Source organism: Streptomyces sp. SID12501 (assembly GCF_010550245.1).
Classification (GTDB): Bacteria; Actinomycetota; Actinomycetes; order Streptomycetales; family Streptomycetaceae; genus Streptomyces.
Genome location: NZ_JAAGLU010000018.1, coordinates 1 through 115,343 on the forward strand (window position 1 = coordinate 1; position 115,343 = coordinate 115,343).

A 115,343-nucleotide genomic window follows, 5' to 3' on the forward strand; every position below is an offset into this window, starting at 1 on the left:
CGCGGGGCTCCGGGCGGCCATGTTCCTTAAGCCATTTCATCGGCTCAACCATGACAGCCATACCCGGAGCCCCTGAGCCCCACCGATCTTACGAATGACCAGTTCGAACCCACCAAGAAGGTAGGACCGCCATGTCGCTCGATACGCCCCGGACCGAAACCCGTCGTGAGCGGCTGACGGCCCACGAAGCCCTCCAGCGCCTCGAACACGAACGCGCCTCCCGCCTCACCCAGTTGCGGGCGATCGGCGAGGCCGGGCCTGCCGCGGAGGAACAGATGATGTCCACGCAGAAAGACACCATCCGGCGAGTCCTCACCGAGGTGGAGGCCGCCATCACCCGGGTCCAGGACGGCAGTTACGGCGTCTGCCGCAACTGCTCGGGCCCGATCCCGGTCGAGCGCCTGGAGATCCTGCCCTACACACCGTTCTGTGTCCCCTGCCAGCGCGACGCCGCCTGACGAACGCCCGTCCGCCTTCCCTTCTCCGCCCTGCCCAGGGGGTGACTTGGTGAACCACCAGACCGTCGACGACCGCGACGCCATTCTGTCGATCGAGGACTTCGCCGCACTGCGCGACAACCTGCACGAACAACGTCTGTTCCGCCGGGAACAGCTGCAGCAGCTCTCTGCCGCCGCCACGACGCGCGCCGACGCGCTTCTCGACCGGCAGGCCGCTTCCCAGATCGAGGTCCGCGTGAAGCTCGCCGCCTCCGCCCGCATGGTCCTCGACGACGTCGAAGCCGCTCTCACCCGCATGGACCACAACAGCTACGGCACCTGTCACCTGTGCCGCGGGCCCATCGCCCGCGAACGGCTGATGATCGTGCCGCAGGCCCGCTACTGCGCCCGCTGCCAGCAGGTCAGGGAGGCGGGTCGGTGACCACCGCACCCGGTCCCCGTGCCCCGGCCGCCCGGCACCGCTCGTGGCCCCGGTGCCGGCAGTGCACCGGCATCGCCCTGGATCTGGGCAGCGCCCGCACCCGCGCCTGGACGTCCGGGCGGCGGGGGATCCTCGATGTGCCCACAGTGACCTTCCCTGGCGTCGGCGGCACACACCCCGTCCAGCGCGGCACCATTGTCGACGCTCCCGGAACCGCCCGGATGCTCCATCGGCTGCTCGGCCGGCGGCTGCCCCGTTTCGGCCGGCCTCTGCTCATCCTGACCACACCGGCGCTGGGCGGAGTCGCCTACCGGGCCACGGCCCGCACCGCGGTCGAGGTCCTGCGCCCGCACGCGGTACTGACCGTCCCCACCGCGCGCGCCGTGGCCATGGCCGTGGACGCCGACCTGACCCACCCCCTGCTCGTCGTCGACATCGGTGCGCACCTCACCGAGGTCACGCTTCTCACCGACGGCGCGGTGACCGACGCCCGCCACACCGCCCTGGGCACCACCGACCTGGACAGTCGCACGCCGCCCGCGCGGATCGCCGAAGCGGTCGTCGCGATGGTGACCGCCATGCTGGACCAGGACACCACGGCCCAGACGCTCGACGCCCTCCAGCGGGGCGCACTCCTCGCCGGCGGGGGCGCGCTACGACCCGACCTCACCTACCGCCTCACCGGGCAACTGCACGCTCCCGTCCAGACTGTCCCCGCCCCGCACACCGCAGCGGTCCGCGGCGCCGCGAAACTCCTCCAGGCCGCCCACACCCACCCAGGGCTGAGGACTGAGGGTGGCAGGGCGGACTGACCGCGCAGCTGCCGCGCCCCTGCCACGGAGGCGAAGCAGACGTCGGTGACCTACTCGTACCGGACCGTTGAGGCGCGGAACCTGACGCGGCGCCGGTGGGGCCCGGTATCCGCACGATGTGGAAGGCCTTCTCCATCCACTCCAGGTCTTACCCGGGGCTGTTCTCGTCCTCGGGCAGTGCCTCCATCTTCCGCAGGAGTCCAAGAAGTGCCTCGCGTTCCGTCTCCGCCAGAGTTTCGAAGCACTCCGCCAGCACCGAGTTCGCCACCTCGTGGCCCGCCTTCAGCACCCGCTCCCCATCAGGGGTGAGGTGATGCTCGAACCGTCGGCCGTGCCCGGGGCGCCGGTCCACCAGCCCCTGTGCCACCAGTCGGCCGGCGAGCGTGCCGAACGCCTGCTCGCTCTGGAATGTCGACACCGCCAGCTCCCGGGCGCTGGCGCCGGGCGTGCGGGCGATCGCGCGTAGCGCGTCCCACTGTGCGAGCGTGCTGCCGATCGACGCGAGGCGGCTGTCGAGCGCTCGGTGCTGGCGGTACTGGGCGGCCTTCACGGCCTTGCCGAGGATCTGCAGTTCAACGGGCATGCCCAGCAGACTAACACGATGACTAAGCTTGCTTATATAAATATCTTTAGTTACAGTCCTGGCCATGACTTCGGAACTGACACTCACCGAATCCGGCCCCGCCACCGGCCGCCCCGTCCTCGTGCTGCACGGCGGCGGTGGCCCCGCCACCGTCACCCCGATCGCCGAACACTTCAGCACGACGGCCCATACCCTGCTGCCCACCCACCCGGGCTGGAACGGCACCCCCAGGTCTGACCGCTTCACCACCGTGGCCGACCTCGCCGCCGCCTACCTGCACCTGCTCCGCGACCGCCATCTGTCCGACGTCCTGGTCATCGGCTCCTCGCTCGGCGGCTGGATCGCCGCCGAACTGGCCACGGCCGACACGGAGGGCCTGATCAGTGGGATCGCCCTGCTGAACTCGGCCGGCATCGAGGTCGACGGCGAACCGATCCGGGACTTCTTCAGCCTCGACGCGCGGGGCGTCGCCGAGTACGCCTTCCACGACTCCGAGCGGTTCTACATCGACCCGGCAACGCTCCCGGCCGAGCGACTCGCCGTCATGCAGGCCAACATGGCAGCACTGCGCGTCTTCTCCGGCGGCCCCGCCATGAGCGACCCCGCCCTCCGCCCCCGCCTCGCGGCCGTCACCGTTCCCACTCTCGCCGTGTGGGGCGAGAGCGACCGCATCGTGACCCCGGCCTACGGCAAGGAGTACGCCGCGTCGTTCGCGAACGCCCGCTTCGAAGTCGTGGCGGAAGCAGGCCACTTGCCCCATCTCGAACAGCCCTCGCGCACCTTCGCCCTGCTCGACGCCTTCGCCGCCGAGACCGGGCGCAACTGAGGAGCGTTCAGGTCACACATCGAGATCGGCAAGCCATTCGAAACATTCGAAAAAATGGGTCTGGAGCATTTACTCCGGACTCCGGAGACACGTCAATTCGAGTCACCTTCACCTTCATCGAGCGAGCCATTTATCCCGCTGAACAGGAATTACTGCCCCCAGGTGCAGCTGTCAGCATTTTCGAATGTTTCGAGGTGAAAACCGAAACTATTGACACCTGACGTGACCCGGCCAACACTGTCGCGTGTTCAGCAGCTCCCATCGGTCCCACGAGGACGAGGAGGAAACACGCACATGAACAAGGCACCCGCACCCGCATCCCGGCTCAGGCTTCTCATCAGTGGCATCTGCACCATGCTGCTGGTCGCCGTGGCCGCACTGACCCTGCCCGGCACCGCACAGGCCGCCACGGTCGTCACCACCAACCAGACCGGCACCAACAACGGCTACTACTACTCGTTCTGGACCGACGCCCCCGGCACCGTCTCCATGACGCTCAACTCCGGCGGCAACTACAGCACCGCATGGAGCAACTCCGGGAACTTCGTGGCCGGCAAGGGCTGGAGCAACGGCTCACGCAGGACCGTGAGTTACTCGGGCAGCTTCAACCCGTCCGGGAACGCCTACCTGGCACTGTACGGCTGGACGTCGAACCCGCTCGTCGAGTACTACATCGTCGACAACTGGGGCACCTACCGGCCCACGGGAACATACAAGGGCACGGTCACCAGCGACGGCGGTACGTACGACATCTACCAGACGACCCGCTACAACGCCCCGTCCGTGGAAGGCACCCGCACCTTCAACCAGTACTGGAGCGTCCGGCAGTCGAAACGGACCGGCGGCACCATCACCACCGGCAACCACTTCGACGCCTGGGCCCGCGCCGGAATGCCCCTGGGCGGCTTCAACTACTACATGATCCTCGCCACCGAGGGTTACCACAGCAGCGGCAACTCCAACATCACGGTGGGCTAGCCATGACCCTCATGAAAGCAAGGCGTCTCCCGTTACTGGCCGCCGCCGCTCTGGCCGCCGCCACCGTCCCCGCCGGCCACCCCGCCGCCCCGGCGCAGGCCGCCGCCTGCAACGGATATGTCGGGCTCACCTTCGACGACGGCCCGTCCACCAACACGACGGCCCTGCTGAGCGCCCTCACACGGAACGGGCTGCGGGCCACGATGTTCAACCAGGGCCAGTACGCCGCCGCCAACCCGGCCCTGGTCCGAGCCCAGGTGAACGCCGGCATGTGGGTCGGCAACCACAGCTACACCCACCCGCATCTGACCCAGCTCGCCCAGTCACAGATCGACTCGGAGATCTCCCGGACCCAGCAGGCCATCGCCAACGCGGGCGGCGGCACTCCGGTGCTCTTCCGACCGCCGTACGGCGAGACCAACGCGACGGTGAAGGCGGTCGCCGCCAAGTACGGTCTGACCCAGATCATCTGGGACGTCGACTCACAGGACTGGAACGGCGCCAGTACCGACGCGATCGTGCAGGCCGCCGCCCGGCTCACCAACGGACAGGTCATCCTCATGCACGACTGGTCCGCGAACACGCTCGCCGCGGTTCCACGCATCGCGCAGGGCCTGACCGGCCGCGGCCTGTGCGCCGGGAAGATCTCCCCGGCGACCGGCCGCGCCGTAGCCCCGTAGCCGACTCCTCCGAGTACAGCGGTACCCCGCACCCGGTGGCGCGGCAGCCCACAGCTGCCGCGCCACCTCCTGTATGCCCACCCTCTCCGCTCCCGCGCTCCGCGACCATTTCCAGCGCCCTGAAATCGCCGACCGCCACCCGCCGGTGACCACCCCGACCATCCTGACCGGCGGTCGGCGGAGCCACGACGCCATGGGCCACAAGGAGGAGGCAGGCGCTGCCCGACTGGTACCGCGGTACCACCCGGTTACCGAAGACTCCCCTGTGGTCCCAGAGAACCGGGCCGCGGCGCCCGTAACTTCGAACGCAGATGCCGCGCCGCGGCCGAGTTCGAAGCGAGAAGGGCCCGCCCATGATCGAAGCACGTGAGCTCACCAAGCGGTACGGCGACAAGACGGTCGTCGACCACCTGAGCTTCATCGTCAAACCGGGCGAGGTGACGGGCTTCCTGGGCCCCAACGGTGCGGGCAAGTCCACGACCATGCGCATGATCATCGGGTTGGACTCACCCACCGCCGGCTCGGTCACGGTCAACGGCAAGTCCTACGCCAGGCACGCCGCTCCGCTCCAGGAGATCGGCACCCTGCTGGAGGCCAAATCCGTGCACCCAGGCCGTACCGCCTTCAACCATCTGATGGCGCTCGCGCACACCCACGGCATTTCCCGCCGCCGGGTCGACGAGGTCATCGAGCTGGCCGGGCTGACCAGCGTGGCCGGCAAACGGGTGGGGGCCTTCTCCCTGGGCATGGGCCAGCGGCTCGGCATCGCCTCGGCCCTGCTCGGCGACCCGGCCATCGTCATGCTCGACGAACCCGTCAACGGCCTCGACCCCGAGGGCGTGCTGTGGGTACGCAACCTCCTGCGCGGCCTGGCCGACGAGGGCCGCGCCGTGATGCTCTCCTCGCACCTGATGAGCGAGACCGCGCTGATCGCCGACCACCTGGTGATCATCGGACGGGGCCGGCTGCTCGCGGACACCACGGTCGACGACTTCACCCGGGAGGCAGGCGGCTCCGGCGTGAAGGTCGCCACCACCGAAGCCGTGAAACTGCGTTCGCTGCTGGCCGGCCCGGAGGTCACGATCAGCTCCTCCGCCGCCGAGGAACTGGTGGTCGTAGGACGTGACGCCCGGGAGATCGGGGTGATCGCCGCTCAGCACGGGGTGGCGCTGTACGAACTCACCCCGCAGACAGTCTCCTTGGAGACGGCCTTCATGGAACTCACCCACGACGCCGTGGAGTACCAGAGCGCTCCCGCCGACTCCGAGCGAAAGGCCGCCTGATGACCTCCACCACCCTCGCCCCGGAGATCTCCGGCACGCCTGTTCACAAGGTGACCAGTCGCCGGGTGCTGCGCTCGGAATGGGCCAAGTTCTGGACGCTGCGGTCGAGTTGGATCACGTTGACCGTCGGCGTGGTCCTGCTGATCGCCTTCGGCGCGATCGCGTCCGCCACCTACAGTCCGGACGCCGCCACGAATCAGGGGCCCGGGCCGAGCTCCGGCATCAGTGACGCGGTGAGTCTGGCCCTGACCGGCGTGACCTTCGCGTCGCTGGCCGTGGGCGTGCTCGGCGTGCTGCTCTCCGCGGGCGAGTACAGCACCGGCATGATCCGCTCCACCCTCGCCGCGGTGCCGCGCCGGCTGCCCGTGCTGTGGGCGAAGAGCGCCGTGATCGGGCCGATCGCACTGATCCTCACCATGATCGCCGCGCTGGCGGCGTTCCAGCTGGGCACGCTGGGTCTGGACGGCGAGAAGATCGCGCTGTCCCTGAGTGACGACGGTGTGCTGCGCAGCCTGGCCGGCGCCGGCGTCTACCTCGGCCTGGTGGCCGTGTTCGGCGTGGCGCTGGGGATGCTGCTGCGTTCCTCCGCCGGAGCCATCGCCGCTCTCGTCGGTATTCTCCTCATCCTCCCCGGCCTCGCCTCGCTGCTGCCCGACTCGCTGTACGACAACATCAACCCCTACTTCCCCAGCAACGCGGGCTCGGCCGTCTACGCACTGCAGCAGTCCTCCGACTCCCTGTCGCCCGGGGCGGGACTCGCGGTCTTCGCCGGCTGGGTGGCCCTGACTCTCGCCGGCGCCGCCTTCCGCCTGGTCCGGACCGACGTCTGAGCTGCGAAACCAGCGACAATGAGGTCCATGAGTCCACAGCGCGCGGCAGCCGCCGCGCCGACCGCCCGGAGGACGCTCCCGCCGTCCTCCGGGCTCGACGACGCCTGGGCGCACCCACTCCTGGGCCGTCTGCTGCGCGGGCAGAGCCGCCATCGGGAACTGGACGTACGCCATCCGTGGCTGCTCGACACCGCGGTGGTACTGGTCGTCGGCCTCGTCAGCCTGCCAGACCTGCTCTCCCCCGGCAGCAACGGGCCCTTCGGGGAAGCGAGCAGCCACGGTCACCTTCCGACCGCCGTCCTGTGTCTCTTCGCCACCGCGCTCATCGTGCCGCTGTGGTGGCGCCGCCGGGCACCGGCCGTCGCCTTCTTCGTGATCATGCTGGTGTCCATGGTCCAGTGGTCGCTGGGTGTCTGGCAGCAAGCCGGCATCAGTGCTCTCGTCACCCTGTACACGCTGGCTGTGTGCGGTTCCCTGCGCGTCCTGGGCTGGGCCGTCGCGCTCACCTTCGTCAGTCTCACCTCGGCGGTCTGCTTCCTGACACAGATCGAGCGCCCGCTGCTCGGGCTGTTCTTCCTGTTGGGCACGGCGACAGCGGCCGTGGCCGTCGGACTGACCCTGCGCATCCGCCGTATGTACCTGGCCGCGCTGGAGGACCGCGCCGCCCGCCTGGAGATCGAGCGCGACCAACGCGTCCAGCTGACCGCCGCCGCCGAACGCGCCCGGGTCGCCCGGGAGATGCACGACATCGTCGGCCACAACCTCTCCGTCATGGTCAGCGTCGCCGACGGCGCCGCCGTCCTCGCCGCCAACCGGGGCGAGCAGTCCGCCGAGGCGCTGCGCATCCTCGGCGACACCGGGCGCCAGGCCATGGGCGAACTGCGGCGTGTGCTGGGCGTACTGCGCCAGGAGCAGGAGCACGAACGGCTGCTGGGTCCGCAGCCGGGCATCCATGACCTGGATCCCCTCCTGACGCGGGTCCGCGCGGCGGGGCTGAGGGTGACCTACCGGACCGAGGGTGCGCTCGACTCTCTCGGCAGCGGCGTGCAGCTCACCGTCTACCGCATCGTCCAGGAGGCGTTGACCAACACGCTCAAACACGCCGGTCCGGCCTCCACCGCCGAGGTCGCCGTGGCCGCAGCGGCCGGCCGGCTGCGGATCCGGGTCACCGACACCGGAGCACCACCGGGGTTCCCCGCACGCGAGGAGCCGGGGCCGCGGACCGGCGTCGATCCCGGCCACGGCCTGGTCGGTATCCGGCAGCGGGCAGCCATGTACGGCGGTGACGTCGCCGCCGGTCCCCTCGACGCCGGGCCCGGCTGGATCGTGGACGTCGTACTCGACGTGCCCTCCACGCCCGCTCTGTCGGCATCGGGAGAGCAGCTGCCGTGACCACCGTACTGATCGCCGACGACCAGCCCCTGCAACGCATGGGGTTCCGCATGCTCCTGGAGGGCACTCCCGGCCTGACCCCGGTCGGCGAGGCCGAACACGGGGCCGAGGCCGTCCGCCTGGCCGCGGAACTCCGCCCCGACGTCGTCCTCATGGACATCCGCATGCCCGGCATGGACGGTTTGGAGGCCACCCGCCGGATCATTGCATCCGGCGGCCGTACCCGCGTCCTCATCGTGACCACCTTCGACCTCGACGAGTACGCCTACGAAGGACTGCGGTCCGGCGCCAGCGGCTTCCTGCTCAAGGACGCCCGCCCCGAGGAACTCATCGCGGGCATCCACGCGGTGGCGACCGGCGACGCCGTCGTGGCCCCGAGCCTGACCCGGCGCCTCCTGGACGCCTACGCCCACCAGGTGCTCGCGCCGCCCGGTGTCCCCTCGGCCGAGGATCCCCGGCTGCGGACGCTCAGTGACCGAGAACGGGAGGTCCTGGTCGCCATCGGCCAGGGCTGGACGAACACCGAGATCGCCGAACGGCTCGTCCTCACCGAGTCCACGGTGAAGAAGCACGTCGGCCGGGTCCTCGCCAAGATCGGGGCGCGCGACCGCGTCCAGGCCGTGATCATGGCGTACGACGCCGGACCCGTCCGGGCCAGACCCTAGTTCGGGAAACGCCTGTTGAAGGTGATGACGCCGGGCAGGTGACAACTCGCCCCGAAGCCCGCACAGTCCGCGCAGTCCGCGCACAGGCTGGAGGCGAAGTCGTACCCGGAGCCGAAGACCCGGCCCGCCCGTCACCTACCGGGACGGGCGGGCAGGCACCTCGGAGACCGGCTCGCCGGTCGGGTCGGGGTCGGCCGGCCAGGTGAAGGGGTGGGTTCCCGGGCTGTTGTCCGGCCGGCCGACCTCGAACTCCTCACCGTCGACCGGCATCCGTCACCTGCGCAGCGGATCATGCAACGGTGAAGTCGGCGGCCTCGGTGACCAGCTTCGTGTCGCCGTCCTTCGCGGTGGCCAGGACGGCGACGTGCCACACACCACGCTCGGACGACTCGACGTCGGCTCGGGTCACCGGAACCGTGTAGGTGCAGCGCACGGTGTCCCCACCCGACGGCTTGCACACGGCCGACTCCACGGAAGCCATGTCCTTGGCGGTCAGCCCCTGCTTGGCGAAGAAGGACGAATTCGACGGCCACGCCAGGACCTTCACGCCCTTGACACCGGCGGACGCCGTGACCTCAGTGGTGAAGGTCAACGAGCCGGCACGGTCACCGACAGGAGCCGCGTAACGGGCGGCGCTGTGCGCCACCGAAAGAGGCTGCTCCCCGGCATGGGCGAGAGCAAAGGCCCCGGCACCACCGAGGACGACGACACCAGCAGCCACGGCCAGAACGACACGACGCGCCATGAGAAATTCCCCCAACAGACTCAGCAGGATCGGACCGGCGCTCCTGTCCGCGCCGTTGCCCCAATCCTGGCCGGGCGGCAGGCGCCAGGTATGAGCGCACGTACTCAACTCCAGCCTGAGTAGCGGCCGTTCGGCCGTGAGGACGAAGACGCGAGGCAGGCAGACCGGCAGCCCGCAACTCACCTCCCCCTACCTCTCGGAGAGTCCTTCAGCCGGACCGATGCAACTCATGTGCACACGCGACGGACCTGATTGTGGGGCCCTGCCGTCAAAACGGCAGGGGCCACAAGGGGGTGTGATCACCATCGGTACCAGCGGCCACGGCCGCCGGCGGTGCTGGAGGTGGAGGTGGAGCGCATCGCGAAGCCCAGCTGCCACAGCACCAGCACCAGCACCAGCACGGCGATGGCCATCCACCACAGGTGCACAACGCCGCCGGAGTCAGGACCGAGCAGCGGAGTGGCTGTCGGGGTGGATAGGAAAGATCTGGTCGAGGCCCACGATGCGCAGTACCCGCAGGGTGTGGGCAGGGACCGCTGCCAGAGCGATGTCCGACTGGGCAGCTTGGGCATGGTTGCGTGCCGCGATCAGGCTGGTGAGTCCGCTCGAGTCGCAGAATTCCATGCCGGCCAGGTCAAGGATGAGGCGCTGGCCCGGCTGGAGGGTGAGCGTGGTGAGCAGCTCACGTAGTTCGGGTGCACTGGTGTGGTCGAGTTCACCGGTGATCTCCAGAACGGGACCGGTGACGGCGTCTCGGGTGGTGATCTTCAGCCGAACCCACGTAGTCGAACAGCACCACTCGGTAGTCCTCGACGAGAGCCGGCACCGTCAGCCGCCACATGTTCTGATCGCAGCCGAACCCGTGAGCCAGCACCACCGTCGGCCCCTGGGGGTTGCCGATGACGTTGACATTGTTCCTGCGGCTGATATCCATCCGGCCAGTCTTCCAGGTACCGCTCGCCCCTCCGCCGAGGCTGCCCACTGGTTGCGCGACCCGCACAGCGCCCTCACCGAGCCGGGCGGCCGAATCGAAGCGGGCACGGCATGCCCATGAACAGGCCGACAGCGGGTAGGCGAAATTACACGACAGCGACAACCCGCGATGAAGAAAAACGATCCACGGGAAGAGTTCTATGGTCATCCCACGTAAAACCCGGGCATCGGAGGAACAGGAACCCAAGGCCCTGCGGTACAGCGCCGCCTGGGACACGACAGACGCGTCGCTCGCGGACTCCCGAGCGGCAGTGCGCACGCTCCTGGCCGATGCCGGCCACGACCCTGACCACCGACCGAGCCAGGACGCCCAGCTCGTCGTCAGTGAGCTGGTCACCAACGCGATGCGCCACGCACCCGGTCCGGGCGGTCTGGCGCTGGAGGTCACACCCGACGCAGCCCTTCTGCGCATCACCGTGCGGGACAGCTCCCCTCGGTGGCCCGAACTGCGCGCATACGACGTCCGTCGCGTCGGCGGGCACGGCCTGCAGTTGGTCACCCGTCTGTGCGACCAGCTGAACACCATCGGCCTGGAGACCGGCAAGCAGATCGTCGCTCACCTGCTCCTGCCCAGACCCGTCGGCTAAGGCCTACCGGCACCGGCTTGACGCACCGGCGGCGAGCCATCGTCGTCGTCTTATCGACGGTGCCGTGGAATGCGTACACGAACTCGTGGTCGATGACTCCGCCGTGGCGACCCGGCGACCCCTGATCGGCAGCCCTCGGCATGGCAGGACGCTGACGTGCCGAGGGTACGTGGTCGATTCCGATCACGATGGAGTGCGGATCCCGCACAGTTCTCGACGCGGGAGCCACGACTTCTTTGAAGGGCGGCTGTGCTCTCAGCGCGGCTCCCATGGACGAAGGCTCCAGACGCTCTCTGGGGCATACGTCCCGGTGATCGAGCAGACCGGAACGCTGGAGACGGTTGCCAACCAGTGCGCGACGGAAGCGAGCAGAGAAAAGCCTCTGGCTATTACGCGCGCGTGTACGACCACGGTGAGTTCAATTACAACAGCACCGTCGATGACGCCCTCCGAGTCCTCGGGTTGGAGCGACCGGATCAGCTCCGTCTGCGACACCTGACCCACACCGCGTGAGTGGTGGGGGCGGGTTCGCGTCGCCTCCGACTCAGGGCACCGAGGTTTGAGACACGTTTTACGCGGCACACGCAACTGCGGTCCACCCCGTCGCTGTCTCACAGTGCGTCGGGCCCATCAGGGCCGAAGAGCTAGAGAGCGGGGCATGTCGTGCGACGGCGCAAGGGCAGCATAGGGATCGCACTCGTCACGGGCGTGATGCTGGTGGGCGCGAGTGCCTGCGGCGGAGGCGGGGGCGGCAGTGACAAGGCGAGCGGTGACGACGCGAAGGCCTCGGGAAACCCCACGGCGAGCTCGTCTCCGTCACCGACGAAGCCCGCGGGCCCGCCGATGCTGCTGGAGACGATCACCCCACAGACGGGAACCACGGTAGGCGTGGCCATGCCGATCTCGGTGGTCTTCACGAACCCGGTGGCGGCCAAGGCACGGGCCACGGTCGAGAAGCACATGAAGGTGAGCGCCTCACAGCCGGTGGCCGGTGCCTGGCACTGGTTCGGGGACCAGCGCGCCGACTGGCGTCCCAAGACGTACTGGCCCTCCGGCACGACAGTGAAGATCGACGCCGACATGAAGGGCGTCAGCAACGGCGACGGCCGTTTCGGCGTACACGGCTACACGCACACCTTCAAGATCGGTGACGACGTGCGCGCCGATGTCTCGGTGACCGGCCACACCATGAAGGTGACCCGGAACGGCGCGCCGGTGCGCACCTTGTCGATCAACGCGGGCAGCGCCGAGTATCCGACGTGGAACGGCACGATGGCCGTCATCGACAAGCAGGAGAAGGTCCACATGACCTCCTGCAGCGTCGGAATCAGCTGCGACAAGGGCAGCCCCGACTACTACGACCTGACGCTGCCCTGGGACGTCCATCTGACCCAGTCCGGCACCTACGTGCACTACTCGACCGGCGACCCGAACCCGGGCAGCGGCAGCGCCCGCGGCTCGCACGGCTGCGTCCACCTGTCCATGTCGGACGCCAAGTGGTTCTACGACCAGGTCAAGCAGGGCGATCCCATAACCGTCACCGGCTCACCCCGTGCCAAGGCCTCGGCCGACAACGGCTACGCCGACTTCAACCTGGGATGGGCCCAGTGGCTCGCGGGCAGCGCCTCCGGGGAGGCTACGACCGCGACACTGTGATGCGTTGCGGTGGCGAGGAAGGGGGCTTCGCCCGGTGCCGCGGGCCCGTGTGTCGATCGTTGCCGACACGGACCAGGCGTACCCCCGGCCGCTACCGTGATTGCGACGCCGACAGGGACTGGTCGGCCGCCCAGGAGGCGAGGATTCGCAGCCGATCGTGGGTGGCGGAACCGGGCGCGGCCGTCCAGACGGTCAGGTTCTGGTCGGGATCGGTGTTGGCGGTGAGCGTGTCCCAGTCCAGGACGAGTTCGCCGACCACCGGATGGTTCAGGGTCTTCGTGCCCACGGTGCGCGCGGCCACGCGGTGATCGCCCCACCACCGGGCGAACTGCTTGTCCCGCATGGACAGTTCACCTACCAGCTCGATCAGACGCGGGTCCTCGGGATACTTCGCGGCCTCCATCCGCAGTTGGGCCACGGAGATCTGGGCCGAGACCTCCCAGTCGGCGTACAGGGTGCGCATGGCCGGATCGGTGAACTGGATCCGGGGATAGTTGCGGTGCTTCTCCGGGAGCCGGGAGAAGTCGGTGACCAGTGCGGCGGCCAGCGCGTTCCAGGCGAGGATGTCTCCGCGCCGGCCCTGCACGATTGCCGGGGTGGCGGTGAGGTCGTCCAGGACGCGCTGCAACTGCGGCTGGACCTTCTGCCTGCTGGGCCGCCGGGTGCGGGTGGTGGTCCTGCCCGCGAGCTGGAAGAGGTAGCCGCGCTCGTCGTCGTCCAGGTGGAACACCTGGGCGAGGACGTCCAGCACGGGCGCCGACGCCTGCATACGGCCCTGTTCGAGACGGGTGTAGTAGTCGGTGCTGATGCTGGCGAGCTGGGCGACCTCCTCGCGGCGCAGCCCGGCCACCCGGCGGGGCCTGTCCGTCTCCGGCAGGCCGACCGTGCGCGGGCTCAGCTCCGAGCGGCGTTTCTTGAGGAATTCTCCCAGCTCATTGAGGGGAACGTTGCTGGTCATGCTTCCCAGCATGACATCGATCGCTCACAGGAAAGGGGGGAGAGTTTCCTCCCTGGATGTTCTCCTCCCAGGATGGATCTCTCCGCTTTTCGCGCCTGCCTTCAGGTGTGAGGCTCGACAGTGAGCAGCCGTTCCTGACCTGGCTGCGTACCCCGATCCTCGCAGCGAAGGAAGTTCCACCATGCGCGGAGCAGTCATCCACGCCCCCGGCGACGTGCGCTTCGAGAACCTGGCCGATCCGAAGATCCTCCAGTCGACCGACGCGGTGATCCGCACGGTCGCCACCTGTGTGTGCGGCTCGGACCTGTGGCCCTACCGCGGCGCGGAACCCATCGGCGACCCGCACCCGATGGGGCACGAATACGTCGGCATCGTCGAGGAGACCGGCAGCGAGGTCACCAACGTCAAGCCGGGCCAGTTCGTGGTCGGCTCGTTCGCCACCTCGGACAACACCTGCGCCAACTGCCTGGGCGGCTGGCAGTCCAACTGTCTGCACCGCGAGTTCATGAGCACCTGCCAGGCCGACTACGTGCGCATGTGAACGCCGTTCTGCCCGGTATGCGCGCCCTCGGCCGCGGCACCCTGCTGTTCGTCAACGGCTCCAGCGCCGTACGCCCCAACCCGGACGTCGCCGGCACCTCCATCGCCTTCGCCGCCGAGAGCGCGTACGCCCGCATGCTCCACGACACGCTCGCCCCGCAGAACATCCACGTCGCCCAGCTGATCATCCCCGGAGCCGTCCGGCCCGACGCCGAGCACAGCAGCCCCGACGCCCTCGCACAGCGCCTGCTCGACATCCACCAGCAGCGGGACGGCTTCCGGCACTACTCCGAGCCCCTGCCCGACTGATCCCCTGGACGACCTCGTGAACCCGGCACCTCTTCGCGCCCTCGCCCGCATGGTCCCGGCCGCCACCGTTCTGCTGGTCGTGACCTCCTGCACCGACGCTTCCCCGTCCTCCTCCTCGAAGCCCGTATCACCGCAGACCTCGACAGCCCCGGCCGCCACCACACCGTTCACAACGTCCGGCAGGACCACCGCCATGAACATCCGCCTCACCATCGACGGCCACCGCATCGACGCCACCCTCAACGACAGCGCCACCGCCCGTGACTTCGCCGCCCAGCTCCCCCTCGCCCTGTCCCTGCGCGACTTCAACCAGACCGAGAAGACCGCCGACCTGCCCCGTCGGCTGTCCACCTCCGGCGCCCCGGAGGGAAGCGACCCCAAGGCCGGTGACCTGGCGTACTACGCGCCCTGGGGCACTCTGGCCACCTACTACCGCGACGCCCCCTACGCCACCGGACTGATCCCCATCGGGCAGATGACCGACGGCGGCGGCACCGAGCAGCTCGCCGGCGCCGGGGAGATCAGCGTCGAAGCCGCTCCCTGAGGAGCTCGGGCGTTACGGACAGCTCTGTCCTGCCTTCGCCGCGCGCGAAGGTCGCTCCTGGTCATGCCGTCAAGTCGCTCCTGCCGGACCTCAAGGGGGGAGGAATGTCTCCCTGCCACGAGTGGTGCCGGTGGTGCAAGACTTCCCGTGGGACCAGTCGCCGCGGCCAAGGCGCGCGATGCCAAATGGCCCGGTTCCCCGCGGTGGCGAAGATCCCGACTCCCGTCCCGCTGTCGAGTACGGCCGATCCGTCCGCGATACGAAGGCGTACGTATGTCTACTGAACTCCCTGAATCTGCCGTCCCATCCCCCACCGGATCCAGCGAGTCCCCCTCGGTGCCCAGTCGGCGCACCTTCATCGCCACCAGTACCGCGGTCGGTGGCGCAGTCGTCGCAGGCGCCGTGATCAGAGGGACCTCCCTCGTCGGCCAGGAAGAGGCCACGGCCGCCGAGGGGCCACCGTCAAGCCGGGTCTCCCTGACGGTCAACGGCACCCGCCGGACCGTGACCGTCGACAACCGGACGTCGATGCTGGACCTGCTGCGCGAGCACCTCGGCCTCACCGGTTCGAAGAAGGGCTGCAACGCGGGTGCCTGTGGTGCGTGCACGGTGCTGGTCGACGGGCGGCGCGTCAACTCCTGCCTGACGCTGGCCGTTCGGCTGGAAGGCGCCGAGGTCACCACCATCGAAGGTCTGTCCGCGGGGGATCAACTGCACCCGCTGCAGCAGGCGTTCATCGACGAGGACGCATTCCAGTGCGGGTACTGCACGCCGGGGCAGATCCTGTCCGGCGTCGGCTGCATCCAGGAGGGTCATACCGGTTCGCCGGAGGAGATCCGGGAGTGGATGAGCGGCAACATCTGCCGCTGCGGCTGCTACGTCAAGATCGTGCGCGCGGTCGAGCAGATCGCGGGCCGGAAGTAAGGAGCGGCCCTTCATGCACCCCTTCGCCTACACCCGTGTCTCCGACATCCGCGAGGCCGTCAACGCCGGTCGCCAGGGCGGTCGTTACATCGCCGGAGGCACCACCCTCGTCGACCTGATGCGCGAGACGGTCGAGCGCCCGGACTCCTTGGTCGACATCTCCGGCCTGCCCCTGCACGAGGTCACCGCCACCGAGCGCGGGGGTCTGCGCATCGGCGCCCTGGTGACCATGGCCGAGGCCGCCGCCCACCCGAAGGTGCGGACCCTGTATCCCGTCGTCTCACAGGCACTGGAGCTGAGCGCTTCGGCCCAACTCCGCAACATGGCGACCATCGGCGGGAACATCATGCAACGCACCCGCTGCACGTACTTCCGGGATGTGACCGCAGCCTGCAACAGGCGCGAACCCGGCTCCGGTTGTGCCGCGCTGGAGGGTGTCAACCGGACTCACGCGATCCTCGGGACCTCGGATGCCTGCGTGGCCACCCATCCCTCCGACGCCGCCGTCGCCTTCGCGGCCCTGGACGCGCGAGTGCACCTGCTCGGACCGGACGGGAAGCGCCAGGTCCCCTTCACCGACTTCCTGCTGCGTCCGGGCAACACTCCTCAACGCGAACAGGCCATCAGGCAAGGGGAGTTGATCACGGCGGTGGAGATCCCGGCGCTGCCGCGTCCGCTGAAGTCCGGCTATCTGAAAGTGCGGGACAGGCAGTCGTACGAGTTCGCCCTGACCTCGGCGGCCGTCGCGCTGCATGTGCGCGGCGGGCTGATCCGGGCGGCGAAGGTCGCCGTCGGCGGTGTGGGCACCGTGCCCTGGAAGCTCCCGGCAGTCGAGCGACATCTCATCGGCGAGCGCCCCTCGGGCGCCCTGTGGGCAGCCGCCGCCGAGAAGGCCGCGGACGGCGCCCGTCCCCTTCAGCACAACCGCTTCAAGGTCGAGTTGCTGAAGCGGACCGTCGAGCGCCAGCTGCGCATCGTAGGAGGTACGAAGTGAGCCCGCAGCCGCAGGCAACCGTCGGCGCACCGCTGTCCCGTGTGGACGGCCGGCTGAAGGTCACCGGTAAGGCCCTGTACGCCGCCGAGCACGACGTCGCCGGGGCGATACATGCCGTCATCGTCGACGCGAGCATCGGCCTCGGACGCGTCACGTCCCTCGAAACCGGCACCGCCGAGGCCCAGCCCGGCGTACTGAAGGTCATCCACCACTTCAACGCGCCGACGCTGCCCTACCGCGACAACCCAGGGTCGAACAACCCGGCGGGCCGACGGCTGCGGGTCTTCCAGGACGACAAGGTCCTCTTCCACGGCCAGCCCATCGCCGTCGTCATCGCGACCACTCTGGAGGCCGCCCAGCACGGCGCGAGCCTGGTCGAGGTCGGCTACGACGCCGAACAGCCCTCCACCGACCTCACCAACGCCGAGCCCGACGAGGCGATCCGATACGCGCGCGGCGACGCAGAGGCGGGCCTGCGCGACGCCGCCGTACAGCTGGACCTGACGTACCGCACCGCGCGCAACCACCACAACCCGATGGAACCGCACGCCACCATCGCCCGCTGGGACCGCGGCAAGCTCACCGTGTGGGACAAGACCCAGTGGGTCGTGGGCACGCAGACCGAACTCGCGGCGGTGTTCGGCCTGGAGACGGATGCGGTGCGCGTCATATCGCCGTTCGTCGGGGGCGGCTTCGGCACCGCGCTGCGCTGCTGGCCGCATGTGGTGGTCGCCGCACTGGCCGCCCGCGAGACGAAACGTCCGGTCAAGCTCGTTCTGAGCCGCAAACAGATGTACCTCGGGACGGGTTTCCGGCCCTCGTACGAGTACCACCTGCGCCTGGGCAGCGACCGGCGCGGCCAACTGACGGCTGCAGTACACGAGTTGGATGCCGAGACGTCGTCGTACGAGACGTTCACCGAGGGCATCCTGGCGGCCGGGCAGATGCTCTACAGCATGCCCGCCGTGAGCCAGGCCTATCGGACGGTGCCCCTGGACCTGCCCACTCCGCTGTACATGCGCGGCCCCGGCTTTCATACGGCCTCCTTCGTCATCGAGTCGGCCATGGACGAACTCGCCCACCAACTCGGCATGGACCCGATCGAGTTGCGCCGGCGCAACGAACCGAACGAGGACGAGTCCAGCAACCTGCCGTTCTCCACCCGCCGACTGCGGGAGTGCTACACCGTCGGCGCCCGCGAGTTCGGCTGGCACCGCCGCAATCCCAGGCCCCGCTCGACGCGTGACGGGGACTGGCTCATCGGCAGGGGCATGGCCGCCGGCGTCTACGACACCGCGCGCATGCCGGCCCAGGCCCGAGCCCGCCTGGACGCCGACGGCAGCGCCGTGGTCGAGGCCGCCGCCACCGACATGGGCCCCGGAACCTACACCTCCCAGACCCAGGTCGCCGCCGACGCCCTCGGACTGACCATGCGCACGGTCACCTTCCGGCTCGGCGACTCGCTCTACCCTCCGACCCCGCCGCACGGCGGCTCCATGACCATGGCGAGCGTCGGTTCCGCCGTCCTCGACGCCTGCAACCAGGTCCGCCGTCAGGCGATCAAGCTGGCCGTGGAGGACCGCGCATCACCGCTGCACGGGGTGGCGGCCGACGACGTGGTGGTCCGGGCCGGCCGACTGCACGTGAAGAACGACCCCACGCGCGGGGAGACGTACCGGCGACTGCTCGTCCGCAACGACCGCACCCACCTCACAGCGGACGGCTCCTTCGCCCCGCCGTCGGGACCCGAACGGCACTCCTTCTACGGTTACAACGCGACGTTCGCCGAGGTGGCCGTGGACGCGACGCTCGGCCTGGTCCGGGTGCGGCGCGTACTGGGCGTGTACGACGCGGGGCGCATCATCAGCCCCAAGCTCGCCGACAGTCAGGCCCTCGGCGGCATGGTCGGCGGCATCGGCACGGCCCTCCTCGAACACACCGTCACCGACCACCGCGACGGCCGAATCGTCAACGCGAACCTCGCCGACTACCTCGTCCCCGTCAACGCCGACGTCCCCGACCTCAAGGCGATCTACCTCGACGGAGAGGACCGCGAGGCCGACCCGCTCGGCGTCAAGGGCCTCGGTGAGCTCGTGATGATCGGCGTGGCGCCCGCCATCGCCAACGCGGTCTTCAACGCCACCGGCCGCCGTGTCCGCGAACTGCCCATCACCGCCGAGGCGTTGCTCTGAGCTGAGCACTTCCGGCAGGCGGGGTGCACACCGCACGTCCGGCGGCCTGCCCCCGTCGGGCCGCCGGACCTCCCAGGGCCGCCGCCGCGCGTCGACACTCCCCCGGGGCACGGCGGCGGCCCGCTCACCTTCCGATTCTGGTCCCACTGTGGAGAGCCGCCCATGCTGAACATCGCGGACACACTGCACCGCTGGTGCGACGAATCCCGCCCCTTCGCTCTCGCCACGGTCGTCGACGTCCGCGGCAGCGCACCCCTGCCGGTCGGCACCTCGGTCGCGGTGGACGCCGACGGCAACGCCGTCGGCAGCATCTCCGGCGGCTGCGTCGAGGGCGCCGTCTACGAACTGTGCCGGCAGGTGCTGCACGACCGGGGCACTCCGCAGCGGGCCTGGTTCGGATACTCCGACGACGACGCCTTCGCCGTCGGCCTCACCTGCGGCGGCGAACTCGACGTCCTCGTCCAGCGCATCGATCCCACGGCACAGCCACACCTCACGGCCGCCCTCACGGAGATCGTTCAAGGGCGTCCGGTCGCCGTGGCACAGGTCGTGGACGGCCCGGAGCACCTCCTCGGTTCAACCTTGAGCGTGCTCGGCGGCGGCCGTGCGGCCTACGGACGCGTGGACGGCGGGCCGGCCGACCGGGCGGTCGCCGACCGGGCCAGGGCCCTGCTGCGGGCCGGCCGCACCACCCGCGTCGACATCGGCGGGTCCGGGGACGGGTGCCCGGAGCACCTGTCCGTCCTCGTCCACGTGGCGGCCACCCGCCCCCGCATGCTGATCTTCGGCGCCGTCGACTTCGCCGCGGCCCTCAGCCGGGCCGGGCGCTTCCTCGGCTACCGGGTCACCGTCTGCGACGCCCGCCCCGTCTTCGCCACCACCGCACGCTTCCCGCACGCGGACGAAGTGATCGTCGAATGGCCCCACCGGTACCTGGAACGAACCGAGGTGGACGCCCGTACCGCCGTCTGCGTCCTCACCCACGACGTCAAGTTCGACATCCCTCTCCTACGACAGGCCCTCGACCTGCCCGTCGCCTACGTGGGGGCGATGGGCTCCCGGCGTACCCACGAGGAACGCCTGCGACTCCTGCGCGAAGCCGGCGTGTCCGGAGAACAACTGGCCAGGCTGCGCTCACCGATCGGCCTCGACCTCGGAGCCCGCACGCCCGAGGAGACGGCCGTCTCCATCACCGCGGAGATCATCGCCGAGGTCAACCAGGGCACGGGCCGGCCCCTGGCCCGGGTCACCGGCCCGATCCACCGGCCACCCCGGCCCAGGGAGTCGGTCCTGGTCAGGTGAGTGAGCAGGGGAGAGCCCCCGCTGGGACTCTCAGCCTGCGGCAACCCTCTCCGGATCGTCGGCCGGGGTCCCGGCGCGGAGCCACCGGTACCCGTAGGCGGGCAGTTCGACGCCGAGCAGGCCGTCGTCGGACACCGTGAGACCGGCGTGGTCTTCGGCGAGGAGGTCGGTCAGCCTGTCACCGGGTCCGGTCTCCGGGAGCCGCAGTCGTACGGTGAGGGGGCGGCCCGCGAAGTTGTGCAGGGCCAGGACCCTCCCGTCCGGGGTACAGCTGATGTGGGCGAGCACGGCGCGCTCCCCCGTCTCCACCAGGCGGTACTCGCCCCAGGCCAGTTCGGGAGCCTCCCGGTAGCGCTCGACGAACAGCCGTATGCGGCTGAGGAGCGAGCCGGGGTCGCGGCTCTGCTCGTACACGTTCACCTTCTGCGGTGCGAACGCGCCCTCCACCAGCGGGTTGGGGAAGGTGTCCGGCGCTGCGGTGGAGTATCCGGCGCCTTCCTGCGGGGTCCACTGCATGGGGGTGCGTACCGCCTGGCGGCCCTCGGCGGCCAGGTTCTCGCCCATGCCGATCTCCTCGCCGTAGAAGAGCACGGGGGTGCCCGGCAGGGTGAAGAGGAGGCTGTAGGCGAGTTCGATGCGGCGCCGGTCACCGTCGACCATGGGAGGCAGCCTGCGGCGCAGCCCCCGGTCGTACAGCTGCATATCCTTGTCCGGGCCGAAGGCGGCGAAGACCTCGGCGCGTTCGTCGTCGCTCAGTTTGTCGAGGGTGAGTTCGTCGTGGTTGCGTACGAACGTGGCCCAGTGGGCGTCGCGCGGGGCGGCCGGACGATCACGCAGCGAGGCGGCCAGCGGCCCCGCCTCCTCGCGCGCCATCGACAGGTACATCTGCTGCATCCCGACGAAGTCGAAGCACATGGTGAGTTCGTCACCTCGGTCCGAGTCGGGGTCGCCGAAGAACCGGACGAGGTCGCCGTAGGGCAGGTTCACCTCGCCGAGCAGTACCGACTCGCCGTTGCGGCGGCCGAGGAAGGCGCGCAGGTCCGCGAGGTACTCGTGCGGGTCCGGCAGCTCGCCGGCGTCGTCCTGGCCGTCCGTCTCCAGCAGGAAGGGCACCGCGTCCACCCGGAACCCGGACAGTCCGAGCTGTGTCCAGAAGCCCATGATGCGGGCTATCTCGTCCCGTACTTCGGGGTTGGCGACGTTGAGGTCGGGCTGCTCCTTGTAGAAACGGTGCAGGTAGTACTGGCCGCTGCCCTCGTCGTACTCCCACAGGCTGTCCTCCGCGTCGGGGAAGACCACGCCTTCGGGGCTGTCCTCGGGAGGCTCGTCCTGCCAGACGTACCAGTCGCGGTGGGCCGAGTCCCGGCCGGAGCGGGCGTCATGGAACCAGGGATGCTCCTCGGAGGTGTGGTTGACCACGAGGTCGGCGATCACGCGGATGCCGCGGTCCTTGGCCGTGCGGACGAACTCGGTGAAGTCACCGAGGGTGCCCAGGCGGGGGTCGACACCGTAGAAGTCGGTGATGTCGTATCCGTCGTCGCGTTCCCGTGTCGGGTAGAAGGGCATCAGCCACACGCAGGTCACACCGAGGCGCACCAGATGGTCGATGCGCTGGGTGAGACCCGCGAAGTCGCCGATCCCGTCGCCGTTGCCGTCCTGGTACGTCTCGACGTCGAGGCAGTACACCACCGCGTTCTTCCACCACAGGTCGGATGTACGGGTCAGACGCATCGGTACTCCTTGGCCGTGGCGGGAAGCGGGCGGGTGACGTCGAGCTGGGGCAGTACCTCGGCACCGAACGTGTCGATGAACGCGGCCTGTTCACGGCCCACGTGGTGGAGCATCACGGTGTCGAACCCGAGGTCGGCGTATTCCTGGAGCCATGCGGTGTGGCGGCCTAGGTCGGACGAGACGTTGACCGTGCCCGCCACCTGTCCGGGCGTGACGTGCTCGCTGACGATGTCGAACAGTTCCACGGAGTCCAGGTCCCAACTGACCGGAGGCGTATGCACGTTGGTCCGCCACTGGTCGTGTGCCAGCGCCAGGGCATGGTCCTCGTCGGGTGCCCAGCTCAGGTGTACCTGGAGATGCAGGGGCCCGTGGCCACCCGCGTCGCGATAGGCGTCGGCGATCTCCCGCAGCCGTTCCGGCGGGGCGTTGACCGTGATGAGGCCGTCCGCCCACTCGGCGCACCAGGCGGCGGTGGCCGTGCTGCACGCGGCTCCGACGAGCGGCGGCACTTCGGCCGGCAGCGTCCACAGCCGGGCCCTGTCCACGGTCACCAGTCCGTCGTGGCTGACCTCCTCCCCTGCCAGCAGTGCGCGGATGATGTCGACGCATTCCCGAAGGCGTGCGTTGCGCAGATCCTTGCGCGGCCAGGGGGCCCCGGTGATGTGCTCGTTGGAGGCCTCACCGCTGCCGAGCGCCGCCCAGAACCTGCCCGGATACATCGACGCGAGGCCGGCGATCGCCTGGGCGACGATCGCGGGGTGGTAGCGCTGCCCCGGCGCGTTCACCACGCCGAACGGCATCCGGTCGGTGGCCTGGAGGGCGGCTCCGAGCCAGGACCAGGCGAATCCCGACTCTCCTTGACGGACGCTCCAGGGTGAGAAGTGATCCGAACACATGGCGGCGGTGAATCCCGCGCGTTCGGCGTGCACCACGGCGTCGAGCAGGCCCGCGGGCGGGATCTGTTCGTGCGAGGCGTGCAATCCGTAGACAGTCATGTTCCGGCGGGTACCCCCGCGATTGATCCTCAGCAGTGACGCCACAGCGCTGATCCCGGCAGCCCGCGGGAGGCGGGCTGCCGGGATCGGTGGACGTGCGCCTACTTGGGCTTGATCGCGTCCTTGGCCTTCTCCTTGGCGGCACGCAGGTCTCCCTTGGTCTCCTCGGCCTCTCCCTTGGCCTTCAGAGACTCGTTGCCCACGGCACCGCCGACCACCTTCTTGACCTTGCCCTTGGCCTGCTCGCCCTTGGCCTTGCCCTTTTCGTCCGCAGCCACAGTCACTCACTCCTGTCTCGCTCGAAAGAACCTTCCTTCCACCGTGTCGCCTGAGATTCCTCTCTCAAACAGGTCTCCGGGCTCGCAAAAATTGCGTCATGCGGACTGTTGGCTGTGTACCGATCGACGGCTGACCTGGGTGCCGGCAGGACTGCTCCGTCGCCCGTGCCGCGAGTGGGGAGTGGGTGCGGTGTGCCTGCCACAGCAGGAAGATCTCGCGTGGCGGGAGCCCTGGCTCGAGCTCGTCGGCGTACTTGTGCGGCGAGAAGCTGTCCAGGACGACGTACAGCTTCTCGCCGGGCCGACGCAGGCGCAGGGACTTGAGCAGGCCAAGGGAGGTCCGCACCCATCCCCTTACTCCCTGGACGAGTGGATCCGAAGTCGGCGATGATCAGTGGCATGCGGCAGTACGAGCGTGGCCCGGACGGCAGCTGGCACGACGGGCTGCTGATGGACCTGTTGGCGGAGGAGCTGGAGTAGGTCTCACGTTCGGCAAGGATCCGTCCAGCCCGACCTGCGACGCCGTCGGCGTACAGGTGGATGCCTCCGCGCATCTGTCCGCCCGTGGAGCAGTCCGCTGCAGGAAGCGGTCGGACGGGTCATCGCCCGGGGATGGTCCGTCCCGTTCTGGACGCTCGTGAGGCGTCGGTGAGGTCGGCTCCGGTGGCCGCGTCACGATGGGAGTTGACGGTGCCGTGCCAGTCCAGGCACATGACGGTCGCGTCGTCCTGCAGGTGGCCATCGTTGGCGTCGACGATCGCCCCGATGAGGGTGCGGGCGGCTTCGCGTGGATGCAGCGCGCGGGTGCGCATGATCAGGTCGGCCAGATCGAGGCTGCCTGCGTTGCGCTCCAGCATGCCGTCGGTCAGCATCACCAGTCGGTCGCCCGGCCGCAGGTCCAGCGACTGGACCTGGTAGGTATGTGGGATGGGGAAGCCGAACGGCGTGTCGATCTTCGGGGTGATTTCCTGCACCTCTCCGTCTCTCATCCGCAGCGGCCAGGGGTGCCCGGCGTTGATGAACTCGGTCTTGCCATCGATCAGGCTGATACGGAGGAGTTGGCCGGTGACGTAGCCCTGGCGGCCGTGCTCGTGCATGGCCTGGTCGGCCTGGCGGGCCTGTTCGGCGAGGTCGGCACCGGCTCGCCGCGCCCGCCGCAGGGCGCCCACCAGGAGGCTGGCCAGCAGCGCGGCGTCGACGTCGTGTCCCATGGCGTCGGTGACGGAGAGCTGAACACTGTCCCGGTCGATGACGTAGTCGAAGGTGTCGCCCCCGACGTGGTCGGCCGGTTCCAGCGCCCCGGCGACCGCGAACTGGGCGGCCTCGCACGCCAGCGAATCCGGGAGCAGCCGGTGCTGGATCTCCGCGGCCAGGCTCAGCGGAGTGGTGCGGCGGCCCCACTGGTACACGTCGGTGTAGGACCGGTTGGCGATGACGATGTACGCCAGCGCGTGCGCGGTCTCGCCGATCTCCCGCATCACCTCCGCGTCCGGCGCCACTGGCAGGAACAGTTCGAGGAGCCCGATGGCGTCCCCGCGGTTGGTCACCGGGGCGACGACCCGCACCAGCGCGCCCTCACCCTTGTCCTCCACACCCGGCCTCTGGGTACGGATGACGTCGTCGTACAGGGTGCCCCGCAGCTTGATCCGCCGGGCGGGTTCGTCGGTATCGACGCTGCCCGCCGCCCCCAGCCGTACGACTGAGCTACCGGTGAAGTCGGTGATGAGGAACGACACCGACACGGCCCCGAGGTGCTCCTTGAGCATGCGCGCGACCACGTCGAGCGACTCCACCGGCGCCGCGGCCTCCGCCGCCTCCAGCGTCCCCGCCAGAGTCATCGCGCTGCCCAGGCGACTCTCGTCTTCGGGAAGACGAAAGGCCTGCCCGCCGTCCGGCCCTCTTGCGGTCACAGCGACTCCCTCAATTGCTCGATCACGCTCGGGACGCTGCCCCGGATACGCGAAAGAGCTGTGCCAAGCCCCGTGCCGGACAGGTCAATTGCACCACGGGACCCGGGTCCGCACCGCCCGCCGGCCCCTCTCGGACCATGTGCGGCCAGGTCCCTGCCAGGCCCGAGTCCTGTGCTTCGGCGGGCTTTTGCCGCAGTCATGTGACTGCGAGGAGGATGGCGGTGTAGTGCGCGGTGAAGGCTGCGATGGTCAGGGCGTGGAAGACCTCGTGGAAGCCGAACCAGGCCGGTGAGGGGTCGGGACGCTTGAGTCCGTAGACGACGGCGCCCGCTGTGTAGAGCAGACCGCCGGTGATGACGAGTACGACGACCGCGGTGCCGCCGGTGCGCGCGAAGTCGGGCAGATTGAAGACGGCGACCCAGCCCAGGGCGATGTAGCACGGGGTGTACAGCCACCGGGGAGCCCCGATCCACAGGACGCGGAAGGCGATGCCGGCCAGGGCGCCTGCCCACACCACGGCCAGCAGCACCAGCTGCCGGTGCGCGGGCAGCAGCAGTACCGCGAGCGGCGTGTAGGTACCGGCGATGATCAGGAAGATGTTCGCGTGGTCCAGCCGCCGCAGGAGCGCTTCCCCGCGCGGACCCCACGTTCCGCGGTGGTAGACCGCGCTGGTGCCGAACAGCAGGCAGGCGGACACCGCGTACACCGAGCAGGCCGCCACTGCCGCCGCCGAGCGCGAAACGGCGATCAGGACGATGCCGCCGACCAGCGCGAGCGGGAACACGCCGGCGTGCAGCCAGCCACGCATCCTCGGCTTCAGCACAGCGGCAGCGCGCTCGGCGACGCCTTCCAGACCGGCGGCGGCCTGCCCGCCCGTCAGCCGTCCGGTCGCGCCGGAAGGCGGGTCAACAGGCTTGGCGCGCGGGGCGTCGGACGCGGTGCCGGGGACGGGCTGGGAATCTCGTCCAGGTGCCGGCGGCTCAAAATCTTCGGCGATCATGCGCTCATATTCTGGCATCGGCGGATGGGGCGGCCCAGCGCGTCTCCGCGGGCCCGGGATCAGGCACAGGCTGGGTGTCAGGATGCGGCGCGACGGTACTCGGCGTTGATGCGCTGGGCTTCCTCGAGCTGGTCTTCGAGGATGATGATGCGGCAGGCGGCCTCGATGGGGGTCCCCTGGTCGACGAGTTCCCGGGCTCGGGCGGCGATGCGCAGCTGGTAGCGGGAGTAGCGGCGGTGTCCGCCCTCGGAGCGCAGCGGGGTGATGAGTCGGGCTTCGCCGATGGCACGGAGGAAGCCCTGCGTGGTGCCGAGCATCTCGGCGGCCCGGCCCATGGTGTAGGCGGGGTAGTCGTCGTCGTCGATACGGCCGTACGAATCCTCTGCTGTCACGTACACCTCTCTGTCGAATCTCTGTCGAACGCGTGGAGGGGCCCTGGCGCCGTACGGCGCCAGGGCCCGAAGGAACTGCTACACCATCTGCCGACCCTCGTGCTGCGTCGGCCTTCTGTCTCCGCGGACCCGACCGAAACGCTGCCGGGAATACGGGGATCGCGGTTGCTCGACCGGAGACCACCTCACTATCGATGTCCTGCGGTACCCGGGTTCAAGACTTCCGCCCGGGCGATCCTGATGGCGCTCGGCTCCTCCGTTCTTCCCTGGGTGATCAACTGCTTGCCAAACGGGAACTGCGTACTGCTCGGTACTACGAACTGCACCTACGGGTACTGCCACTGCGGTACTGCTCACGGCGACCCCTGATCACTGCGGGCCACCCGGTCCGGTCGTCAGCCCCGTCGCCGTCCTGCAACAACCCTGGCTTCGAAACTCCACCACCGCACCGTCCTGCGCACTGCGACTGCACTACTGCTGCCCGCCAGTTCGTGTCTGCCGGGCCCTGCTGTCTCTCTGGGCTACGAGAGAAACCATAGCCACCCAGCCGCCCCATGTCTACTCTCGCCAGCATAGATTTTCGCGCGTGGATGCTGAGGTATGGCTTCGCGGAAAGGTGCGCCCCGGGTCACGCCCGAGGAGGTCGTGGCTGCTCGCCCTTTGCGGGCAGGGCGATGCGAGCCGTGATGCGCTTACCGACCGGCTCCTGCTCGATGAACAGGTCCTCGGTGACGGCCTTGACGATCTCCAGTCCGTGCTGGCCGATCCTGCCGGGATCGGCCACCCGGGCTACGGGAACGGTGGGCTCGCTGTCCCACACGACGACGTCCACAGCGCGGGCGTTGATGCGCAGTTCGAGCAGAACGGGGCCGGGAGCGTACTTGCGGGCATTGGTGACCAGCTCACTGACCACCAACTGGACGAAATCCCTCACGCGCGGGGGCACGGGCAGGTGATGGTCTGCGCGAGCCTGGTCGAGAAAGGCGACGGCATGGTGGCGGGCATCGGCAATGCAGCCGTCATCACCGACCAGGGTGTGGCCGACGCGCATCAGGTACGCGTTCGGCGCCGTACAGGCGTCATCGCCGGCATGACATCCCACGTGTTCGCCCTCACTCCCCCCGTCCACGCATGCCAGTACCCACGACGGCGTCATACATGCCACCAGGGATGTTGTCCGGCATCACTGCGGCGGGGGCGGATTCCGAGCACCTCGGGTCCGTATCCGGCGTGCGGTCCCCTTTGAAGTGACACGGTGGCCGCCGACTGCCTTCCTGGGGGCGACGGCGGCCAGATCCCTGGCAGAGGGGCCGATGGCGGCGCCGTACAGCGTGGCCATCGGCTGGATGTCGAACTGGCACAGCCGAAGGGTCGCTTCCCAGCACACTGACGTCCAGGTGATCCAGCACGGTGGACCCTCGGGTCCGCCGTCGGCCCGCAGGGCACGGCAAGGGCGGCGAGGTCGTCGCGAAGTCGCCGACCGTCAGCCGTCAGCCGTCAGCCGTCAGCCGTCAGCCGTCGATGCTGGCCATGTTCACCTCGTCGTGGCGTTCACCCGCGGCCGGGGTCAGGTTGTTCAGGCGTTCGAGCTGAGCGGCGCTGAGATAAGCGAGGGCCGCCACAAGTCCGTCCAGGCCATGGCGTCTCATTGCCCACAGCTCGGTGCCCCACGCCGGAACCGCCTTCCGCCCGCTGCGACGGGCTTGTTCCTGACCAGGGGGCCTGCTGGCCTGCTGGGGCATGGGTTGTCCGGATGACGTCTCGCCGAGCACACACCGTCAAACGACCCGCTCGGCCGTATGCAGCAGCGACACAGGCAACCGGGCGCCACGCGGCCGATGCTGGGCGTGCCCCTCCCCCAGCCCGCCCGAGGAGTTCCCGTGCCGCTGTCTCGTCTCCCCCAACTGCGTCTGCCGGTCGGCGCCGCGCTGGCCGGCGCCTGTCTGGCAGCCCTGGTGTCCGCACCGTCCGAAGCCGACACGCCCCGCCCCGCTCCGGACCGCGCACTTCAGAGCCAGCTCGAACAACTGGTCCACGCTCCGGGCGGCCCGCCCGGCGTCATAGCCGTGCTCCAGCGAGGCGAGTCACGCCGGATTCTGCGCGCCGGAGTCGCCGACCTCGATACCGGTAGGCCGGTCGAAGCGACCGACCACATGCGTATCGCCAGTACGGCGAAGGCGTTCAGCGGCGCCGTGGCACTGCGGCTCGTCGACCGGGGCGCGCTCGGCCTCGATGACACCATCGGTCGACGGCTGCCTGTGCTCCCACATGCCTGGCACGCGGTGACACTGCGCGAGCTCCTGACCCACACCAGCGGCCTGCCGGACTTCAGCCGGAGTCCGGACTTCGTCAGGATCCTCAAGGCAGATCTGCATCATCGCTTCGACTCCCGGCGGCTACTCGACTTCGTGGCCGGCGAGCCGCTGCTGTTCCGTCCCGGTTCGCGGTACCAGTACTCCAACTCGGACAACATCGCCGTGGCCCTGATGGCCGAGGCGGCCACCGGGAAGCGCTACGAGGAGCTGTTGCGTCAGTTGGTGTACCGCCCGCTCGGCCTGCACGACACGAGCCTCCCCCAGGGCTTCGAGTTGCCGGAACCGTACATGCGCGGCTACGACGTCCCCATCCGGCCGCCGGCCGCACCGGAGGACGTCAGCGAGCTGATCGGCGCCTCGGGGGTGTGGGCGTCGGGCGGAATCGTCTCCACTCCGAGGGACATGACCAGGTTCATCCGCGGTTACGCGGGCGGCGCGCTGATCTCCCGGGCGACACTGAGCGAGCAGCGCCGTTGGGTCGACGGCGCCTCGGAACCGGCGGGTCCGGGCAGGAACAAGGCGGGGGCGGCGATCTTCCGCTACACCACGAGATGCGGAGTGGTGCTCGGCCACACCGGAAACACACCCGGCTACACCCAGCTGATCGCCGCGACACCGGACGGCGAGCGGTCACTGACGTTCTCGCTCACCACGCAGGTGAACGAGGCGACGAAGCCGCAACTCCTGGAAAAGCTGCGCGAGGTCGAGGAGAACTTCGTCTGCGCGCTGCTCCGGGACTGACCGCTGGTTGAGGTCGTGTCACTCCTCGCCCTTCCAACGGCTCCGCCGCCCGCGAGGCATACAAAACAGGTCGATGTCGAGCGCGGTCCGACGGTCAAACGGCAGGTTGCGGCCGGTGACCCGGTGCGGCCACACGGCCGCTCGATCCAGGCAGAAGACCCCTTGGGTTCGAGGATCGCGGAGACAGTCAGTCGCGACGGTTCAGGCATAGCGATTGAAGAGGGCTTCCAGGTATCCCTCCAGCCGTTCGGTCAGGACGCTGGCCGTCAGATCGTCGCGGCCCAGTTCACGCCAGGGAACAGCGACCTTTTCCGCGTCCGGAGCGAATCCCGACGCGTCCAGCAGCCGCCAGTAGAGATGGGCGGCCAAGGTTCCTCTCGCGGCGACGTAGCGATCGGCGAATCGCATGCCTGCGGGAATCCCGTGCAGTAGGGCGAGGGCCGTCGAGCAATGTGCCACGTCCAAGTCGGCCGGCCCCCAAGAGGTCTCCACCCAGTCGACGACACCACTGATCCGAAGGTCATCGTCGGTGCCTGTGAAGAGGACGTTGCCGGGATGGAAGTCCCGGTGCAGGAAGCAACCCTGATGAGCCGGGGGCTCCCGGCGAATGACGTCGACAGCCCGCTGCCAGAGCTCGGGCCGCTCGGTGGCCGCGGGCGGATTCACTCGTTCGGGAGAGGTCCAGGCCTGGTAGGCGCGAGGCTGTTGGTGCGCGGTCACCGGCAGTTGATGGATACGCGCCAACTGCCGGGCCAGCAGTTCAGCGCGGTCATCATTGCTCTGATCCTCCAGGCGTACGGTCCCCGGCAGCAGGGACATCAGCAAGGAGGGGTGATCGCAGTACTGCGCCGTCGCGTCCACCGCCATGACCGTGGCCGCGGGCACGTCCGTCTCATCGAGCAGGCGCAGGACAGTCGCCTCACGGGTCAACAGGCCCTCCGCATGCCGAACGAAGAACGGCTTGACGAAGGACCGCAGGACAAGTGAGCGCCGACCATCCGGACCGCAGAGGTCCAGGCGGCTCATCTCCGATGTCCAGCCGCCGCGCAGTCGCACCATCTTTTCGATGCGCTCTGCCTCGGACAGGCCCTTCTCCACCCAGGAGCGCGTGGCACTCCAGCCCTGACTGTCGAGATCGAAGCCGTTGCCCTCGGTCCCCTCACCCGAATCCATGGGGGCAGAGTATCCGTCTCGCCGTCAACGCATTCGGGTATTCCGACGCTGCGCCATTCGCCCGTCAGAGGGCAGTGTTCGTCGGCGGCGCGACCTGCCATGGGCAGAACCCATGGGCTTCACCCGCTACCCACGTTGCCCGTAACGCCGCCAGGCACCTCCGCCGTCGCGGGAGATCCACAGCCCTTCGCCCTTCACCAGGTCGTACGTCGATGTCGTCGCGTCCGCGATGCCGTAGAGGGTCGTGCCGTCGACGGTGAACGACGTGAACTTCACCGGCGTCCTCAACTCGTGGAAGGCGCTGTTGGTGCGATCGTCGGCGAGCCAGTAGCGGCCACCTTCCTCACCGACGAGCAGCCGCCCGTCCGTAAGCAGTTCCAGGACCAGCGCCTCCGCACCGCCTTTCAGGTCCTTCCAGGCAATGCCGCCGCCGAGGACCGTCCGCCAGTGCGCGCCGTCGTCCGTCGTCATCCACAGGCCCCGCACGCCCTCGCCCCGAATGAGGGACAGTGCCGCGGTGCCACCCCGCGCGGCAAGGACGCCTCCCGTGTACGGCGTGGGGACGGCCACCGAGCCGAGGGTGCGAGCGTCGCGCTGCCATACGACGCGGTTGGGGTCTGCGGTCAGGGGCTGGGTGAGGCTCCAGACCGTGCCCCGCTCGTCGACGGCGAGGCGGATGGCGTCGTCCGGCACTCCGGCCGGGGGCGCCACGGTTCGCGTGGCGGGGCGGTAGATGAGGGTGGGCTCCGGTTCCGCGAGCAGAATGTCGCCGGAGCGGGTGCGCAACGGGGTCCCGGTGAGGACTGCCTTGTGCCGCTTGCCGTGTACGTCGAGGGTCCACGCTCCCTCCGCGCCTTCGTCCCGGGGCACCCGTACGAAGCCTCCGCGCACCCCCTTGAACGCGGGTGGCACATCCTCCGCGTTCGCGTGCTCCGCGTGCTCGGCGACCGTACGGCCGTCGGGGCCGACTATGCGCCAGGCGGTGGCGGCCGGCCCCTCGTCGTCCTCGACGTTGTCGGCCTCGTACGTCAGAAGCAGCGAGTCGTCGTCCGCGCCGACCACGCCGTAGGGTGCGCCTGCCATTTCGATGACGTCGGCGGGGTGCGGGTGAGGATCTTCGACGACTCGCTTGTACTTCGCCTCGCGGCCCCCGGCCTCCCCGTCGCCGGAGCCACCCGTGCCGCAGGCGGTCATCAGCGCCAGCGCCGTACCCGCCGCGAGCCCGACCGCCCGCGTCCCGCGTTTCCTCAGCCACACCATTGCCGCATCCTCACATGAGGCGGCGACCCCCGGATGTCATCCGGAGGCGTCGGACACGGACCCCTGACAGGCCATGGTCGGCAACCCACCGGGCCGCCTTCACACCGCGATGATCTGCCACTGCTGCTGCGTCGCCCGGTTGTACGTCTCCTGCTCGATGCCGGCGCCGTTGGCGGTCGAGGCGCCGTCGACGTTGAGGGACAGTCCGCTGAGCCGGTTGGTGAGGTAGAAGTAGCCGTCCCCGGTGGGCGTCACGGCCCAGTGCTGCTGGAAGACGCTGTCGTCCGACCAGATGCCCACCCTGCCGCCGTCCACGCGTGAGAGGCCTGCCACTTCCATGAGCTTGCCGCTGCTGACACTCCGGATCTTGTAGTAGCCGTCGTCGGTGGAGACGAAGGTCCACTTCTGGTTGTCCTGGTTCAGCCAGGGCCACTGAAGGACGTCGGTGCCGTTGGCGGTACCCGCCCCGCTCACGTCGGCCACCTGGCCGCTGTTGCGGTTGACCAGGCGACAGACGGTTCCGTCTCCCGGCAGCACAGGGGACACCAGGACCGGTCTGGCGGTCCTGCCGCCGATGCGGACGGCGCCCATGTTGACGTAGCCGCCAGTGCCGGCGGTGGCCTGGATCCGCACGAAGCCAACACTCCTGGCGTTCCACTCGGCGACCTTGGTGACGCGGTCGGCGGCCCACGAACCGGTGGCGACCTGGGTGAAGGTCGCGCCGTCGGTGCTGGTGGAGATGGTGTACGAAGTGATGTCGCCGTCGGTGGAGTCGTTGCGGTTCCACTGTTTGGGCAGGTACTCCAGGTTGGAGACGTCGCTCCATACCCCGCCCAGGTCGATCGTGATCGAGTGCGGCTGGGACGGGGACAGTCCCCAGGTCGACCAGCAGGTCTCGAAGTCCTTGTCGCTCAGCCCGTCGATCGCGTTCATCGGGCCCTCGCCGGTATGGAATCCGGTCGCGTAGGCACTGACGGGTGTCACGGGGTGTTCGGCGCGTGGCAGTTGCGCCGGCAGGGGCGCCCTGGAGGTGTTGGGGCTCCATACCGCCCCGACTTCGGCGAGCCGGTTGACGACGTTGGTGTCCAGCCTGCCGTCGCGGTTGGGCGGGCAGTTGAGGATGAACGAGGTGTACTTCGGTTCCAGGTCCGCCAGGTGGCTCAGGATCGACGCCTTGCTCATCAGGCTTTCGGACGGCGTGGACGGATGCCAGAACCATCCGTTGCTGATCGTCTGCCCCTGCATGGAGGCGAAGGTGTTTCCGGTCGGCGAGGTGATGCCCAGCGGCTCCTCGAAATAGATCGCGTCGCCGAGGAACGGTACGGCCAGCCCACCGTGGTCGATCATGACGATGTCCGGCTGGAGCGACTTCACGTGTTCGCGGATCCGCTGGTAGGAGACGGCCTGCTGGCCCATCTGCCATGCGTAGCCGTCGGTGATGAACATGTCGATGGTGCCGTAGCCGGTGAGCAGTTCGGTGATCTGGTTCAGCATGTAGGTGAGGTCACCGGGCTGGATCGTCTGGTCGGCGGCGACGCCGTGCCGGCTGTCGTACGCCTGCACGCTGTAGGTGCGGTCCCAGATCGAGTAGTAGAGGCCCACTTTCAGTCCCTTGGCCCGGAACGCGTCCACGTACTGGGCGACGACGTCCTGCTTGTAGGAGCTCTGGGCGACGTTGTAGTCGTTGTACGCGGTCGGCCACAGGCAGAAGCCGTCGTGATGCTTGGTCGTCAGCACGCCGTAGCCCATCTTCGCCGCCGCGGCAGCCGCCGCCCACTGGGCACAGTCCACCACCGTGGGGGCGAACAGGGCGGGGTTCTGATTCGGGGCTGCCCACTCCTCGTTGGTGAACGTGCCCATGTTGAAGTGGTTGAACATGCCGAACCGCATGTCCACCATGCTGCTCAGGTTGGTCGGGGCATCAGCGGCTGCCGCCGCGGACACCGGGCCCGAGAGGGCGGGGACGACGGGCAGCACCGTCGCGGCGGCAGCGGCGCCGGCCGCCCCGAGCGCTCTACGGCGGGACAGACTTCCTGACGGCATGCGCTCACTCCCAGTCCTGTGGCCTCAGCGCCATGGGGCCGTTCCGCGCGAGGTGTTACGCATGAAGTTCGACCATGTGACACCAACATGTCAACGGTTTGATTGGATGTAAAGCCAAGACAGCACAGCGCATTAGCCGCTATAGCTGATATTGCGGCACCAATTCACCGACATACATGGCATGTTTGCCCCTCGGTCACGCCCTAGTCCGGCAGGGACTGCTCGGCCCAGATCGTTTTGCCGACGGCCGTCTGGCGGCTGCCCCAGCGCTCGGCCACCTGAGCGACGAGCAGCAGTCCGCGTCCGCCCTCGTCGAAGGTGCGGGCCCGCCGCAGGTGCGGGGCGGTGTTGCTGCAGTCGGAGACTTCGCAGATGAGCGCATCGGCACGGATGAGTCGCAGTTGGATGGGGCCGTCGCCGTAACGGATGGCGTTGGTGACCAGCTCACTGACGATCAGCTCGGTGGCGAACCCGAGTTCGGCCAGCCCCCAGTCGGTCAGCTGTCGGCCCGCCATACGGCGGGCCCCGGCGACGGCCGCGGGGTCCATGGGCAGCTGCCAGGTGCGTACCTGGTCCGCGCCGAGCGCCGAGGTGCGCGCCAGGAGCAGGACGATGTCGTCGGCAGGAGGATCGGGCCGCACCTTGCGCAGCACCTCGTCGCAGGCTTCCTCCAGGCTGGCGGCGGGGCGGCGCAGCGCTTCGCCCAGCAGGTCAAGCCCGACGTCGATGTCGCGGCCCGGGGCCTCGATGAGGCCGTCGGTGTAGAGGGCGAGCAGGCTGCCCTCACCCATGTCGATCCGGGCGGACTCGAAGGGAAGTCCGCCCAGGCCGAGCGGTGGCCCGGCCGGCAGGTCGAGCACCTGTGCACTGCCGTCGGAGGTCACCAGGACCGGCGGCGGGTGCCCGGCCCGCGCCAGGTCGCAGCAGCCGGTGACGGGGTCGTAGACGGCATAGAGGCAGGTGGCTCCGACCTCGCCCGAGGCCCGCTCCGCCTGCCGTCGCGCATCCGGGCCCTCCTCCCGGTCGAGACGGATCACCAGGTCGTCCAGCCGGGTGAGCAGTTCGTCGGGTGCGAAATCGGCGTCGGCGAGGGTCCGTACCGCGGAGCGCAGACGGCCCATCGTGGCCGAGGCGTGCACACCGTGGCCCACCACGTCGCCCACCACCAGCGCGACCCGGCCCCCGGAGAGTGAGATCACGTCGAACCAGTCCCCGCCGATCTCGTCCCCCGGGCCGGCGGGAAGATACCGGTAGGCGAGGTCGACCGCATCCAGCTGCGGCAGCCGCTCGGGCAGCAGACTGCGCTGAAGCGCGAGCGCGGTCCGGCGCTCACGGGTGTAGCGGCGGGCGTTGTCGATACTCACCGCCGCCCTGGCGGCGATCTCCTCGGCGAGCAGCAGATCGTCCGGGCCGAAGACGTCCGCGGTCCGGTGCCGCATGAGGTGCATGACACCGAGGGTGATCCCCCGCGCGCGCAGTGGCACCATCATCACCGAGTGAATCTTGAAACGCCTCATGCTCTCGGCACGGGCCGGGGAGGCCGTCGACCACGCGCTCAGCAGCGGGTCGCCCGCACGGTAGTAGGCGCCGCGGCCGGTGATGAGCGCCTCGGCCGGTGGTGAGCCGGGAGGGTAGACGTCGGTGTCGCCCGCGGAGACCACGGCTTCCGGGCATCCCGGGAGTACCGACCGCTGCGCGGTACGGCGGCAGACGACCGGTGTGGCGGACGGTACCGGTTGCGGCTCATGTCCCTGGACGACCGATTCCAGCAGGTCGACGGTGACGAAGTCGGCGAATCCCGTCACGGCCACCTCCGCCAGTTCCTCGGCTGTCCAGGTCACGTCGAGAGTGGTGCCGATGCGCACACTGGCGTCGTTCAGCACCGCCAGGCGGCGGCGGGCCAAGTACTGCTCGGTGATGTCGATCACCAGCGCCGACACTCCCAGCACCGCACCGGCCGGGTCCTTCAGCGGGGAGAGGAACACCGACCACGCGTGATCGCGGATCTCACCGGAGGCTCGAAAAGGCTGCTCCTCGCGGAAGATCGTCTCACCGGTGCGCACTACCTGGCGCTGAAGGCGGTCGATCTCGTCCAGGGGTGGGGCGGGATAGATCTCCCACAACGTCCGGCCCCGCATCTCCTCCGGGCTCAGTCCCATGGCCTGGCTCATCACCTGGTTGCAGGTGACGAACCGCGCCTCACTGTCGTAGATGGCCACGGGCAGCGGGAGCTGTGCGAGCGTGAGGTCCCACAACTCCGCCGCCCCTGCTTCCGTAGGCCCGGAGGGGTAGGTGACCGCCGCCGGGGTGACGATCCAGTGCGTCCTGCCTCGCCCATCCGCCAGCGGCGTGCCCCGGAGCTGCACGGTGACACGGTCCCCATGCCTGTTTCGCAGCGCCAGATCGCACGTCCACAGCTCCCTGGCGGCCAGGCGCCGCCTCATCGCGGCGGGCAGCTTCGCGGCAAGCAGGGCGACGGCCCGGCGGCCCAGCACCTCCTCGGGCTCGTACCCGAGCAGTCGCCCGGCTCCGGCGCTGCACGCCATGACAGTTCCGCGGGCGTCGATGACGACCGCGAAGTCCTCGGGCATTCCTGCGCCCGCTGCTGCCGCGGTCGTGTCGGGCTCGTTGTCCATAGGCGTATCCCGACCTCGTACCTGCCGCGAACCGGCACCGCGCCGCGGCGCCCGTCACGGGCGCCGTCTCCCAGCATCCCGCCACGGCACACAGCGCTCAACCCGGCCACGGCGAGCCCGTCGGACGACGGGCGCCGGAGACGGGCCAGGCTGGAGGGACGTCGACGACGGCCCGAAGGGTGCCTCATGTGCCGGAACGATCAGCGCGGGGCCGAGAGCCAGAGCTTTCTCCAGAGCCTTCTCCAGGGCCGCCCGCAGTTGTTTGCGGTCAGGGAGAAGGGGGCCGCCGGTCGGCCCTTCGGGGGGGCCGCCACAGGTGGGGCAGGAACACCCGCCCCCGTCCGCCGCCATCGAGACCTGAAGGTGGTGCGCCGCCTCCCGGCGTTGTCCCGGCGGCCCGTCAAGAAACGTGTGGTGCGTGCTGGACCAGCCGTACCTGGCGCTGAACCGGCGGGATGTCGTCGCCGCCCCGTCCAACCGATGGATCGTCCCGCGGGCGCGGCTGCTGGACGAGCCGAGGTGGGAGGCATGGCCGAGGCGGCGGACGGCTTCGGTGGCGGGCGCGTGGCGGAACGACCCTGGAGGCGCCGTGTCAGGCCGGGCGGAGGACGCAGAACTCGTTGCCTTCCGGGTCGGTCAGAATCTTCCACGGGAAGTCGCTCCGGCCTACGTCGGCGAGCCTCGCGCCGAGGGCCTCCAGCCGGGCCACCTCCGCAGCCTGATCGTCACCGAGGGAGGGCACCACGTCGAGATGGGCACGGTGGCGCATGTCCTTCAGGTGGGGCGTGCGGAGGAATTCCAGATACGGGCCGACACCCTTGGCGGAGCGCAGCAGCGCGCGATCGTCGGTCATCTCGTGGGGGGTCCAGTCCATCGCCTCCTCCCAGAACCGGGCCATGGCCCGCGGGTCCGCGCAGTCGACGACCACCGCGGCGATCGGCCCGGTGTCCCGGTAGATCTCCCGAGGCTCCAGGACGCAGAACACGTTGCCCTCCGGGTCGGCCAGAGCTGTCCATGGGAGGTCATCTCGGCCCATTTCGGCGGGCGTCGCACCGAGTTCCTTCAGGCGTGCGACCAACTCCGCGTGATGGGCCGCGGAGTTGGTGGCGAGTTCGATGTGCACACGGTATTTCACTGTTTCGGGGTCCGGGACGGCGATGACATCGACGCAGATGCCGGCCGGGTCCGACCAGGTGAAACCCACGGGCTTCACGCTGGTCGCACCGGGTTCCGCACTGGAAACACCCCAGTCGAGCGCCTCCCCCCAGAACCGGCCCACCGCCGAGTCGTCCCGGGCTTTGAAGTTCACCTGAACAAGTTGCAGCGCCATGTCGCCAACCCTAGACCTGAGGGATGAACTCACTGTCGAGGCCGCCGAGTTCGGACGGCGGCCGGAAGCCGATCACGACTTCCCTCCGATCCGGATCGGAGGCCACGGCCGGACGTCATGTGACGGTCGGAAACGCCGGCACCACCTCGGCAGGTGCCGCGCTCGATCTGCGGCATCAGTGATCGGTGCTCCGCCAGAACCGCTCCGTGCTGTGCTGGGCTGTGCTGTGACCTCACACGCGAGTTGTCCCGTTCGCGCCGTCCCTGTCGGGCAGCGTGCCGGTGCGGGCCACATCGGCGTACCAGCGCGCGCTGGCCTTGGGGATGCGCTTGCCGGTCGGGTAGTCGACGTAGACGGCACCGAAGCGCTTGCTGTAGCCGTAGCCCCACTCGAAGTTGTCCAGCAGGGACCACAGGAAGTAGCCGCGCACGTCGACGCCGGCCACGATCGCCCGCCGTACGGCCGACAAGTGGTCGTGCAGGTAGGCGATGCGTTCCGGGTCGGCCACCTCGCCCTCCGGGTTGACGTAGTCGTCGAACGCGGCCCCGTTCTCGGTGATCATCAACGGCATCGAGGGGAAGTCCGCCTTCAGGCGCGTCAGCAGTTCGTACAGACCGCTCGGGTCGACCGCCCAGCCCATCGCCGTGGTGTTGCCCGGAGGCAGGTGGAAGGCGACCCGGTCGGCGCCCGGCCAGGGGGTGTGCTCGCTCGCCCCATGCCCGTCGGAGCCGTGGCCGGCGTCGCCGGTGGCGGCCGAAACAAGGGTGGGCGAGTAGTAGTTGACGCCCAGGAAGTCCAGCGGCTGGTGGATCGTGGCGGTGTCGCCGTCCCGTACGAAGGACCAGTCGGTCAGACCGGCCGTGTCCTGGAGGAGATCTCGCGGGTACTCGCCCTCCAGCATGGGACCGGTGAAGACACGGTTGGCCAGCGCGTCGATCCGGCGGACCGCGTCGAGGTCGGCTGCGGCCTCGCTCAGCGCGCGGACGTGGTGGACGTTGAGCGTGACGGACGCCCGGGCGCTGGACGGCAGTTCGGCGCGCAGTGCCTGAACGGCCTTGCCGTGGGCGAGGTTGAGGTGGTGCGCCGCGCGCAGGGCCGCCACCGGGTCGGTGCGACCGGGCGCGTGGACGCCCGAGCCGTATCCGAGGAAGGCGCTGCACCAGGGCTCGTTGAGGGTGGTCCAGGTCTTCACCCGGTCCCCCAGCGCACGGGCCGCCAGGGCCGCGTAGTCGGCGAACCGGTCGGCGGTGACGCGCTCCGGCCAGCCGCCCGCGTCCTCCAACTCCTGCGGCAGGTCCCAGTGATAGAGCGTGACGACCGGTTCGATGCCCTTCTCCAGCAGCGCGTCGGTCAGGGCACGGTAGAAGTCGAGCCCCTTCTCTACTGCCGGGCCGCGGCCGGTCGGCTGCACACGCGGCCACGACAGGGAGAAACGGTAGGCGCTCACGCCGAGGTCGGCCATGATCTCGACGTCCTCGCGCCAGCGGTGGTAGTGGTCGGTGGCGACGTCACCGGTGTCGCCGTTGCGCACCATGCCGGGCGTGTGCGAGTAGGTGTCCCAGATCGAAGGGGTGCGGCCGTCCACCGCGGCGGCGCCCTCGATCTGGTAGGCGGCGGTCGCCGTGCCCCAGGTGAATCCCGGCGGGAACCTGGTGAGGGCGGTGTTATCCGGGGTGGGCGCGACACGTCGGGCAGTGGTGGTCACGTGGGTCCTTCCAGCTGTACTGCGGGGCGGGAGCGGCGAGTTGGGGTGGCGGGCCCGGGGCGGATCCCGGCTGCGGGGTGAGGGCGGGGCGCTCATCCCTTGACCGCTCCCTGCATGATTCCGCCGACGATCTGACGGCCGAAGACGATGAACATGGCGAGCAGGGGCAGCGTGCCGAGCAGGGCGCCCGCCATGATCAGTGACTGGTCGCGCACATATCCCGCGCTCAGCTGGGTGAGCGCGACGGGGACAGTCGGATTGGACATGTCGAGCACGATGAACGGCCAGAAGAAGTCGTTCCAGGCGTGCACGAACGTGATCATGAACAGTACGGCCATGGGGGGCCGGGCGATCGGCAGCACGATGCTCCAGAAGATGCGCAGGGAGTGCGCACCGTCCACCCGCCCGGCCTCGACGAGTTCGTCGGGCAGCGCCTCGGTGAGGTACTGCCGCATGAAGAACACGCCGACGGCACTGACGAGCGTGGGGAAGATGACGGCGGGCAGCTTCTGGCCCAGGCCCAGTTCGGTCATCATCATGAACAGTGGTACGACGCCGAGTTGGGGCGGCACCAGCATCGTGCCGATGACGAGCATCAGCAGGATGTTGCGGCCCTTGAAGCGGAGTTTGGCGAACGCGAAGCCGGCGAGGGTGGCGAACAGCACCGTGGACAGGGCGATCACGCCTGCCACGATCAGGCTGTTGAGCATGGCCTTGCCCAGCGCGGCGTCGTTCCAGGCCTTGCCGAGGTTCTCCAGGAGGTGGGGTCCGGGCAGGAACGGCGGAGGCGTCTGGGTGACACGCGTGTTGTCGGTCGACGCCGCCACCATCGTCCAGTAGAGCGGGAAGAGGGAGAACAGCGCCGCGATGCCCAGGAGGATGTAGGCGACGGGGCCCGCGTGGTGCTGTCGTCCGGCGCGCGGGTGCGCGAACAGTCTCCGGCGCCGTCCGCCCGACGGCGAGGCCACGCGGCTCTTCCGCGCGGTTTCGGAAGGCGTGTCCGCCGTCCGGACCGGGATGCTGTCAGTGGTCATGGAGATCTCCCGGTCAGGCCTTGCGCGCCACGACGCGCTGGACCACTCGTTGGACGACGAACACGACGATGAGCAGCAGGAACATCGCCCAGGCAACCGTGGCGGCCCGGCCCATCTGGTAGTTCTTCCAGCCCTCCTCGTACAGCAGCAGTCCCAGCGTCTGGTACTGGTTGTCCGCTCCCCCGGTGATGCCGTTCGGGCCCTGGCCGAAGATCAGGGGCTCACCGAAGAGCTGGGTGGCGCCGATCGTGGACAGGACGATGGTGAACACGATGGTGGAACGGATGCCGGGGACGGTGACCATCAGGAACTGCTGCCACCGCGAGGCGCCGTCGATCGCCGCGGCCTCGTACCGGTCGCGCGGGATCGCCTGCATGGCGGCGAGGTAGAGCAGGGCGTTGTAGCCGGTCCAGCGCCAGATGACGATCGAGGAAATGGCCGTCTGCGCGGCCCACTTGTTGTTCTCCCAGTCGATGTTGTCGACACCGAACAGGCTCAGCATCCAGTTGATCATGCCGAAGTCGCGCTCGAAGAGCATCGTGAACACGAGGGCCGCGGCACCCACCGACGTGGCGTACGGCGTCAGGGCGGCGACGCGGAAGAACGTCGAGCCGCGCAACTGGTAGTTGAGCAGATGAGCCAGGCCGAGCGCCATCAACAGCTGTGGCACGGTCGACAGGACGCCGATGGTGATGGTGTTGAGCAGCGCGTTCCAGAAACGGTCGTCGTCCCACAGGGCCGTGTAGTTGTCGAAGCCGACCCACTCCATGAGGTTCAGGGTGGACAGTTCGACGCGGTGCAGGGAGATCCACGAGGTGTAGATCAGCGGGTAGAAGCTGAAGGCGGCGAAGACGACGAAGAACGGGGCGACGAAGGCGTACGGGGCGCCCCGGACGTCGAGGCGGTGCAGCAGCGTACTGCGCCGCCGTCGGTCCCCGCCGGTGCCGGTCCCGGCCGGCGGGGCGGTGCCGGGCGCACCGGCTGAGGGTGTCGAGGTGGAGATGGCCACCGGAAGGCGTCCTTCCTGGAAGGTGAGGGAGGCGGTCGGGGGCCCGGCGACCCACACGGGCCGTGCGTGGGGCGCCGGGCGGCTGCGGAGACGGGCGACGGGACCCGAGGTCAGCCGATGGCCTTTCCGATGCGCTTGTCAGTGGTCTTCCAGGCCTGTTCCGGGCTCTTGTTCTGCGCCTCGATCAAGGTCAGCCCCTGGGAGAAGATGTCCTTGATGGTGCCGTCCTTGCGGCCGAGCACCTGCTCGTCGGGGATCTCCTGGGCCGCGGCGCCGAAGATCTTCCCGATGGGCGCGCCGCTGAAGTAGTCCGACTTGGCGTCGACCACTTCGGGCATCCCCAGTGCGGTCTGCGACGAGGGGAAGTTGCCGATCTTCTTGAACAGGTAGGCCTGCTGCTCGGGGGCGGTGAGCCAGGCGACGAGTTCCTGTGCTTCCTTCTTGACGGGGCTCTTCTCCATCACTCCGAGGAACGATCCGCCCCAGTTGGCGCCCTTGGGTGCCTTGGCGACGTCCCACTTGCCCTTGTTCGCCGGGCCCGCCTTCTCGCTGATGTGCGCGAGCATCCACGCCGGGCAGACGGCGGTGGCGAAGGTGCCGTTGGCCAGGCCGGGGTCCCAACCGGGCTGGAACTGGCGGAGTTTGGCGGTCAGACCGGAGGTGGCCGCCTCGGAGGCCAGCTTCCACGCGTCCTTCACGACGGGGTTGGTCGCGTAGATCAGCTCACCCTGCTTGTCGTAGAACTGCTGGGAGTTGCCGTAGATCATGGCGTTGAACAGCCCGCTGGAGGTGTCCATGAAGGCGACCTTTTCGGCCTTCGAGTTCTGCTTGAACCGCTTGCCCGCGTCGACGTACTTCGACCAGTCGCCCTCCCACAGCTTGGCGACCTCCTCGCGGTCGGTGGGCAGGCCCGCCTGCTCGAAGAGGTCCTTGCGGTAACAGACCGCCATCGGGCCGATGTCGGTGCCGAGGCCGATGACCTTCTTGTCCGCGGTGGTGACCTGGCTCTGCTTCCACGGCAGGAAGTGGTCGGTGCCGGGCACACCGGCCAGATCGACGAACTTGTCCTGCTGGGTGTCGGACAGTTCCTTGGCCCGACCAATCTCTATGCCCTGGATGTCCTTCAGTCCGCTGCCGGCGGCCAAGTGGGTCTGCAGGGCGGTGTAGTAGGTCTGCTCGTCACCCGCGACGTCCGCCTTGATGACGACGTTCGGGTGCTCCTTCATGTAGGTGTCGAGCAGCCCGGTCTCCTTGAAACCCATGACGCCGAACAGGCCCATGGTGATGGTGACCTTGCCGTCCTTCTTTCCCCCACCCGTCCCTCCGCTGTCGCTGCCCCCACAGCTCACGATCAGCCCGAGAGCCGACACAGCCGACACTGCGGCGACGACTCTTGTGTGTAACTTCCTTCGGAACTTGTCCATTCGATCCTCCTGGCGGCGGCGCTGACGCACCGGGGTTCGAGTCCCACGGTCCGCTCCGTAGGCACGATTTGTCTGGTGGGTACGTTCCCAAAACGCGATGGGAACGTGCCCAACCGGAAGCCCGAAGCCTCGCCGCCACGAAAGGAGTCTGTCAAGAAGTTGAACTCACCTAGTTTCCGGAGGGTGTTGTCCCGCTTCGTGCGGAGTCTGCAGGCGGTCTCCGGGGATCTGGCACAATGCGCAGGTGAAGCCGCCAGGCAGCGCGCGAGCGAGGGAGGCGTCATGGGGGGCAGGCAACGCCCGACCATCAAGACCGTGGCAGCGCGCGCCGGCGTCGGACGCACCACGGTTTCACGAGTCATCAACGGTTCGGAACTCGTCAGCGAGAAGGCCAGGGCCGCCGTGCTCGCCGCCATCGCCGAACTGGACTACGTACCGAACTCGGTCGCCCGGGGGCTGGTGACCAGCCGGACGAACTCCGTGGCCCTGGTGATCCCCGAGTCGGCGAGCAGACTTGGCTCCGAACCCTACTTCGCGGCGGTCATCCGCGGGGTCAGCACCGCCCTCGCGGAAACCCGGACACAGCTCCAACTGGTGCTCGTACGCGACCAGGCCGAGCGGGACCAGCTCACCGAGTCGGTGGCGGAGCGGCGCGTCGACGGGGTGCTCCTGGTCTCGGTGCACGAACACGATCCGCTGCCGGGGCTGCTGGAGGACATGGGCCTGCCGACGGTGCTCGCCGGCCGCCGCTCCCCCGCCGAGTCGCTCAGCCACGTGCACTCCGACAACGCGGGTGGAGCCGCGGCGGCGGTCAGGCACCTGCTCGCACGAGGGCGGCGGACCATCACCACGATCAGCGGTCCCCTCGACATGGACGTGGCGCGCAGTCGGCTCCGGGGCTGGCGGGAGGCCCTCGAGAAGGCAGGTCACGAGGTCACCGACCGGCTGGTGGTCTCGGCCGACTTCACCGAGGAGGGCGGCGAGGCCGCCATGCGTTCACTCCTTGGACAAGTACCCGGACTTGACGCCGTGTTCGTCGCCTCGGACGTCATGGCGGCGGGAGCACTGGCGGAGTTGCGCAGACAGAAGCGCGGCGTCCCCGACGACGTGGCGGTGGTCGGATTCGACGACTCCATCATCGCCCGGCACAGCAATCCGCCCCTCACCAGCGTGCGTCAGCCCGTCGAGGAGATCGGCAGCATGATCGCCCACATCCTCATCAAGGAGATCGGCGATCCTGAGGAGCCGCGTCAGCACGTCGTTCTTCCCACCGAACTCGTGGTACGCGAATCCTCGTAAGTTCATGAGAGGCGCCGGCAGTTGATGCTTCCCGGGGCGCCGGGCGGCTGGGTGCCGCCGCTGCATCCGCTGAGCTGCCCGCCGCTCTGCACCGCGACCGCGCGGAAGACTGTCGCCCGGGAACACGCGAGTGCGTACGACATGGCGGCGCCGTAGATGAAGCCCAGGGCGAAGCGCTGTGTCGTGTCGACGCACAGGTCCGTCTCGATGCGGCTGAGAATGTCGTCGACGAGGGTGACGTCCTCCCCCACCGGCATTGGCCCAGCCGTTGTCGAGACCCTGGGGTGCCACGAAGATGGCACTGTTGTTCGCCAGCCGCTGGAGCCCGTAGTAGGCCCAGGTGCCCGTCTCCACGGTGCGGCCGGTGGCGACGTCTGCGGAAGGTGCCGCCCAGCCAGTGGAGCCCGAGGACCAGCCCAGCCGGTAGGCGCGGTTGCGGACCGGGCTCCGCGGCGCACGCGAGTTTCTTCGCCGAGGCCACGACGACCGCCTCGGGTGTCCGTAGGCGGCAGTCACCCTTGGGTCGGCCGGTCCTCGCGCGGCACGCGCCACGACCCCCGGCAAACCGCAACACATTCCTTGACACGAATATTCTTCATAGTGAATACTTAAGGCCATGGACGCACTCCTCACCGCACTGGCCGACCCGGCCCGCTGGCGTCTCCTGAGCCTGCTGGCCGAGCGACCCCGCTCGGTCGGCGTTCTCGCTCAGCTCACCGATGCACGCCAGCCCCAGACGACCAAGCACCTGCAAACCCTTGAGCGCGCCGGCGTCGTCACGTCCCAGCGCACAGGTCAGCGCCGCATCTACACACTCCGGCCCGGTCCCCTGCGGGACCTGGCAGCCGCACTCAGCCAACTCGCCGACACCGCGGACCAGGCCGACGGCCCGGGTGAGACTCACGACCGTTACGGACTGAGCGTCGACGCGGAGCGGCTCGCCGCACAGGAGTCGGGATGGGCCGACGGCCGCTCGTTCACCTTCCACCGGTCACTGACAGGGCGCCCCGAGCTGGTCTGGCGCCACCTCACCGACACCGCCCTGCTCACGCACTGGTGGACCCCTGAGGACCTCCGCGCCTCCGAACTCGTCTTCGAAGCGCGCCCCGGAGGACGGATCGTCCAGGAGTACCGCGATGCAGAAGACATCGCCGACTCCCACCCGGTCGTCGGGCGCGCGGACGGGGTCGTCGACGACGTACGACCCGGTGAACACCTCGCCTATCGGCTGTCCCCTCTGCTTCCTGACGGCCGCCTCGCTTTCACCGCCCACGTCGCCATGTGCCTCGGCCCCACCAGCACCGGCACGGACCTCGACGTCCGCTGGCGAATCACCGACAGCACCGTCGACTCCGCGGACTTCATCGCCGGCATCGAGATCGGCTTCGGCCAGAGCCTCGACAAACTAGCGGCGACCCTCACCGCGTACGCACACGACACCTTTACCGATACCGACAACACCGCCACCAGGAGCGCGAGATGACACAGCAGACCGTTGGCCGCCGAGTAGTCACCAACATGGCCCTCTCCCTCGACGGCCACTACGCCGCACCCGACAACCCGCTGGACATGCGCTGGGTGATGCCGTACGCCGTGACCGACGTCGCCCGCGACCATCTGACCAGCCTCTGGGAGCCGGCGACGACGGCCCTGCTCGGGCGGGTCAACGCCGAGGGATTCCTCGGTTTCTGGCCCACCGTCATCGGCATGGAGGGTGCCGACCCCCGCGACGAGGCCTTCGCGAAGTGGCTCGTCGACACAGACAAGGTGGTCCTCTCCTCGACCCTCGACAAGACGCCGTGGGAGCGTACGACGATCGTCGACAAGCCAACCGGCGAGGTGGTCACGGACCTCAAGGCCACCGAAGGCGGCGACATCCTCGTGCTCTCCAGCGCGAGCGTCGTCAAGGCGCTCCTGACGTCCGACAAGGTCGACCGGCTGGCGCTGACGATCTTTCCGGTCTTCCTCGGCGGCGGGCCCCGCCTCTTCGACGACGGTCTGCCCGCGAACCAGTGGACACTCGTCAGCCAGACCGCTGGCGAGCATGGCACGTTGGCCCTCGTCTACGACCGAGTCCGCTGAGTCGCCCGACCGGCCCGGTCATCCGAAGGGGACCGAGGTACTCCGAGAGGCAGTCAGGCCGTGGACGTCTCCATCGCCGAGGTGACGGCTTGTCCGAACCACGGCATCCAGTGACGTGTCACCCGGATGATCGCCGCGCCGAGGGAGAGGGCAGACCTGACGCGCGGGATCCGCCGGTATCCGTCTCTCGGCCGGGCCGAGAGACGGATACCGGCGGTCACGTACCGCCTCAGCCGGTCATGACAGCGGCGGGTAGGCGTTCCGGACCAGCTGCTGGAACTGGGCGGAGAACCAGCGTCCGGCCAGCGGTGAGTTCGGCAGTGCGCCCGTGAGGTTGTTGCCGTTGCGGGCGTTGCCGCCGTACGTCGGGTCGCACATCCGGTCGAAGCCCTTGCCCTCGTCGTTGGGGATGGCGGTGCTGTTGCCGTCCGACTCCCCCGGCGGCTTGACCCACACGTAGGCGTCGATACCGGCGGCCGGAGCCGCGGTCGACCGTTCGCCGATGCCCGCGCCGCTCTGGTTGCACCAGTTTCCGGCGTGGATCCGCCGGTCGATACGGCTGGCGTCGACGTAACCGTCCACGGTGGTCTGCGAACCGGGACCGGTGGGCCGGGCGGAGCCGCCCCAGCCGTTGCGCGAGGTGTCGATCAGCATGCCCAGTCCGGAGTTGAATCCGGCCGCGACGAGCTTGTCACGAAACGCCTGGGCGAAGGACTGCTCGTCCACGTACTGGTTCCAGTCGACCCACTTCGACTGGCGCACGGTCTGACCGCTCACCGTGTCGGTGACCTTGAGGTACGGCTCCTTGGTGGGGCTGTAGTTCGCGGTGTTCACGATGAAGCCGGCCACGTCGTTCACGCTCGCGCCGTTCGTCGTCGCGACCCTCTGGAACTGCTGCACCGCGGGAGCGAGGTTGCTGTCCCAGCCGAGCCAGCCGTGGTGGGCGGCGTCGATGTAGTTGTAGACGCCGGTGATGTTGCCTAGCTTGTCCAGGGCGTAGCCGACACCCTTCTCGTAGTTGCCGTTGGCCTTCATTGTCACGCAGGCGTCGGTGGTAGTGGGGGTGCCGCCTGCGTTGGTGACCAGGTTGGGCAGTGAGTCGGGCTCGATGACGGTGGCGATCCGCAGGCCTGCGTACTTGGCCTCGGACAGGATCGACACGATGGGGTCGATGTACTGGGACTTGTACTTGTCGAGGTCGTTGGGCCCCAACTCGCCATTGGAGGCGAGGGCGGCGCAGTCGCGGCCGGGCAGGTCGTAGATCACGATCTGGACGACGAGTTCACCGGAGCCCTTCTGCTTCAGGGCCTCGTCGAGGTGGGCGCGCAGGCCCATGCCGCCGTTGACTCCGTTGATGGCGGCGATACGGTCGAGCCACACGGCGGTGGGCTGGTTGGCGATGCTGCTGCCGCCCGGTTCGGCGGCGGCCTTGGCGGACCACTCCGGGTTCACGTACACCTTGGCGCCTGTGTAGGGGTTGTCCACACGACTGCCGGTGCCGCCACCGCCGTCTCCGCCGCCAGTGCCTCCACCGGTACCACCGCCGGTGCCTCCACCAGTACCGCCGCCGTTGCCTCCACCAGTACCGCCGCCGTTGTCGACGTTGCAGGCGACACCGTCGAGCGTGAAGGTGGCGGGCACACTGTTGGTGCCGCTGTAGGAGCCGTTGAAGCCGAAGCTGACCGAACCGCCGCTCGCGAGCGCGCCGTTGTAGTTCTCGTTGGCGGCGCTGACGTCGGCACCGCTCTGGCTGACCTTCGCGTTCCAGCCGTTCGTGACCCTCTGGTTGCCGGCGTACGACCACTTCACCGACCAACTCGTCTTCGCGGCCGCGTTGTTGGTGATGGTCACGGCGGCGGTGAAGCCGGTGTCCCACTGGCTCTGCACCTTGTAGTCGACAGTGCAGGGGATGGACGAAGTGGCAGCGCCGGCCTGGCCGACGATGAGCGCAGTCCCCGACGTCCCGGCGACCAGCGCCAGGGCGGCGAGCAGCGATGTCCTGGTGTGACTCATGAGTGGGGGCTTCCTTTTCTTGATGTGGACGTGCGGATGCAGGCCGCGCGACCGGTCGCGCGAGCCGACGCCCTACGGGTGGCAGTGCCTTCGTAGGCGGAGATCAAGGACGGATCGGAGGAGGAGTCCTGCACTTTCCGGGTCCGGCCGGACAGGACAGGAGAGGCTCACGGTCGTCGCACCACGTCATGCCCCGGTCGACGAGCGACGGCAGGGTGGCGTGCTCGACCGGCTCGGACTTAGTCGGTGCGGATTTGCTCGCCGGCGTCACGGCCACTGATCGGCTCAACGCCCTGGAAGGGGCTGCCCCACTGGCTGGTGACGGCGTGTCCCACTGTGCGCGCGGCCGTGGCTCCCCGGGCCGAGAACACGGGTGGAACAGCGCTCAAGAGAGCGTCGCTGACTAAAAGTACTGAATGCGGGGGGTGTCGCATGAGCGAGTCCTTACCTCTTGGCGCGCCGCTACGAGCACGCCGAGTGATGGAACCGCTCCCACTGGTGAGGAGGAAGTTAGCGTCAACTGGCCGGGTTTCATAGGGTCCTTGCGAAACTTTCGCTCCCATCGGGTCAGTTCGAACATTGAATACGTCGGCATCTTGACCGATCCCGCCTTCATCTCCACGATGGGAGCGCTCCCACTGGATTCCCCCCCTCGGCATCTCTCCGTGAGTCGCGTGACGCAAGGAGAAACAGCACATGGATCCCGGACGCAAACGCAGAGCCGTACGGCGGTTCTGGACCGCAGCCGCCGCTGTGTTCGCTCTACCCCTGTCGATGCTCGCCGGCGGCACGACCACCGCGAATGCGGCGTCCGTGCAGTGCAGCGTCGACTACAAGACCAACGACTGGGGCTCCGGCTTCACCGCCGACCTCACCCTCACCAACCGCGGCAGCGCCGCGATCGAGGGCTGGACCCTGACCTACGGCTACACCGGAAACCAGAAGCTCGCGAACGGGTGGAACGGCACCTGGTCCCAGGCCGGTCAGGCCATCACCGTCAAGAACGCCTCGTACAACGGCACCATCGCCCCGGGCGGCGCCGTCTCCGCGGGCGCGCAGTTCAGCTACAGCGGCAGCAACGCCGCGCCGACCGGCTTCGCGGTCAACGGCACCAGCCGCCGATCACCGTGCTGACCAGCCCGGCTGCCGGCGCGGTCTACTCGCGGGGTGACGCCGTACCGCTCGCGGCGACCACGGCCGCCGCGGACGGCGCGAACATCAGCAAGGTGGAGTTCTACGACGACACAACCCTGCTGGGCACGGACACGAGCGCGCCCTACACGCTCTCCGCCGACGGCTTGGCTGTGGGCAGTCATTCCCTGCTGGCGAAGGCGTACGACAGTCTGGGCGCGTCGGCGGAGTCCACTCCGGTCGGCATCACGGTCGGCGCGGGTCCCGCCGTGGTGGCCTCGACCGGTCAACTCGCTGTCCAGCAGGGCAAGTCGGCGGCGTACGACGTGAAGCTGTCGACCCAGCCGCCGGCCGACGTGACCGTGACGACCGCCCGGACCGGCGGCAACACGGGGCTGTCGGTGACCGGCGGCACGTCGCTCACCTTCACCCCGTCGAACTGGAACACCGCGCAGAAGGTGACCGTCACGGCGGACTCCTCCGGCACGGGCGCGGCGACCTTCGAGTCGACAGCCGCCGGACACGGCAAGGCGGCGGTGACGGTCACCCAGATCGCGGCGTCCAAGACGTACGACGCACGGTTCCTGGACCTCTACGGCAAGATCACCAACCCGGCCAACGGCTACTTCTCCCCCGAGGGCATCCCCTACCACTCGGTCGAGACACTGATCGTCGAGGCGCCGGACCAGGGCCACGAGACCACGTCGGAGGCGTACAGCTACCTCCTGTGGCTCCAGGCCATGTACGGGAAGATCACCGGCGACTGGACCAAGTTCAACGGCGCCTGGGACATCATGGAGAAGTACATGATCCCCACCCACGCCGACCAGCCCACCAACTCCTTCTACAGCGCCTCCAAACCGGCGACCTACGGGCCCGAGGAGGACACGCCGAACCAGTATCCGACCGCGCTCGACCCGTCCGCGCCCGTCGGTTCGGACCCGCTCGCCGGTGAGCTGAAATCGGCCTACAGCACGGACGACGTCTACGGCATGCACTGGATCCAGGACGTCGACAACACCTACGGCTTCGGCAACACCCCGGGCGGCAAGTGCGAGGCCGGCCCGACGGAGACCGGACCGTCGTACATGAACACCTTCCAGCGCGGCCCGCAGGAGTCGGTGTGGGAGACGGTGCCACAGCCGACCTGCGACGCCTTCAAGTACGGCGGTAAGAACGGCTACCTGGACCTGTTCACCGGGGACAAGTCGTACGCCAAGCAGTGGAAGTACACCACCGCCCCGGACGCCGACGCACGCGCGGTGCAGGCCGCCTACTGGGCGGACGTCTGGGCGAAGCAGCAGGGCAAGGGCAGTGACGTCTCGACGACCGTAGGCAAGGCCGCCAAGATGGGCGACTACCTGCGATACGCCATGTACGACAAGTACTTCAAGAAGATCGGCAACTGTGTGGGGCCCTCATCCTGCCCGGCCGGTACCGGCAAGGACGCCTCGCACTACCTGATGTCCTGGTACTACGCGTGGGGAGGCTCCACCGACACCGCTGGGGGTTGGGCCTGGCGGATCGGATCCAGCTTCGCCCACAGCGGCTACCAGAACCCGCTGGCCGCCTACGCGCTCAGCTCGTACGCCGATCTGAAGCCCAAGTCGGCGACAGGACAGGCGGACTGGAGCAAGTCACTCCAGCGGCAGATGGAGTTCTACCGCTGGCTGCAGGCGGACGAGGGCGCGATCGCCGGCGGCTCCACCAACAGCTGGGCGGGCCGTTACGCGACGCCGCCGGCCGGGAAGTCGACGTTCTACGGCATGTACTACGACGAGCAGCCGGTCTACCACGACCCGCCGTCCAACCAGTGGTTCGGCTTCCAGGCATGGTCCATGGAGCGGGTCGCCGAGTACTACCAGCAGACGGGCAACGCTTCCGCGAAGGCGGTCCTCGACAAGTGGGTCAAGTGGGCACTGTCCAAGACCACGATCAACCCGGACGGCAGCTACCAGATTCCCTCCACGCTCAAGTGGTCGGGCCAGCCCGACACCTGGAACGCGTCAAGTCCCGGCGCCAACAACGGACTTCACGTCACCGTCGCCGACTACACCAACGACGTCGGGGTGGCGGCGGCCTACGCAAAGACACTCGCGTACTACGGCGCCAGGTCCGGTGACGCGGCGTCGAAGTCGACGGCGAAGGCGCTGCTGGACGGCATGTGGAGCCACTACCAGGACAGCCTCGGTGTCGCTGTTCCCGAGACCCGCACCGACTACAGCCGGTTCAACGACAGCCTCTACGTGCCGAGTGGCTGGACCGGCAAGATGCCGAACGGCGAGACCATCGACTCGTCCTCGACGTTCTCCTCGATCAGGTCCTTCTACAAGAGCGACCTTGCCTGGTCGAAGATCGAGGCCTACCTCAAGGGCGGCGCCGCGCCCGTCTTCACCTACCACCGGTTCTGGGCCCAGTCGGACATAGCCCTGGCCATGGGCTCGTACGCGGAACTCCTCGAGTAACCCCCGCCGGCGATCCGCGTACGCGACCCCGTCGCCTGGTGACGGGGTCACCCGGCCGGGCAGCCCCTACCCCTCACGGGGGCTGCCCGGCCCTCTCACGCGATTCCGGCACGGACACGCCGCACCGTAGTCCCCGAAGCACGTCCTGGCCCCTCTTCCGACCCGCTCAGGCCGCCCGCGGAACGGCACGGAATTCACCTACGCAAACGCAGTCCACCGGAACCCCGACCAACGGGTTCCGCACTCGACGACCGGCGATAACACCCATACCACCCTACGAGGAACGGGAGCGCTCCCAATTCGCGGGTGCACGGCACCCGCTCCGCTCCTGAAGTCGTGTGCTCGGTTGCCTCCGGCCGGTAAGATCGGTGATCTCTTGGGGAGGCGGTCATGGGCAGACGACGCCCGGGCACACCGACGCTGGAGGAGGTGGCCGTCCATGCGCGGGTGGGACGGGGCACGGTCTCCCGCGTCATCAACAACGCGGCGGGCGTGAAGGAATCGACACGTCGGGCCGTCCAGCGTGCCATCGAGGAACTGGGTTACGTGCCCAATCTCGCAGCCCGTTCCCTGGCCGGGCGGCGGGCCGACGCCGTCGCCCTGGTCATGACGGAGCCGGACTGGCGGCAGTTCGCCGAGCCCTTCTTCTCCGAGATCGTCCGCTCGCTCGGAGACGCGCTGACGGACACCGGGATCCAGCTCCTGCTGACCCTGGTCCGCTCGGACACCGAGCGGCAGCGCTTCCTCGAGTACGCGCGCGGCGGCCGGGTCGACGGAGTGCTGCTGATGTCCGTGCACGCCGGTGATCCGCTGCCGGACATGCTCGCCGAAGCCCGGTTGCCGACAGTGCTCCTGGGCCGCCGCTCGGGCGAGGAATACGTCAGTTACGTCGACGCGGACAACATCGGCGGAGCCCGCAGCGCCGTCTCCCACCTGCTGCGACAGGGCCGCAGAAGGGTAGCGACGATCACCGGGCCGCTCGACCTGTACGCCGCCCAGTGCCGACTACGCGGCTACGAGGAGGCCTTGGCGATGGCGGGCCTGGAGGGCGAGCCGACACGTGTCGCCGAAAGCGACTTCACGGCGGAGAGCGGACGCCGGGCCATGGCCGAGCTGATCGAGCGGTATCCGGACATCGACGGCGTCCTCGCCGCGTCGGACACCACAGCCGCGGGGGCCTTGGAGGCCCTGCGCGCGGCCGGCCGCCGGGTGCCCGAGGACGTCGCCGTGATCGGTTTCGACGACTTTTCACTGGCCCAGCGGACCGAACCACCGCTCACCACGGTGCGCCAGCCGATCGAGGAGATCGGGCGTGCCATGATCCGGCTGCTCCTGGAGGAGATGGAGGAGGGCGCCGTGGCCTGGCGTCACGTCATCCTCCGTACGGAGCTGGTGGTACGCGAGTCGACCTGACCCTTCGTCGGGAACTCGTTCGGGGAGCGCTCCCGGAGGCGGCATGCTGTTTCTCGGTGCCCCTGTCTGACCTGCGGCGCCGAAATCGGTTGGACAGGTTCATGCCGACAGTCTTGTCAGGGACCTGAACGATCCCTACAGTCCCAGCCGAAGCCCGGATTGGGAGCGCTCCCATTAACAGAGTTGTCGGAGCCCTTCCGTACCCCCCATCCCTCGGAAGAGGATCCGCATGCGTCCTTCCCCGCACCATGCCCGCAGCGCGCGTGGCCTGTTCGGCGCGCTGCTCACCTCCCTCGTCTCACTCGCCGCGCTTTTGACCACAGCGTCAGTGGCGCAGGCCGACACCACGATCTGCCAGGCCTTCGGCACAACGACCATCCAGGGCCGCTACGTGGTTCAGAACAACCGCTGGGGTACGAGCGCCACCCAGTGCATCGCCGTCACCGACTCGGGGTTCAGGGTCACCCAGGCTGACGGATCCGTCCCCACGAACGGCGCTCCCAAGTCCTACCCGTCCGTCTACAACGGCTGCCACTACACCAACTGCTCGCCCGGAACCAACCTTCCCGCTCAGCTCAGCACCATCTCCACCGCGCCTTCGAGCATCTCGTACAGCTATGTGAGCAACGCGGTCTACGACGCCGCGTACGACATCTGGCTCGACCCCACGCCCCGTACCGACGGCGTCAGCCGGACCGAGATCATGATCTGGTTCAACAAGGTCGGATCCGTGCAGCCCATTGGCTCCCCGATCGGCAACGCCACCGTCGGCGGGCGTGAGTGGCAGGTGTGGTCCGGCAGCAACGGCTCGAACGACGTGCTGTCGTTCGTCGCGCCGTCGGCGATCAGCAGCTGGAACTTCGACGTCATGGACTTCGCCCGGCAGGCCGTCTCGCGAGGACTCGCGCAGAACAACTGGTACCTGACAAGTGTTCAGGCAGGGTTCGAGCCCTGGCAGAACGGCGCGGGTCTCGCCGTGACCTCGTTCTCCTCCACCGTCAACAAGGGTTCCTCCACCGACCCGGGCACCCCCAGCGACCCGGGCACTCCCGGAGGAACCACTGCCTGCAAGGTGGCGTACGGGGCGAACGTCTGGCAGGGCGGCTTCACCGCCGATGTCACCATCACCAACACCGGCTCCTCCCCCGTCAGCGGCTGGAAGCTCGCGTTCACCCTCCCCTCCGGGCAGCAGATCACCAACGCCTGGAACGCCGGCCTGTCCGGGTCGTCAGGAGCGGTCACAGCGAGCAACGTGTCCCACAACGGCGAGGTAGCGGCCGGCGGCCAGGCGACCTTCGGGTTCCAGGGCTCGTCCAGCGGCACGTTCGCCAAGCCGACCGCTTTCAGCCTCAACGGCACTGCCTGCACCGCCGTGTGACATACGTTCACCTTCCGGGGCCCGCCTGATTCCTCCGCCCGGACCGGCGGGCCCCGGCGGCCGCACAACTTGCTCCCGGCTCCACAGAGTTCAGCCCCTCCGAACCAGCCGACGCCCCGACGCCGTGCTCGGGTCGGCCTTCACGGCCGCGCCGTCCCCGGTCGACGGCTGGTTCGGAGGGGCTCACTGCCGGCGGCGGGGTCAGTGCCGTGCGAACTGGACCCCTGTCGACTGCACGACATCCGGGCGCACAGCGATCCCGTTGACGGTCAGCCGTTCGCCGTAGATGTCGGTGATCCTGATCGCGCCGCCGCACCCGCTGCCGTCGGGGGAAAGAAAGTAGTTGTAGTCGGTGCGGGTCAGTCGTCGCCAGCCGCCGCTGGTGCGGACCTCGAGCCGAGCAAGCGGGTTGCGGTGGCCGATCGCCTGGATGCCGCACCAGTAGGGACTGGATCCGTTCTTGTAGCGGATCGAGATGGTGCCCACCGTGTCGGAGCTCAACAGGCTCCAGGTGATCGCGACCCGGCCTGTCGAGACGGGGACCAGCTTGGCGAAGGCCTGCTCACTCAGGTCGAGTTGCCCAGGCACACAGGGCAATGGGCATTCGTTGGTGATCTTGACCGTGACGGAGGCGCCGTTCGCCGTGTGGACGAGCACATATGCCCCACAGGCAGCGGACGTCTCGTAGTCGGTGGTGTTCATCGCGGCGATCATCATGTCGTCGCTCGGCCCGTACGAGCAGGCACCGTCGCCCACCCCGGCCTTGTAGACAGTGGCGACTCCCTGGTAGGTGCTGTCGGGTCGAATCCGTCCGGCCAGGGATGACGTGGCAACAGCTGTCCGCGGGGAGGCCGACGTCGGTGACGCCGACGGCCTCGCGGAGGCCTTCGGGGCCGCAGCGCTCGCCGATGCGGACGCAGCGTCGGCCGACGGGGTCGCGGAGGCGGCCGACGGGGAGGCTGTGGCGGGCTTCTTCTCCGGCGACGCCGACGTGGGAGTCTCCTCGGAGTTGGCAACGGCCGTGGCCGGGGCCGGACCGGCATCGTCCTTGCCGTCGGGTGGCATCGTCATGACCAGGCAGACGAGAAGACCTGTGACGGCCAGCCCCGCCGTGGTGCCCACCATCAGCCCGCGTCGGCGCCTGCGCTGCCGTGCGGCCCGGCGTGTTTCTTGCATGTCCATCCGTTCGGAAGAGCGTGTTGCTGTTGCACTCCTCAGTGGCCACAGGCGGCGAAAAGGTTGCCGCCGACTTTTCGGTCGGGTCGGGCGCCTGGAACGAGGGGCCGGGCGGAAGATCTGGGCGCGGCCTCCGTGACGTCGCCCTCCTCGCCCAACAGCGCGTGGCAGGCGGGTTCGAGGCGAGTGGTGGGGTTCTCAGCCCACGGGACCCCGGCCACGTGGTCCCCGTACTCCCACCCCAGGGCCCTCGGGCGGGAGCTCGGCTCGCTCCGGCAGCAAGTCGCGCTGCCGAGGTGTCCCGCGTGCCGGACCTGCGGGCGAACGGGCCGGGCAGCGGCGCCGATCCGACCGTCACCGGCCATCAGCCGGGCAGCCTCGACCGTGCGGAGGGAGACGCGCGGTGCGCCGATACGCCAACGGTCGCAGGAGCGCTCTACGTCGGGTCGAGATCGGTGAGCAGCAGATGGTGGTCCGAGTTCGAGGTGGGTTGCACCCGGTGCCGGAGCGGAGTGACACCTCGCAGGAAGACGTAGTCGAACTTGCTGTTCCAGTCGGTGGTCGGCTCACACGCGCCGCCGGAGGAGGGACGGCACTGGGCATCCGTGTCCGCGGCCATCGCCCACATCGGGGTGAGTTCGGGAGCGTCCGGCACCGCGTTGAAGTCGCCGAGAACGATCGCGCGCTCGTACCGGGTGACAGCTGCGGCGAGTACCCGGGTCTGCCCTGCTCGGAATGCTTCCTGACGTCGCTGGGCGAGGTGTGTGTTGAAGACCCGGACGGGCCGGCCGCCGACCTCGGTGGTGACTGCCATGTACCCACGGTCTTCGGATCCGCCGTCGGGGTATTCCACGTTGACGCGGTCTGTCATCGGTGCAGCGGAGAGGATCGCCTGACCGAAGCCTCCCGGGCTCCACGGCACTCCCCCGCAGCGGCCCCAACTCTGAAGAACCGAACCATACTTGACGTGGTAAACCAGCCCGTATCGGCGCTCCAGGTAGTCCCGGATCCCCTCGACGTCACGCACACACGCTTCCTGCAGACCGATCACCTGGGGCGCATACCTGGCGATCTCCCCTGCCCGGTCGGCGTTGCTTTCGTCGCAGGGGTTGCAGATGTTCCACGTCATGACCCGGTTCGGAACGACATCCCGCACGGCATCGACAGGCAGTGACCTCGCGAAGAGGGTGTCGCTCGGCGCACTGGGACCGACGAGCAGCATGCAGGCCAGGGTCAATGCGCCCGCGAGCAACTGCGTACCCCTGCCGAGCATCGTCGCCTCCTCAATGCGCTGCACCCGTCATCTGACGTCTCCCCGCACGAGGTTAGAGGACGGAGCTGTCAGCATCACACGGCCGCAGGTCGTATCCGGTTCATCGCCGCCGAGCGCACCGACACCACGGTCGAAGTCCTGCCCTACACCACAAGGCCGCGGTGCGGCTGGGTGGGCGAGTGAGCCGAAGTCGTGGACGGAGTTCGTTTTGCCCCGGGTTCGCCTGCACCGGAGTGGGCACTTGGCTGTGAACCGAGTCAGGACTCCTGGAGGTGTGACGTGGCGGTACGACATCGTCTGATCAAGGTGAGTCCGCAGACCGTGTGGGCCGTCCTCGCCGACGGCAGCCGGTATGCGGAGTGGGTGGTGGGAACGTCGGAGTCCAAGCCTGTGCGGGGGCAGTGGCCGCAGGTGGACTCGGCGATCTGCTACGAAGTCCGGGTAGGCCCGCTGCGGCTGACCAACGAGACAGCTGTCCGGCATTGCGAGGAGGGCTCCGAGCTGGAATTGGAGGCGCAGGCAGGCATCCTGGGAACGGCGCGGATCGCCATCGAGCTCCGCCCCTGGGGAAAGCACTGCCTGGTCATCGCGGACGAGCACCCGCTGCAGGGAGCGGGCGGACTGCTCCACAACTTCGGAGTGGATGCACTGATCCAACTACGCCACCGCGCGATGCTGGCCCGGCTCGCCCGGGTCTGCGAGGCGCAGGAACGGGCCGAACAGTTGGAAAGCCTCCGGGGACGCAACAGGCCTGCGGCTCTCGGCGTCCACGGTGGTCGCGCCTGACAGGGTGGTGATCGGCGCCGGCCCCCATGCGCTTGTGGCGGCCAGCCTGCCGGCTGACGAGGGACGTGGCGTGCAGGTACTCGACGTGCGGGTGTCCTGACCACCCTGCACACCGGCGCCGAGGCCCTCGGCCGCGTCGCCCGCCGCACGAGGTGTCCTCGGGTTCGGGTTCGATCTCGGCGGCCCGGCCGCCGTCAACACCAGTACTGCCGCCACGATGAAGCACTCCGCGCTCGGCAAGGACCGCCGACGACCTGATTGTCCGCAGTGGCCGTGGGGCGCCTTCAAGGCGAGGGTGGCCACGGTCCGGCCGGCCCTGGAGACAGGTGACCATGCGTGCCGAGGAGGTCACCTCGATGTCTTCTCCGCCGGCAGGGTCGCGGTGACCTCCCAGCCCCGGTGCTCGGGGCTGGGTCCCGTGCGCAGTGCGCCGCCGAGCGCGGTGACCCGTTCGGTCAGTCCGACCAGGCCGAAGCCGCCGCCCCGCGCGGCCTGCGGCAGCCGGGTGCCGCCACGGCCGTCGTCGCACACCGTCACCTCCAGCACACGGCCGTCGTGGGCCAGGCCGACCGTCACCTCGGTGGCGTCCGCGGCGTGCCGCCGTACGTTGGTGAGCGCCTCCTGCACGACCCGGTAGGCGGCCACCTGCACCTCATGGGGCAGGCCTTCGGGCACCGAGGGATCGCGGTGCAGGGCGGCCTTGGGGCCGACGGGTCCACTGAAACCCTCCACCAGTTCGGGGAGCGCGGCCAGATCGCCCGCCGGGTGCCGACCGGTGTTCCCGGTTTCCGGGACCTCGCGCATCAGGCCGACAGTGCGGCGCATGGAGGCCAGGGCCTCGGTGGCGGAGCGTTCGACGTCCGTCAGGATCGTGTTCAGGCGCTCGGGGTCCGTCGTGGCGAGGAGCTGGGCCACCTGCGTCTGCACGAGGATCCCGGTGACATGGTGGGCCACGAAGTCGTGCAGGTCGGCAGCCATGGCGAGGCGTTCGGCCCGCTGGGTCTCGGTGACCGCCACGCGGCGGCGATGGTCCAGCACACGCAGGTACCCGGCGAGTCCGGCCACCGCACAGACCGGCAGCAGCATGCCGAACGGGTTGACCGACGACTCGCCGGAAGCCTCCCTGTAGGGCAGCGCCAGAACCGCCGCGGCGTCCAGAACGCCACAGACCACCGCCCACCGCACCTGACAGTCACGCACCGCGATCAGGAGCAGGCAGAGCAGGGTCGCGATTTCTCCGGGTCCGGACAGCGCCTCCCGACCGGACACGAACACGGCCGCCGTCACGGCGCCGGAGAGGACCGCGGGCACGGCGGCGCGCACCGCCACGGTGAGCCGTGCCGGCCGCCGGGCGACGGGCCAGAGGAGCGCCGCCAAACCGATCGGCAGCACCACCGGCTGAGGCCATCGCGAACCGTCACCGAGGCCCGCCATCAGCAGATCCGTGGCTGCCGTCAGCAACAGAAGGACGATGCCGAACGCGGTCAGAAGGCTCCGCGGACGGCCGTCGGGTCCGGTACGCGTGCCGAGGGCGCGCACGCTGCTCAGGAGATCCACGGCGCGACACTAACCTCCCACCGGCGAAGCGGGATCAGCCGAAAGGCCACTTGCGGCAACTGGGACGGCCGCACACACCGGCCGAACGGCCGAGTCCTCGCGCGGGACGAGACGTCTCACTATTTTTCAGTGCCCGCAAGGGCCACATATCAATTCCCGGCGGGACAAGACTCGGTCCCGGCCGACGGGACTCCCCCGCCGACGGCCCGGGCGGCCCCGGCTCACGCGCCCCCTTGTGGGCCAGGGGCCGCCCGTACGCCCGCGCCGGCCGGCCTCATCGGCACCCGCGCGTACGGGCATGGCCAGTCTGCTGGCGGCAACCGGGCTCACCGCCGCGAAGGCCGTCCACGACCAGTACCGCACTTCGCGCCGGTCTCCACGGAGCCTTGCGACCTGCCCCGGTCTGCCGGCCGGTGGCACGTTCGTGCCATGTGTGGGCAACCGGCGCGAATTGCCTGACCTCGGCAGCCGAACGTAGGTTGGGCGTCGATCGATGGTGTGTTCGCAGGTCGAAAGGTACGACCCGGTGGGACGACGCGAGAAGCCGCTTGACCCGGATGCGGGGCCGGCCCAGCGGCTGGCGCACGAGCTGCGGCTGCTGCGCGAGAAGGCGGGGAAGCCGCCGTACCGGGAGATGGCCGAGCGAGCGGGCTACTCGACGACCGCCCTGTCCCAGGCGGCGGCCGGCGACCAGTTGCCGTCGCTCGCGGTGGTGCGGGCGTACGTCCAGGTGCTGGACGCCGACCCCGACGAGTGGGAGCGGCGCTGGCGGGAGGCGGACGCGGAGGTGCGGGCGTCCTCGGCCGAGGAGCGGGCCCCGTACCGGGGGCTGGCCCGCTTCGAGCCGGGTGACAGCGACCTGTTCTTCGGCCGGGACCGGCAGGCCGGCGAGCTGCTGGACCTGGTGCGCGCGCACCGGTTCGCGGCCGTGTTCGGTCCCTCCGGCAGCGGCAAGTCGTCCCTCCTGCGTGCGGGGCTGATCCCCGCGTTGCGGCAGGCGCAGGGCGCCGAACGCCCGGCGGTGATCCGAGTACTCACACCCGGTGAACGGCCGGCGGGCGCGCACGAGGAGGCCCTCGTCGCGGCCGACGGGGATCTGGACACCTGGGTGATCGTCGACCAGTTCGAGGAACTGTTCACCCTCTGCCACGACCGCCTGGAACGCGTTCGCTTCCTCGACCTGCTGCTGCGCGCCCGCGCCCCCGGGAGCCGGCTGCGCGTGGCCGTCGCCGTACGCGGCGACTTCTACGGACACTGCGGCGCCGCCACCAGTTCCTGGTCGCCTCCGGGGATGTCCTCGGCGTCCGGCTCACCACCCGGGACGGCTCCGCGGCAGGGAGCGGGCTGAGTGTGCGCACCTACTGGTACGACGGTCAGGGGGGGGCGCCTACCGCACCGCGCTCGCGCTCGTCGGCGACGGCTCCCGCGCCGCCTTCCTCGCCGCCCTGAAGAAGCAGCTCGAGGGACGGGAGGGCACGGACGCGGGCACGGTGGACGAGGCATTCACAGACCCGTCGAATCTGGCCGCCGTCCTGGACGACATGGCCTTCACCGCCGACGGCGGACTGCGGGTGACCTTCGACCGGGGTGAGGTCGGCACCCCGGCGGCCGGCTCCTACGTCGTGACCCTCTCCAGGGCGACGGTCACCCCCTGGCTGTCCGCCTTCGGCGAGCGCGTCCAGCGGCAGACCGTCCGGCCGTTCGGCTCACTGGACCTCGGGGCGGCCTCCACCCCCACCGCGGCCGTGCCCACCCACACCGCCTCCGGCGACGACGACACCGACTGCGAGAAGGTCAGGTGCGTCGCATTGACCTTCGACGACGGGCCCGCCGCGCCGGAAACCTCGACCCTGCTGACATACCTCGCGCAGTACGACGCCAGGGCCACCTTCTTCACGGTCGGCCAGAACGTCGTCGCGCACCCGGACCTGGTCCGCGCCGAGGCACGCGCCGGCAACGAGGTGGGCAACCACTCCTGGAACCATCCCGATCTCACCAAGCTCACCCCCCGGCAGATCTCCTACCAGTTGAACCGCACGAGCGCCGCCATCAAGGCCGCGACCGGCAAGGCCCCCGCCCTCTTCCGCCCGCCCTACGGCGCCGTCAACAGCACTGTCCGCCACGCCACCACGCTCTCTCCCGTGCTGTGGACCCTGGACACCGAGGACTAGAAGTACCCCGACGCCGCGAAGATCTCCCGGACCGTCATCGGCGAGGTGCGGCGCAACGACGTCGTCCTCCTGCACGACATCCACCCCACGTCGGTCGCCGCGGTCCCCGAGATCCTGCGCACGCTGACCGCCCGCGGCTACCATTTCGTCACGGTCAGCCACCTGCGCGCCACGATGTGACCTCCGGCAGGCCCGTTTCAGTGCGCCGACCGCACGGGAAGGACCACGGCCGACGGACGGTCTCGGCCGTGATGGACCTGCTGCTCGGCGGCGCGCAGCACGGTCGCCTTGGCGCGGGGCTCTCCGGTGCCAGGGTTGCGGTTGTAGCGCGGGAGGCGCCGCTGGAGACCTGAACGCGAATCCGGTGACCGCTCTTGAAGCGGTACGCCGTCGGCCACAGTTCCACCCTCGCGCAGCCTCCCTCGTCCGCGTCGGTGAGGGTGATCAGGCCGTCGCAGATGTTGAGCGAGCGGCCCTTCTCGACGACGTCGCACAGCCGGACGAAGACGTCGGCGTGCGGCAGGGACGAGCGGAAGAAGATCTCGGCGCTCACCTCGCCGATGATCTCGACATCCTGTTCCAGCACGGGGGTGGTGCAGGTGAGAACGTCCGGCCGTGCCTCCAGCTTCGCGTTGTCGACCCGTCCCGGCTTGACGGTGAACCACACGAAAGGTGGTACCCCCGGCGGCCTCCCACGAGGCCGCCGGGCAGGGCCGGTTGCTCGCCGGTCGAGTGTTCCCTGCCGTGAACGGGCCCCTTCAGGGATCCGAACCGTCCATGTACGGCAGGGCCGCACCTGTGAATGAACGTCCAACCTCTCGACAAACCTGGGGTGACCGGCGGTAACTTCTGCCACGTCCCCACCGCAACCGCTTTCCCTCCCCAGGAGACACTCCCCCATGCGCAGACTCTTCGCCTGCCTGGCGGCCGGCGCCGCCGTTGTCGGCGGACTCACCGTGGCCGCTCCGCCCGCCTCGGCCGCCGACTCGGGCAGCTTCAGCGTGCTGACCTACAACGTGGCCGGCCTGCCCGAGGCCATCTCCAGCGCCCCCACGCCTCGCGAGTCCAGCACCACGACGATCGGCGAGCGCATAGCGCCGTACGACATCGTCAATGTCCAGGAGGACTTCAACTACCACTCCTACCTCTACGCTGCCGACACCGCGCATGCCTACCGCACCGCCACCAGCGGCGGCGCCGGCATCGGCAGCGGGCTCAACACGCTGTCGAAGGTCGCCTATGACGAGGACGACTTCGAGCGGGTCGGCTGGAACGCCTGCACCTACGGTTCCGGCGACTGCCTGACGCCCAAGGGCTTCACCTTCATGCGTGAGCGCCTCGCCGAGGGTGTCTACGTCGACTTCTACAACCTGCACACCAACGCCGGTACCAACGACGACGACCTCGTCGCCCGCGCCGCGAACCTCAGCCAGCTCTCCGACTTCATCGCCGGTCACTCCGCCGGCAACGCCGTCGTGGTGATGGGTGACACCAACACCCGCTACACCCGCTCCGGCGACACCATCGCCGAGTTCAACGCCGCCAACGGCCTCACCGACGCCTGGGTCCAGCTGATCCGCGGCGGTACACCGCCCGTCAAGGGCAGCGACGCCCTGGTCTGCGACCAGACCGGGACCACCGTCCCCAACACCTGCGAAGTCGTCGACAAGGTCCTCTACCGCGGCAGCAAACTCGTCTCGCTCAACGCCACGTCCTACAACAACGAGCACGCCAAGTTCCTCACCGACGCCGGGCTCATGCTCTCCGACCACGACCCGCTCACCGCCGGCTTCACCTGGTCGCGCAATGCCGCCTTCCAGCTCAGCGACCAGTTCGGTGGCCCGCACGGCGACTACTACAACGACATCGGCAGTGTCACCGCCGGCGCCCGCGCCACCACCATCGCCCTGCGCGCCGGCTCCCGGGTCGACCAGCTGAGTGTCACCCTGGCGAGCGGCACCACGCTCGCCCACGGCGGAACGGGCGGGACCGCCTCCTCGCTGACACTGGGCAGCACCGAGTACGTGACGACGGCGTACCTGTGCCAGGGCGTCAAGGACTCCAACACGCGGATCTTCTACGCCAAGTTCACGACCAACCTCGGCCGCACCCTGGCCGGCGGCACCACCACCTCCGACTGCGTCACCCGGACCGCGCCGACCGGCTGGCAGATCGCCGGATTCCACGGGCGCTCCGGTGACGAGGTCGACAAGGTCGGCTTCATCTACACCCAGCGCTGAGCGACCGACGGGCGTGGCCTGTGCGCACAGATTTCACCAATGATGTACGAGGTGATTGACGCGCACATGGCTACGCCCTACCTTCTGACCGATTCACCGAACCATGTTCGGCATATCGACCAACGGTGCGCGGCCTTCCGCCTCGCGTGCTGATCAGGAAAGGCTTTCCATGTCGTACCCCCTCGCGCCCGGCTGGGCCAGACGCATCACCATGCGCGTCCTCGCCCTCACTCTCGCGCTGGCCGGCCTGACGGCCGTGGCCGACCGTGATTCATCGGCGTCGCCGGTCACCGAGCCGGCCGCCGTCAGCACCACCCAGGTCGCCGTCACTCCGCCGTCGATGGGCTGGGCGTCCTGGAACAGCTTCGCCAGCAGTATCGACTTCGACGTCATCAAGCAGCAGACCGACGCTCTGGTCTCCTCCGGCATGGGGGCGGCCGGCTACCAGTACGTCAACCTCGACGACGGCTGGTGGCAGGGCGACCGCGCCTCCGACGGCACCATCACCGTTGACGCGGATCTGTGGCCGACCGGCATGAAGGCCGTCGCCGACTACATCCACAGCAAGGGTCTCAAGGCCGGCATCTACAGCGACGCGGGCAAGAACGGCTGCGGCTACTACTACCCCACCACCCGCGACGCGGCCCCCAACACCGGTATGGAGGGCCACTACCAGCAGGACCTGGAGACCTTCCAGCGCTGGGGCTTCGACTACGTCAAGATCGACTGGTGCGGCGGCAAGGTCGAGGGCCTCGACCCGGAGACGACGTACAAGGCGATCGCCGCCGCCAACGACGCCGCGACCGCCGTGACCGGCCACAAGCTCGTGCTGTCCTTCTGCGAGTGGGGCACCGGGCTGCCGTGGAACTGGGCCTCCGGATACGGCGACCTGTGGCGCACGAGCACCGACGTCATCCTGTGGGGCCAGACCGCGACCACGGGCATGATGCTCACCAACTTCGACCGCGGCCTGCACCCGGCCGCCCAGCACACCGGGTACTACAACGACCCCGACATGCTGATGGTCGGCATGAGCGGTCTGACCGCCGCCCAGAACCGGCTGCACATGGGGCTGTGGGCGATCTCCGGCGCCCCGCTGCTGGCCGGCAACAACCTCGCCACGATGAGCACCGCCACCCGCGACATCCTCACCAACCGCGAGGTCATCGCCATCGACCAGGACACCCGCGGGTTGCAGGGCGTCAAGGTCGCCGAGGACACCCGCAACCTTCAGGTGTACGGCAAGGTCCTCGCCGGCACGGGCAAGCGCGCGGTACTGCTGCTCAACCGCACGTCCTCCTCCGCCTCGATGACCGTACGCTGGGCCGACCTCGGCCTGACCAGTGCCTCCGCGTCGGTGCGCAATGCCTGGACGGCCACCAACGCCGGTTCCAGCGCCACGAGTTACTCCACCACCGTCCCGGCGAACGACGCTGTCCTGCTCACCGTCTCCGGCACCGAGGCGTCAGGGTCGACCTACGAGGACACCACCACGGCCACCACGCCCACCTTCAGCGCCGTCACGACCGGCGCGGCCGGCACCAAGCTGGTGGACATCACCTACGCCAACGGCGGCAGCACCGCCCGCAAGGCCACCATCCAGGTCAACGGCCAGTACAGCCAGCTCGTCGCCTTCCCGCCGACCGGCTCGGCCACGACCTACCGTACGGTGTCCGTCCTGGCGCACCTGGGCAAGGGCACCAACACCGTGCGCTTCGCGGCGGTCTCCGGCAGCACCACGCCCGACATCGACGCGATCCGCGTCCAGGCCATCCCCGGCACGAACGGCGTCACCCTTGTCGGCGCCGCCTCGAGCCGCTGTGCCGGCCTGGAGAAGAACACCGTCACCGACGCCTCCCAGGCCATCCTGTGGGACTGCTTCGGCGGGCAGAACGAGACCTTCACCCAGACCTCCCGAGGTGAGCTCGTCGTCTACGGCAACAAGTGCCTGGACGCCGACGGCGCCGGCACCACCAACGGCACCAAGGTCATCATCTGGGACTGCACCGGCGGCACCAACCAGAAATGGACCGTCAACTCCGACGGCACCGTCACCAACGACCTGTCGGGCCTGTGCCTCGATGCCGAGCTGGCGGCGACCACCAACGGCACCAAGCTGCTCCTGTGGACCTGCAACGGCCAGACCAACCAGCAGTGGACCCTCAACTGACCTGACCTGACCTGCTCCACCACGACGCCCGTCGCCGGGCCGGCCGTCAAGCCGGTCCCGGCGGCGGGCGTCGTCGTCGTCAACAGGCAGCAGGCAGCAGGCAGCAGGCATGGGAAAGCTCGTGGGCGCGTTGTCGGCGTGAACCGCTCGTCCTTCGTCCCGCTCCTCGACGACCTGAGACCCGCTCCCTTGCGGGTGAGCGCAAGGGAGCAGGTCTCGCATCTCAGCTGAACAGCTTCGCGATGAACGGCGCGGTGTCCCTCTCCGACTGGACGAGAGTGCCGCTGTGATCGGACAGGTAGCTGCGGAACGTGACCGGCTGGGAGTGCAGTTTCAGCGCGGCCACATAGAGCAGTGTGGTCGCGTAGGGGACGTCGGTGTCGAGGATGCCGTGGCCCATGAAGAACGGCTTGTCGAACCCGTCCTCGGGCATCTTCATGTAGGCGTTCACCGTCGAGCCGAAGTTCGGCAGGGTCGCCAGTAGCGTGGTGAAGTAGTCGCCGATCGAGACGCCCTTCAGGTGTCCCTCGAACTCGACGACACACTCGGTCTCGGCCATCGTGAGGTACTTGCGGCCGGTGTCGGTGAGGACGTCGTCAATGCCGAGCTCAGGGTGGGAGAACCTCAGGCTGGCGAAGAGGTAGGTCAGGTAGGCGGTGAGTCCCGGAGTGAGAGCGACCGGCGGCAGCTTCGGCCCGATGGGCAACAGCAGGTTCTCGATGTACGCCGGGGTGCCGGTGCCGACCGCGCCTCGGTAGTCGAGGCCGGATCCGCCGAACTCGGTTGCGTACCGGGCGGTGTAGATCGCTGCGCCGCCGCCCTGGGACTGCCCGACAGCGACCCACTTACGGGCCAGGTGCCGGCCGGCAGGAAGAGTGCTCGCCCACTGGTAGCCGGCCTTGACCATGTCGACGACGTTGTGTGCGGTGGTCCTGCCGTCGAGGTACGCGTGCAGCCCTGGGGTGCCCAGGCCTGCGTAGTCACTGGCGACGATCGCGTAGCCCTGGGCGAGGAACTTCGCCAGGTGGTCGCGGTCGCGCTCGGGCAGTGCCGGGCCCATCACCGACGGAGCGCAGGAGTCTCCGAGGCCGGAGGTGCCGTGCGCCCAGGAGATGACCGGCCAGCCGCCCTGGGGCGCCTCCCCTTCGGGCAGGAAGACGACGCCCGTGCTGGTACCCGACTCCCCGAACGTGTTCTGGGTGACGTAGGTCAGGACGACCGCCTCGCCGGTGCCGGGCAGCCAGAGCTCTTGACGCAACGGCGCGACCGCGAGCACCGAACCGGCGGGCTCCGAGGCGACCGCCTCGACGGATCGGCTGTCGGCCGCCACCGCGGCCGAGCCGGCACTCGCGGTGCCGATGGCCAGGACGAGCACCAGGCCCAGCAGAACCGCGTGTCCGAATCGGCCCATCGCCTCGCTCTTCGGGTCTCGAACCTTCATCGAGTTCCGCCTTTCCCGGTAATGCCGCAGGTGAGGATGCGAGCATTCGTCGATCCGCTGAGCTGCCCCGGTGCCGTTCCGCACCGGGAGGTGGGTGTCCCGCCGGATCCGGGTCTCACTGCGGCCCATGGTCACGGTGGGCGTGCGACCGGTCACTGAATTGCGTGATTCCGACTGCCGGCCGGCCCTGGCGCGTAATCCCGACTGGAGTCGAAGCCGGATTCGGGCCACACTCCGTAAGGTGATCGCGAAGGAGCCCGAGGCCTCGGCCCATCCGTCGGCCCCGGCCCGGCAGGGGCACGAAGTGCGGGCAGGCGGCGGCTGCTTCCAGGAGGGCGACCTCGCCCTGATCGATGCGTTGCAGCTGCGGCCCCGTGCCGCATGGGCCACGATCGGAGCGGCGCTCGGGATCAGCGGTTCGGCCGCGGCCCGCCAGTGGGAACGGCTGACGACGGCCGGGCTGGCGTGGCTGACCGCCTATCCGGTGTTCGGCGTCACGACGGTCGGACTCGTCGAGGTCGACTGTCGGCCGGGCGACACCGTCGAGACGGCGCGGCGGCTGGCCGAACTCGGCTGGGTGCTCAGCGTCGACCACGTGACGGGCAGTTGCGACCTGATCCTCACCGTCAGCGCCCTGGACCTGGCCACTCTCGCGGACGTGACCACACACGACATCGGCGCGCTGCCGGGAGTGACCGGTGCCCGGCTGCGGCTGGCCACCCGGGAGGGCCGCGAGTGGCAGGTGGGGAGCCTGGAACCACGGCAAAGAGCCTCGCTCGACGTCACCGCCGGCAATGGCCGTGCCACCGAGGCCGACCCGTGCGAGGCCGACATCCCGCTGCTGGCCGTGCTCAGCACGGACGGCCGCGCCTCCTACGCGAGTATGGCGAGCTCGCTCGGCGTCCCGGAACACACCGTGCGCCGACGCGTCCATCAGCTCGTCGACGCCGGCGTCCTGGTGTTCCGGTGCGACTTCGCGCACGAGCTGGCAGGCTGGCCGGTCACCATGATATTCCGTGCCCAGGTGCCGGCCGCACAGCTGGATCGGGTGGGCCACGAACTGAACAGAATGCCCGAGGTACGCCTGTGCGTCGCCGTGACCGGCGAGGCCAACCTGCTCGTGCAGGCCTGGCTCCGCTCGGTCGCGGACGGCCGGGCTCTCGAGACCACGCTGGAGAACCGTTTCCCGGACCTGCGGGTGATCGACCGGGCGGTGACGCTTCGCGCGGTCAAGCGCATGGGCCGACTGCTGGGCGAACACAGTCGCGCCACCGGCTTCGTCCCCCTTGCCACCCGAATGACGTGATCAAGGGTAGCGAGTCGGTGGCGGCGCAGCCGGAGCACCGCGTGGTGGACCAGGATCTCCTGTACGCCAACAACTCCCACCCGGAGATCAGTGGGAAGGCCCGGGCCAGACGGCCGAGGCGTCGTCGCGGTCGGGGTCGGGCAGGCGGACGGGGCGGACGGGGACGGTGTGGGTACGGCCCTTTGCCGTGAACGTCCACGGAGCGGCGTGGCCCGAGTAGCACAGGGTGGTCAGGGCGAAGACGCCGTCGGCGTAGACCTCGACGTATTCGCCGATGGTGAGGATGCGCAGACTCTCGGCCGGCTCGGTCAGCACCGTCTCGCCCAGCCGGTCCCCGTCCGGGCCTGTGATCCAGAGGTTCTTGCCGTCGCATCCGACGAGCAGCGCCGGACGGCCGCCGTCGGGAGTGTCGGTGCGCAGGGTGATCTCGACGCGGCCGGTGAGGGTGAGGTCACCGACCGCGTGCAGTGCGGCCTGTTCGGTCTCCTCCCCGAGAAAGGTGTTCAGGCCGGGCCACCATTCCAGACGGGGTGCCTCGTCCGGGGCGGTGACCAGGAGTTTGGGCTGGGCGAGCATGCCGCGGCAGCGTTCACCGGAGTCGGTGAGGTTCACGCGTCGGGGGGTGGTGTGCAGCACGACGCGGGAGCCGTCGGGGGCGTGGACGACGCGGGGGGCGTAGGAGCCGGTCGGGCCGAGCGCGCCGTGGCGGGTCCACGGGCCCCGCAGTCGTGGCGAGGTCCACGCCTCGAAGCCGCGAGTGGCGCCGATGGCGCCCAGCAGAAGCCAGCTGCCGTCGTCAAGACGCTCCAGGACGGGGCACTCCAACTCGTCGACGTCACCGGGGGATATGAGCGGCGGCTGGACGGTCCAGTGCTCCAGGTCGTCCGAGGTGGCCCAGGCGACACACCCGCCGACCTCGACGGGCAGTGAGGCGTCGGCGGCGCAGACCACCATGACCCAGCCCTCGGACTCGTCGTCGCGTACGACGAACGGGTCGCGCCAGCCCATGCGTTCACCGGTGCGGTACCAGCGCGCGTCCGCCTCGACGACCGGCCCGGTGCCGTGCCGACGCCAGCCGGTGCCGTCGGTGCGGTCGGAGTACGCGAGACCGACCGACTGCAACGGCCAGCCGCCCGGGGTGAGGCCGAGGACGCCGGTGTAGAACATGGCCATTCCGTGGCCGTGCCGCACGGGGTGCATGGTCCACACGGCCTGCTGGTCGAAGCGGCCGGGCAGGCCGTTGCCGAACGCGGTGCCGCGGGGCTGCCAGGAGACCAGGTCGGTGGAGGTGGCCCGGCCGTAGGAGGTCTCCATCCGCAAGTGGTCGAACTCGGCGGTCCAGGGGCCCTGCAGGTGCAGTACGGCATAGGTGCCGTCGTCGTCGCGCAGCAGGGCGAAGTCGTTCACGCAGAGGCCGGGCGGGGCGTATCGCATGCACAGTTCCTGTCGGCTCGCAGCGCCCAAACGCATGCGCTGAGCATTGACCTCGAAGGTCTCACTTGAGAATCGGCCCCAGTAAAACCGAACGCAAACGCTTGCGCAACAACGAGGGCGGGTTTACGGTCTCGTCACCCACAGATCACATCGGTGTGAAACCGACGGGAGGAAGAAGCCGTGACGGTCAGCATTACCGACGTCGCCCGCGTCGCCGGGGTCTCCACATCCACCGTGTCCCGCGCGCTGCGCGGCCGGCCAGGAGTCTCCGACGAGGTGCGGGCGCAGATCGCGGCCGTCGCCGCCCAACTCGGCTACACCGCCTCGCGGTCGGCTTCCAGCCTCGCCAGCGGGCGCACGTTCACCATCGGGGTCGTCGCCCCGTACATCGGCCGCTGGTTCTTCGGCACCGTGCTCGACGCGGCCGAGACGGTGTTCAGCGCGGCCGGTTACGACGTGCTGCTGTACAACCTGGGTTCGCCGGAGGCACGCAAACGCTTCTTCACCAGGCTGCCGGTGCGCAAGCGGGTGGACGCCGTCCTCTCGCTGCTCATCCCGGACCTGGAGGAGGAAGAGGCGCTGCGCTCCCTCGGAGTGCCGCTGGCCACCACCGTCGGCGGCGCCCGGGACGGCTTCACCGTGGTGGGCATCGACGACCACGCCGGTGCCACCAGCGCCGTACGACACCTGGTCAACCTCGGCCACCGCCGCATCGGCATGATCTCCGGGGAGAGTGAGCCGCTGCACTGGACCACTCCGATCGCCCGCCGTCAGGGATACCTGGACGTGCTCGCCGAGGCGGGTATCGCCCACGACCCGGCGTTGGAGGCCGACGGTGGCTACACCGTCGAGGGCGGCGAGCGGGCGATGACCGAGTTGCTCGCCGTCTCCCGCCCGCCGACAGCGGTGTTCGCCCAGTCCGACGAGATGGCGATGGGTGCGCTGCGTGCCCTGCGCCGCCATCGGCTGAGGGCGCCCGACGACGTGTCGGTGATCGGCTTCGACGACCACGAACTCGCCGAGGTCATCGGTCTGACCACCATCGCCCAGCCGGTACCGGCGCAGGGCGCGGAGGCCGCCCGGCTGCTGCTGCGACAGCTCGACGAACCGGATGCCGAACCGGCACCGACAGGCCAGGTGCGGATGCCCATCCGCCTGGTGCTGCGGGAGACCACCGCTCCACCGAGTCCTCGCACGCTCCTGTGACCCCGGCCGGCCACCAGGCACCCCCACCGGCCCCCTCGAACCCCATTCCCCACACCCGCGCGACTCGAAGTGCCGAGTACCCGAACCCTCACCCAGCACGGAGGCACCGTCCATGAACGCCGGAAGCAGAAGGTTCCGCCGCACGGTCTGTACGAGCCTGACCCTCGCCCTGTCTTTGGCCGCACTGGCCGCCTGCGGTGGAGGCGGCGGCGCGACCTCCGCCGAGGAGGGCAGCGGCAAGGGGACGATCAGCGTCTGGGCCCACCAGGGTCAGGCGAGCGAGGCCGCCGCGTTGCAGAACGCGGTGAAGTCCTTCAACTCCTCTCAGAGCGACATCAAGGCCGAGCTGAAACTGATCCCCGAGAACGACTACACCAAGACCATGACCGCCACCAGCGCCTCCGAGCTGCCGGACGTGATGGAGTTCGACGGCCCGACGATGGCCAGCTTCGTCTACAACAGCAAGCTCGCCCCGCTCGACGACCACGTCTCCGCCAAGACCCTCGACAACGCCACCGACGCCGTCAAGGCGCAGGGTGAGATCGACGGCAAGCACTACGGCCTGGGCATGTTCGACTCCGGACTCGGCGTGTGGGGCAACAAGAAGCTGCTGGACGCGGCCGGCGTGAAGTACCCGACGGGCGTGTCCGACGCCTGGACCGCCGCCGAGTTCACAGCCGCGCTCAAGGCGCTCAAGGCCAAGGACGCCGACGGCAAGGTTCTCGACATCTCCGAGCAGTACGGTCTGGCCTCCGAGTGGGGCACCTACGGCTTCTCCCCGATCGTCTGGTCGGCCGGCGGTGCCCTGCTGAAGGACGGCAAGGCCGAGGGCGCCCTCGACAGCCCGGCGGTGGTCTCGGCGATGAAGACCTTCCAGTCCTGGAAGACGTACGTCGACGCCAACACCGACGGCAACGCCTTCGCCAAGGGCAGGGTGGCGCTGAGCTGGGTCGGCAACTGGACGTACCCCGCCTACAGCGAGGCCCTCGGCGACGACCTCGTCGTCCTGCCGCTGCCCGACTTCGGCAACGGCCCCAAGACCGGCCAGGGCTCCTGGGCCTGGGGCATCGGCGCCGGCACCAAGAACGCCAAGGCCGCGGGCGCCTTCATGGACTACCTCCTGGGCGACACCAGCGTCGGTGCCATGACGAAGGCCAACGGCTCGGTCCCCGGCACCAAGACCACGCTCGCCAAGAGTGAGCTGTACAAGCAGGGCGGTCCGCTCCAGCTCTTCGCCGACCAGCTCGCCAAGCCGTGCGGCGACACCGACATCAGCAAGTCCTGTGTCGCCGTCACCCGTCCGGTGACCGCCGGATATCCCACGGTCACCGCGAAGTTCTACCAGGCCCTGAACTCGATCTACAGCGGTACGGACCCGAAGTCGGCCCTGGAGAAGGCCGCCCGCGCCATCGACCAGGACTACTCCGACAACGCCGGCTACAAGATCCCGTAGGAACCGACGCCCGGGGCGGGCACGCGACACGCCGTGCCCGCCCCGTCAGGAAAAGGACCCACACCCGTGAAAACCGTGGAACCCGCGCACACCGCGGCACCGGGCGCGGAGCAGGCCTCCTCCGGGCCGTCCGTGAAGCTCCCGAGGGCGGGGCGCAAGAACCGGGACTGGCTGCACGGACTGCTCATGGCCGCCCCGGCCGTCGGCGGGCTGATCGCGTTCGTCGGCATCCCCTTCGGCTACGCCGTCGTGCTCTCCTTCTACAACGTGCGACTCGGCTCCCCGCTGGAGCCGTCGTTCTTCGGCGTGGAGCACTACCGGCGCCTGTTCACCGATCCCGACCAGTCAGGCCCGTTCCTGCGGGCGCTGCTGAACAACCTGACCTTCGCCGTGGTGGTCGTACCGCTGCAGACCGGTCTCGCCCTCGGCCTCGCGATCCTCCTCAACCGCAAGCTCAAGGCCATCGGTCTGTTCCGGTCCCTGTTCTTCATGCCGGTCGTCTTCCCGATGGCGCTGGTCGCCGTGATCTGGCGGCTGATCCTCGCCCGCAGCGAGCAGGGCATGCTCAACTCCCTGCTGGACACAGTGAGTTTCGGCAACTGGGGTGCCTTCGACTGGCTCGGCGACAGTGCCACCGCGATGGCCTCGATCATCGTGCTGTCGGTGTGGCAGGGCGTCGGCTTCCAGATGGTCATCCTGCTGGCCGGCCTTCAGCAGATCCCGGGTGAGCTGTACGAGGCCGCCGAACTGGACCGGGCGAGTCGCCTGCAGCAGTTCCGGCATGTCACCCTGCCCGGGATCCGCGGCACGCTCGTCTTCGTCGCGCTGCTGACCTCGGTGATGTCCTTCCGGGTCTTCGACCAGGTGTACATCCTCATCCGCGGCGGCGGTCTGGCCGAGGACGCCGCCCGTACGGTCATGTACCAGGCCGTGACCACCGCCTTCGACCAGAACAACGTCGGCCAGGCGTCCGCGATCACCGTTGTGTTCTTCCTGATCGTCCTCGTCCTGACGATCGTCCAGCGCCGCCTCGTGCGGTCCGACAACGAGGACTGACAGCCATGGCCATGACCCGCCCTCCCGTCCGCCTGGTCCTCGACTACACCGTCCTCAGCGTCCTGGCGTTCGTCTTCGCACTGCCCGCCCTCTACCTGTTCCTGGGCAGCCTCAAGCCGTCCGACGAGGTCCTGAACGGGCTGTCCGGCTTCCTGCCCACCCACTTGTCCTTCGACAACTACTCCGCCGTCCTCGACAGCCTCAACTCGGACAGCACCGGCTACTTCTGGCAGTTCATGGGCATCTCGGTGCTGCTGGCCTTCGTGGTGGTGACGGGCGGGCTGTTCGTCAACTCAATGGCGGCGTACGGCCTTTCCCTGCTGAAGGGACGCGGACGGCGGGCCCTCTTCACCCTCGTCCTGCTGTTGATGCTGGTCCCGTTCGAGTCGGTGGCCGTGCCGCTCTTCTACATGTTCAACGGCCAGCGCAACACGACCTACATCCAGGCGCTGCCGTTCATCGCCAACGCCTTCTCCGTCTACCAGTTCCACACGTTCTTCCGGCAGATCCCGCCGAGCATCGAGGAGGCCGCCAAGCTGGATGGCGCAGGCCCCTGGCGCACCTTCTTCGCGATCATCGTCCCGATGTCGAAGCCCGCGTTCGCCTCGGTCGCGATCCTCACCTTCCTCATCCAGTGGGGCTCCTTCCTGTGGCCGGTCCTGATGGTCTCCGATCCCTCGGTACGCCCGCTCCCCCTGGAGATCAGCGTCTTCCAGGGCCAACAGCCCCCGGACTGGGGCCAGATCCTCGCCTTCGGCGTCCTGCTCGTCCTGCCCGTACTGGTGGTCTTCGTCTTCTTCCAGCGCTGGTTCGTCCAAGGTGTGGCCAGCTCCGCGGTCAAGGGCTGAGAGAGCGTCGCCGTCTTCCGCCCCCTCGCCGAGCGACGCGGACGGGTGCGCGTACGGGTACGGGTAACAGGCGGCCCCGCTCCGCTGCGCCCGAGACGGCGAACCGGGGGAGGGATCGGCCCCCTCTCCATCAGGGCGATCCATCCCCCGGTCGTCCCCGTCAGGCGTAGGGGTCGAACGTGATGTCGCTCGGCTTGGCCTTGTTGAGGTGGTCGGCGAACTTGGAGTCCTGCAGGGGGAAGTTCGCGTCGCCCCAGTCGGAGGCGTTCAGCGTGTCGCGCAGGTTCGACGCCAGGTTGTCCCAGGTGAGCAGGTTCTCCTGGTGCCAGGCACCGGTGTCGTTCTCCGGTGTCTCGCCCCACTTGGCGAAGCGGAAGGCGTGGGTGCTCACGCCGTCCTTGTGGTAGACCGCCTCGACGCGCTGGCCGCTCATCGGGACGTCGGCGATCGGGTGAGTACTGAACCCGCCGTGGGCGGAGGCCGACAGGTAGGACGGTGTGTCCGCGCCCTGCTGGACCCAGACGACCATGCACTCCCAGTCGTGCCGGTGCCCGATCCCCGGCGAGGCCTCGTCCTTCTCGAAGTAGCTGGCGTAGACGATCCCGCACCAGCCGTTGTTGCACTTGGCCCGCGAATAGGTGTTGGCCAGGCCGAGGTGACCGTCGCGGCACTGGCCGGTGATCGGGCCGGTCGGCTTGAGGCCGCCGTTGAGGTTGCCGTTCGCGTCGATGGCGGCGGCCGGGTAGCAGCTGTCCGTGTCGTAGTCGTACACGGGCTCGAAGTACTTCTGGAAGGTGGTCGCGTTCTCGGGGAGGTTCTGCAGGACGCCCGCGGAAGCGGTGAAGGGCAGGGCAACGGTCAGGACGACAGCGCTACCGGCGACGGCGGCGGCTCTGGCGAGACGGAAATTCCGTCCGCTGCTGACGGCTCGGGGCAAGGGGTGCTCCAGTCTTCGATCCGTTCATCCCGGACATGACATCCGGGTCGGGATGGAGACTGACAGGCGGAGCGATCACTGGAAGGGCTTTCTGCCAAACTCACAGCGGCTCTTGACCCAACTCATGGGCACGGGCGCCGGCGCGGCGCCCCGGCCGGACAGGGATGTCCGGCCCGAGCCCTGGTGATGACGGCCTGCGGGTTCCCGCTGCCCCGGCCGCTCTTGGGACGGTGCCGATCGGTGCCGATCGGTGCCGGGTTCTCGGGGAGTTGCCAGTTGCCGCCACGGTCCTCCTTCGAAAGGTGCGCGGCGAGGTCGGCAGCGTCCTGGAAGCGCGGGCGGACACCGGTACCGGCAACACCACGGAGCTACCGGCCGGCTGGCCACCGATCGATCACGACTCGGCGTCCGAGGCAGGCCTGACGCTCATTCTGGACGGCTTGATGCAGCCGGCCCAGGGCGGCGACGGCGGTCGGTTCCGCGCAGGCCGTGCGTGCGGCGGCGTGCCCGTGCAGCCGGGTGACGCAGATCAAGGTCGGCAGGGTGGGAAGAACGAGCAGGAGCTGCATGCGTTCGATGCCGGGGTTGAATCCCCCCAGGCTCAGCGCGAGTCGGGTGGCCGACAGATTCATTTCAGCCAGGCTGAGGGAGAAAGCCATGCCGTGTCCGAGCCCGAATAATCCGCCAACGGCTGCCTCACGTCCCGGAAAGAGGGGACGAATGGCGTGTGCGTCGCCGACGAGGATACGGAGATCCATGAACACCTCGACCGGCTGGGCCGGAATATCGAAATGCCCGAAATCGCTCAGAGCGAGTGCCATGGAATGCCCGACGGTGAATACGAGGGTGGTCCGGGATATGCGGCCCAGCGTGGTCCGGACGTCAGTCAGCCCGCCCCGGCGTTTTTCGACAGCACGTAATGGTGTCGAAATCAGAAGGATGTGCAGGAACAGCAGGTGGTCCGTGCATTCGAGGATATGGGTCGCACCGGGTCGGAACACGGCGTGAATGCCGCTCCAGGTGCTGCCGACCGCCAGGTCGACGGGCAGGGGCTCGACCGTCGTGGTTCGGGTGTCGATGCGAATGACGCCGACCTGGACGACTGCGTCGCAGTCGAGAACGAATCGCCGTGGGACCCCGCCGGCACGCGGTGTGGGGATGGCGTGGCCGACCAGTTCACGGTAGCGACCGGTGGACGTCCGTGCCGTCCGGCCAGGGCGACGTCACCGAAAGCCACGGCCCGGGCTTCACCCTCGACGGCGGTGGGCCGCAGTTGGGCCGCCAGGCAGGTGTGCATCGCGGCGGCCCGCTCGGGCAGCTGGCAGGAGAACCGAGTTGGGCAGGAGATGCGCAACGGCAGGCGGCGCTGCCAGAAGCAGCGCCGCCATGACCGCCACCGCCGTCCCGACCGTCACGCGCAAGGCTGATGACAGCGAGATCGGCAGGCGGTTCATCAGAACGTGAACTCTCCACCGTAGTCGGTGTTGTGGTCCCGGAAGATGGTGTGGTAGTGAATCTGGTTCTGGTAGACCAGACCGTTCTGGCAGACGAACTCGATCCAGACGCCCGGTCCGTCGATGCGGACGTAGTCGCTCGTGGCGTCCAGATCGGTGCCGCCGGAGTACGAGATGTAGGTCTCGTCGAGCTCCGACTCGTAGGTGCTCAGGACGGAAGCGGCGGTCGTGTCGTCCGCCACCTCGACCCACGGTGCGATGGCGTTGAGCACCAGTTCCTGCTGATCGTCCGTGAGCTCGCTGACCGCGAGGCCCTCCTTGGTCTCCGGGAAGTCGCCGTCCTCACCCGGACCGACCAGCACGTCGCTGTACGTCGCGGAGAGCTTCGCCTCCGCGAGCTCTGTCGTGCTCAGGCCCCCGAGCATGTCCAGCAGTCCGTCGCGCATCCCGGACAGGGGTGCGTATGTGGTGCCGTCGTCGTCGGTCCAGCTGGTCGGCTCCACCCCGATGAAGAACGGGCTGATGCCCTCCGCCTCCCCGTCCTTGTAGGTGAGGTTCACCGCGAGGTGGTGGCCGCCGAAGTGCACCTGCCAGGTGCCGTCCGTGCTCGGGGTGCCCAGGAACGCCAGGAAGTAGATACCGCTGCCGTACCCGCTGGCGGTCTCACCGAGAACGTCGTCCGCGGCCAGGATCTGCGAGATCTGGTCGTATCCGGTACCTGTGCCGGTGCCTGTCGCCGCCTTCAGTACCGCCTTGGCGGCGGTCAGTTGTTCGTCGCTGAGCGAGCCCAGCTGGATGCCGGGCCGACAGGTCGATCCGCACGGGAGGTTCGACCAGGCGGTGGCGTTCGCCTCCGTGAAGTCGAGGAGCACCTCGGCCTGCTGGTCCTCGTCCAGAGTGGCCAGGAAGGCGTTGGCGGCGGTCACCACGTCCGAGACCGCCGTGGCCGACGTGGTCGAGGTCGACGACTCGGTGGACGAGGTGCTGCTGTCGACGTTCGTGGCGTTCGCCGTCGCGGCGTACGCCGCACCGACGAAAAGGGCCGCCGCTGCGGAAACGGCCATGCCCGCACGCTTCCAGCCTCGAACCGACCTGCGGTGCGCGTTATTGTTCGGCAATTTACTGCTCCTTTTGAGACAAGGCTCGGAAGGCAATCCAAAACTCTGCCGAACGGTACGAACGACTGCGAGTTCGGAGAGGCCTTCTGCCGTTGTTGGGGCGAGATAAATTCCACCGCGCCGCACTATGATTTACACCCGGGGAGGCTTTGATTTACCCGTGCATTACACGGGCGACCGGGCCGAGGTGGTTCACCGTCAATTTTGTTCGACGGCGGACAGGCGAGCCGTGCGACCCGTTTGTGCCGGCCGCGGTGCTCGGGACGAAGACATCGACCCAGTTCAGCTCGCTGCCGAGCGGGTCCTGATGATGCCGTCGAAGTCGGGCGGGGACGCCGGGCGTCTGTGAGGACTTCATGGCTGCCCTGCGAGCAGCAGTCGTCGTACGACTGTGTCGCTCAGCGGGCCGCGGCCTGTGGCGGCCGGCGCGCTGCCCGAGCCGACCATGCCGAAGTTGCCGCCGCCGACCTGGAGGTGGGCGGCCTGCCAGGTCGTCGTCGGCAGACGCGGGTCGAACGAGATCTGCGGAGCGATGAGGCCCTTCCCCACGCACGCGGTCCGGTCGCCCGGGGTGCCCGGCGCCAGAACGGCTACGAGGGTCGTGGCGAGGCGCCGGACGCGCGGGCGTGGGGTTGGTGAACTCACAGCAGGTCTCCTGAGGGGCCGCGAGTCACTCGCCCTGGGCGACGGTGAGGGTGAGGGCCCCGGAGTAGGTGGTGCCCGGGACAAGGGCTGTGGGGTTGCCGTTCACGGTGAGGGTGAGGGTCTTGCCGGCCGGGGCCTGTACCGTCGCCGTCGCGTCCAGGACCAGGCGGGTGAGGTACGACGTGTCGGTGACCGTCCACCGTGAGCCGGCGGCAAGTTTGACGATCACACCGTTGTTGACCGCAGGCTGCGGGGTGTTGGTGACGTGGTTGATGTGCTGCCACTCGGCCGAGGTGATGGTGGACACGGCGTGCCGGGACGTGGAGGCGGAGACGACGCCCTCGACGCTGCTGCGCCGGAAGGAGAGAACCAGGTTCTTGCCGGTACGCATCGCGTTGTAGAAGTCGCCCGTCAGGGAGATGTCGACGAAGGAGGCGCGGGCGTCGGCGGTGTGCTCGGCGGCGGTGTCGAAGCGTGTCTCCCTCGCAGGGGCGCCGGTCGGCTCGGTGTAGACGCCGGTCACGGAACCGGGGTCGTCGGTTTCCATGATCTGTACCAGGATGCCGTTGCCGGCGCTGAGTTCGGCGCCTTGTGAGCCGTCCACGATGATCGTGACCCGCTTCCCCTTGTCGAGGAACATCGTCTCGGCGGTGGTGAAGCGGGTGTCACCGCTGATGTCCAGCCGGCCGCCGTCGCCGCTGTGCCACATCACGCCGAAGCCACGGGAGTCGACGACCGACGGCCTGGGTTCGATCGCGTCCAGTTCCTGCTCGGTCAGTCCCAGGAGCAGGTAGCTGTTCATCGTGGCCACGCTTTCGCGGGTACTGCCCGTGAAGCTGATGGCGCCCCCGGTGGAGACGGCTGCGAAGGTGGCGACGTCGAAGTGCGTGCCGAGGAAGATGTCCTGCTGACTGCTGCCGTCCGCGTAGGCCCCGTAGCCGGAGTCACCGGTGATGGTGACAGTTGAGTTGATGGCGGTCAGCAGCGAGTTGCGGGCCGAGTCGGTGGACAGCACGCCCCAGGACTCCGAGGAGATGGTCGAGTTGAGGTAGGAGACCGTGGTGTTCTCGCCGAGGACGTTGGTGGCGCGGACGTTGCCGGACAGGCCGAGCGTCCACGGGACCGTCATCATGTTCGCGCCGGGGCCCGGCTCGTAGTCGTCGGGCAGCACACCCTCACGGGTGCTGATGCGGGAGTTCTTGACGATCACGTTGGCACCGTCACGGGCGATGACGCCGGTGCGCAGCACACCCCGGTTGTCGATGTCCGCGCCGTCCACGACCAGTCGGGTTTCGGCTCCCGAGCCGGTGACGGCGGCACCGTAACTCGCCATGTCCAGGCGGCCGTTGCCGTCGAAGGCGATCCGGGGGCTGTCCAGGGTGTACGAGGCGCCGTGGGTGACGAAGAAGCCGTTGAAGGCCTCGCCGGTGGAGGTCAGGGACACACTCCTCGCGTACGCGTCGGTGAGGGTCCCGCCTCGTACGCTCGACAGCACCGAGTTCTCGGTGACGACACCGTCGGCGCCGACGTACACGCCCTGCCGCAGGTGGAAGGTGGCGCCCGCGAAGGACTCCAGGTGTTCGAGGGCCGGAGTCAGGACGATGTCGCCGCTGTAGGTACCGGTAGCGATCAGGGTCGTCGAGCCGAAGGTGCCGTCCAGGTCGGATCCGGTCTCCACGCCGTCCACGGTCAGGGTCAGGCTGTACCCCTCCGGGGCGGTGAGCACGACGCCGTCCTCCACGACGAGTTCGTCGAGCCGGGTGATCGCGGTGATCTCCCAGATCTCGCCGGAAGCCACGGTCCTGCTCCGGTCGGCGGCTCGGGCCGGTGTCGCCGCGTGGGCGGCGGTCGGTGCGAGCAGCGCGGGTGCCGCGACGACGCTCGTGACAGCGAGCAGCGCGCGTACCCGCGACCGCATCGGCACTCCGCGCTCGGCGATGACCCGTTCCATGATGTGGGGGGTGACTTCAGACATGCAGAACTCCCTTGCACCCCACGGCAGTTCATGGGGTGATCGGATCGAGGGCCGGTATGGCAGGAAGTGAATCAGTGACCGTGGAGCCGCAGTAGTGTGCGGCTCCTGTGAATCGCTCGGCAGGCCATCCCCGTTCGGAATACGAGGCATTCCGCATCCGTGCGCACGGTCTACCCCGCGAGGCCGCCCACTCCGTTGACCGCGATGGTCAGGCCGAGAACCGTCACCACACCGGCGGATGCCGTCGGCAGCCAGCGCATCACCGGGCCCGGCCCCGAACCCCGGAATCGCTCCAGCCCCGCGCGGGTGTGCACCAGGATCAGTCCGAGACCCACGAGGACACCGGCGAGGCCGACGCTGAACGCGATGATCATGGTCAGGCCGAGGGCCGTGCGGCCCAGGCCGATGGCCAGCAGGAGGACGGTGAGCGCCTCGGGGCAGGGGACGATTCCGCCGGAGACGCCCATGGTGGCGATGGACCGGAAGGTCGTGGGCATGACGGGCAGGTGATGGTGGTGATGCCCGTCGGGTCCGTGGGTGTGTCCGCCCTGACCGGCATCGCCGTGCGCGTCGGCGTGGGGGTGGGGGTGGGGGTGCGCGTGGCCGTGGGAGTGCGCGTGCGCGGTCTCGCCCTTCCGCGGCCACCTCCGCCGCAGCAGCCGTATCCCCAGGACCAGCACCACCAGCCCGCTGGCCACCTCCAGCACCGGCACCAGTACGCCCGGCACGATGAACTGCCCCGCGAACAGCACCGCGGCGCCCAGGGCGATCACGGAGGCCGTGTGCGTGACGGTGATGACGCCACCGAGGATCACCGCCTGGCGGGACGTGCTGTGGGCGCCCACCAGGTAGGAGGCGAGCAGGGCCTTGCCGTGGCCGGGGGTGAGCGCGTGGAAGGCGCCGAGCAGCGCACAGGTGCCGATCAGCGCCGGCAGGGCCCAGGGCGAGGACAGCGGGGAACGCAGGGCACCGAGCATGGCGTCGGAGTCTGATGCGGCCTGTCGTGCGGAGTTCGGTGAAGTCACCGCTGATGCTGGGGCGTCGGGGAGGTCGATGGTGATCGTGCGTCCCTCGTCGGCGCGTTCGACGTTCGCCGGCTCCGCCGGTTCACCGGCGGGCACCAGCACGTTCGCCTGCACCGTCGTGGGTGAAGTGCCCGGCGGGTCGTACCTGTTGGTGAAGGTGACACTGTCGCCGCCGGAGGGCAGGGTGGCCGTGAGGTCGAGGGTGACGGCGCCTCCGGCGGCGGCGAGCAGCGCGTAGTCCGCGTAGGTGCTCCTGGTCAGCTCCAGCGGGACGGCCTGTCCCCCGGCCTTGAGCCCGAGCGCCGACATCACGCGCTGGGCGTGAGCGGCTGTCTCGTCGGCTCCGAGTCGTGCGTCGCCGTCGGTGTCGAGGGCTTTCGCGAACGCGGGTGCCACCAACACGCCCGGAATGAGCACGAGTTGTACGTCGAGCCGGGAGCCGTCGGGAGTGAGGTACGCCTGCTGGACGATCTCGTCGGTGGGGTGGGCCTGGGCCGGTGCGGCCGCGAGGCCCGACCCGGCGGCGGCCAGCACGAGGCCCGCCGTCCACCGGGTCAGGCGGCGTTTGACGGCGTTCAAGGGTCAGTCCCCCGCGCCGTAGTCGTTGCCGCTCTCGCGGTAGATGGCGTGGATGTGGCTGATGCCGCCCATGTTCCGCTGGTGGGCGAACTCGATGGTGAAGTCGGGGCTCTGCACGCGGTAGTAGATCGGCTGGTCGCTCGACGTGGACCCGTACCAGGCGAAGTACGTCGAGTCGATGTTCGCCTCGGCCGACTCCAGCTTGGACGCGTTCTGTTCGTCGTTGAGGGGGCTGATCCACTCCGTGATCAGGTCCAGCAGCAACGTCTTCTGCGCGGTGGTGAAGGTGGATGCCTTGACGCCCTCGTAGGCGAGGGTCTTGCCGTCCTGTCCGGCGCCCAGGACGATCTCCGTGACGGCCGTGTCCAGGACGGCGGCGTCGAGTTGTGTGCTGTTCAGCGACTGGACGACCGCGAACGCCTTGTCGGTCTCACCGGCCAGCGGCTCGTAACTCACGCCGTTGAGGGTGTAGGTGGCCGGCTGCACCCCGAAGAGGGTCGGGGCCAGGGTCATGGTGTCCCCGGTCAGCGTGATGTTGACCGCCAGGTGGTGGCCGCCGTACTGGACGGTCCATTTTCCGGTCGAGGACGGGGTGCCCAGGACGCGGATCCAGTAGTGGTCCGAGCCGTAGTCGTCGCTGCCGGTGGCGGTGTGCAGGACGCCGTCGGCGGTGGTGATGCCGGTGACCTGTTCGTAGCCCTCGTCGCTGAGCGCCGCCCGGAGGATGGTGAGCACCGCCGCCTGCTGCGTGGAGGTGAGGGTGTCCATGCGCAGTCCGGCGCGCGTGAAGAGGCCGTCGGGCAGGTTCGACCACTGGGAAAGGTTGGTCTGGGTACGGGACGCCTGGGCGGTCGACTTCTGTGTGGTGCTGAGGGTGGCAAGGAACGCGTTGACCGCGGTGAGGGTTTCCGAGGCCGCTGTGGCCTCGGCGGAGTAGGCGACAGCGGTGATGTCGCTGCGCGTTCCGGGGCCGGTCCCGGCGTCACCGGTGGCGAGAGCGGTCGCGACCAGGGCCGCGGTGGCCACGGCGACCGCGGCACGACGGGTGCGACGGGCGGGGCGGGCGGGGCGGAGCGTCGCCCGGTATCTCTGGGGCAGTAACACATGGCCTCCTGATCGGAAGGCGGCGTGGCCGACCGTGCGGGCACGCCGACGGGTGTGAACCGGTCACTTCGATTCCGGTTCAAGAGAGCATCAAATTCGTCAACGATTCCGTAAACAATGGAGTCGCCGTGATTCATGTGAGATTCACAGCCGTCCCGCGGCAGATGCGTTGGATGTCGTCAAGTTCCCTTGGCTTGGAGGCAGTTGGGTTGAGGAACGCGGCGGCCATGTCCGGCTTGGCTGTCTAGAACTGCGCCTCGTACTGGGCGGGGTCGATCCGGGCCTCGATGAGCAGCGGCCGGGTCAGCCCCGCCAGATCGGCCGTGGCCCTTTCCAACGCGGCCACCGAGGTGACGCGTACACCGTCGCAGCCCATCGCGCCGGCGAGGGCGACCATGTCGATGTCGTCCAGCCGGGTCGCCGTGCTCGGATAGCCGAGGGCCCGTTGCTTGAGCTCGATACGGTTGAGGCTGCCGTCGCAGAACACCACGACCGCGAGCCGGAGTTGACGTGCGACGGCGAGTCGGAGCTCGGTGGCGGCCATGGCGAAACCTCCGTCACCGATCAGGGCGACGACCGGGATCTCCCCCAGGGTCATCTGGGCCGCGATCGCTCCGGGGAGGCCGAAGCCCATGGAGGACAGGCCGTTGCTCATCAGGACGCCGCGGGGGCGGGGGGCCTGCCAGCCCTGGCCGACGAGGAGTTTGTGCGAACCGACGTCACAGGTGACGACCGTTTCGGGAGGTGTGCTCGCGCGGACGACGTCGATGACGTCGGTGGGGTTGAGGCGACCGGCGACCCGCCCCGCGTAGTAGGCCGTGCGCAGCCGGCGCCGGTGCGCGGCGACGTCCCGTTCGCTCCAGCGGGGCTCGCCGCGCCACAGGTCGGTGAGCCAGTCGAGGCTTGCCGAGACGTCCCCGACCACCTCGCAGTCGCTCGGGTAGACCTGGTCGGTGTTGGGGGTGGTGTCCACATGCAGGACCGGCACGGCAAGGGACCACGGTTTGATCAGCTCGACCGGGTCGAAGCCCGCGGTGACCACGAGGTCGCTGCCCGCCAGGAAGTCCCACAGGATCTGGTTGCACGCCATGTCGAGTACTCCCGCGAAGAGCGGGTGGTCCTCGGGGAACACGCCCTTGGCCATGGGAGACACCACCACCGGAGCGCCGACCGTCTGTGCCAGCCGCAGCAGAGCGCCGGACGCGCCGCACCGGACCGCCCCGGCACCGGCCAGTACCACCGGACGCCTGGCGGACCGCAGGACGACCGCGGGGTCCCGGCCGCCGTCGGCCACCTGCACCCTGACTCCCCCGGCGGCCCCGTCGAGCGGCGGCGGTGCGACGGGGACATCGGGTGCGGACGCCGCGAACGTCTCGGCGGAGCCGGTGAGATGGACCGCGCCCGGCCTCTCGGCGACGGCCAGGCGCAGCGCCTTGCGCAGCACCGTGTCGACGGACGCGGGGTGAATCCGGCCCGCCCACTTGGCCACCGGCGAGAACAGCAGCTTGTGGTCCACCACCTGATGGGTGACGAAGTCCTCCCGTCCGGCGTCGATCTGCCCGGAGACCGCGAGCAGCGGAACCCGGTCCCAGGTGGCGGCGGCCACGCCGTTGACGATCGAGGTCGACCCGGGCCCCAGCGTCGACAGACAGACGCCGGGCAACCCGGTCACCATCGCGTGGGCCTCCGCCATGAACACCACGGTGCCTTCGCGGCTGCCCAGGACGACCTCGATGCCGAGAGCGCGCATCGCCTCCATCAGCTCGATGATCGGGTCGCCGGGGTAGGCGAACACGAACCGGGACCCGGCGGCACGGACGTACCCGGCCACCACCTCAGCGGTGTTGCCCATGCCCTCGCTCCCGGTTGCCGTGGTGGACGGGCGACGACGTCCCCGGTCATGCCTCGCGCAGGTTCGCCGGGACGAGCTGGTCGTAGTCGGGACCCTTCGTGATGAGGCCGGAGGCCTTGTGGAAGGCGACCGAGGCGTCGAAGGAGGATCGCGGGAAGCCGTTCGTCGCCCGGATCTCCTCCTTCAGCAGCGGGAGCAACGCCTCCAGCGCCGAGTCGGGCATGCCGCTGCGGTACGCGGCGAGCAGCTTCTTGATCTCCGCGGAGTCGCCGCCCTGGATGTCCTTTCTCGCCCGTACGAGGGCTCCTTGGAAGGCGGCTATCTCCTTCGACTTCTTCTTCATGACGCTCTGGGTGGTGAACATGACCCCGTGGGACACGTGCTGGAGGCCGGGCACGTCGCCGCGGCACGGGGAGATGTACGTGGTGCCGGTCCCGGCCCCCTCCGCCTGCTGGGCCAGCGGCTGGGCGAAGGAGAGGGCGTCGACCTGGCCGCCTTTCAGAGCGCCGAGCGCCGCGGTCGCCTCACTGCCGAGGTTGACCAGTTCGGCGTCCTTCTTCGCGTCCATCCCGCCCTTCTTGAAGAGGTAGACGACAAGCGCCTCGGTGCCGCTGCCCGGCCCGGTGATGCCGATCTTCTTGCCCTTCAGGGACGCGATCCGCTCGTCCAGGGAGGCGTCGACCGCCGCGCCCTCGAACTTCGTACCGGTGATGATGTCGATGTAGTAGGTGTCGACCATGTCCGCGACGAGGCTGAGGGCGTCGCCGGTCTCCGACAGTTTGAGGACGTCGGTCATCACCCCGCCGCCGAGTTCGATACTGCCGGACTTCAGGGCGGCAGCCACCTTGGAGCCGGTGCCGAGCACGGCGGGCTCCTCGAAGGTGACGCCCTCGTCCTCGAAGTAGCCCTTCTCGGTCGCGACGAACATCGCGAAGAACGCGATCGACTTGCTGACCTGCCCTATCGACAGCTTGCCGGTCTTCGTGGCGCCGGAATCGGCGCAGCCCGCGCCGGCCAGCGTGACAGCTCCGGTGGCGAGCATGCCCTTGACGAGTTGACGGCGGTTCATGTGCGGCCCTCCAGAGGCTTCCAGCGGTTGGCCCTGCGATCGAGCACGCCGACGAGCAGATTGAGGATCGTGGCGATCGTGCCGAGCACGACGAGCGTGGCGAAGACGCCTGCCGTGTCGTAGTTGGCCGCCGCGTCGCTGATGAGGTAGCCCAACCCCCGGTTGGACGCGACGAGTTCACCGATCACCGCGCCGATCAGCGAGTACGGGACGGCGACCTTGAGGCCCGTGAGCAGACCCGTCATCGAGCCGGGAAGGACGACCTTCCACACCACGTCACGCCTGCGTCCGCCCATCAGCCGCACCGCGTCGATCAGTCCGCGGTCCACCTCTCGCACGCCGACGGCGGTGTTGAGGAAGACCAGGAAGAACACGGTGACGGCGGCGAGGAGCACCTTCATCTGGAGGCCGATGCCGAACCAGACGATGAAAAGGGGCGCGAGCGCGACCTTCGGCAGCGAGTACAGCGCCACGATGAACGGGTCGACCACGCGGTAGAAGGTCGGCAGGGAGGCGAGAACGAATCCCGTGAGCGCGCCGGAGCCGGCACCGAGGGCGAATCCGAGCACGACTTCCTGGAGGGTGACCCAGGTGTTGGGCCAGAGCACGCCCTCCCGGTGCCAGCCGACCAACCGGTGCATGACGTCGAGCGGCCGACTGGTGTAGGTGACGTCGAACAGGTGGCCCGCGGACAACTGCCAGGCGACCAGCAGCACCACGACGAAGACCGTCCGGCCACCCCAGATGACCACTGTGCCGCCGTGTTTTTCCCACCAGTTGCGGTTCAACGGCACGGTGACCGACTGACCGATCCTCTTCTCGGTGTCCATGGTGGTGTTCACCGTCTTCTTCTCCTCGACCGTGCTCACTGCGCCTCCCGGAGCGCCACTGTCATCTCCTTGTGCAGGCTGACGAAGTGCGGGTCGACCCGCAGTTCGTCGGCGTCGCGGGGCCTCGGCAGGTCGATCTCCTTGTCCAGGACCACCCGGCCGATCCGGCCGAGCACCACGACCCGGTCGCCCAGCAGCAGCGCCTCCTCGATGTCGTGGGTCACGAACACCACGGTCTGTCCGCTGCCCTGCCACAGCCGCAGCAACTCGGCCTGGAGCACGAAACGCAGTTGCGCGTCGAGTGCGCCGAAGGGTTCGTCGAGCAGCAGTACCTCGGGGTCGCCGGCGAGCATCCGGGCCAGGCTCGCCCGCCGCCGCATGCCGCCGGACAGTTCGCGCGGATAGTGCCGTTCGAAGCCGGTGAGGCCGACCCGCTCGATGAGGTCCATCGCGCGCCTGCGGCGCTCCTTCGCGTCGACTCCCTTGATCTCCAAGGGCATCTCGACGTTGTGGACGACGTCGCGCCAGGGCATCAGGGTGTCGGACTGGGTCATGTAGCCGACCTCGGTGCGCGGACCGGACACCGGCTTGTCCCGGTAGGTCACGACGCCCGACGTGGGGTGCATGAGCCCGGACATCATGTTCAGCATGGTCGACTTGCCGCAGCCGCTGCGGCCGAGGACCGTCACGAAGCGGCCCTCCTCGATCCCGAGGCTCAGATCGCGCAACGCCACGATTCCCAGGTCGCCCTTGACGAACTGCTTGGTCAGCCGCCGGACTTCCACGACGCTGCTCATCGTTGCGGCCGGTCCTTCGTGACGCCGGCCAGCCAGCGGGTGTTGTCCACGGCCATGGTGTGTATCTCCTGCTCGGTGAAGCCCGCGTCGAGCAGCCGGTCGGCCAGCAGCGGCAGGCCGTCCTCCACCGGCGGGTTGAAGGGCTGCCCGAGATCGCTGGAGAGCACCGAGTTCTCCGGCCCGACCGCCCGGATGTTCTCCAGCCACAGCTCCCAGGAGACCTTGCCGGTGTACGGGGTGGTGAAGCACCGCTCCAGCAGGGCGCCCCGGGCGGCCAGCTCACGTTGGCGTTCCACGCCCACCCGTTGGGAGGTGAACTCCGGATGGGTGACGACGATCCGGCGTACGCCCTCCTCGGCCGCGGCGTCCACGACGGCGGCGATCTCGTCGGAATGGAGATGACCGGTGGCGAGCGTCATGTCGTGCGCCGCGATCACCCTGAGCACCTGCCGGGTGATCTCCAGCACCGTGCCGTTCGGGCCGACCACCTCCACCGGCTCGACCGTCATGCCGGCGTCGCGCAACTCGTTCTGGAGCTGAACCCACATGGGCGGCGTGGCGCCCTCGGGACCGTCCGCCGTACAGGCCCGTTCGTTGGAGCTGTCCACGGTCGGCAGCCAGACGAACTGCGCGCCGCCGCGACCGGCGATCTCCACGGCGATCGGGTTCATCCCGCCCACCGAGCCGTTCAGCGTGATCGCCCCGACCGCACCGAACCCGGGCGCGGCACGGCGAACCACTTCGGCCCGTTCCGCCGTGGGGACGTAGTGCGACTTGAGCACGAACCCGTCGAGACCGACCTCGGTGAAGCGGGCCGCGAGGGTCAGATCGTCGACGCGGCGCTTCATCAGGTCGGGTGCGATATGGACATGGATGTCGTAGGCCCCCGCGACGAGCGCGCGGGACCGTTCCGAAGGTGTCGGATGCGTGGCTGGTCGGTCGGCCATGAACGGCTCCTGTCGCCAATTTGGTGACCCAGATTGTTAACAATCAGGCGAGGGGCGTCAATGGTCCGCGCAGAAAGTGATGCCCGACCTCCGACCGCACGCCCCCCACCAGGGCAGGAGCCACTAACTCACAGGGACGGACGGCGAGTTGTTCGTGCCACGCAGTGCACGGATCACGCTCCCGAGATGGCGCCGGGCGGCCCGTTCGGCGGCGTCGGGATCGCGGCTGCAGATGGCGTCGATGATCGCGAGGTGCTCCGGCAGCGAGACGGACGGCCGCCCCGGCTGCATGGCGAGCCGGAACTGGTGCCGAACCGACTGCCCACGCAACCGCTCGATCACACCCTCGGCGGTGCACTGGCCGCTCATCTCCAGCATCCGGCGGTGCAGTCGGTTGTTCAGCTCCGAGTAGGTCACCAGCGCACCGGCGTCGACCGCGGCGGCCATCCGCTCGCGCATCTCACGCAGTTCCGCGATCTCCGCCTCGGTCACCCGCTGCGCGGCCTTGGCCGCACAGAACCCTTCGATCACCATCCGCACCTCGGTGATCTCGATCGCCTCGGCCAGGGAGACCGCACGCACCCTGGCGCCCCGGTTGGGGATGCGCTCCACCAGCCCCTCGTTGCCCAACTGGATCAGCGCGGAGCGCACCGCCGCGCGACTGGCCGCGAACCGCTCCGACAGATCGGCCTCCACAAGCCGTTGGTCCGGGACGTAGTCCCCGCTCACGATCGCCCTACGGATCGCCTCCACGACCGGGTCGGACCCGGACGGGACTCTGCGCACAGCCGACACGTGACCTCCTTTCCAGATCTCCCCACCGAAGGAGCAGACTGACAACGATATTGTCGCCAATTCTGGGGAGCAGCGATGAGTTCCACCACCGTCCAGGATCCGCGCATCGCGGTACTCGGTCTGGGAGAGGCCGGCCGCATCATCGCGGCAGACCTCGTCGCTGCGGGAGTGCACGTGCGCGGCTACGACCCCAGGGTCGCGGCACCCCCCGGAGTGGTGGGCACCGGCAGCGAGGCGGAAGCGGCCACGGGCAGCGATCTCGTCCTCAGCGTCAACAGTGCCTCGGACGCCGAGCACGCCCTCCGGGCAGGCCTGGCCGGCATGTCCCCCGGCTGCCTCTGGGCCGACCTCAACACCGCGTCCCCCGCACTGAAACGACACCTCGGCGAGATCGCCGGGGCCTCTCGCATCGACTTCGCCGACGTGTCCCTGATGGCGACCGTGCCCGGCAGGGGGCTGCGAACGCCCATGCTCGTCTCCGGCGTGGGGGCCGGTCGCTACGCCTCGATGCTCCGCCCCCTTCGCGCGAACGTGGACGTACTCGACGGGCCGGCCGGTCTGGCAGCCGAACGGAAGCTGCTGCGCAGCGTGTTCTACAAGGGCCTGGCGGCGGCGGTCGTCGAGGCTCTCGCCGCGGCCCGGGCCGCAGGCTGTGAGGACTGGCTGCGCCAGGTCATCGCCGAGGAGCTGACACACGCGGACGCCACCACCCTGGACCGACTGGTCCGGGGCAGCCACCGGCACGCCGTACGCCGGACCGGCGAGATGCAGGCCGCCGCCGACATGCTCGGTGACCTCGATGTGCCCCCGCTGATCGCCACGGCCAGCAGAGACCTGCTGCATCGGCTGTCTCATGGGGAGGAGCGCGGGGAGCGGCACGTCGCGCCATGACGCGACCGGGCCGAGAGCCTTTCCGTCGCGACGCCCGCGAGCCGGACCCGCCTCCCGAACCGACCGCTCGCGCGGCCTACCCGGCGGGACCCGATTCCAGGTGGGCCGACCCCCAGTGGCAGCTGTTCTCCCGTGCCGTCGCCGCAGTCCTGAACGGGGCCGGCCGCGAGCGCCCACTCGGCCTCATCCACTCACCCGGGGCCGACAGCCACCGCTACGGCAGCCCCCGCGACCGACGACAGCACGCCGGCCTCCAAATCGCCGGCCCGGCAGATCCAGGCCGCTGCACGGCGACCGCGACCCGAACCACCCCGCCCTCCCTCGACTCTTCGTCGAACCGGTTCGATGAAGCTAGCACCGAGAAAACCGGCCAGCAATCCCCTCGACATGGATCCCCTTGGCCGCACACAGCCGGCCCACCTGACGGGTTCCGGGTGTTCCCGTCCACCGAATCCAGCACCCGGCCTGCCGGTGAATAGGTATGCCCCCAGGCAAGCCGGACGCCGCAGCCCCACACAGACACGTTTCGGGGCCGTTACGGGAAATGCGGTGCGAGGCGTTGACACCCGCCCGAGTTGCTCCTACCTTCACTTCACGCGAACCGGTTCGACGATCGGCACCTGGCCGATTTCGTTCCCCGGAATCATCGAACCGGTTCGACCTATCTCGGCAAGGAGTCCCGTGAACATCGGTGAGATCGCCAAGCGGGCCGGTGTCTCGCGGAGCACCGTGTCCTACGCCCTGAGCGGGAAACGCCCCGTGTCCGAGGACACCCGCCGGAAGATCCAGCAGGTCATCGACGAGCTGGGCTACCAGCCCAACGCGAGTGCGCGGGCCCTGGCCAACGGCCGGACCAACACCATCGGTCTGGTCTTCCCGCCGGCCGGGAACCACTACACCGGCATGCAGCTGGACTTCATCGGCAGCGTCACCGAGGCCGCCGCGGCCCACGACTACGACGTACTGCTCTCCCCGAGCGGTGCGGACAGCGACCGTTCGTTCCAGCGGCTGCTGGGCGAGCGGCGGGTCGACGGCGCGATCCTGATGGAGATCAGGCTGGAGGACGACCGGCTCGACCATCTCACCGCGGTGGATTTCCCCTCCGTCGCCATCGGCCGTACCGCACACCCCGAGGGCACCTGGTGGGTGGGCCTGGACCATACGGCACTGGCGGCGGCCTGCGTACACCATCTCGCGGACCTGGGCCACCGCCGCGTCGCCTTCGTCAACCGGCCCGAGCAACTGCTGCGGGCCGGGTACGAGTCGGCCCAGCGCGGGCTGGACGGGTTCACCAAGGCCGCGGCGGAACGTGGCCTCACCGTCCGGACGTACTGCTGCGGGGACGACGCCGCCTCCGGCCTCGCCTGTCTGGAGCGGATCCTGCACGACGACCCCGCCACCACCGCGCTGGTCACACTGAACGAGGCCGCGCTCGGCGGCCTCTACCGGGGGCTGGCCCAGGCCGACCGCCATGTGCCACGCGACTTCTCCGTCACCGGAGTGGTGGCCTGCAGGTGGGCGGAGACGGTGACCCCGCAGCTCACCGCGGCGGACGTGCCCGCGGAACAGATGGGCCGCCTCGCCGTCGACCTGCTCGTCCAGCGCCTCGACCACCCCGACACACCCGCCCGGCACCACCTGCTGGCGCCGCCGGTCTCGTTGCGAGCGAGCACCGCACCCGCCGGCACCCGGCCCGCAGACCCGGCTCCGGGCTTCGGCACCCCCACTCACCCCTGACATCCGCCCCGCACACCCCCCTTCACTCTCCACGCCCCTGTCCCGGCCGCCGAGCAGGTCACTGATCCGGCTCGGTGATCCCAGCAGCTCCAGATCACCCCTCCTACGGCACACCTGTGCCGATCCCAGGGCACACCCGTGCCAAGAGCCATGAGGAACACACCGTGAACCGATCCGCCAGACGGCGTCTGACCGCCGCAGCCCTGACCGTCGCCGCCCTCACCTCCGGCGCCACCGCCTGTTCCTCCGGCTCCGGCGGCACCTCGACGAAGGCCGCGGACGGCGGCACGTACACGATCTGGGACCCGTACCCGCAGTTCGACAAGAGCTCGGCGTGGGCGAAGCTGCTGGACGGCTGCGGCACCGACGCCGGGGTGAAGATCAAGCGGACCTCGTTCGACACCAGCGACCTGACGAACAAGGTGCTGCTGGCGGCCCAGCAGGACAACTCCGCGGATGTCCTCATCGTCGACAACCCGGTCGTCTCGACGCTGGCGGAGGCGGGCGTGCTGACCACGACCGACGACAACAAGCTGGACACCTCGCAGGCCGGCCCCAACCTCCTCGCGGCCGGCCAGTCCGGCGGGAAGACGTACGGCACACCGATCGGCGCGAACACCCTTGCCCTGTACTACAACAAGGCGGTGCTGAAGGAGGCCGGCGTCGACATCGCCTCGGTCAAGGACTGGAAGTCACTGACCGCGGCGCTCGCGAAGGTCAAGGCGGCGGGCAAGAAGGGCATCACGTTCTCCGCGATCGGCACGGAGGAGGGCAGCTTCCAGTTCCTGCCCTGGTTCTGGGGCTCAGGCGCCCAGCTGACCGCACTCGACTCCGACGAGGCCGTCTCCGCGCTGTCGCTGTGGAAGAACTGGCTGGACAAGGGCTACGCCCCCAACTCGGTGATCAACAACACCCAGACGACCAGCTGGCAGGAGTTCGCGAGCGGCGACTACGCCTTCAGCGAGAACGGCACCTGGCAGCTCGCCAATGCCGACAAGGCCGACTTCGAGTACGGGGTCATCCCCGTCCCGGGCGCCACGGGAGGCGACGCCGCGGCCCCGACGGGCGGTGAGTTCGTCACGATCCCGGTCCAGGGCGACACCGGCCGCTACGCCACCTCGCAGAAGCTGGTGTCCTGCCTGACCAACAGCCAGAACCTGCTCGACACCGACACGACACTGTCCTACGTGGCCCCCACCACCGAGGTCCAGGACAAGCAGGTGGCCGCCAACCCGAAGCTCAAGCCGTGGGTCGACGCGGTCAAGGCCGCCAAGGGACGCACCAGCGACGACCTGGGCACCAAGTACCCCAAGATCTCGGAGCAGTTGTGGAAGGCGGTCCAGTCCGCCCTCAGCGGGTCGGCGTCGCCGAAGGACGCGCTCGACTCGGCACAGTCCGCCGTCAAGTAGCCAGGACTGCGCCAGCCGATGAAGCACATGACACAGTCACCGCACCGCCGGCCGGTGCATAGCCGGAACGGGGTGGCGACCGCCACCCCGCCTCCGGCCCGCACCACGCCCCGGCGCCGTCCTGGCTCCCAGCAGTGGGCCGCCTGGGCCTTCCTCGCCCCGGTCACCCTCTACCTCGCGCTCTTCTACGCCTATCCCCTCTACCGCAACATCGACCTGAGCCTGCGCAACTACACGGTGCGCTCCTTCGTGCAGGGCGACGCGCCGTTCACGGGCCTGGCCAACTACCGGACCGTCTTCGACGACCCGACCTTCGCCCCCGCACTGCTGCACACCGTCGTGTTCACCGCCGTGTGCCTGGTCTTCCAGTACGCGATCGGCCTGGCCCTCGCCGTGTTCTTCGACCAGCACTTCCGGCTCTCCGCCACCCTGCGCGCCCTGTTCCTGGTGCCCTGGCTGCTGCCGCTCATCGTGTCGGCCTCCACCTGGTCGTGGATGCTCAACAGCGACTCCGGCATCGTCAACGCCACCCTGCACGCCGTCGGTATCGGCCCGCTGAACTGGCTGACCTCACCGTCCTGGGCACTGGCCTCGGTGATCATCGCGAACATCTGGATCGGCGTCCCCTTCAACCTGGTCGTCCTCCACAGCGGTCTGCAGTCCATCCCCACCAGCCTGTACGAGGCGGCGGCCCTCGACGGCGCGAACGCGTGGCAGCGCTTCTGGCGCATCACCTTCCCGCTCCTGCGTCCGGTGTCCGCGATCACCCTGCTGCTGGGCCTCGTCTACACGCTGAAGGTCTTCGACATCATCTGGATCATGACCAAGGGCGGCCCGGCCGACTCCTCGACCACCTTCGCCACCTGGTCCTACCAACTCGGCTTCGGCAACCTGCTGCCCACCTTCGGCCCCGGAGCGGCCGTCGGCAACCTGCTCGTCGTCGCCGCCCTGGTCTTCGGCCTGGTCTACGTCCGGGTCCAGCGAAAGCAGGCGCTGTCATGACGAGTGCGCGGACTGTCCCGGACCGGCGCCGCCGTACCTGGGGGAAGACGGCAATCGGCCTGCTGCTGACCGCGGTCATGCTCTTCCCGGTCTACTGGATGCTCAACGTGTCCTTCACCCGCGACCAGGACATGCGCAGGACTCCGCCGGACCTGTTCCCCGCCCACCCCACCCTGGAGGGCTACCGGGCCGTCGTCGACCAGCAGTTGCCCTATCTCGGCACCAGCCTTGTCATCGGCCTGGGCACCGTTGCCCTGACCGTGGCGCTGGCCGCACCCGCCGGCTACGCGCTGGCCAAACTGCGTCCGCGCGGCGGAGGAATCCTCAACTTCGTTCTCCTGGCCGCCCAGATGATCCCCGGCATCATCATGGCGATGGGCTTCTACGCCATCTACCTCAGCCTCGGCATGCTCCAGTCCGTGCCCGGCCTGATCGTCGCCGACTCCACCCTGGCCGTCCCCTTCGCGGTACTCATCTTCACCGCGTTCATGTCCGGCATCCCCGGCGAACTGCTCCAGGCCGCCAGGACGGACGGCGCCGGGCCGCTGCGCACCTTCTGGTCGATCGTGCTGCCGATGAGCCGCAACTCGATCGTCACGGTGTCCCTGTTCGCGTTCCTGTGGTCCTGGTCCGACTTCGTCTTCGCCAGCACCCTGGTCAACGGCGGCGCCCACGAGCCGATCACCCTGGGCATCTACCACTACATCGGCAACAACAACCAGCAGTGGAACGCCATCATGGCCACCGCCGTCGTGGCCTCGCTGCCGGCCGCGGTGATCCTCGTCCTGGCCCAGCGCTATGTCGCCGCCGGCGTGACCGCCGGTGCCGTCAAGGACTGACACCGGACCGCCCGCACGCGGCAGCGCTCTTCATGAGCCGCCGTGCGAGCGCCGCCGCCCCACCCGGCGGAACGCCGCCCCCCTCCGCTCAAGAAACGAGTGCCGCTTCATGACCGCCGCCCCGACCGGCCCGCCCTTCTCCGTCGATGACATCCCCTTCAGCGCGCACGGCTCCTGGTTCGGTATCTCTCCCGTGCTGGCGGAGAAGGAGCGAGCCGAGGACCTCCACCTCGTCTCGCACCAGAACGGCATGCACGCCGTCCTGCGCCTCGTCCCGCTCGACGCGGCGACGGGCGACCGCGCGGAGACCCGTGTCGAGGCGACACCTGGCCTGCTCAGCTGGACCGGTGCGCAGGGGCGTGTCGACCTCGCCTACGAGTCGCCGGACACCGTACGCGTGCGCGGCACCGGTCTCGGGTTCGGCATCAGCGCGGCGACTCACGCCCTGACCCCGTTCAGCGGGACCTACTTCTACCGTGACCCGGTGGACGGCGCGCATGTGTTCACCTCCTACGAGACCGGGCGCCGCTACCGGATCACCGTGCTGTCCGGCACGGTCGCCGAGGTGTCCGGCTCCGAGGTCGTGGGCGCCGGTGACCGTGGTCTCACGGTCACCGGCGCGGCCGACGGCTCGTGGGAGGTCGCGGTCGAGGAACTCGACAGTGCGCGAGTGCCCTTCCGTTCACCGGCGGCGTTCGGCGAGGTCATGGAGGCCGCGCGGCAGTCGTTCGCCGGGTTCGTGGACGCGGTCGCCCCGTGGCGCTCGGCGGCCACCCCGGCCGCCGAACTCGCCGCCTACGTGGTGTGGTCGGCGACCGTGCGCCCGGCGGGTCTCGTCACCCGGCCCGCCGTACTGATGTCCAAGCACTGGATGGACAAGGTGTGGAGCTGGGACCACTGCTTCAACGCCCTTGCCCTGGCCCCCGGTTGCCCGGACCTGGCCTGGGACCAGTTCTCCCTCCCCTTCGACCACCAGGACGAGAGCGGCGCGCTGCCCGACTCCGTCACCCACTCCGAGGTCCTCTACAACTTCGTCAAGCCGCCCATCCACGGCTGGGCCTTCGGCCACCTGCGCCGACGGCTCCCCGAGCCGCTCACCCCTGCGCAACTGTCCGAGGCGTACGACAGACTGACCCGCTGGACGGACTTCTGGCTCACCGCGCGGCGCGCACCCGGCGCCACCCTGCCCCACTACCAGCACGGCAACGACAGCGGCTGGGACAACGCCACCACCTTCGACCCCGGACGCGTGACCGTCACCGCCGACCTCGCCGCGTTGCTGGTCCTCCAGCTCGATGAACTGGCCCTGCTGGCAGGCGAGTTGGGCTTCCCGGACGACGCCCGGCGGCGCGCCGGGACAGCCGACGCCATTCAGGAGGCCCTGCTGGACGAACTGTGGGACGGCGAACGGTTCCTGAGCCGCCCGGCAGACGGCGGGATCCCCACCCGGAGCGCCAGCCTGCTCGACCTGATGCCGATCGTCCTCGGCGACCGCCTGCCCACCAAGGCCCGCGAGCAGCTGGCGGAACGGATCGAGGCCCACCTCACCGAGTTCGGCCTGGCCACCGAACACCCCGCTTCCCCGCACTACGAGCCGGACGGCTACTGGCGCGGCCCGATCTGGGCCCCCGCCACCGTCCTCATCGAGGACGGCCTGCGCCGCGCCGGGCACGAACGCCTCGCGGACGAGATCAGCGCCCGCTTCCGCGCCCTGTGCGAAACGTCCGGCTTCGCCGAGAACTTCGACGCCCTGAACGGCGAGGGACTGCGCGACCGCGCCTACACCTGGACCGCCGGCAGCTATCTGCTGCTCGCCCGCGACCACCTTCGCCGCGCGGACACGGGCACCGACACCTCTGTCACCACCGCCGCCTGACCCGCGAGCGAGGACCCACCCAGACGTCCGGCACGGGGGCCGGCGCAGCACCAACCAGCCGCCACCTCTGAAGGGACATGAGCACATGCCAAGAATCGGGCAAAGACGCTCGACCACCAGACGCCTTCTCCACGGCATCGCCACGTCACTGCTCTCGCTGACCGTCATAGCCGGTGCCTCCACCGTGATGGCTACGCCGGCCTCCGCCGCCACCCCCACCCTCACCGTCGACCTGGGCACCACCACCGGAGCCTTCCACGGCGGCGCCTCCGGAGCGCTGTACGGCCTGTCCGCCCCGGAGGTGCCGACAAACAACCTCATCGAGGGGATGGGGCTCCAGACCACCAACACCAAGTACCAGGACGGACAGCAGCACCCCGGCTCGGACGCGTTGGAGGTCGCCAAGCCCTTCGTGGACAGCGGCGGCAAGGACGTCTTCATCTACATGACGGACGTGTACCGCACGTTCTCCTACGAACGGACCAGCTACGCCGCCTACCAGGCCGCGATGAAGACCCAGGTCGAGCAGGCTATGGCCAGCCCCTACAAGGACCGGATCGTCTTCGTCCCCTACAACGAGCCCGACGGCATGTGGTTCCCGGGCATGCGCACCAACGGAGGGTCGCTGGCCGCGTTCAACGCCGAGTGGCTGCAGACCTACGACTTCATCAAGGGCATCTGGCCTGCGGCGCGTCTGGCAGGCCCCAACGTCTCCAGCTACACCAGCTCCGCCCTCAACGGCTTCCTCACCTACTGCAAGGCCAACAACTGCCTGCCCGACGTCATGACCTGGCACACCCTGGGCAGCCCGGCGGCCGTACGCAGCACGGTCGACTCCTACCGCGCGCTGGAGACCGCGGCGGGGATCACCACGCCGCTGCCGATCAACCTCAACGAGTACGCCTACCGGTACCACCTCACCGACCCCGGTCAGATGGTGCAGTGGATCGCGGCCATCGAGGACGAGAAGGTCGACGGGAACCTGCCGTACTGGAACATCAACGGCAACCTCGGCGACTCCGCCGCCGGCCAGAACATCCCCAACGCCCAGTGGTGGCTGTACAACTGGTACAGCTCCATGAGCGGCAACACCGTCAAGGTCACCGGCGCCTCGAACGACGACGCGTACACCCTGCAGGGCCTGGCGAGCCTCGACACGGCCAAGAAGCAGGCTCGCGTCATCCTCGCCGGGGGCGGCACCAGCGGTGACTCGAACACGGTCATCAAGAACATCAGCTCCTCGGTCTTCGGCAGCACCGTGCACGTGAGCGTGTTCCAGGACCGCTACAGCGGCTACATCGGCGCGGCGGCCACCCCGACCCGGCTCTCCGACGCGGATGTCGCCGTCGGTTCCGACGGCTCGATCACCCTCCCCATCACCCTCGACGCCATGTCCGCGTACCAGGTGATCGTCTCCCCGGGCGGCACCGGCTCCACCACCGCCGCCGACAAAACCTGGTCGGCCGGTTACGAGGCCGAGAACGCCACCCTCAGCGGCAGCGGATACAACATCAACACCGAGGGCACGACCGGCAGCATCGCCAAGTTCGCCACGTCCGGCACCAAGGACGTCGGCGGTCTGCGCACCGGCTCCAGCACGGTGATCTCCTTCCCCGTCTCCGTGCCCACCACAGGCGACTACAACCTGTCGGTGTTCGGCAACAGCTCCGCCACGGCGACCAACGTCAAGGGCCCGACGAACGTGTACATGCGGGTCGACGGAGGCGCCTCGACCAGGATCGACATACCGGTGGGCTTCCAGTGGGTGGTGTGGGGCCACAGCGACACCACCGTGCACCTCACCTCGGGCAGCCACACCATCACGCTGGCCGCCACCGGCGACAACAGTTCGGCAACCGTCGGCGACGCCATCATCGACAAGATAGACCTCCAGTACAACGACGACGCCGTCCAGGGAACCACGCTCCACGAGGCCGAGCAGGCCGCCCTCTCCGACAGCGGCACCGCCACCTACACCTCCCAGGGCCAGTCCGGCGCGGGCGCGGTGAACCTGACCTCCGGCAAGTCCGCGACGTTCTGGGTCTACTCCGCCAGGGACGGATACGCGGACCTGACATCCCGCTTCCGCAACACCGGCCAGGCCGACCTCACCGTCAACGGCAGGACCGCCAACGACCAGACCCTCTCCGGCGCGACACCCAACGCCTGGTCCACCTCCACCAATCGGGTCTACCTGAACTCCGGCATCAACAAGGTCAAGGTGACCGGCACCAGCGGCACCCTGGCCCTGGACGACCTGGCCGTCACCCCGTTCAGCGCCACCGACACCGTCACCACCGGCAACGTCGTCACCTACCAGGCCGAGAACGGCACCCTCACCGGCACCGCGGCGGCCGACAGCACCTACAGCCAGGCCGACGGCGGCGTCGTCACCGGCATCGGCGACGGAACCGCCAACTCCCTCACCCTCAATGTCAACGCGCCCTCGGCCGGCACCTACGCCATGACCATGCGCTACGCCAACGGCGAGAAGATGAGCGTCAGCCGCGGCAACCCCGACATCCTGGTCGAGCACGCCGACGTCAGCATCAACGGCGGCGACGCCACCCGTGTCAACTTCGCCAACACCCTCCACTGGAACCAGTTCGCCGACTACACCGTCCCCGTCACCCTCGCCGCGGGCGCCAACACGGTGAAGTTCACCGCCTCCCAGCTCTACAACTACGACGGCACCACGATCGGCCTGGTCTACTCGGGCGGCGGCGCCGACATCGGACAGCCCATGCGTTCCAGCTCCGCGCCCCACCTCGACGAGGTCTCCTTCGCGCCCCAGAATCTGCACATCGGCACCTCGTCAGGCTTCTCGTCCACGGCCGTTGCCCAGCACAGCTCGCTCTGCCTCGAAGACCCCTCCCAGTCCACGACCGACGGCACCCAGTACCGGCAGAACACCTGCGGAAGCGGCCAGGAGCAGGTTTTCGACTTCCACCCCGTCAGCGGCGTCACGGACACCTACACCGTCGTCAACCACTCCAGTGGCAAGTGCCTCGACATCTCCGCCTACTCCACCGCCAACGGGGCCGCCGTCCAGCAGTGGACCTGCCACGGCGGCACCAACCAACGGTTCAGGCTGAACGCGGTGACCGCACTCGGCAACAGCCACGACTACCAGCTCATCGCCGTGAACAGCGGCAAGTGCGTGGACGTCAGCGACATCTCGACCACAGCCGGCGCACTCGTCCACCAGTGGACCTGCGACGCGGCAAGCGCCCTGACCAGTAAGAAGAACCAGATCTGGCGCCTGCTCGGCAAGGCGTGACCGGCACCGGATCCCGCTGAGTCTCCCGGCCACGGCGACAGGAACAGGCCGCTGACGTTCTCGGGTCCGGTGACACGCGACGCTGTGGAGCACCGCGAGGGGCAGCCGGCTGATCCCGGCTGCCCCTCACACCTGCTTCAGTCCGAGCGCGAGGCATCGGCCTCGGCGGTCAGAACGGTGACTTCGTCCTGGCTCTGATGGAGACGCGCGATAGGCTTCGCACGCGCGTTCTGTTCGGCAGTGGCCCGACGTAGAGAGTCGACCCATGGGAAGGACACCATGCCCGCCTACGCCATCGCTCACCTGCAAGAGGCCGCCCCGCACCCGGACATCGCCGAGTACATCGAGCGTGTCCCCTCCACCTTCGAGCCGTACGGCGGACGCTTCCTCGTGCATTTCACGCAGCATGAGGTGAAGGAAGGCAGCTGGCCCGGGAGCGTCGTGGTGATCGGCTTTCCCGGGATCACCGAGGCGCGGACGTGGTGGGACTCACCCGCGTACCAGGAGATCGCACCGTTGCGTTCACGGCACATCCAGGGCGACATCATCCTGGTCGAAGGCGTACCCGAAGGCTACGACCCGGCCGGCTCCGCCAAGGCACTGCGGGACGCCCTGCCTACTGACTAGCCCACAAGTGCGCTCTGGCTCCGAGGTCGGTCACCGGAGTCGATGACGAACCTGTCCAGCGCCGTTCGTACGTCCTCGGGCTCCTGATGGGCCTCGGCCTGCCGCAACCCCCTTGGCCGGGGGCGTTGTCAGTGGTGGCAGGCAGGATGACGGGTATGACAACACCAGCTGCAGTGATCGTGGACGCCGCCGCCTACGCGCAGGCGGTCGAGGACGCGACAAAGGCGTCGGCCGCCTACTACACGGGCGGCACCTCCGTGCTCGACGACGACGCCTACGACCGGCTGGTGCGCGGCATCGCGGCATGGGAGGCCGGTCATCCCGGGCAGGTGCTGCCCGGGTCGCCGACCGGGAAGGTCGCCGGCGGCGCCGTCGACGGGGATGTCCCGCACACGGTCGCGATGCTGAGCCTGGACAACGTGTTCTCCCCCGAGGAGTTCACCACCTGGACGACGTCACTGGCCCGGCGTATCGGCCATGACGTCACCCGCTTCAGTGTCGAGCCGAAGCTCGACGGTCTCGCGATCGCCGCCCGTTACACCCAGGGCCGCCTCACCCGGCTGATCACGCGCGGCGACGGGACGGCCGGGGAGGACGTCTCGCACGCCATCGGCACCATCGAAGGACTGCCCGCCGAACTCACCGAACCGGTGACGGTGGAAGTACGCGGCGAAGTCCTCATGACCACAGTCCAGTTCGAGTACGCGAACACCGCACGGACGACGCACGGCGGGCCGCCGTTCGCGAACCCGCGCGGCGCCTCGGCCGGCACCCTGCGCGCCAAGGACCGCGCGTACACCGCGCCGATGACGTTCTTCGGGTACGGACTGCTTCCCATGACCGGAACCGGGACGGCGATGGCCGGACGGCTGGGCGAGCTCGCGCACAGCGACCTCATGACGCTGGCCGGCGAGCTCGGGGTGAACACCACCGCGACCACCGCCGTGGCCGGCATCACCGCCGACACCGTCGACCAGGTGCTGACCCGCGTCAAGGAGATCGCCGCGCTGCGGGCGGAGTTGCCGTTCGGAATCGACGGGATCGTCATCAAGGCCGACCTCGCCGCCGACCAGCAGACCGCCGGATCGGGGTCGCGGGCCCCGCGTTGGGCGATCGCCTACAAACTTCCGGCCGTGGAGAAGATCACCCGCCTGCTGGCGGTGGAGTGGAACGTGGGCCGCACCGGGATCATCGCGCCGCGCGGCGTGCTGGAGCCGGTCGAGATCGACGGAGCCACCATCACCTACGCCACGCTCCACAACCCCGGCGACATCACCCGCCGTGACCTGCGTCTGGGCGACCACGTCATGGTCCACCGCGCCGGGGACGTCATTCCCCGCGTCGAAGCCCCTGTCGCCCACCTGCGTACCGGCGAAGAGCAGCCCATCGTCTTCCCCGAGGTGTGCCCGCGCTGCGGGGCCGGCATCGACACCGGCGAGCAGCGCTGGCGATGCGAGAACGGCCGCAACTGCCATCTGGTGGCCGCACTCTCCTACGCCGCCGGCCGCGACCAGCTCGACATCGAAGGCCTCGGCCACACCCGCGTGGTCCAGCTCGTCGACGCCGACCTGGTGAAGGATCTCGCCGACCTGTTCGCCCTCACCCGGGAGCAGTTGCTGGGCCTGGAGCGGATGGGTGAGACGAGTACGGACAATCTCCTCGCCGCGATCGGCGCGGCGAAGGAGCAGCCGCTCTCGCGGGTGCTGTGCGCGCTCGGGGTACGCGGCACGGGCCGCTCCATGTCCCGCCGTATCGCCCGGTACTTCGCCACCATGGACAACATCCGCACCGCGGACGGGGACGCGATGCGGCAGGTCGAGGGCATCGGTACCGAGAAGGCCCCCTCCATCGTCGCCGAACTCGCCGAACTCGCTCCGCTCATCGACAAGCTCGTCGCGGCCGGGGTGAACATGAATGAGCCCGGCGCCACCCCACCCGCCCCCACGGTCGACGGTGCCGATGGCATCGAGGAGGCCGCTGAGCCGACGGGTGGGCCGCTGACCGGGATGTCGGTCGTGGTGACCGGAGCGATGACCGGCGTACTGGAGAAACTCAGCCGCAACGAGATGAACGAACTCATCGAACGTGCCGGGGGCCGCTCCTCGTCCAGCGTCTCGAAGAAGACCAGCCTGGTCGTCGCCGGTGACGGTGCCGGATCCAAACGTGCCAAGGCCGAGACCCTCGGCATCCGACTGGCCACCCCGGACGAATTCGCCGCCCTCGTCACCGACTACGTCGGCTGACCGCGCTCCCGACGAGGTAGGTGTGCCGGCTCACATGCCACGTGGTGCCAACGGCGGAACATCCAGGAGTGGTTGACCGTTCATCTGTATGTGGCTGCGGAGGGGACAGTGTCCCCGGGCCTCACCTACAGCCCATGGGGAAGATCGTTCGGCTGAAGCCCCATGGAGCCCTCCGCCGACAGGCGACCGCCCTCCGCACGCCACCACCACACCGCCCCGGCTGGTCTCCCCCGTCCAGCCGGGGCTCCTTGCTGTGCACGCCTGACACCGCTCGCCCCGTATCGCGTGCCACGGGGCGGGCCGACCGCTGTGACGGCTGCGGAAGCCGGAGGGGTCCCGCAACCATTGCAGGCTCATGGAAAATGACCCATCCTTCTGACCCTGCGTCAGATACACCCTCCTCCCTGGCATCCTGACGCAAGAGAAGAGAGGCCCCGCATGGCTGCGACTCAGCGCAGGAGCCGGAGAATCATGATGACGCCGGAGGAGCTGGACGAGTTCCTCGGCACCCAGCGCATGTGCCGAGTCGCCACCGTCTCGAGCGACGGCGCTCCGCATGTCAGTGCCCTCTGGTTCGCATGGGACGGCACCTCGTTGTGGCTGTACTCCATCGTGCGCAGCAAACGATGGGCCGATCTTCGCAACGATCCGCGCGTCGCGATCGTCGTCGACTCCGGCGAGGGGTACGGCGAGCTGCGCGGGGCCGAGCTGTCAGGCACCGCCGAGTTCGTCGGCGAGATCCCCCGCACCGGAGAACCGTGCACCGAACTCGACGCGCTGGAAGCGTTGTTCGCCCGCAAGAACTTCGGCCTGGAGGCAATGCCGCACGACGGCCGGCATGCGTGGATCCGTCTGACACCCTCGAAGACCGTCTCCTGGGACTTCCGCAAGCTGTAAAACCCCGCACTCCCTTGTGCCGACCCAGTCGGACGCTTGGCACTCGGCCGGCCGCAGCGAACCGGACAGTTGCCAGAAAGGCGGTACGTGGACAACACGTGGAGCATGTCTTGACTGAATGTCCGGTACGAGCTTTTCCGCTCCGGGTGGCTGACGGATCGGCCGGCCCGCATTAACTCCACCGCGCCGAAGCCCCTTTTCCAACGCCACTTCGTCTCAGCTCGAGGAAGCCCATTCCCTCACCTCGCTCGACGCCGTAAGAAATCGCGAAGGCTCGCCCAAACCGAATCCCCTGATGTACTGCGCCTGTGGGAGAACCCGAACATCGCTTTCTTCGCCTGCCCTCTCCCCTGCGGCACGATGACCGTCAGCCCCACTCGGAAAGGTCTCCTCAGCCGGACGGACGGCTGGAGTACTACGGCCCCGACCGGGAACGTGATTGTTCGGGCTCGCGCAGCAGCCCATGACGTTCCGCACTCATGGTCCAGTAGGAGATTCGGCGTGACACTCGGCGGCATACCCGCACCCCCTGCCCGCGACACCGCGCCTGACGCAGAGGCACGCAAGCGGCGCCTACGCCGTCGCCTGGAGCGACTGATCGGCGTCGCCGCCACCGAGGGCAACGAACTGGTCCCCCTGCGCAACGGTGACGAGATCTTCCCCGCGATGCTCGGGGCGATCCATTCGGCTCAGCACACCATCGACATGATGACGTTCGTGTACTGGCGGGGCCAGATCGCCCATGACGTCGCCGTCGCGCTGGCCGACCGCGCCCGCGAGGGGGTGCGTGTGCGACTGCTGCTCGACGGCTTCGGCGCCAAGAAGATCGAGCGGCGTTCACTGGACCTCATGACCACCGCGGGAGTGGAAGTCGCCTGGTTCCGCAAACCCGCGTGGCTGTCGCCGTTCAAGCAGAATCACCGCTGCCACCGCAAGGCCCTCATCATCGACGAGCACACCGCCTTCACCGGCGGCGTCGGCATCGCGGAGGAATGGTGCGGCAACGCGCGCAATCCTGCCGAGTGGCGGGACACTCACGTCCGGGTACGCGGTCCTGCCGTCGACGGCATCGCGGCCGCGTTCGCGCAGAACTGGGCCGAGTGCCACGACGAACTCTTCGACGACCGCGACCGCTTCACGGAGCACCCGCAGGCCGGCTCGTCGGTGGTGCAGGTCGTTCGTGGCTCCGCGAGCATCGGCTGGCAGGACATGCAGACCCTCATCCGGGTCATGCTCAGCTCCGCCGAGGAGAGCTTCCGGCTGGCCACGGCCTACTTCGCTCCGGACCCCTACTTCATCGACCTGCTGTGCGAAACCGCTCGTCGCGGCGTGCGTGTCGAAATCCTGTTGCCCGGGCCTCACACCGACCAGCGCGCCTGTCAGCTCGCCGGGCAACACCACTACACGCGTCTGCTGGAGGCCGGTGTACACATCCGTCAGTACCAGCCGAGCATGATGCACGCCAAGATCATCACCGTGGACTCGGTTGCCTCTCTCATCGGATCCACCAATTTCAACCGTCGGTCCATGGACCACGACGAAGAGGTGATGCTCGCCGTACTGGACGAGGAGTTCACCGCCGCACTCGAACGGGACTACGAGGCGGACCTCAAGAGCAGTGTGGACATCGACGTCACTCGATGGAGACGGCGAACAATCCTGCAACGTGTCAAGGAAGCCGCAGTCACCCCGATCCGGCGCTTCCTGTGAGCACAGGTGCGAGGCCTTCTCACTCCTGACCCCCGCCACCGCGCCCGGCTGGGCGCACGGACGGCGGTGAGGCCGGGGACGGGTACACGGCAGGAGGTCGCACGGGTTCCATCGCGCGTGCCCGTCCCGCCCCCGACTGCAGCACGACTACCCCTGCCGCCGTTCGCGACGCCTCTGCGGGATACGGCCTCCTCCAAAGCCTGATCACCGCCACGCCCGGCATACGACGGGGTCCGGCCGATATCGGCCGGACCCCGGGATGAAAGGCGCGCACGCTGATCAGGTCACCATCGGTACCAGCGGCCTCGGCCGCCACCGGCGGTGCTGGAGCGCATGACGAAGCCGAGAAGCCACAGCACCAGGACGACGACGGCGACCCACCAGAGAATCTGGACGGCGAAGCCGGCACCGAAGAGGATCAGGGCGAGGATCAGAACTATCAGCAGGGGAACCATGTTTATCAACCTCCTGCATCTTCGACTTCCCGGCAATTGCGCGGTCATTCACCGATGAAGCCCTGTTTATGAAAAGAACGCCGGGGCACTCGCGAGGTACCGCGACCGCGGCACACGATCTGGCAGGAGGTGCCTTTCCATGACTGCCGGCGAGAAGTCCAAGGCAAAGATCGAGCAGGTCGAGGGCAAGGCCAAGAAAGCCGTGGGAAGCGCAATCGGTAACGATCGCATGGCCGCCGAGGGCCAGGCGGAAAAGAGTACGGGTGATGCCCGTGAGGCCAAGGAAAAGGTGAAGGACATCTTCAAGCGCTGACGGCGCCTTCTCCACCGAGGACCATGAAAGGGCCTGCCCGGCGTGATTCCGGGTAGGCCCCTTTTCAGGGATGTCGCCCACCGGTGAGGCAACCCGATACACACGGCCGGGCGGTGGCGCACGAAATGCTGGACGAGGTGACCCGAGGACGGAGGGGGAGCATCCACGCCATGGATGACGCAGACGGTCATACGGTTCGATGGTGGGCGGCGCTGCGCCGGACCCCGGTGGCCGTCTGGAACGACGACGTCACGGACTGGGCCGCCGCACTGACCTATTACGCCGTACTGGCCCTGTTCCCCTTGCTGCTGGTGATGCTCTCGATCCTCGGTCTGACCATGCCCACGGCCGAGCCCGAGGTCATCGACCGTATGACGCAGGCCGTCCCGGCCGAGTCCCGCGCTCTGCTGCGCAGCACCCTGCGGGAGATGGCCGGACAGTCGTCGACGGCCTGGACGTTGATCTTCGTCGGAGGGACGGGAGCCCTGTGGTCGGGATGGAGCTATCTGAGCGTCTTCCGCCGGGCGATGTACGCCATGCATCGGATCGACGCGGACCGGCCGGTCTGGCGTACCGCTCCACGGATCGCCGTCACGGCCCTGGTCCTGATCACGCTGCTTCTCACGTCGACCCTCGCGTTGCTGCTCACCGGCAACCTGGCCCGGCGTCTGGGAAGGGCGCTGGATCTGGGTTCCGGACCCCAGTCCGCCTGGGACACACTGCGGTGGTCGGTGATAGCCGCGGTCGCCGTCGCCCTGGTGCTCGTCCTGTACCGTTCGGGCCCGTCACGGGCCCGTCCTGTCAGCCGGATGGCACCCGGCGGCACCTTGGCGGTGGTACTCCTGCTGGCCGTCTCACTCGGCTTCGCCCTCTACACCTCGCATGTCAGCACCTACGACCGCTTGTACGGCTCCCTGGCCGGCATCGTGGTCTTCCTGATCTGGCTGTGGCTGTCCAACCTGGCACTTCTGGTCGGCGCCCAGTTCAACGCGGAGCTGGCGAAACCTGTGCGCGAGGAATGATCGCGGGATCCTGCCCGACCCGGCAGGATCCCGCTGGGCCGACAACCATCAGCGGGTGCTGAGCATGCCTTCGCGCAGACGGGCCAGGAGGCGCGTGATGAGCCGCGAGACGTGCATCTGGGAGACGCCGAGGTGTTCGCCGATCTGGGCCTGGGTGAGTTCGTCGACGAAGCGCCAGTGGATGATCTGGCGGTCGCGTTCGTTCAGCGCGGCGATCATCGGTGCGAGAGCGTGGAAGTCCTCGACCAGCCCGAGGGCCGCATCCTCGTCGCCGATGAAGTCCGCCAGCGCGGCCTCGCCGTCCTCGCTGCCGCTGATCGCCGCGTCCAGGGAGGCCGACCGGTACCCGTTGGAGGCCAGTTGGGCCTCGACGACCTCGTCCTCCGGAAGGCTCATCAGCTCGGACAGCTCGCTGATCGTCGGTGTCCGGCCCAGCCGGGTGTTCAGTTCCTCGTTGGCTCGCGCCAGTTGGACGCGGGCTTCCTGCAGACGCCGGGGCACATGCACCGCCCAGGAGGTGTCGCGGAAGAACCGCTTGATCTCGCCGACGATGTAAGGGACGGCGAAGGAGGCGAACTCCACCTCACGGGTCAGTTCGAAGCGGTCGATCGCCTTGATCAGGCCGATCATGCCGACCTGGACGATGTCCTCCATCTCCTCCGGACCGCGGCTGCGGAACCGGCCGGCCGCGTAGCGGACGAGGGACATGTTCATCTCGATGAGCGTGTTGCGCGCGTACTGGAACTCGGGCGTGCCCTCCTCCACCACGGTCAGTTGGTAGAAGAACACCTTCGACAACTCCCGCGCGTCCTTCGGCGCGACCTTGGAGGGGTCCGCGATCTCGGGAACGTCCACCCTCTGCTCGGCGGTCTGCACGGTGGTCGTCGTCATGATGCGCCCTTCCCGGTCGATCGGTCTCGTCATCGGCCGGTCCTTCGACCGACACGCTCGCGTGTACCCCGGTCGTCGAGCCGTATTCCTCGAACTTTCGAATTTCTCGGTTTCCGCTCGGCTCGCTGCTCCGCGTGGGGACACGCAGAGGGTCGGGCGGTCCGGCTCACAGGAGCCGGAAGCGCAGTCGGCAGATCACCGCGTCCGTCTCCCGCCGCACGGCGTGCGCGACGACCCCGCCCCGCTGGTTCTGCAGCAGCCGCTGCCACAGCCGTTCCGGTTCGGTCTCCGGGATCAGGACGGTGACGCGGGTGGCCGGCTCGTTGGCGGCCACTTCATGGACGTAGGCGGCTATGGGGCGGCCCAGACTGCGCCGCTCGCTGGTCAGCCGGACGAGGGTCACACCCGGGTCCCACTCGGCCCAGGACCGCTCCAGAACGTGCAGGGCCGCCCGGTCCTCGGGGTCCGGGTAGCAGACGGTGACCGCTCGGACCTCGTCGCCGAGGGAGGAGGCAGCCGTGAGCGCCTCCGACGTCAGCCTGGACAGGGACGAGACGGGCACGATCACCAGCGAGCGCTCGCGGTGCGGGGGATCCGGTATGCGCCCGAGGCCGAGCCGTTCGCCTATCCGCCCGTAGGCGCGGTGCACGGTCTCGAAGGCGACCACGAGCAGCGGCAGGGCGATCACGATCAGCCAGGCGCCCTCCGCGAACTTCTCCACCGTGACGACGACGGTCGCGACACCGGTGAGCAGCGCTCCGAAGCCGTTGAGCAGCGCCTTGCCGCGCCATCCCCTTCCCCGTTCCAGACGCCAGTGCCGGACCATGCCCACCTGGGCGATCGTGAACCCGACGAACACACCGATCGCGAAGAGCGGGACCAGGGTGTTGGTGTCGCCGCCGGAGAAAACGAGCAGGGCTGCGGAGACAGCGGCCAGCGCGAGGACGCCGTGCCGGTGGACCTGCCGGTCGGCCTTGAGGGCGAAGACGTGCGGCGCGTAGTTGTCGCGGGCTAGCAGCTTCAGCAGCACCGGAAGGCCGCCGAAGGAGGTGTTCGACGCCAGGGCCAGCAGGATCATCGTCGCGAACTGGATGACGTAGAAAGCCCAGTTGTGGCCGAGTGAGGCGTCCGCGAGCTGGGCGAGGACGGTGACACCCTCGACCGGCTGGAGGTGGAAGCGGCCGATGAGTACCGACAGGCCGATGAGCATCACGCCGAGGACACCACCGAGGGCGATCTCCGCGCGCTGCGCCCGCTTCGCGCGCGGGACGCGGAAGGAGGGCACGGCGTTGGCGATGGCCTCCACCCCGGTCAGCGCGGCGCAGCCGGAGGCGAAAGCTTTCAGCAGAAGGAGCGCGCCCACGGTCGAGGCGTTGTCGGCGAGCGCCGAGGCATGACCGGCCGCCGTCGCCGTGCTCACCGGCTCGGACCGGAACAAACCGACGACGATCAGCACGAAGATCGAGCCGACGAAGACAACCGTCGGCACGATGAACACCCTTGCCGACTCCACGATGCCCCGCAGGTTCACGCCCGTGACCAGAGCGAGAACGGCCAGGCACAGCCACAGCCGGTCGTCGTAGAGGGCCGGGAAGGCCGAGGTCAGGGCGGCCACACCGGCGGTGACGGCCACCGCGACGTTCAGGACGTAGTCCAGGACCAGCGAGGCCGCCGCGACCAGGCTGGTGCGGGCGCCCAGATGCGTCTTGGCGACGGCGTAGGAGCCACCACCGTCGGGGAAGGCCGCGATGACCTGACGGTAGGAGGCGACCAGCACCGCCAGCAGACCGGCGATCGCCAGTGTCACCGGCAGCGTGAAGCCGAGCCCGTGCGCACCGGCGGCGGCCAGGACGAGGACGATCGCCTCGGGGCCGTACGCCACCGACGCCATCGCGTCCAGCGACAGGGCGGCAAGGCCGGTGACAGCGGTGAGCCGATGGCGTTCGCCGGTATCAGGCGGCTCCTCGCCGGCCGGGACGGCGTTCGGCTCGGTGGTCAGGACGGACATGGACACGGGCTCCTTCTTCCCTCGGTCACGCACGGAAGCCGAGCTGTGCGCGACTGCGTCCAGCTTCTGTCCGTTTCCGCCGCGTCCGACGGTTCCTTGCGGCTTCTTCGCGCTCAACCGGCCGACCTTGACGGAACCTTGACGGGCGGCCTCAATGCCGCGCGTTCGAACAGCTGAAGACCCACCACGCGTGGCATTGAACCCGCCCCGGTCACTGCCCACCGCATGCTCGCCCTCCCCCGTACGGCCCAGTCCCCACCCGGTCCGCCCGAACAGCCGCTCCCCGATGTGCCACCGGCGGTCCCACGGCCGGTCTTAACGCAAGCTTGACGCCGGTCTGTGATCCACCCCTCAGCCTTCACGTCACTCTCTGCATACGCTGGTGACGCCGTCCGCGTGATGGCCGAAGCCCCACGCTGAGCCGCACACCGGGAGACCACGCCGATGGCCACCACCGAACACCCGCCGTCGAGCCGACTACGGACGTGGATGCTTCAGGGCCTGTCCGACATGGGCAAGAGCGGTGGCCTCACGGGCCCGCACGCCAAGCCCGAGCCTGCGCACAAGGGCCAGCGGTGGTGGCGGGTGATGTGCCTGACCGGCGTCGACTACTTCTCCACCCTCGGCTACCAGCCCGGCATCGCCGCCCTCGCGGCCGGCCTGCTCTCCCCCGTCGCGACCATCGTCCTCGTCATCGTCACCCTCGCCGGCGCCCTGCCCGTCTACCGCCGCGTCGCCGAGGAGAGCCCGCACGGCGAGGGCTCCATCGCGATGCTGGAACGACTGCTCTCCTTCTGGCAGGGCAAACTGTTCGTCCTGACCCTGCTCGGCTTCGCCGCCACCGACTTCCTGATCACCATCACCCTCTCGGCCGCCGACGCCTCCACCCACCTGGTCGAGAACCCGCACCTGACCAGCGCGCTGCACGACAAGCAGGTGCTGATCACCATGATCCTGGTCGCCCTGCTCGGCGCGGTCTTCCTCAAGGGCTTCCTGGAAGCCATCGGCGTCGCCGTCGTCCTGGTCGCGGTCTACCTCGGGCTGAACGTCGTGGTGATCACCGTCGGCCTGTGGCACGTCATCACCGAAGGCCACGTCATCACCGACTGGTCCACCGCCCTGACCGCCGAACACGGCAACGTCTTCGTCATGATCGGCGTGGCACTGATCGTCTTCCCCAAGCTCGCCCTCGGCCTGTCCGGCTTCGAGACCGGCGTCGCGGTCATGCCGCATGTGAAGGGCGACGACAGTGACACGGAGGAAAGCCCGAAGGGCCGTATCCGGGAGACCAAGAAGCTGCTGACCGCCGCCGCGGTCATCATGAGCGTCTTCCTCATCGCCACCAGCTTCATCACCACCCTCCTCATCCCGGAGAAGGAGTTCGAGTCCGGCGGCCAGGCCAACGGCCGTGCGCTCGCCTATCTCTCCCACGAGTACCTGGGCAACACCTTCGGCACGGTCTACGACGTGTCGACGATCGCGATCCTGTGGTTCGCCGGGGCCTCGGCGATGGCCGGCCTGCTCAACCTGATGCCCCGCTACCTGCCCCGCTACGGCATGGCCCCGCACTGGGCACGCGCCGTGCGCCCCATGGTCATCGTCTTCACTCTCATCGGCTTCCTCGTCACCTGGATCTTCGACGCGGACGTGGACAAGCAGGGCGGCGCGTACGCCACCGGCGTGCTCGTCCTCATCAGCTCGGCGGCGATCGCCGTGACCATCGCCGCCCGCAAGGCCGGCCAGCGGGGCTGGACGATCGGCTTCGCCGTCATCTCGGCGGTGTTCCTCTACGTCACCGTCGTCAACGTCATCGAACGCCCCGACGGCGTCAAGATCGGCGCCTGCTTCATCGCGGGCATCATCCTGGTCTCGCTGCTGTCCCGGCTGGCCCGCGCCTTCGAGCTCCGCGTCACCAGCGTCACGCTCGACCCGATGGCGGAACGATTCGTCCGGGACGTCGCCAGCCGGAAGATCCGCTTCATCGCCAACGAGCCCGACCAGCGCGACAACGCCGAGTACCGCGACAAGATCGAGCAGATCCGGACCGACAACGACATGCCGGAACAGGAGGACTTCGTCTTCGTCGAGGTGACCGTCACCGACCCCTCCGAGTTCGAAGCGGGCCTCACGGTACGCGGCGAAGTACTCCACAACCGCTACCGCGTCCTGACCCTCGAATCCTCCTCCATCCCCAACGCCCTCGCCGCGCTGCTCCTGCACGTCCGTGACACGACCGGCTGCATCCCGCACATCTACTTCGAGTGGACCGAGGGCGGCCCCTTCGCCAACTTCCTGCGCTTCTTCCTCTTCGGCCAGGGCGAGGTCGCCCCCGTCACCCGGGAGGTCCTGCGCGAAGCGGAACCGGACCGCGCCCGCCGCCCCCGCGTCCACACCGGCTGACTCGGGCGCCCGCATCAGGATCCCGTCAGGACGCGCCCGTACGGCGTCAGAACCCCGTCAGCGACAGTCGCCGGCCGCGCACAACCGCCTAGCGTCAGCGACATGACATCCCTGGACCCGTCGGCCCCGGTCGGCGACCGCAACTGGCGCGGCAGTGCCCGGCTGGCGGCGATCTGCGCCCTGGTGTTCTGCGCGCTCTCCCTGCTGGTGGACTGGGACGCGGGCAGCCTGACACTTCCGCGAGCCCTGCTGTGGCTGACCTTGTCCGCCACCGTCCTCGTCATCCTGCTCCCGCCCCGGGTGACCGCGGGGCCCGGCCGGCTGACGGTAAGCACCCTCTCGCGCAGGCACATCGTGCGTACGGACTCACTGGTTGCCGTACGGCAGTTCGGCGGCGTCTCCTCGTACCTCGTCCTGTACGACACCCACGGCGGGCGCCTGGAACTCGACCCCCGTGTCCTCACCGCCAACCCCCTGATCTGGCACGAGCTCGACACCGGTTTCCACCGCTCCGTCGAACGCGGCACGCTCCGTCAAGGCACGGACGTCCTGGAGCAGCTCGGCCACCGGATCGACATGGAGACCATGCGAGCGGTCCTGACGGCGTCCGGGCTCTCTTGACGTCCGGACGACGCCCAACTGTTCCTCGCCGACCACGTCGTTCGCTTCTACGCCCGGCGATGCGGCCTCGCGCCCATGGCGGGACGCCTGCTGGGCCACCTCCTGGTCTGCGACCGGCGCAGCAGACGGTCGACGAGCCGGGCGAAATCCTTCCGGCGAGCCGCGGCACCAGAACCGGCGCGGCCGAACAAGCAGAGCGTCACGGGGCCGCCCCGCGCACCCGCACCGCCGGTGAGCACGCGGACCGGGTGAGACCGAACCCGGGCGGTCGGCAGCCCCATGTCCCGACGTCACCCGTCACCATGCCGCACCGTTTCCGGGAGGGCCCGGCCTCCTCGCCGAACGCCTGCCCGGATGGCAGGCAGACACATGGGAGCCACACCGCAGTGCACTGCGCGCGTCGGGACACCTGACCAGCCCCACGAACAGCCCCGCACAGAGAGGTCACC

Annotated in this window: 96 protein-coding genes and 6 pseudogenes; 52 read left to right on the forward strand and 50 right to left on the reverse strand. The window is 68.9% G+C overall.

Translation table 11 applies throughout. The features are described from left to right. Positions 1–131 precede the first annotated feature (131 nt). From G3I71_RS22070 to G3I71_RS22080, 3 genes are read left to right on the forward strand one after another with little or no spacing between them, the layout of a single operon-like run. Positions 132–458, forward strand: coding sequence for a TraR/DksA C4-type zinc finger protein (locus tag G3I71_RS22070; protein ID WP_164316574.1), 327 nt, complete (start codon positions 132–134; stop codon positions 456–458). Positions 459–504: 46 nt separating this feature from the next. Next, on the forward strand, positions 505–879 hold the full coding sequence (locus G3I71_RS22075; RefSeq protein ID WP_164316575.1) for a TraR/DksA C4-type zinc finger protein: 375 nt from the start codon (positions 505–507) through the stop codon (positions 877–879). After that, positions 876–1,691: a rod shape-determining protein gene (locus tag G3I71_RS22080; protein WP_164316576.1), complete on the forward strand. Its 816-nt coding sequence runs from the start codon at positions 876–878 to the stop codon at positions 1,689–1,691. The genes G3I71_RS22075 and G3I71_RS22080 overlap by 4 nt, the downstream gene beginning before the upstream one ends. 148 nt (positions 1,692–1,839) lie before the next feature. On the opposite strand, the gene G3I71_RS22085 is transcribed toward G3I71_RS22080, so the two are convergent. Beyond that, positions 1,840–2,274, reverse strand: a complete 435-nt coding sequence (locus tag G3I71_RS22085) for a MarR family winged helix-turn-helix transcriptional regulator (RefSeq protein ID WP_164316577.1) — start codon at positions 2,272–2,274, stop codon at positions 1,840–1,842. 64 nt (positions 2,275–2,338) lie between these two features. Here G3I71_RS22085 and G3I71_RS22090 point away from each other — a divergent pair, with 64 nt between their 5' ends. The 7 genes from G3I71_RS22090 to G3I71_RS22120 all read left to right on the forward strand — a co-directional run bounded on the left by G3I71_RS22090 (position 2,339) and on the right by G3I71_RS22120 (position 8,928). Continuing rightward, positions 2,339–3,100, forward strand: coding sequence for an alpha/beta fold hydrolase (locus G3I71_RS22090; RefSeq protein WP_164316578.1), 762 nt, complete (start codon positions 2,339–2,341; stop codon positions 3,098–3,100). 294 nt (positions 3,101–3,394) lie between these two features. After that, a complete protein-coding gene (locus G3I71_RS22095; protein ID WP_164316579.1) occupies positions 3,395–4,078 on the forward strand; it encodes a glycoside hydrolase family 11 protein in 684 nt (227 codons plus the stop codon). 2 nt (positions 4,079–4,080) lie between these two features. Further along, positions 4,081–4,758, forward strand: coding sequence for a polysaccharide deacetylase family protein (locus G3I71_RS22100; protein ID WP_164316580.1), 678 nt, complete (start codon positions 4,081–4,083; stop codon positions 4,756–4,758). Positions 4,759–5,111: 353 nt separating this feature from the next. Then, positions 5,112–6,041, forward strand: a complete 930-nt coding sequence (locus tag G3I71_RS22105; RefSeq protein ID WP_164316581.1) for an ABC transporter ATP-binding protein — start codon at positions 5,112–5,114, stop codon at positions 6,039–6,041. Beyond that, entirely contained in the window at positions 6,041–6,871 is an 831-nt protein-coding gene (locus G3I71_RS22110) for an ABC transporter permease (RefSeq protein ID WP_164316582.1), read from the forward strand. Before G3I71_RS22105 ends, G3I71_RS22110 begins: the two co-directional genes overlap by 1 nt. A gap of 27 nt (positions 6,872–6,898) precedes the next feature. Beyond that, entirely contained in the window at positions 6,899–8,263 is a 1,365-nt protein-coding gene (locus tag G3I71_RS22115; protein ID WP_164316583.1) for a sensor histidine kinase, read from the forward strand. After that, positions 8,260–8,928, forward strand: coding sequence for a response regulator transcription factor (locus tag G3I71_RS22120; RefSeq protein ID WP_164316584.1), 669 nt, complete (start codon positions 8,260–8,262; stop codon positions 8,926–8,928). The genes G3I71_RS22115 and G3I71_RS22120 overlap by 4 nt, the downstream gene beginning before the upstream one ends. A gap of 135 nt (positions 8,929–9,063) precedes the next feature. On the opposite strand, the gene G3I71_RS52295 is transcribed toward G3I71_RS22120, so the two are convergent. From G3I71_RS52295 to G3I71_RS22135, 5 genes and pseudogenes are all read right to left on the reverse strand, one after another. Then, entirely contained in the window at positions 9,064–9,198 is a 135-nt protein-coding gene (locus tag G3I71_RS52295) for a hypothetical protein (RefSeq protein WP_275409251.1), read from the reverse strand. 19 nt (positions 9,199–9,217) lie between these two features. Beyond that, complete coding sequence (locus G3I71_RS22125; RefSeq protein ID WP_164316585.1) at positions 9,218–9,673, reverse strand: DUF5707 domain-containing protein; 456 nt, start codon at positions 9,671–9,673, stop codon at positions 9,218–9,220. Positions 9,674–9,972: 299 nt separating this feature from the next. Next, positions 9,973–10,101, reverse strand: a pseudogene (locus tag G3I71_RS52300) (hypothetical protein); the annotation flags it as partial. 13 nt (positions 10,102–10,114) lie between these two features. Then, positions 10,115–10,444: an STAS domain-containing protein gene (locus G3I71_RS22130; protein WP_164316708.1), complete on the reverse strand. Its 330-nt coding sequence runs from the start codon at positions 10,442–10,444 to the stop codon at positions 10,115–10,117. 1 nt (position 10,445) lies between these two features. Next, positions 10,446–10,607: pseudogene (locus G3I71_RS22135) on the reverse strand (alpha/beta fold hydrolase); the annotation flags it as partial. A gap of 199 nt (positions 10,608–10,806) precedes the next feature. Between G3I71_RS22135 and G3I71_RS22140 the strand changes: the two are divergent. Beyond that, positions 10,807–11,253, forward strand: a complete 447-nt coding sequence (locus G3I71_RS22140; RefSeq protein WP_164316586.1) for an ATP-binding protein — start codon at positions 10,807–10,809, stop codon at positions 11,251–11,253. A 711-nt stretch (positions 11,254–11,964) separates the two neighbouring features. Continuing rightward, positions 11,965–12,909 carry an Ig-like domain-containing protein gene (locus G3I71_RS22145; protein ID WP_164316709.1) on the forward strand — a complete coding sequence of 315 codons (945 nt, stop codon included), beginning with the start codon at positions 11,965–11,967 and terminating at the stop codon, positions 12,907–12,909. 91 nt (positions 12,910–13,000) lie between these two features. On the opposite strand, the gene G3I71_RS22150 is transcribed toward G3I71_RS22145, so the two are convergent. Next, positions 13,001–13,879, reverse strand: coding sequence for a helix-turn-helix domain-containing protein (locus tag G3I71_RS22150; RefSeq protein ID WP_164316587.1), 879 nt, complete (start codon positions 13,877–13,879; stop codon positions 13,001–13,003). A gap of 169 nt (positions 13,880–14,048) precedes the next feature. Here G3I71_RS22150 and G3I71_RS22155 point away from each other — a divergent pair. From G3I71_RS22155 to G3I71_RS22185, 7 genes and pseudogenes are all read left to right on the forward strand, one after another. Then, a pseudogene (locus G3I71_RS22155) lies at positions 14,049–14,405 on the forward strand (alcohol dehydrogenase catalytic domain-containing protein); the annotation flags it as partial. Positions 14,406–14,410: 5 nt separating this feature from the next. Further along, a pseudogene (locus G3I71_RS22160) lies at positions 14,411–14,716 on the forward strand (dehydrogenase); the annotation flags it as partial. Between the two features lie 16 nt (positions 14,717–14,732). Continuing rightward, positions 14,733–15,260 carry a cyclophilin-like fold protein gene (locus G3I71_RS50375; RefSeq protein WP_343243031.1) on the forward strand — a complete coding sequence of 176 codons (528 nt, stop codon included), beginning with the start codon at positions 14,733–14,735 and terminating at the stop codon, positions 15,258–15,260. 273 nt (positions 15,261–15,533) lie between these two features. Next, positions 15,534–16,184 carry a (2Fe-2S)-binding protein gene (locus tag G3I71_RS22170; RefSeq protein ID WP_164316588.1) on the forward strand — a complete coding sequence of 217 codons (651 nt, stop codon included), beginning with the start codon at positions 15,534–15,536 and terminating at the stop codon, positions 16,182–16,184. Between the two features lie 13 nt (positions 16,185–16,197). Beyond that, on the forward strand, positions 16,198–17,178 hold the full coding sequence (locus G3I71_RS22175; protein ID WP_164316589.1) for a xanthine dehydrogenase family protein subunit M: 981 nt from the start codon (positions 16,198–16,200) through the stop codon (positions 17,176–17,178). Then, positions 17,175–19,370 (forward strand): xanthine dehydrogenase family protein molybdopterin-binding subunit, encoded by a 2,196-nt coding sequence (locus tag G3I71_RS22180; RefSeq protein ID WP_164316590.1) that lies wholly within the window; start codon positions 17,175–17,177, stop codon positions 19,368–19,370. Before G3I71_RS22175 ends, G3I71_RS22180 begins: the two co-directional genes overlap by 4 nt. Positions 19,371–19,532: 162 nt before the next feature. Beyond that, the gene (locus G3I71_RS22185) at positions 19,533–20,672 is read left to right on the forward strand and encodes an XdhC/CoxI family protein (protein ID WP_164316591.1); all 1,140 of its coding nucleotides are present in this window, start codon (positions 19,533–19,535) and stop codon (positions 20,670–20,672) included. Positions 20,673–20,702: 30 nt separating this feature from the next. On the opposite strand, the gene G3I71_RS22190 is transcribed toward G3I71_RS22185, so the two are convergent. From G3I71_RS22190 to G3I71_RS22240, 9 genes are all read right to left on the reverse strand, one after another. After that, positions 20,703–22,403, reverse strand: coding sequence for an alpha-amylase family protein (locus tag G3I71_RS22190; protein WP_164316592.1), 1,701 nt, complete (start codon positions 22,401–22,403; stop codon positions 20,703–20,705). Next, a complete protein-coding gene (locus G3I71_RS22195) occupies positions 22,394–23,398 on the reverse strand; it encodes a TIGR03885 family FMN-dependent LLM class oxidoreductase (protein WP_164316593.1) in 1,005 nt (334 codons plus the stop codon). The genes G3I71_RS22190 and G3I71_RS22195 overlap by 10 nt, the downstream gene beginning before the upstream one ends. A 101-nt stretch (positions 23,399–23,499) precedes the next feature. After that, a complete protein-coding gene (locus G3I71_RS22200) occupies positions 23,500–23,676 on the reverse strand; it encodes a CsbD family protein (protein WP_164316594.1) in 177 nt (58 codons plus the stop codon). 64 nt (positions 23,677–23,740) lie between these two features. Then, positions 23,741–24,022, reverse strand: a complete 282-nt coding sequence (locus G3I71_RS51295; RefSeq protein WP_239149289.1) for a hypothetical protein — start codon at positions 24,020–24,022, stop codon at positions 23,741–23,743. 253 nt (positions 24,023–24,275) lie between these two features. Continuing rightward, on the reverse strand, positions 24,276–25,514 hold the full coding sequence (locus G3I71_RS22220) for a PP2C family protein-serine/threonine phosphatase (RefSeq protein WP_164316710.1): 1,239 nt from the start codon (positions 25,512–25,514) through the stop codon (positions 24,276–24,278). Positions 25,515–25,782: 268 nt separating this feature from the next. Further along, positions 25,783–26,586 (reverse strand): hemolysin III family protein, encoded by an 804-nt coding sequence (locus G3I71_RS22225; RefSeq protein WP_239149290.1) that lies wholly within the window; start codon positions 26,584–26,586, stop codon positions 25,783–25,785. A 77-nt stretch (positions 26,587–26,663) separates the two neighbouring features. Continuing rightward, entirely contained in the window at positions 26,664–26,978 is a 315-nt protein-coding gene (locus G3I71_RS22230; RefSeq protein ID WP_164316595.1) for a MerR family transcriptional regulator, read from the reverse strand. Positions 26,979–27,606: 628 nt separating this feature from the next. Then, the gene (locus G3I71_RS22235; protein WP_343243032.1) at positions 27,607–28,080 is read right to left on the reverse strand and encodes an ATP-binding protein; all 474 of its coding nucleotides are present in this window, start codon (positions 28,078–28,080) and stop codon (positions 27,607–27,609) included. Between the two features lie 409 nt (positions 28,081–28,489). Beyond that, a complete protein-coding gene (locus tag G3I71_RS22240) occupies positions 28,490–28,627 on the reverse strand; it encodes a hypothetical protein (protein WP_164316572.1) in 138 nt (45 codons plus the stop codon). Between the two features lie 231 nt (positions 28,628–28,858). Here G3I71_RS22240 and G3I71_RS22245 point away from each other — a divergent pair, with 231 nt between their 5' ends. Further along, a complete protein-coding gene (locus G3I71_RS22245) occupies positions 28,859–30,034 on the forward strand; it encodes a serine hydrolase domain-containing protein (RefSeq protein ID WP_343243033.1) in 1,176 nt (391 codons plus the stop codon). Positions 30,035–30,235: 201 nt separating this feature from the next. On the opposite strand, the gene G3I71_RS22250 is transcribed toward G3I71_RS22245, so the two are convergent. The 9 genes from G3I71_RS22250 to G3I71_RS22290 all read right to left on the reverse strand — a co-directional run bounded on the left by G3I71_RS22250 (position 30,236) and on the right by G3I71_RS22290 (position 43,648). After that, entirely contained in the window at positions 30,236–31,207 is a 972-nt protein-coding gene (locus G3I71_RS22250; protein ID WP_164316596.1) for a phosphotransferase family protein, read from the reverse strand. Between the two features lie 126 nt (positions 31,208–31,333). Further along, on the reverse strand, positions 31,334–32,467 hold the full coding sequence (locus G3I71_RS22255) for a hypothetical protein (protein ID WP_164316597.1): 1,134 nt from the start codon (positions 32,465–32,467) through the stop codon (positions 31,334–31,336). A gap of 99 nt (positions 32,468–32,566) precedes the next feature. After that, entirely contained in the window at positions 32,567–34,510 is a 1,944-nt protein-coding gene (locus G3I71_RS22260; RefSeq protein WP_164316598.1) for an alpha-L-fucosidase, read from the reverse strand. A 203-nt stretch (positions 34,511–34,713) separates the two neighbouring features. Beyond that, positions 34,714–37,146: a SpoIIE family protein phosphatase gene (locus G3I71_RS22265; RefSeq protein ID WP_164316599.1), complete on the reverse strand. Its 2,433-nt coding sequence runs from the start codon at positions 37,144–37,146 to the stop codon at positions 34,714–34,716. Positions 37,147–37,738: 592 nt separating this feature from the next. Then, the gene (locus G3I71_RS22270) at positions 37,739–38,476 is read right to left on the reverse strand and encodes a VOC family protein (RefSeq protein WP_164316600.1); all 738 of its coding nucleotides are present in this window, start codon (positions 38,474–38,476) and stop codon (positions 37,739–37,741) included. A 232-nt stretch (positions 38,477–38,708) separates the two neighbouring features. Further along, positions 38,709–40,181 carry a GH1 family beta-glucosidase gene (locus G3I71_RS22275; protein WP_343243034.1) on the reverse strand — a complete coding sequence of 491 codons (1,473 nt, stop codon included), beginning with the start codon at positions 40,179–40,181 and terminating at the stop codon, positions 38,709–38,711. Positions 40,182–40,273: 92 nt separating this feature from the next. After that, entirely contained in the window at positions 40,274–41,215 is a 942-nt protein-coding gene (locus G3I71_RS22280; RefSeq protein WP_164316602.1) for a carbohydrate ABC transporter permease, read from the reverse strand. A 13-nt stretch (positions 41,216–41,228) separates the two neighbouring features. Next, positions 41,229–42,224, reverse strand: a complete 996-nt coding sequence (locus G3I71_RS22285) for a carbohydrate ABC transporter permease (RefSeq protein WP_164316603.1) — start codon at positions 42,222–42,224, stop codon at positions 41,229–41,231. Between the two features lie 110 nt (positions 42,225–42,334). Beyond that, positions 42,335–43,648 (reverse strand): extracellular solute-binding protein, encoded by a 1,314-nt coding sequence (locus G3I71_RS22290; RefSeq protein ID WP_164316604.1) that lies wholly within the window; start codon positions 43,646–43,648, stop codon positions 42,335–42,337. Positions 43,649–43,930: 282 nt separating this feature from the next. On the opposite strand from G3I71_RS22290, the gene G3I71_RS22295 reads away from it, so the two are divergent. Further along, positions 43,931–44,947 carry a LacI family DNA-binding transcriptional regulator gene (locus G3I71_RS22295; RefSeq protein WP_164316605.1) on the forward strand — a complete coding sequence of 339 codons (1,017 nt, stop codon included), beginning with the start codon at positions 43,931–43,933 and terminating at the stop codon, positions 44,945–44,947. A 44-nt stretch (positions 44,948–44,991) separates the two neighbouring features. Here G3I71_RS22295 and G3I71_RS22300 read toward each other — a convergent pair. Then, positions 44,992–45,385, reverse strand: a pseudogene (locus tag G3I71_RS22300) (cellulose-binding protein); the annotation flags it as partial. Positions 45,386–45,563: 178 nt separating this feature from the next. Between G3I71_RS22300 and G3I71_RS22305 the strand changes: the two are divergent. Then, the gene (locus G3I71_RS22305) at positions 45,564–46,430 is read left to right on the forward strand and encodes a metalloregulator ArsR/SmtB family transcription factor (RefSeq protein WP_164316606.1); all 867 of its coding nucleotides are present in this window, start codon (positions 45,564–45,566) and stop codon (positions 46,428–46,430) included. Then, a complete protein-coding gene (locus tag G3I71_RS22310; protein WP_164316607.1) occupies positions 46,427–47,029 on the forward strand; it encodes a dihydrofolate reductase family protein in 603 nt (200 codons plus the stop codon). The genes G3I71_RS22305 and G3I71_RS22310 overlap by 4 nt, the downstream gene beginning before the upstream one ends. Before the next feature lie 53 nt (positions 47,030–47,082). On the opposite strand, the gene G3I71_RS22315 is transcribed toward G3I71_RS22310, so the two are convergent. Next, on the reverse strand, positions 47,083–47,250 hold the full coding sequence (locus G3I71_RS22315; RefSeq protein ID WP_164316608.1) for a hypothetical protein: 168 nt from the start codon (positions 47,248–47,250) through the stop codon (positions 47,083–47,085). Positions 47,251–47,266: 16 nt separating this feature from the next. Next, positions 47,267–49,042 carry a glycoside hydrolase family 6 protein gene (locus tag G3I71_RS22320; RefSeq protein WP_164316609.1) on the reverse strand — a complete coding sequence of 592 codons (1,776 nt, stop codon included), beginning with the start codon at positions 49,040–49,042 and terminating at the stop codon, positions 47,267–47,269. A 696-nt stretch (positions 49,043–49,738) separates the two neighbouring features. On the opposite strand from G3I71_RS22320, the pseudogene G3I71_RS22325 reads away from it, so the two are divergent. From G3I71_RS22325 to G3I71_RS22335, 3 genes and pseudogenes are all read left to right on the forward strand, one after another. After that, positions 49,739–52,638: pseudogene (locus G3I71_RS22325) on the forward strand (glycoside hydrolase family 48 protein). 390 nt (positions 52,639–53,028) lie between these two features. Beyond that, positions 53,029–54,051: a LacI family DNA-binding transcriptional regulator gene (locus G3I71_RS22330; RefSeq protein WP_164316610.1), complete on the forward strand. Its 1,023-nt coding sequence runs from the start codon at positions 53,029–53,031 to the stop codon at positions 54,049–54,051. 229 nt (positions 54,052–54,280) lie between these two features. After that, positions 54,281–55,429: a cellulose binding domain-containing protein gene (locus tag G3I71_RS22335; RefSeq protein ID WP_164316611.1), complete on the forward strand. Its 1,149-nt coding sequence runs from the start codon at positions 54,281–54,283 to the stop codon at positions 55,427–55,429. 201 nt (positions 55,430–55,630) lie between these two features. Here G3I71_RS22335 and G3I71_RS22340 read toward each other — a convergent pair whose 3' ends face one another. Beyond that, positions 55,631–56,605: an expansin EXLX1 family cellulose-binding protein gene (locus G3I71_RS22340; RefSeq protein WP_164316612.1), complete on the reverse strand. Its 975-nt coding sequence runs from the start codon at positions 56,603–56,605 to the stop codon at positions 55,631–55,633. Positions 56,606–57,041: 436 nt separating this feature from the next. Further along, a complete protein-coding gene (locus G3I71_RS22345; RefSeq protein ID WP_164316714.1) occupies positions 57,042–57,878 on the reverse strand; it encodes an endonuclease/exonuclease/phosphatase family protein in 837 nt (278 codons plus the stop codon). A 279-nt stretch (positions 57,879–58,157) separates the two neighbouring features. Here G3I71_RS22345 and G3I71_RS22350 point away from each other — a divergent pair, with 279 nt between their 5' ends. Continuing rightward, positions 58,158–58,664, forward strand: a complete 507-nt coding sequence (locus tag G3I71_RS22350; RefSeq protein ID WP_164316613.1) for an SRPBCC family protein — start codon at positions 58,158–58,160, stop codon at positions 58,662–58,664. Positions 58,665–59,012: 348 nt separating this feature from the next. Here G3I71_RS22350 and G3I71_RS22355 read toward each other — a convergent pair whose 3' ends face one another. Beyond that, positions 59,013–60,098, reverse strand: coding sequence for a sensor histidine kinase (locus G3I71_RS22355; protein WP_164316715.1), 1,086 nt, complete (start codon positions 60,096–60,098; stop codon positions 59,013–59,015). 649 nt (positions 60,099–60,747) lie between these two features. Between G3I71_RS22355 and G3I71_RS22360 the strand changes: the two genes are divergently transcribed. From G3I71_RS22360 to G3I71_RS52305, 3 genes are all read left to right on the forward strand, one after another. Next, positions 60,748–61,569 carry a helix-turn-helix domain-containing protein gene (locus G3I71_RS22360; RefSeq protein ID WP_343243035.1) on the forward strand — a complete coding sequence of 274 codons (822 nt, stop codon included), beginning with the start codon at positions 60,748–60,750 and terminating at the stop codon, positions 61,567–61,569. Positions 61,570–61,711: 142 nt separating this feature from the next. Then, complete coding sequence (locus G3I71_RS22365; RefSeq protein ID WP_164316615.1) at positions 61,712–62,392, forward strand: polysaccharide deacetylase family protein; 681 nt, start codon at positions 61,712–61,714, stop codon at positions 62,390–62,392. A 45-nt stretch (positions 62,393–62,437) separates the two neighbouring features. Beyond that, positions 62,438–62,572, forward strand: coding sequence for a hypothetical protein (locus G3I71_RS52305; protein WP_275409252.1), 135 nt, complete (start codon positions 62,438–62,440; stop codon positions 62,570–62,572). On the opposite strand, the gene G3I71_RS22370 is transcribed toward G3I71_RS52305, so the two are convergent. Next, entirely contained in the window at positions 62,547–63,059 is a 513-nt protein-coding gene (locus G3I71_RS22370; protein WP_203731032.1) for a CocE/NonD family hydrolase, read from the reverse strand. The genes G3I71_RS52305 and G3I71_RS22370 overlap by 26 nt on opposite strands. Before the next feature lie 232 nt (positions 63,060–63,291). Between G3I71_RS22370 and G3I71_RS22375 the strand changes: the two genes are divergently transcribed. Next, the gene (locus G3I71_RS22375; protein WP_164316616.1) at positions 63,292–64,632 is read left to right on the forward strand and encodes a jacalin-like lectin; all 1,341 of its coding nucleotides are present in this window, start codon (positions 63,292–63,294) and stop codon (positions 64,630–64,632) included. A gap of 169 nt (positions 64,633–64,801) precedes the next feature. Then, positions 64,802–66,802 carry an RICIN domain-containing protein gene (locus G3I71_RS22380; RefSeq protein WP_164316617.1) on the forward strand — a complete coding sequence of 667 codons (2,001 nt, stop codon included), beginning with the start codon at positions 64,802–64,804 and terminating at the stop codon, positions 66,800–66,802. 223 nt (positions 66,803–67,025) lie between these two features. On the opposite strand, the gene G3I71_RS22385 is transcribed toward G3I71_RS22380, so the two are convergent. Continuing rightward, positions 67,026–68,243, reverse strand: a complete 1,218-nt coding sequence (locus G3I71_RS22385) for a S9 family peptidase (protein ID WP_203731035.1) — start codon at positions 68,241–68,243, stop codon at positions 67,026–67,028. A 241-nt stretch (positions 68,244–68,484) separates the two neighbouring features. Between G3I71_RS22385 and G3I71_RS22390 the strand changes: the two genes are divergently transcribed. After that, a complete protein-coding gene (locus G3I71_RS22390) occupies positions 68,485–69,549 on the forward strand; it encodes an Lrp/AsnC family transcriptional regulator (RefSeq protein WP_343243036.1) in 1,065 nt (354 codons plus the stop codon). Between the two features lie 87 nt (positions 69,550–69,636). Here G3I71_RS22390 and G3I71_RS22395 read toward each other — a convergent pair whose 3' ends face one another. Then, positions 69,637–70,983 carry a mucin-1 gene (locus G3I71_RS22395; protein WP_164316618.1) on the reverse strand — a complete coding sequence of 449 codons (1,347 nt, stop codon included), beginning with the start codon at positions 70,981–70,983 and terminating at the stop codon, positions 69,637–69,639. 180 nt (positions 70,984–71,163) lie between these two features. On the opposite strand from G3I71_RS22395, the gene G3I71_RS22400 reads away from it, so the two are divergent. From G3I71_RS22400 to G3I71_RS22415, 4 genes are all read left to right on the forward strand, one after another. Continuing rightward, on the forward strand, positions 71,164–72,189 hold the full coding sequence (locus G3I71_RS22400) for a LacI family DNA-binding transcriptional regulator (protein WP_164316619.1): 1,026 nt from the start codon (positions 71,164–71,166) through the stop codon (positions 72,187–72,189). Between the two features lie 112 nt (positions 72,190–72,301). After that, positions 72,302–73,642, forward strand: coding sequence for a sugar ABC transporter substrate-binding protein (locus G3I71_RS22405; protein WP_164316620.1), 1,341 nt, complete (start codon positions 72,302–72,304; stop codon positions 73,640–73,642). A 66-nt stretch (positions 73,643–73,708) separates the two neighbouring features. Further along, positions 73,709–74,698, forward strand: coding sequence for a carbohydrate ABC transporter permease (locus G3I71_RS22410; protein WP_164316621.1), 990 nt, complete (start codon positions 73,709–73,711; stop codon positions 74,696–74,698). A 5-nt stretch (positions 74,699–74,703) separates the two neighbouring features. Then, positions 74,704–75,546 carry a carbohydrate ABC transporter permease gene (locus G3I71_RS22415; protein ID WP_203731037.1) on the forward strand — a complete coding sequence of 281 codons (843 nt, stop codon included), beginning with the start codon at positions 74,704–74,706 and terminating at the stop codon, positions 75,544–75,546. Positions 75,547–75,706: 160 nt separating this feature from the next. On the opposite strand, the gene G3I71_RS22420 is transcribed toward G3I71_RS22415, so the two are convergent. The 13 genes from G3I71_RS22420 to G3I71_RS22480 form a co-directional block, all read right to left on the reverse strand. Then, a complete protein-coding gene (locus tag G3I71_RS22420) occupies positions 75,707–76,483 on the reverse strand; it encodes an NPP1 family protein (protein ID WP_164316622.1) in 777 nt (258 codons plus the stop codon). Between the two features lie 368 nt (positions 76,484–76,851). After that, positions 76,852–77,484, reverse strand: coding sequence for a HupE/UreJ family protein (locus G3I71_RS22425; RefSeq protein ID WP_164316623.1), 633 nt, complete (start codon positions 77,482–77,484; stop codon positions 76,852–76,854). A gap of 452 nt (positions 77,485–77,936) precedes the next feature. Further along, complete coding sequence (locus G3I71_RS22430; protein ID WP_203731039.1) at positions 77,937–79,001, reverse strand: DUF3500 domain-containing protein; 1,065 nt, start codon at positions 78,999–79,001, stop codon at positions 77,937–77,939. Between the two features lie 408 nt (positions 79,002–79,409). Continuing rightward, positions 79,410–79,700 (reverse strand): hypothetical protein, encoded by a 291-nt coding sequence (locus G3I71_RS22435; RefSeq protein WP_164316624.1) that lies wholly within the window; start codon positions 79,698–79,700, stop codon positions 79,410–79,412. Positions 79,701–79,725: 25 nt separating this feature from the next. After that, on the reverse strand, positions 79,726–81,675 hold the full coding sequence (locus G3I71_RS22440; protein WP_239149293.1) for a hypothetical protein: 1,950 nt from the start codon (positions 81,673–81,675) through the stop codon (positions 79,726–79,728). A gap of 170 nt (positions 81,676–81,845) precedes the next feature. Next, positions 81,846–83,279 (reverse strand): nickel/cobalt transporter, encoded by a 1,434-nt coding sequence (locus G3I71_RS22445; RefSeq protein WP_164316625.1) that lies wholly within the window; start codon positions 83,277–83,279, stop codon positions 81,846–81,848. 3 nt (positions 83,280–83,282) lie between these two features. Next, positions 83,283–84,383 carry a DUF3500 domain-containing protein gene (locus G3I71_RS22450; protein WP_203731041.1) on the reverse strand — a complete coding sequence of 367 codons (1,101 nt, stop codon included), beginning with the start codon at positions 84,381–84,383 and terminating at the stop codon, positions 83,283–83,285. Between the two features lie 244 nt (positions 84,384–84,627). Then, positions 84,628–86,235, reverse strand: a complete 1,608-nt coding sequence (locus tag G3I71_RS22455) for a thiamine pyrophosphate-binding protein (RefSeq protein WP_164316626.1) — start codon at positions 86,233–86,235, stop codon at positions 84,628–84,630. A gap of 46 nt (positions 86,236–86,281) precedes the next feature. Then, positions 86,282–87,304 (reverse strand): ABC transporter substrate-binding protein, encoded by a 1,023-nt coding sequence (locus G3I71_RS22460; protein ID WP_164316627.1) that lies wholly within the window; start codon positions 87,302–87,304, stop codon positions 86,282–86,284. Beyond that, on the reverse strand, positions 87,301–88,173 hold the full coding sequence (locus G3I71_RS22465; RefSeq protein ID WP_203731043.1) for an ABC transporter permease: 873 nt from the start codon (positions 88,171–88,173) through the stop codon (positions 87,301–87,303). Before G3I71_RS22465 ends, G3I71_RS22460 begins: the two co-directional genes overlap by 4 nt. Next, positions 88,170–88,931, reverse strand: coding sequence for an ABC transporter ATP-binding protein (locus G3I71_RS22470; RefSeq protein WP_164316628.1), 762 nt, complete (start codon positions 88,929–88,931; stop codon positions 88,170–88,172). Before G3I71_RS22470 ends, G3I71_RS22465 begins: the two co-directional genes overlap by 4 nt. Next, on the reverse strand, positions 88,928–89,878 hold the full coding sequence (locus G3I71_RS22475; protein ID WP_164316629.1) for a DUF6282 family protein: 951 nt from the start codon (positions 89,876–89,878) through the stop codon (positions 88,928–88,930). The genes G3I71_RS22470 and G3I71_RS22475 overlap by 4 nt, the downstream gene beginning before the upstream one ends. A 123-nt stretch (positions 89,879–90,001) precedes the next feature. Continuing rightward, positions 90,002–90,673, reverse strand: coding sequence for a GntR family transcriptional regulator (locus G3I71_RS22480; RefSeq protein WP_343243037.1), 672 nt, complete (start codon positions 90,671–90,673; stop codon positions 90,002–90,004). Between the two features lie 75 nt (positions 90,674–90,748). On the opposite strand from G3I71_RS22480, the gene G3I71_RS22485 reads away from it, so the two are divergent. The 11 genes from G3I71_RS22485 (at position 90,749) to G3I71_RS22535 (ending at position 107,184) form a co-directional block, all read left to right on the forward strand. After that, positions 90,749–91,564, forward strand: a complete 816-nt coding sequence (locus G3I71_RS22485) for an NAD(P)-dependent oxidoreductase (RefSeq protein WP_164316630.1) — start codon at positions 90,749–90,751, stop codon at positions 91,562–91,564. Between the two features lie 681 nt (positions 91,565–92,245). After that, positions 92,246–93,301: a LacI family DNA-binding transcriptional regulator gene (locus tag G3I71_RS22490; RefSeq protein ID WP_164316631.1), complete on the forward strand. Its 1,056-nt coding sequence runs from the start codon at positions 92,246–92,248 to the stop codon at positions 93,299–93,301. A 164-nt stretch (positions 93,302–93,465) separates the two neighbouring features. Next, positions 93,466–94,710 (forward strand): extracellular solute-binding protein, encoded by a 1,245-nt coding sequence (locus G3I71_RS22495; RefSeq protein ID WP_164316632.1) that lies wholly within the window; start codon positions 93,466–93,468, stop codon positions 94,708–94,710. Between the two features lie 18 nt (positions 94,711–94,728). Beyond that, a complete protein-coding gene (locus tag G3I71_RS22500; RefSeq protein WP_164316633.1) occupies positions 94,729–95,712 on the forward strand; it encodes a carbohydrate ABC transporter permease in 984 nt (327 codons plus the stop codon). Then, a complete protein-coding gene (locus G3I71_RS22505) occupies positions 95,709–96,551 on the forward strand; it encodes a carbohydrate ABC transporter permease (protein ID WP_164316634.1) in 843 nt (280 codons plus the stop codon). The genes G3I71_RS22500 and G3I71_RS22505 overlap by 4 nt, the downstream gene beginning before the upstream one ends. 109 nt (positions 96,552–96,660) lie before the next feature. After that, positions 96,661–98,427, forward strand: a complete 1,767-nt coding sequence (locus G3I71_RS22510; protein WP_164316635.1) for an amylo-alpha-1,6-glucosidase — start codon at positions 96,661–96,663, stop codon at positions 98,425–98,427. A gap of 85 nt (positions 98,428–98,512) precedes the next feature. Beyond that, a complete protein-coding gene (locus G3I71_RS22515) occupies positions 98,513–101,707 on the forward strand; it encodes an RICIN domain-containing protein (RefSeq protein WP_164316636.1) in 3,195 nt (1,064 codons plus the stop codon). Between the two features lie 279 nt (positions 101,708–101,986). Continuing rightward, entirely contained in the window at positions 101,987–102,334 is a 348-nt protein-coding gene (locus G3I71_RS22520; RefSeq protein WP_164316637.1) for a DUF1330 domain-containing protein, read from the forward strand. A 155-nt stretch (positions 102,335–102,489) separates the two neighbouring features. Next, positions 102,490–104,577 (forward strand): NAD-dependent DNA ligase LigA, encoded by a 2,088-nt coding sequence (ligA, locus tag G3I71_RS22525; protein ID WP_239149294.1) that lies wholly within the window; start codon positions 102,490–102,492, stop codon positions 104,575–104,577. 438 nt (positions 104,578–105,015) lie between these two features. Beyond that, positions 105,016–105,474 (forward strand): pyridoxamine 5'-phosphate oxidase family protein, encoded by a 459-nt coding sequence (locus G3I71_RS22530; protein WP_164316639.1) that lies wholly within the window; start codon positions 105,016–105,018, stop codon positions 105,472–105,474. Between the two features lie 501 nt (positions 105,475–105,975). Beyond that, positions 105,976–107,184: a phospholipase D-like domain-containing protein gene (locus tag G3I71_RS22535; protein ID WP_343243038.1), complete on the forward strand. Its 1,209-nt coding sequence runs from the start codon at positions 105,976–105,978 to the stop codon at positions 107,182–107,184. A 284-nt stretch (positions 107,185–107,468) separates the two neighbouring features. On the opposite strand, the gene G3I71_RS22540 is transcribed toward G3I71_RS22535, so the two are convergent. Continuing rightward, the gene (locus G3I71_RS22540) at positions 107,469–107,639 is read right to left on the reverse strand and encodes a hydrophobic protein (RefSeq protein ID WP_164316640.1); all 171 of its coding nucleotides are present in this window, start codon (positions 107,637–107,639) and stop codon (positions 107,469–107,471) included. A 139-nt stretch (positions 107,640–107,778) separates the two neighbouring features. Between G3I71_RS22540 and G3I71_RS22545 the strand changes: the two genes are divergently transcribed. Both G3I71_RS22545 and G3I71_RS22550 read left to right on the forward strand, forming a co-directional pair. Continuing rightward, complete coding sequence (locus tag G3I71_RS22545) at positions 107,779–107,952, forward strand: CsbD family protein (RefSeq protein ID WP_164316641.1); 174 nt, start codon at positions 107,779–107,781, stop codon at positions 107,950–107,952. A 170-nt stretch (positions 107,953–108,122) separates the two neighbouring features. Then, positions 108,123–108,974, forward strand: a complete 852-nt coding sequence (locus tag G3I71_RS22550) for a YihY/virulence factor BrkB family protein (RefSeq protein WP_164316642.1) — start codon at positions 108,123–108,125, stop codon at positions 108,972–108,974. A 48-nt stretch (positions 108,975–109,022) separates the two neighbouring features. Here G3I71_RS22550 and G3I71_RS22555 read toward each other — a convergent pair whose 3' ends face one another. Continuing rightward, complete coding sequence (locus tag G3I71_RS22555) at positions 109,023–109,865, reverse strand: RNA polymerase sigma factor SigF (RefSeq protein WP_164316733.1); 843 nt, start codon at positions 109,863–109,865, stop codon at positions 109,023–109,025. 166 nt (positions 109,866–110,031) lie between these two features. After that, entirely contained in the window at positions 110,032–111,873 is a 1,842-nt protein-coding gene (locus tag G3I71_RS22560; protein ID WP_164316643.1) for an APC family permease, read from the reverse strand. 444 nt (positions 111,874–112,317) lie between these two features. On the opposite strand from G3I71_RS22560, the gene G3I71_RS22565 reads away from it, so the two are divergent. Beyond that, positions 112,318–114,273: an APC family permease gene (locus G3I71_RS22565; RefSeq protein WP_164316644.1), complete on the forward strand. Its 1,956-nt coding sequence runs from the start codon at positions 112,318–112,320 to the stop codon at positions 114,271–114,273. 102 nt (positions 114,274–114,375) lie between these two features. Beyond that, positions 114,376–114,894: a hypothetical protein gene (locus tag G3I71_RS22570; protein ID WP_164316645.1), complete on the forward strand. Its 519-nt coding sequence runs from the start codon at positions 114,376–114,378 to the stop codon at positions 114,892–114,894. The last annotated feature ends 449 nt before the right edge of the window (positions 114,895–115,343 follow it).

Bases quoted from the DNA above. Each gene is read 5' to 3' on its own strand.
- G3I71_RS22070 (WP_164316574.1), top strand. From the start codon at position 132: ATGTCGCTCGATACGCCCCGGACCGAAACCCGTCGTGAGCGGCTGACG.
- G3I71_RS22085 (WP_164316577.1), bottom strand. From the start codon at position 2,274: ATGCCCGTTGAACTGCAGATCCTCGGCAAGGCCGTGAAGGCCGCCCAG.
- G3I71_RS22090 (WP_164316578.1), top strand. From the start codon at position 2,339: ATGACTTCGGAACTGACACTCACCGAATCCGGCCCCGCCACCGGCCGC.
- G3I71_RS22095 (WP_164316579.1), top strand. From the start codon at position 3,395: ATGAACAAGGCACCCGCACCCGCATCCCGGCTCAGGCTTCTCATCAGT.
- G3I71_RS22100 (WP_164316580.1), top strand. From the start codon at position 4,081: ATGACCCTCATGAAAGCAAGGCGTCTCCCGTTACTGGCCGCCGCCGCT.
- G3I71_RS22105 (WP_164316581.1), top strand. From the start codon at position 5,112: ATGATCGAAGCACGTGAGCTCACCAAGCGGTACGGCGACAAGACGGTC.
- G3I71_RS22110 (WP_164316582.1), top strand. From the start codon at position 6,041: ATGACCTCCACCACCCTCGCCCCGGAGATCTCCGGCACGCCTGTTCAC.
- G3I71_RS22115 (WP_164316583.1), top strand. From the start codon at position 6,899: ATGAGTCCACAGCGCGCGGCAGCCGCCGCGCCGACCGCCCGGAGGACG.
- G3I71_RS52295 (WP_275409251.1), bottom strand. From the start codon at position 9,198: ATGCCGGTCGACGGTGAGGAGTTCGAGGTCGGCCGGCCGGACAACAGC.
- G3I71_RS22125 (WP_164316585.1), bottom strand. From the start codon at position 9,673: ATGGCGCGTCGTGTCGTTCTGGCCGTGGCTGCTGGTGTCGTCGTCCTC.
- G3I71_RS22140 (WP_164316586.1), top strand. From the start codon at position 10,807: ATGGTCATCCCACGTAAAACCCGGGCATCGGAGGAACAGGAACCCAAG.
- G3I71_RS22145 (WP_164316709.1), top strand. From the start codon at position 11,965: ATGCTGGTGGGCGCGAGTGCCTGCGGCGGAGGCGGGGGCGGCAGTGAC.
- G3I71_RS22150 (WP_164316587.1), bottom strand. From the start codon at position 13,879: ATGCTGGGAAGCATGACCAGCAACGTTCCCCTCAATGAGCTGGGAGAA.
- G3I71_RS22170 (WP_164316588.1), top strand. From the start codon at position 15,534: ATGTCTACTGAACTCCCTGAATCTGCCGTCCCATCCCCCACCGGATCC.
- G3I71_RS22175 (WP_164316589.1), top strand. From the start codon at position 16,198: ATGCACCCCTTCGCCTACACCCGTGTCTCCGACATCCGCGAGGCCGTC.
- G3I71_RS22185 (WP_164316591.1), top strand. From the start codon at position 19,533: ATGCTGAACATCGCGGACACACTGCACCGCTGGTGCGACGAATCCCGC.
- G3I71_RS22190 (WP_164316592.1), bottom strand. From the start codon at position 22,403: ATGCGTCTGACCCGTACATCCGACCTGTGGTGGAAGAACGCGGTGGTG.
- G3I71_RS22195 (WP_164316593.1), bottom strand. From the start codon at position 23,398: ATGACTGTCTACGGATTGCACGCCTCGCACGAACAGATCCCGCCCGCG.
- G3I71_RS22220 (WP_164316710.1), bottom strand. From the start codon at position 25,514: ATGACTCTGGCGGGGACGCTGGAGGCGGCGGAGGCCGCGGCGCCGGTG.
- G3I71_RS22225 (WP_239149290.1), bottom strand. From the start codon at position 26,586: ATGATCGCCGAAGATTTTGAGCCGCCGGCACCTGGACGAGATTCCCAG.
- G3I71_RS22240 (WP_164316572.1), bottom strand. From the start codon at position 28,627: ATGAGACGCCATGGCCTGGACGGACTTGTGGCGGCCCTCGCTTATCTC.
- G3I71_RS22250 (WP_164316596.1), bottom strand. From the start codon at position 31,207: ATGGATTCGGGTGAGGGGACCGAGGGCAACGGCTTCGATCTCGACAGT.
- G3I71_RS22255 (WP_164316597.1), bottom strand. From the start codon at position 32,467: ATGGTGTGGCTGAGGAAACGCGGGACGCGGGCGGTCGGGCTCGCGGCG.
- G3I71_RS22260 (WP_164316598.1), bottom strand. From the start codon at position 34,510: ATGCCGTCAGGAAGTCTGTCCCGCCGTAGAGCGCTCGGGGCGGCCGGC.
- G3I71_RS22265 (WP_164316599.1), bottom strand. From the start codon at position 37,146: ATGGACAACGAGCCCGACACGACCGCGGCAGCAGCGGGCGCAGGAATG.
- G3I71_RS22270 (WP_164316600.1), bottom strand. From the start codon at position 38,476: ATGGCGCTGCAACTTGTTCAGGTGAACTTCAAAGCCCGGGACGACTCG.
- G3I71_RS22280 (WP_164316602.1), bottom strand. From the start codon at position 41,215: ATGACCACTGACAGCATCCCGGTCCGGACGGCGGACACGCCTTCCGAA.
- G3I71_RS22290 (WP_164316604.1), bottom strand. From the start codon at position 43,648: ATGGACAAGTTCCGAAGGAAGTTACACACAAGAGTCGTCGCCGCAGTG.
- G3I71_RS22295 (WP_164316605.1), top strand. From the start codon at position 43,931: ATGGGGGGCAGGCAACGCCCGACCATCAAGACCGTGGCAGCGCGCGCC.
- G3I71_RS22305 (WP_164316606.1), top strand. From the start codon at position 45,564: ATGGACGCACTCCTCACCGCACTGGCCGACCCGGCCCGCTGGCGTCTC.
- G3I71_RS22310 (WP_164316607.1), top strand. From the start codon at position 46,427: ATGACACAGCAGACCGTTGGCCGCCGAGTAGTCACCAACATGGCCCTC.
- G3I71_RS22320 (WP_164316609.1), bottom strand. From the start codon at position 49,042: ATGAGTCACACCAGGACATCGCTGCTCGCCGCCCTGGCGCTGGTCGCC.
- G3I71_RS22330 (WP_164316610.1), top strand. From the start codon at position 53,029: ATGGGCAGACGACGCCCGGGCACACCGACGCTGGAGGAGGTGGCCGTC.
- G3I71_RS22335 (WP_164316611.1), top strand. From the start codon at position 54,281: ATGCGTCCTTCCCCGCACCATGCCCGCAGCGCGCGTGGCCTGTTCGGC.
- G3I71_RS22340 (WP_164316612.1), bottom strand. From the start codon at position 56,605: ATGCAAGAAACACGCCGGGCCGCACGGCAGCGCAGGCGCCGACGCGGG.
- G3I71_RS22345 (WP_164316714.1), bottom strand. From the start codon at position 57,878: ATGCTCGGCAGGGGTACGCAGTTGCTCGCGGGCGCATTGACCCTGGCC.
- G3I71_RS22355 (WP_164316715.1), bottom strand. From the start codon at position 60,098: ATGGCGGGCCTCGGTGACGGTTCGCGATGGCCTCAGCCGGTGGTGCTG.
- G3I71_RS22375 (WP_164316616.1), top strand. From the start codon at position 63,292: ATGCGCAGACTCTTCGCCTGCCTGGCGGCCGGCGCCGCCGTTGTCGGC.
- G3I71_RS22380 (WP_164316617.1), top strand. From the start codon at position 64,802: ATGTCGTACCCCCTCGCGCCCGGCTGGGCCAGACGCATCACCATGCGC.
- G3I71_RS22385 (WP_203731035.1), bottom strand. From the start codon at position 68,243: ATGAAGGTTCGAGACCCGAAGAGCGAGGCGATGGGCCGATTCGGACAC.
- G3I71_RS22395 (WP_164316618.1), bottom strand. From the start codon at position 70,983: ATGCGATACGCCCCGCCCGGCCTCTGCGTGAACGACTTCGCCCTGCTG.
- G3I71_RS22405 (WP_164316620.1), top strand. From the start codon at position 72,302: ATGAACGCCGGAAGCAGAAGGTTCCGCCGCACGGTCTGTACGAGCCTG.
- G3I71_RS22415 (WP_203731037.1), top strand. From the start codon at position 74,704: ATGGCCATGACCCGCCCTCCCGTCCGCCTGGTCCTCGACTACACCGTC.
- G3I71_RS22430 (WP_203731039.1), bottom strand. From the start codon at position 79,001: ATGGCCGTTTCCGCAGCGGCGGCCCTTTTCGTCGGTGCGGCGTACGCC.
- G3I71_RS22440 (WP_239149293.1), bottom strand. From the start codon at position 81,675: ATGTCTGAAGTCACCCCCCACATCATGGAACGGGTCATCGCCGAGCGC.
- G3I71_RS22455 (WP_164316626.1), bottom strand. From the start codon at position 86,235: ATGGGCAACACCGCTGAGGTGGTGGCCGGGTACGTCCGTGCCGCCGGG.
- G3I71_RS22460 (WP_164316627.1), bottom strand. From the start codon at position 87,304: ATGAACCGCCGTCAACTCGTCAAGGGCATGCTCGCCACCGGAGCTGTC.
- G3I71_RS22470 (WP_164316628.1), bottom strand. From the start codon at position 88,931: ATGAGCAGCGTCGTGGAAGTCCGGCGGCTGACCAAGCAGTTCGTCAAG.
- G3I71_RS22475 (WP_164316629.1), bottom strand. From the start codon at position 89,878: ATGGCCGACCGACCAGCCACGCATCCGACACCTTCGGAACGGTCCCGC.
- G3I71_RS22485 (WP_164316630.1), top strand. From the start codon at position 90,749: ATGAGTTCCACCACCGTCCAGGATCCGCGCATCGCGGTACTCGGTCTG.
- G3I71_RS22500 (WP_164316633.1), top strand. From the start codon at position 94,729: ATGAAGCACATGACACAGTCACCGCACCGCCGGCCGGTGCATAGCCGG.
- G3I71_RS22505 (WP_164316634.1), top strand. From the start codon at position 95,709: ATGACGAGTGCGCGGACTGTCCCGGACCGGCGCCGCCGTACCTGGGGG.
- G3I71_RS22510 (WP_164316635.1), top strand. From the start codon at position 96,661: ATGACCGCCGCCCCGACCGGCCCGCCCTTCTCCGTCGATGACATCCCC.
- G3I71_RS22515 (WP_164316636.1), top strand. From the start codon at position 98,513: ATGCCAAGAATCGGGCAAAGACGCTCGACCACCAGACGCCTTCTCCAC.
- G3I71_RS22520 (WP_164316637.1), top strand. From the start codon at position 101,987: ATGCCCGCCTACGCCATCGCTCACCTGCAAGAGGCCGCCCCGCACCCG.
- ligA (WP_239149294.1), top strand. From the start codon at position 102,490: ATGACAACACCAGCTGCAGTGATCGTGGACGCCGCCGCCTACGCGCAG.
- G3I71_RS22530 (WP_164316639.1), top strand. From the start codon at position 105,016: ATGGCTGCGACTCAGCGCAGGAGCCGGAGAATCATGATGACGCCGGAG.
- G3I71_RS22540 (WP_164316640.1), bottom strand. From the start codon at position 107,639: ATGGTTCCCCTGCTGATAGTTCTGATCCTCGCCCTGATCCTCTTCGGT.
- G3I71_RS22545 (WP_164316641.1), top strand. From the start codon at position 107,779: ATGACTGCCGGCGAGAAGTCCAAGGCAAAGATCGAGCAGGTCGAGGGC.
- G3I71_RS22550 (WP_164316642.1), top strand. From the start codon at position 108,123: ATGGATGACGCAGACGGTCATACGGTTCGATGGTGGGCGGCGCTGCGC.
- G3I71_RS22555 (WP_164316733.1), bottom strand. From the start codon at position 109,865: ATGACGACGACCACCGTGCAGACCGCCGAGCAGAGGGTGGACGTTCCC.
- G3I71_RS22560 (WP_164316643.1), bottom strand. From the start codon at position 111,873: ATGTCCGTCCTGACCACCGAGCCGAACGCCGTCCCGGCCGGCGAGGAG.
- G3I71_RS22565 (WP_164316644.1), top strand. From the start codon at position 112,318: ATGGCCACCACCGAACACCCGCCGTCGAGCCGACTACGGACGTGGATG.
- G3I71_RS22570 (WP_164316645.1), top strand. From the start codon at position 114,376: ATGACATCCCTGGACCCGTCGGCCCCGGTCGGCGACCGCAACTGGCGC.